Genomic DNA, 96259 nt, shown 5'->3' with positions numbered 1-96259 from the left:
GAACGCAGCCTCGCAGGCTCGGCAGCTGCTACAGATCGCATTAGCGCTTTACTGACTGGCATTAGGCCTGACGCCTCTCTTTCAGCGACGGCTTTGCTGCCACGCTGCCGCCAAACCGCTGCAGCAAATCACGGCGATGCCGATCACTGTGGTCAACGTCGGTGTATGGGAGAACAGCAGCCAGCCCAGCAGGCCGGCGAAGATGATCTGGCAATAGCTGAACGGTGCCAGCAGCGCCGGTGCCGCGAGGCGAAAAGCCTGGGTCAGGAACAGGTGTGCCGTCATCCCGCAGGCCCCCAGCGCCAGCATCATCGCGCCATGCACCAGGTTCGGCGTCTGCCAGAAGAACGGCACCAGCGCACTCATCACCAGCGTGTTACACAAGCCGGCGAAGAAGTTGCTGGTGGTCGGGCTGTCGATCTCGCTGAGCTTGCGCGTCAGCAGTTGATAAAAGCAGAAAAACAGCGCCGAGCAGAACGGCAGCAACACCGCCGGGGTAAACAGATCTCCCCCGGGGTGAACGATGATCAGCACCCCGATAAAACCGCAAATTACTGCCAGCCATTGTCCTCGCGTCACTCGCTCCTTCAGCAGCGGCACCGACAACGCGGTGACCAGTACCGGCGCCAGGAAGTTGACCGACGTGGCCTCGGCCAGCGGGATGTACATCAATCCCGTGGTGAAAAACAGACTGGTGCCGAGCAGACACAGAGCCCGGATCAACTGAAGCAATGGCCGCTTGGTACGCAGGACCCGCAGCCCGGATTGCGGCAGGAAAATCCCGGCCATCAGCAAGGTGTGAACCACGTAACGTGCCCAGACCACCATAACAATGGGATAGAAACCGGAGAGATATTTGGAGAAGGCGTCGTGGCTGGAAAACAGGAAGGTTGCGACAACGATCAGCAGGATCCCTTTGAAGGGCTGATTGACGCCGGAAAGCGGAGTGCTGCTGGGCGACGACAAGACGAGGTCCTTTTATGGAATGAGGCGAGACGCAATTAATTTAGAACCCGGTTCCATTTTATGACATCAACGACACAACAAAGTGTGCGAATACCGCACACTGTTTATTCAAGCAGACATCGCGCTCAACTGAACAACTCTGACGCCTGGCTCGCCAGTGAAAGCTCTTCGGCGTACTTCAACAAGGTCGGCGCCAACTCATGCAATCGCGCGCCGGGCATTCGCGCGCTCGGCCCGGCAATGCTGAGCACGCCGATGACCCGACCATCCAGTGGATGACGCACCACGGCGGCAATTGCCGAGGTGCCCACCGCCGAACTTTCCTCGACCCACGCGTAACCTTGCTCCCGCGCCAGGCGTAACCGCTCCAGAAGCTCAATGTTCGAACGCGGCGCATTCGGCCCTACGTCTTGAGGTAACCCGGTCCCTTGCCGCTCGACCAGTGACAGCGCCTCGGCATCACTCATGCACGCCAGCCACGCATGCCCGGAAGCCGTGTAGAACAGAGGCGCATCGCGGCCCATGTCGGGGTCGTAGCGCAGGCCCGAGCGCGCCCCCTGGGACTTGGCGATCCAGACCTGTCGCTCACCCTGGATCACCCCCAGACGCACCAGTTCACCGGTTTCCCCAGCCAGACGATCGAGCACCGGCTGAACGATATCCGCACCGCTGCCAGACAGATATCGAAAGCCCATGGCCACCAGTTTGGTCGACAAGTGATAGCGCAGGTTGTCCGGATTCTGCCGCACATACCCCAGGCGGATCAGTTCGGCGAGCATCCGGTGAGTCGCGCTTTTAGGAATATCCAATTGATCGGCCAACGTCTGCATCGGCAAACCCTGCGGTTCACCGGTCAGGCTTTCCAGCACGCTGAAGACACGTTCGATCTGACTGCCAGCCATGGTAGGTCCCAAACAAAGTTTGGCTGATTCTAGAAGAGAAGCCCCACGAAGCAAAATTCGGAACCACTTGCACAACCGGCAGTCTGACGACCGGACTGGCGCCGCTCCCACTTGGCAGCAACACTCATCGCACGGAGCTTTACCCGGAACAGAAGAGGATTCCCACATGCTATGGAGAAAAGGCCGACGCAGCGACAACGTGGTCGATGCCCGTGGTGATGACATGGGCGGCGGTGGCGGCGGCATGCGTTTTGGCGGTGGCAAGGGCTTGAGCCTGACGGCGATCCTCCTGATCGTCGGCATCGGCTGGATCACCGGCCAGGACCCACTGCAAATCCTCGGGCAATTGACCGGGCAAATGGAACAGCAATCGGCGCCCGCTACCAACCAGACTCGCAAGGCGCCACCGGCCAATGATGAAGGGGCCGAATTCGTCCGTTCGATCCTCGGCGATACCGAGGACACCTGGGGTGCAATTTTCCAGCAGGCCGGCCGTCAATACAAAGACCCGACCCTGGTGCTGTTCAGCAACCGCGTGAATTCGGCCTGTGGTCTGGCCACATCGGCGACCGGCCCGTTCTATTGCCCGACGGACCAGAAGGTCTATCTGGACATGGCGTTCTTCCAGGAAATGTCCCAACGCTTTTCCGCCGCGGGCGATTTCGCCCAGGCCTATGTGATCGCTCACGAAGTCGGACACCATGTGCAAACCCTTCTTGGGGTTTCCGCGAAAATTCAGGCAGCACGCCAACAAGGCCGGCAGATGGAAGGCGACGGCGGTTTGCTGGTCCGTCAGGAACTGCAAGCCGATTGCCTGGCCGGCGTCTGGGCCAACAATGCGCAGAAACGCCTGAACTGGCTGGAGCCCGGTGACATCGAAGAAGCCCTGAACGCAGCGAACGCCATCGGCGATGATCGCTTGCAACAACAAGGTCAGGGCCGCGTGGTGCCGGACTCCTTCACCCACGGTACGTCAGCGCAACGGGTGCGCTGGTTCAAAACCGGTTTCGCCCAAGGCCAGGTTGGCCAGTGCGATACCTTTGCGGCGAAAAATCTGTAAATGAAGAAATGGTTTTTGGTTGTTCTGTTTACATGCGCAACGTCCCAGGCCGCCGAACATGGGGTCAAGGAGATCAGTCCCGGACGCCTGCTGTTGAAATCAGGTGAAATCGCGGTGGGCATCAGCCCCGCCCCGGCAAAAATCGAACGGGTGCTGATCATCCTCCACGGTCGCTTGCGTAACGCGCAAACCTATCTCCAGAGCGGTGAACACGCGGCCGAACTGGCCGGGCAAAGTGCAACGACACTGGTGATCGCCCCGCAATTTCTCAATGAAACCGACGTTGCGCTGCAACCGGTGGCGGACACGGTTTTACGCTGGCAGGGCAACGAGTGGATGGCCGGCGGCGAATCCACCGCGCCGTTTCGCCTGAGCTCCTACCAGGCACTGGACGAAATCATCGCCCGCCTGGGCGACCGCCAACAGTTTCCGGATGTGAAGCAAATCGTCATCGCCGGTCACTCCGGCGGCGCGCAGGTGGTTCAGCGCTATGCGTTGCTCGGTCATGATCAGCCAACTCTCGAAGCGGCTGGCGTACAGGTGCGATACGTGATTGCCAACCCGTCTTCCTATGCTTATTTCGATGAGCGCCGGCCGGTGGCCTTCAGCCACGCGGGTTGCCCGCAATTCAATCGCTGGAAATATGGGCTGACGGATTTGCCCGCTTACGCCGAAGGACAAACTCCCGCTCAACTGCAGGAAAAGTACCTCAAGCGTGACATCGTTTATCTACTGGGCCAGCAGGACACCGACCCGAATCATCCGGCGCTGGATAAAAGCTGCGAGGCCAAGGCGCAGGGACCTTATCGATTGGCCCGCGGGCGTTTTTACTTTGACTATCTGAAGCGGCTGCAACCGCAAGGGTTGAATCAGCAACTGATTGAAGTGCCCGGAGTCGGGCATAACGGGGACGGGATGTTTACGTCGCCGGAGGGGCAGAAGGCGTTGTTTGGGCAATGACTCTTGTATTGCCTGGGCCTACCCCTTCGCGAGCAAGCCCGCTCCCACACTGGATCTGTGTCGTTCACAAATCCCTTGTGGGAGCGGGCTTGCTCGCGAAGGCGTCAGATCAGCCAAGCACTTCCTCAAGCCAACAGCATCTGCCGCAACTCGACACAATCCGCCGCATGCCAATCGGTCAATTCCGGCCATGGATTTTCCGGCAGGTTCACCAGCACAGTCCGCGCTCCCGCCGCTCGCCCGCAATCAAGATCGAAGCGGTAGTCGCCCACCATCACCATCTCGCTCGCCGGCACGTTCCAGGCCTCGGCCAGTTTCAGCAAACCGCCCGGATGCGGCTTCGGCGGTGCTTCATCACGGCCCAGCACGTCCTCGACCGCGAAGCAGTCGGCCAGGCCAATGGCCTCCAGCGTGACATGCGCCAGCTCCCGGGCATTGCGCGTGAGAATGCCCAGGCGATAACCGCGCCCGGCCAGCTCGCGCACCAGCTCCACGGCTCCCGGTGCCGGTTGCGAACCGAGGGCCAGGTCCCGTTCGTGCTCCAGCAGCCACGCATGCTTGGCTGCGGCTTCATCGGCCGGCAATGCGGCGAGATGGGTCAGGATGTCGGCTTCGGCAGGAATCGCCAAGGCTACGCGAATCGCCGCGAAATCGTGCACGGCCACCGTCAGGGTGCCGTCCATGTCGAACACCCAGTGATGCACGTCGGCCAGGCTCATGCCCAATCCTTGCGGTGACGGATCAAGCCTTCCTGGGTGACCGAGGCCAGCAGTTGCCCGGCGCGGTTGAACACGCTGCCACGGGAGAACCCGCGGGAGTTGCCGGCCCACGGACTGTCCATCGCATAGAGCAACCAGTCATCGGCGCGCAAGTCCTGGTGGAACCACAGTGCGTGATCGAGGCTGGCGACCTGCATGTCCTTGTGCCACACCGATTTGCCGTGGGGCTGCATCGAGGTGGTCAACAAGCCAAAATCCGATGCGTAGGCCAGCAAATACTTGTGCAGCGCCGGCGAGTCGGCCAGGGCACCGTCGGCGCGAAACCAGACGTACTTGATCGGATCGGAGGGCAGCGGGTTGTACGGATCTTTCTCGGTCACCGGACGGAACTCGATCGGCTTCGGACACAGCAGCTTTTCACGCATGTGCTCGGGGATCAGGTGTGCACGTTGCTGGGTCAGTTCCAGCTCCGACGGCAGGTTCTCCGGGCCGACCACCTGTGGCATCTCGGTCTGGTGCTGGAAGCCTTCTTCGTCGTACTGGAACGAGGCGCTGCAAGTGAAGATCGGGTGGCCCTTCTGGATCGCGGTCACCCGGCGCGTACTGAAGCTGCCGCCATCGCGCACGCGGTCAACGGAGTAAACCACCGGCAACTTGGCATCGCCCGGACGCAAAAAGTAGCCGTGCATCGAGTGCACATGGCGCGCCTCTTCAACCGTCTGGCTGGCCGCCGACAGCGATTGGCCGAGCACCTGGCCGCCAAACAGCTGGCGAAAACCCAGGTCCTGGCTGCGACCGCGGAACAGGTTTTCTTCGATCGGTTCCAGACTCAGCAGGTCGACCAGATCATCCAACACTTGGCTCATTCAGACTCTCCTCACGCAAAACAATGCCGTGCAGTCTTGGCTGCAACGGTCGATTCAGTTTCTGGCACCGGCCAAGATAGTCGCCATTGTAAACGTCCGTGCCAGCTTATCCATGCAAGGTTTGCAGCCATTGCTCACGGCTGATGCGGTACAGCACATGCCGACGCAATGGGTGACCGGCGTCGAGACGCGGGTGGTCGAAGTCATCCGCCGGATCATGGTGCATGCCGATGGCCTGCATGACTTTCTCCGACTGCAGATTGGTTTGCGTCGTGAAGGCCACGACCTCATTCAGCGGTAAGCGGTCGAAGCCGCAGCGCAGAGCGGTCCACGCCGCTTCACTGGCATAACCGAGGCCCCAGTGCTCGCGGGCCAGGCGCCAGCCGATTTCCGTGGCGGGGGTGAATGGCGCGTCGAATCCGACCACGCTGAGCCCGGTAAACCCGATGAACTGGCCGGAATCTTTTCGCTGCAAGGCCCAGAGACCAAAACCATGCTCGGCGAAATGACCACGGATTCGCCCGATCAACGATGCGCTTTCCAGTCGGCTCATGATCGCCGGGAAGTAGCGCATCACCTGCGGATCGGCACACATCGCCGCAAACTCCGGCAAATCTTCATCACGCCACTGGCGCAACAGCAGCCGAGCGCTTTCAAGTTCCAGTATTGGCTCCATTGCTCCCCGCCCTCCGATTGCATGCCGCAAGTCTACAACGCTGGTAGGATCCTTCTCTCATTCCTGAATGAAATCATCATGCCGCTCCCGCTGATTTATCACGAAGACTACAGCCCCGAGTTTCCGGCGGACCACCGCTTCCCCATGGACAAGTTTCGCCTGCTGCGCGATCACCTGGTGGACAGCGGCCTGACCCGTGACGTCGACTTGCTGCGCCCTGATCTGTGTCCCGCAGACATTCTCGCCCTCGCCCATGACCCTTCGTATATCGAACGCTACATGAGTGGCGAATTGTCCCGCGAAGACCAGCGCCGCCTCGGCCTGCCCTGGAGCGAAGCCCTGGCCCGACGCACGGTGCGGGCGGTCGGTGGCTCGTTGCTGGCGGCCGAGCAGGCGCTGGAACATGGCCTGGCCTGTCACCTGGCGGGCGGCACCCACCACGCGCACTACGACTACCCGGCCGGGTTCTGCATCTTCAATGACCTGGCAGTGATCAGCCATTACCTGCTGGAAAGCGGCCGGGTGAATCGGGTGCTGATCTTCGATTGCGACGTGCATCAGGGCGACGGTACTGCACGAATACTGCACAACACCCCGGAAGCGGTGACCGTTTCCCTGCACTGCGAGAAGAACTTTCCTGCACGCAAGGCCGAAAGTGACTGGGACATTCCGCTACCCAACGGCATGGGTGATACCGATTACCTGAAAGTGGTGGACGATGCGCTCAACTACCTGCTGCCGCTCTACCAACCGGACCTGGTGCTGTATGACGCCGGGGTCGATGTGCATAAGGACGACGCCCTGGGTTATCTGAAGCTGACAGACGAAGGCGTCGCCGCCCGCGATGAAAGCGTGATGCGCCATTGCCTGGGCCGCGACATTCCGGTGGTCGGGGTGATCGGCGGCGGCTACAGCAAGGACCGCCAGGCCCTGGCCCGCCGTCACGGCATCCTTCATCACAGTGCCCAGCGCGTCTGGCAGTCATCAGGTTGTCACTGAGTTGTGGATGCTTTACCCACAATGCCTGTGGAACTGCCTGTGGATAACCTGAGTGAAAGGGCCTACAGCGCACACTACGTATAGGCTACAGAGTGATGGTTGTTTTTTAACCAGACCTTAATCACACCACAACTCAAATGTGGGAGCGGGCTTGCTCGCGAATGCAATCTGTCAGTCAAAATTGATGTTGGCTGACACGCCGCTTTCGCGAGCAAGCCCGCTCCCACATGGGGCTGTGCTGATAGAATGCCCGGCTTATCCCGCCAGACCGCAGCGCATTCCATGACTCAATCCTCGTCAGCCCTCTCCCATAATGTCGCCATCATCGGCGGTGGCCCTGCCGGTTTGATGGCCGCTGAAGTGTTGAGCCAGGCCGGGATCAAGGTCGACCTGTACGACGGAATGCCTTCGGTCGGGCGAAAATTCCTGCTGGCCGGTGTCGGCGGTATGAACATCACTCATTCCGAAGCCTACCCGGCGTTTCTCTCGCGCTACGCCGAACGTGCCCCGCAGATCGCGCCGCTGCTGCGCAGCTTCGGTGCCGATGCGTTGTGCCAGTGGATTCACAACCTGGGCATCGAAACCTTTATCGGCAGCTCCGGCCGGGTGTTCCCCACCGATATGAAAGCCGCGCCGCTGCTGCGCGCCTGGCTCAAACGCCTGCGCGACAGCGGCGTAGTTATCCACACCCGCCACCGCTGGCTCGGCTGGGACGAGCGTGGCGGTTTGCGCATCGACAGCCCGGACGGCGAAAAAACCGTTCAAGCCGAGGCCACCCTGCTCGCCCTCGGTGGCGGCAGTTGGTCGCGCCTGGGCTCGGACGGTGCATGGATGCTGCCACTGGAGCAACACGGCGTAGGACTGGCGCCGTTGCAACCGAGCAATTGCGGCTTCGAGGTGCAGGCCTGGAGCGAATTGATGGTCAGCAAATTCGCCGGCGCGCCGCTGAAAAACATCGCCATCGGCCTGAACGATGACGTGCCCCGGCTCGGCGAATGTGTGATCACCGCCACCGGAATCGAGGGTAGTTTGATCTACGCCCTGTCGGCACCGATCCGCGAGGCAATCAACCAGCACGGTTCGGCAACGATTCATCTGGACCTGCTGCCCGGCCGGCCTGTGGATAAAATTCAGGCGGCATTGAGCAAACCCCGGGGGTCACGCTCCATGGCCAAACACCTGCACAGTCAGTTGGGCATCGATGGGGTAAAAGCGGCGCTATTGCGTGAACTGACCAGCGTCGAGTGCTTTGCCGATATGGCCTTGCTGGCGAACGCGATCAAGGCATTGCCCCTGACACTGGTGAAAACCCGTCCACTGGACGAGGCCATCAGCAGCGCTGGCGGTGTGTTGTTCGAGGCGATGGATGAGCGATTGATGCTCAAGCAAATACCTGGCGTGTTTTGCGCCGGGGAAATGCTTGATTGGGAAGCGCCGACGGGCGGCTATCTGCTGACTGCGTGTTTCGCCAGTGGGCGAGCGGCGGGTTTGGGGATTGTGGAGTGGTTGCAGCGCCAGGCTTAAAGACCGAGGCGCGCCCTTCGCGAGCAAGCCCGCTCCCACACTGGATCTGTGTCGTGCACAAATCCCCTGTGGGAGCGGGCTTGCTCGCGAAGGCGGCCTAACAGACGCTGCGTGTAATCAAGGCTTACGCTTACGCGGCCCAGTATTGAACACCGGCACTTTGCGTACAGGCTTGATCGAAGGCTCCGCCGGAGCAACTTCTCCGCTATCCACCCACTTACCCAGATTGCGTTTACCACCGCCACCGCCGGAAACCTTCGGCTTCTTCGGTTTCTTCGGCTTCTTGACGACCTGACCACTGGCATCGGTGTCCGGCACCCGGTGCTCTGGCTCGAAATCCGGCTCGTTCTGCCGCGTCAGCGTCTGGCGGGTCAGCATCTCGATGGCCGACAGCAGATTCACTTCATCGGCGCACACCAGGGAAATTGCTTCGCCGGTCGAGCCCGCGCGGCCGGTACGACCGATGCGGTGGATGTAGTCCTCGGCCACGATTGGCAGGTCGAAGTTGACCACCAACGGCAAGTCTTCGATGTCCAGACCACGGGCGGCCACGTCGGTGGCGACCAGGATCTGCACTTCACTCGCCTTGAAACGGTCCAGTGCGCGCTGACGGGTCGCCTGGGGTTTGTCGCCGTGGATACCGTCGGCATTGATGCCCAGGCCCTGGAGTTTTTCCACCAGCGCATCGACGCCATTACGGGTCTTGGCGAACACCAGCACCTGCTTCCACTTGCCCTTGCGCATCAGGTGCACGAACAGCTCCGGCTTGCGCTTCTTGTCCACCGTCACGATCCATTGCTTGACGGTGTTGGCTGCCACGTTGCGCGGGCTGACTTCGATACTCAGCGGGTCGTTGAGCATTTGCCCGGCCAGCAGGCGAATGTCATCGGAGAAGGTCGCGGAGAACAACAGCGTCTGACGTTTCTTCGGCAGCGCGCGGTAAATGTTCGCCAGTTCCTCGGAAAAGCCCAGGTCGAGCATGCGGTCGGCTTCGTCCAGCACCAGGGTTTGCAGCTGGTTGAACTTCAAAGCGTTCTGGCGGAACAGGTCGAGCAGACGGCCCGGGGTCGCCACTAGCAGGTCGACACCGCTACGCAGCTTCATCATTTGCGGGTTGATGCTGACGCCGCCGTACACCGCGTAGGTGCGCAACGGCAGGTTCTCGGCGTACTGGCGCACGGCTTCGTGAACCTGCTCTGCCAGCTCGCGGGTCGGCACCAGGATCAGTGCACGCACCGAGTTGGCGGTGACTTTCGGCCCTTCCATCGCCAGCAGTTGCAACAGCGGCAGGGCGAAACCGGCGGTCTTGCCGGTGCCGGTCTGGGCGGCGGCCATCAGGTCGCGACCGGCCAGCACCGCCGGAATGGCTTGCGCCTGAACCGGCGTCGGAGTCTGGTAGCCGAGCGTCTCGAGGGAGCGCAGCAAGGGTTCGATCAGGCCAAGGGTGGCGAAAGTCATGGGAGTACCGTAGGAAAATTCAGCGCGGTTGTGCAAAACGAATGTGCAATGGCGCGCAGTTTACCCTAATTCACACGGGATTCTGTCGGCACCACCGTCACCACAGGCTTTACCGGCGCCCGACGCCACTGCGGCAATCCGATCAGCACCACGGCACTGATGATCACCGCCATCGCCAGGGCTTCTTCGATGCCGATGGTTTCACCGACGAACACGATCCCCAGCAACACCGCCACCGCCGGGTTGACATAGGCATAACTGGTGGCCGCCGCCGGACGCACGTGCTTCAACAGGTACATGTAGGCATTGAAGGCGATGATCGAACCGAACACGGTCAAGTACGCCAAGGCTGCCCAGCCTTCGATTGGCGGCACCTTTTCCAGATGTTCTCCGCTGACCGCACTGCCGATCAGCAGAACCACGCCGCCGACCAGCATTTCCACGGCACTGGCCATCGCCCCTTGAGGCAGCGGCAGGTGTTTGCTCCAGACCGAACCGAAGGCCCAGGTCGCTGCCGCGAAAATCAACAACGCCGCGCCCAACGGACTCGATTGCAGGTTGGAGCCAAGATTGAGCATGGCAATGCCGATCAACCCGAGCACAATCCCGGCCCATTCGAGACGGGTATTACGCGCGCCCCAGAAATATCCACAGAGCAAGGTAAACAGCGGCACCGTCGCCACCGCCAACGCGGCGACACCGGAAGCCACACCGGTGTGCTCGGCGACACTGACCGCACCATTACCACAGGCGAGCAGCAACACGCCGATGACCCCGGCCGCTTTCCACTGCGCCCAGGTCGGCGCCGGCGCCCCGCGCCAGCGCAGGAAGGCGTACATCAAGGTCCCGGCGATGACGAAACGGATCCCGGCGAGCAGCAGCGGCGGCCAATATTCCACACCGATGCGAATCACCAGATAGGTCGAGCCCCAAATCACGTACAGCGCGAAGAAGGCGGCGATCAGCGGTAAGGGAAAGCGACGTGGGCCAGGCATGGGGGCAGCTCGCAGGCAAGACAAGTGAACGGCAATTCTAGAAAGGCCAACGGCGGAAAATAAGTTACAAAACCTGTTTATCGCACCGGTACACTTTTCAAAACACGGAGATTCTTGCAATAAACCGTGCTTTCGAAAGTCAGCCATTTTCAGGAGTCGTCCCATGGACAAATACGACCGCATGCTGCTCAGCGCCTTGCTGGAAAACGGTCGCGCGTCCTACGCGGACCTGGCGCGCAAGGTCAACCTGTCCGCCCCGGCCGTGGCCGAGCGCGTGGCCAAACTGGAAGCCAGCGGCGTGATCACCGGTTATCAGGCGAAAGTCGACATGGCCAAGCTCGGCCTGCCGATCCAGTGCGTGATCGAACTGCGCCTGAACCAGCACGGCAACCAGAAAGCTTACGACGACCTGATCAAAATCCCGCAATTGACCGAATGCCATCGGGTAACCGGCGATCCCTGCGTGATCATGCAAGCGGCGGTGGGCTCAATGCCGGAGCTGGAAGAGTTGATCAACCGGATTGCCACGTTCGGGTTCAGCAAGACGTCGATTGTGCTGTCGAGTGCGATAGAGAAGCGGGTGCCGTTGGGGCATATCGAAGGGAATGGCAAATAACCCCAAGACCACTGAAGACCACATGTGGGAGCGGGCTTGCTCGCGAAAGCGGTGCATCAGTCGACAGCAATGTTGAATGAAAAATAGCCTTCGCGAGCAAGCCCGCTCCCACAGGGGATTTGTGGTGAGTTCGGGATCAGCGATAGCGCTTGAGATGTTCGCCCACTTTCGCCGCCGGGACCTTCTGCAACTTGCACAGCAAATCATGGGACAGCTCGCGCAAGCCATGCTTCTGGAGCAACTCTTTCTCCAGGTGCGCCATCAGGTTGGCCGCCATCTCGGCATCGGCCATGGCCCGGTGGGCCTTGCCGGTGTGGGGCAGGTTGGCAAACGTGGTGAGGGTGCCGAGTTTGTGGTTCGGCGCGGCGGGCATCAGGCGCCGGGCCAAAAGCAGCGAGCAGGCAAAGTTCTGCAATCGGGTGCGTTTGATTCGCCCCAGTTCGAAGTCCCAGAACTTCTGGTCGAATGCCGCGTTGTGCGCGAGCAACGGAGTGCAGCCGACGAATTCATTAACCTCGTTCATCACTTGCTCCGCCGAGGGCGCGGTGCGCAGCATGGCGTTGCTGATGCCGGTGAGCTGCTCGATGAAGGCCGGGACACGCACGCCGGCGTTCATCAGGCTTTGGTAACGCTCGACGATGCGCCCCTGCTCAAGGATTACCACGGCAATTTCCGTGGCCCGGCAGCTGCTGCTCGGGGAGATCCCGGTGGTTTCAAAGTCGATGACTGCTATGCGTTCCAAACCTGGTTCAACTCCGTAAAAATCAATTCTTGAGCAGCAACGCGCCTTCGATCGGCACGTAGCGGCTGGCGGCGCGGATCAGCGAGTTGGCCGTCAGGCCCGGTACGCCGTAGGCCACCGCTTGCACGCCGTGTTTGCTGATGATGCGTTCGAGCAGCATGTCGAAATCGCCATCGCCGGAGGCCAGCACGATTTCGTCGACATGATCGGCGGCATCCATGATGTCGAGGGTGATGCCCACGTCCCAGTCGCCCTTGGCCGAACCATCGCTGCGCTGGATGTAAGGCTTGAGCTTCACGGTGAAACCGAGGTTGCGCAGGATCTGCTGGAACTGCTGCTGTTTGCTGTCGCCACGGTCGATGGCGTAGGCGTAGGCTTCGACAATTTCGCCCTGTTTGCTGATGTCAGCCCACAGCGCGGCGTAGTTGAAATGGCAACCATAGGCCTGACGCACGGTGTAGTAGAGGTTTTGGACGTCGGCGAACACTGCGATTTTTTTCACCGGTATTCCTCAAAGGCTGAATCAGGCACCAGGCCCGAAAAGTCGCCCAGTATGCCAGCCCGAAGGATTGTTCCGCGAATAATCGGCTATGTGGCGAGGGAGCTTGCTCCCGCTGGGGTGCGAAGCAGCCCCCTTACGTTAGAACCCAAGGGGCCTGCTACGCAGTCCGACGGGAGCAAGCTCCCTCGCCACAGATGTTTCAGACGAAGGAATCGTCGTCGCCGCCGAATAACGAGTCATCGCTGTAGTCAGCGTCGCTGAACCCGCCCTGATCGTTGCCATAGGAATCATTACCGGCCATGCGCTGGTCATCGCCCCAGCCATTGTTGCCCTGGTCGTTGACCTGGGCTGGCTCTTCCTTGATGACCTCAACGACTTCCGGTTGCTGATTGTGATGGAACAGGCTGCTGATGCCTTGGGCGAGCATCACGCCGCCCGCCACGCCGGCGGCAGTTTTCAGCGCACCGCCGAGGAAACTGCTGCCGGCCGCTGCCGGAGCCTGCTGTTGCGGCGCATAACCTTGCTGTGGAAAGTTCTGCTGCGGGGCGCCGAAGTTCTGTTGGGGCGGTGGTGCGCCAAACGACGAACGCCCCGGCTCTCGCCAGCCACCGCTCGATGGCGGTGCGCTCTGGGTGGGTGCCGGCTGTGGCTCACGAGAGCTGCCGCCAAAGATGCTCGACAAAAAGCCACCGCTACCCGGTGCCGGAGCAGCCGGTTGGGCCTTGGCTTGTTGCAATTCTGCCTGCAACTGCTGAACTTGCTGGGTCAGTTGCCTGTTCTGTTCATCAAGGCTCTTGATCGCCGCCTCTTGCACCAGAATCGCCTGGGTCATGAAATAACCTGCCGCTGGCTGGCGCGTCAGGTGTTCCTTGATCCGCGCCTCGGCCTGGGCATCGCGCGGGGCTGAGTCCGTTTCGGCCTGTTGCAGCCGGGAAAACAGTCCATCGATCAGGGTTTGTTCTTCGCTGTTCATGGCGACCTCGTAGATTGCCGGGGAAATCGTTGCCTTTATCCACTGAGGATAAGGTGCTCAACCTTAATGGAGGCTGAAACAATATGTTTCAATGACCTTTACCGAACGTTTACGTTTGCGTCCCCGAGCGCTTGATCGGTTAAAGTGAGCCACTGCGTCCAACCTGCGATACCAACTGATGAATCCGTTAGATGTCCTGCGTGACTCGCTGTATTTCTTCAAGCGCAATCTGAGCCAGATCGTGCAGCTGTGCCTGCCGCTGGTGATGCTTGAGGCGCTGCTGCAACAAGTGGTCGACCACTCCACCGAGCCGGACAGTTTCCCCGGTATCAGCGTGATCGTCGGCCTGCTGGTGTACCCGCTGTACACCGCCGCGCTGATTCTGTTTCTCGACGCCCGCAGCCGAGGCGAGTCGCCGCGCAACCGCGACCTGCTGGCGATGGCGGCAAGCCTGTGGCCACGCTTCGCCCTGCTGACGGCGCTCAATACCGTGCTGATTCTGCTTGGCCTGTCGCTGTACTTTCTGCCGGGCATCTACCTGATGGTGACCCTGGCGTTTGGTGAATACCTGCTGGTGTTGCGGGGCCTGGCGCCGCTGGCAGCCATGAAGGAAAGCCTGCGCATGACCCAAGGTCACTTTCTGCGCATCCTGCTGTGCATTTTGTGTGTGATGGGACCGTTGTGGCTGCTCAAGGGGGTAACCCTGGCGGCGTATCCGGAACCGCAAAACCCGGTGATCTCGCTGCTGATCGACAGCGCCCACAGTTTCCTGCAGCTGTTCACCAGCGTGGTGCTGTTCCGTCTGTTCATGCTGATCAACCCGTTGCCTGAGAGCAATGACAGCTCGCTCTGACCTTGGGCGCGGCCATCGCTCTCGGGTATGCTCGGGAACAATTTTGTAACGCTAATAAGCCGAGCCATGACCCGTCTACTGCGCTACACCCTGCTGGGCCTGTTGGTCGTGATCGGCCTGATCGCCGCGATGATCTACAGCCTGACCTGGCGCCCCGATGCCAAAGAAGTGTTGCCCGTCAGTTGCAGTACCCAGGCTCCCACCCTGGTCCCCGGGCAGGCGCTGAAGGTAATGACCTGGAACGTCCAGTACCTGGCCGGCAAGCGTTACGTGTTCTGGAACGACCTGGCCGCCGGCACCGACGAACGCCCCACAGCGGAAGACATGGCCTTCAGCCTCGACGAAGTGGCGCGGGTGATTCGCGACGAACAACCGGACATCGTACTGTTGCAGGAGCTGGACGACGGCGCCAAGGCCAGCAATTACCAGCACCAGCTCAAACTGCTGCAGGAACGGCTCGCCGATTTGTATCCGTGTGGCACCAGCGCCTTCGACTGGAAGGCCGACTTCGTGCCGAACCCGCACATTTTCGGCAGCGTCGGCCGGCAACTGGCAACCCTGAGCCGCTACCAGATCGAACATGCCGAACGCCTGCAACTGCCCGTCGATCCGGGCAATCCGGTCAGCCGCCAATTCAAACCCAGAGACGCCTTGCTGGTGAGCTACTTGCCATTGAGTGATGGCGGGCAGTTGGCGGTGCTCAATACCCATCTGGACCGCGCCACCCAAGCCGACAATGCCCTGCAAGACCAGGTGAACGCCGTGGCCAGGGCCCTCGATAAATTCGAAAGCCGTGGCACGCCGTGGCTGATCGGCGGGGATTTCAACCTGTTGCCGTTGGGCCAGTATCGACGCCTGCCCGATGCGCAACGCACGCCCTACTCCGCCGACAGTGCGTTGCATGTGCTGTGGGACAAGTACCCGATGATCCCGACCAACAACGAAGCCAGTGGTATCGACCGCAAGCGCTGGCTGACCCACTACCCGAACGACCCGGGGCTGAACGGCCCCGACCGGACCGTCGACTACCTGTTCTACAGTCCGCGGATCAAACGGGTCGAAGCCATGGTGAGGCAAGACGATACGTTGCGTATCTCCGATCACTTGCCGGTGATTGCCCGGTTCCTGTTGCCGGCTGCGCCCTGACCCTGAGTCAACACAAAACCGGTGGGAGCGGGCTTGCTCGCGAAGGCGGTGTATCAGCTACCTGGGAAGTCGACTGACACGCCCTCTTCGCGAGCAAGCCCGCTCCCACTCAGAGCTGTGCAAACCAGACTTAATGCACCTCTTCCAGATCGTCATGCAGCAGCCCGAAGATCTCGCGCTTCATTTCGATGAACGAGCGCTCCATGACCATGTCCAGGTTGCGTGGACGTTCGATCGGCACATCCAGAATCTGCTTGATCCGCCCAGGCCTGGCGCCCATGACGTAGACCCGGTCGCCAAGCAGAATCGCCTCGTCGATGTCGTGGGTCACGAACAACACGGTCTTCTTGCTGTTGCCCCACACCCGCAGCAACAACTGCTGCATTTGCAGGCGCGTCTGGCTGTCGAGGGCGCCGAAGGGTTCGTCCATCAGCAGGATCTGCGGGTCATTGGCCAGCGCGCGGGCAATAGCGACGCGTTGCATCATCCCGCCGGACAACTGCTTGGCGTAGTTGTCGGCAAAACCGCTCAGGCCCACTTCGTTGACGTAGTAGTCGACGATGTCCTTGCGTTGCGCCGCCGGCATGCCGCGACGTTTGAGGCCGAACTCGACGTTCTGCCGCACGGTCAGCCACGGGAACAGCGTGTAACTCTGGAACACCATGCCGCGATCCGCGCCGGGGCCTTCCACCTGTTGGCCGCCGACGTAAATCTCGCCGGAGGTCGGTTCGGCCAGACCGGCAGTGAGATACAGCAGGCTCGACTTGCCACAACCCGAAGGTCCTACCAGTACGGCGAACTGCTGGTCCGGGACCTCGAACGACACCTCCTGCAACGCAGTGAACGTGCCGCCATCGGGTTTCCTGTAACTCAGACTGACCTTGTCCACTTGCAGCCGGGGCGCGTTCACCGGGGCAGCCTGGGGGGCGACAAAACGATGAGTGGCGGCGGTTACTGAGCCCATGCGGTGATCCTCAGACGGAGAAAACGGAACAGTTGATCGGTGACCAGGCCCAGCAGGCCGATGATCGCGATGGCCAGGAAGATCACATCCACCTGAAAGCCGCGCATGGCCTTGAGGCTCAGGTAACCCAGGCCACTGGAAGCGGCGACCAGTTCGGCGACCACCAGGTAAGTCCAGGCCCAGCCCATGGTCACGCGCAGGGTATCGAGTACGCCTGGCAGGGAAGCCGGGGCGATCACATGCAGCACCGCATCGCGGCGATTGGAACCGAGGGTATAGGAGGCGTTGATCAGGTCCTTGGAGATGCCTTTGGACACGTCCGCGATCATCACCAGTTGCTGGAAGAACACACCGAAGATGATCACCGATACCCGCTGCTCCAGGCCGATGCCGATCCACAGGATGAACAGCGGCACGAACGAGGTCACCGGCAGGTAGCGAATGAAGTTCACCAGCGGCTCAAGGAAGGCCTGGACGATGCGGAAGCTGCCCATCAGCAACCCCAGCGGCACCGCCACCAGGGACGACACAATGAAACCGACCATCACCACTTCGACGCTGGCCCACACATGCTGGCCGAGAGTGCCGTCGCGACCGAGGCGTACGGCGGCTTCGACCACCGCACCCGGCGTCGGCAGGAACATGCCCGGCACCACGCCACCGTAAGACAAACCGGCCCACAGGCCGACCAGCAGCACCCAGGCCAGACCGCTCGCGCTCCAGATCACCGAGACCGGCAGGCCGGTCTTGGGCGTGATGCAGCGGCTCAGCCATGAATTGCGCTTGAACATGCAAACCTCCTAGAGGGGGGTGACGAAACGGTTGTCGATCAGGTCGTCATTGCTGACGTTGTAGGGCTTGCCTTGCAGCTCGCTGGCGGTCTCGTTGGCCAGTTTGATCAGCGGTGCGCTGTCACCCGGTTTGCCCGGCGCGCCCAACAGTTTTTCGCTCATGGCCTGATCATAGAAACGCACGCCTTGGGCGGCCGCTTCGAGTTCCTTCGGATCGGCCAGGTAACCGCCGACACCCTTGGCCATGATTTTGTAGGCCTCCTGCGGATGATCCTTGGTGTACTGCACGGCTTTGTACAAACCGGCCACCAGTGCCTTGACGTCTTCCGGCTGTTTTTCGATGACGGTGCAGTTCAATGCCACCACGTCGACGATCACGCCCGGCGTGCTGCTGCTGTCGATCAGCACCTTGCCCTGTTTCTTGTCGCGCACCATCGACAGGTGCGGCTCCCAGGTCACGGCGGCGGGTACGCGACCGGCGATGAACGCGGTGGCGGCATCGTCGGCCGTCATGTTCTGCACGGTGATGTCGCTCATTTTCATGCCGTTCTTTTTCAGCAGATACGACAACCAGAACTGCGAAGTCGACCCTTCGTTCACCGCCACGGCCTGGCCCTTGAGGTCTTGCAGGTTCTTGACGTCCTTGCCCACCAGCACGCCGTCGCCACCATGGCTGTCGTCCAGCGCGGCCACGGCCTTGAAGCAGAATTGCGGACGGTACTTGAGCACCTCGTCGATGGTCGACGCCGAGCCGGACAACTCGCCGGAAGCTTGTGCGGCCATGTACATCGCCGCTTCTTCGACCACTGGCAACTCGACGGTCAAACCGTTTTCCTTGAAGTAGCCAAGGTCCTGGGCCAGGTACAGGGTGCCGTAGCCGACCCAGGTGGTATGACCGATGGACAAGGTGCCGGCCTGGGCGCTGGTGGCGACCGTCGCGGCGATGGCGGTGATCGCCAGTGGATGGACAACGCGGGTAAGCAAGGACTTGATCATGGAGCACTCCCAAAGCTGTTGATTTAGTTTTGTCATGGGCAGTACGGCGAGCCCTGAATCGGCTGCTACCTGTGGTCTCTGAGGGACCCTTCGGCGGGCAGCATTCGGCGGGCTGGCGAGATCGATGTTGGCCCAAGGGCGGGATTAGGAAAATGAGGAAATATGTGGATGCGAACGATGAAAAAACTCGTTAGCGCGCACTGCGAAAGGGCGCTGTCGGCGGGGACGCACGGGGTGAGTGCAAGGTGCTGGAACTATGTTGAATGGGCCATAGCATTCGCGAGCAAGCCCGCTCCCACAGGGGATCGGTGTCAGACACAAATCCAATGTGGGAGCGGGCTTGCTCGCGAAGAGGCCCGAAAGAACGCTACACGATCAGAGCCGGCCGTATTCCTGCGCCGTTCGATCCACCGCTTTCAAGGTCTTGGCGATCAGTTCGTCAATCTCTTCACGACTGGCAATCAACGCCGGCGCCATGATCATCCGGCCCAATGTCGAGCGAATGATCACCCCCTCCTCGAAGCCAATCGTGCGGCAACGCCAGGCGATGTCGTTCTCGTTGGCAAAACGCTTGCGGCTGTTTTTGTCTTCCGCCAGTTGCAGCGCCGCAACCATGCCGGTGCCCTGGATATCGCCCACCAGCGGGTGCTTGCCAAACACTTCGCGCAGGCACTGTTGCAGGTACGGGCCGATGTCATCCTTGACCCGCGTCACCACACCTTCATCGCGCAGTGCCTTGAGGTTGGCAATCGCCACCGCCGCCGCCACCGGGTGCCCGGAGTAAGTCAGGCCGTGGGCAAACACACCGCCCTGCTCCACCAGCACCGAGGCCATTTTCTTCGACAGGATCAAGCCGCCCATGGGGATGTAGCCCGAGGTCAAGCCCTTGGCGATGGACAGGGTGTCCGGCTCGAAACCGAAGTACTCGTGGGCGAACCATTCGCCAGTACGACCGAAGCCGCCGATCACTTCATCGGCACACAGCAGCACGTCGTACTTGCGGCAGATGCGCTGGATTTCCGGCCAGTAGCTTTCCGGCGGGAAGATCATCCCGCCAGCGCCCTGGAACGGTTCGGCGATGAAGCCTGCGACCTTGTCCGCACCCAGTTCGAGAATCTTCGCTTCCAGTTGCTGTGCCGCGCGCAGACCGAATTCGGCTGGCGTCAGGTTGCCCTCGTGAGCGAAGAAGTACGGCTCGTCGATGTGCTCGATGTGCGGAATCATGCCGCCCATTTCGTGCATGAACTTCATGCCGCCCAGTGCCGTCGCGGCCAGGGTCGAACCGTGGTAACCGTTCCAGCGGCCGATCATGATTTTCTTCTCGGGCTTGCCGAGCACCTGCCAGTAACGACGCACCGTGCGGATCAACACCTCGTTGGCCTCGGAGCCGGAGTTGGTGTAGATCGCGTGGCTGTAGTGCCCCGGCAGCAGGCTGAACAGCAGCTCGGACAGCTCGATCACCTGCGGGTGGGTGGTGTGGAAAAACATGTTGTAGTACGGCAGCTGTTCCAGTTGCTGGCTCGCCGCGGCCGCCAGGTCCTTGCGCCCGTAACCGAGGTTGGTGCACCACAACCCGGACATGCCGTCGAGGTAACGCCGGCCGTCGTTGTCCCACAGGTGCAGGCGCTCGCCACGGACCATCACCCGTGGTCCCTCGTCGTTGAGGGCTTTCTGATCGACGAACGCATGGATGTGGTGCGCAGCGTCGGCGGCCTGGTAGTCGCGGGTTTCACGTGGTGTGGTCATCGCCAGTTCTCCGTTTTGTTATCAGCGCAATTGAAACCAGGTGGTCTTCAACTGGGTGTATTTATCGAATGAATGCAGGGACAGGTCGCGGCCGAAACCCGACTGCTTGCCACCGCCAAAAGGTACGGTTACGTCCAGCGCATCGACGCTGTTGACCGACACCGTGCCCGCTCGCAATTGTCGCGCCACGCGGTGGGCGCGGTTGAGGTCGTCGGTCCACAGCGAGGCCGCCAGCCCGTAGACGCTGTCGTTGGCCAATTGCAACGCATGGGCCTCGTCGTCGAACACTGTGACGGCCAGCACCGGGCCGAATACTTCATCGCGAAACAGCGGCATGTCCGGCGTCACACCGGTGAAAATCGTCGGCTGAATGAAGTTGTCCGAGCCGTTGAAGATCGACTGCCGACCGCCACACACTTTGCTCGCGCCGTGCTGTTCGGCCTGTTGGATGAACTTCATGATGCGCGCAGTCTGACGGCTGTCGACGATGGCCCCGGCGGCGCTCGACGGGTCCAGCGGATCGCCCGGCAACCAGCGTTCCGCCTGGGCCTTGAGGCGTCCGACGAACTCGTCATGAATCGAGCGCTGCACCAGCAACCGCGAGTTGGCCGAACAGACTTCGCCCTGATTGAAGAAGATGCCGAACGCGGCTTTCTCGGCGGCCAGATCCAGGTCCTGACAATCGGCGAACACCAGGTTGGCGCTCTTGCCGCCGCACTCCAACCACACCTGTTTCAGGTTCGACTGGGCCGAGTACTGCATGAAATATTTGCCGACTTCGGTGGAGCCGGTGAACACTAGGCAATCGACGTCCGGGTGCAGACCGAGGGCCTTGCCGGTTTGCTCGCCCAGACCCGGCAGCACGTTCAACACACCCGCAGGCACACCGGCTTCAAGCGCCAGCTCCGCCAGACGCAAGGCCGAAAACGGCGACTGCTCGGCCGGCTTGAGAATCACCGAGTTACCCGCGGCCAGGGCCGGGGCGAGTTTCCACGCCGCCATGTCCAGCGGAAAATTCCACGGCACCACGGCAGCGACCACGCCGAGGGCTTCGCGAGTAATGGTCGCCAGAACGTTCTGCGCACTCGGCGCGATCTGGTCGTAGAGTTTGTCGAGGCTCTCGGCGTACCAGCGGAACACCCCGGCGGCACCCGGCACGTCGATGTTATAGGCGTCCGCGACGGGCTTGCCCATGTTCAGCGAATCGAGCAGCGCCAGTTCTTCACGGTTTTCAAGGATCAAGTCGGCCAGACGCAACAGCACTTGTTTACGTTCGGTCGGCGAACGTGCCGACCAGGTGCCGGCTTCAAACACCTGCCGCGCATTGCGCACCGCCGCGTTCACGTCTTCCTCGCCACAGGCCGCGACATTGGCCAGGCATTGCCCGGTGGCGGGGTTAATCGCAGCGAAAGTCTGCCCCGACTGCGCCGCACGGCGCTGGCCATCGATCACAGCCTGGTCGGGAAACCGCAGGGAAGCGGCCTTGCGTTGCCAATACTCAAGCTCGAACACGTTCAGATGCTCCAGAGGACATTCTTGTGTATTGGATAGTCGCTCAGGCCCAAGCGGTGGAAAACCAGTAAAAATGTGTTCGCAGGCCAAGAAAAAACTACGTAGCCAATCTCCCTTCTGGCGCAGCATGTGGTTATTGTTCAACCACAACAAAACGCGACCCGAGCGGATAGGGGTGGCGCGCAAATTGCCAGGATGCCTGATCCGTTCGCCCCCGAGGTTTGCTGTGGCTGCCTACAATCTGCGTCAACTGAAATACTTCATCACCACCGTCGAGTGCGGCAGCGTCGCCGAGGCCTCGCGCAAGCTGTACATCGCCCAGCCGTCGATCTCCACGGCCATCAAAGGGCTGGAAGACAGCTTCGGTGTGCAACTGCTGATCCGTCATCACGCCCAAGGCGTGTCATTGACCCCCAGCGGTGCACGCTTTTACCGCAAGGCCCAGGAACTGCTGCGCATGGCCAAGGAGTTCGAACAGAACGCCCTGGCCGACAACGACGTGGTGTCCGGGCAGATCGATATCGGCTGTTTCGAAACCGTCGCGCCGCTGTACCTGCCGCAATTGATCGCCGGGTTTTCGGCGTTGTATCCGGGGGTGGAAATCCGCATTCGCGACGGCGAGCAGCAAGAGCTGGTGCAAGGCCTGACGTCCGGCGCGTTCGATTTGGCAATCCTCTATGAACATGACCTCGACGGCACCATCGCAACCGAACCCTTGATGCCGGCACAACGGCCTTACGCGCTGCTGCCGGCCGATCACCGTTTTGCCCAGCAGGCACAAGTCTCACTGCGGGACCTGTGCCTGGAGCCGATGATTCTTTTGGACGTGCAGCCGAGCCGGACCTATTTCGTCAGTCTGTTCGAAGAGCTGGACCTGACCCCGCGCATTGCCTTCAGCTCGCCATCGATCGAGATGGTGCGCGGCATGGTTGGACAAGGATTCGGCTTCTCGATCCTGGTGACCAAACCACATTCGGAGTGCACCTACGACGGGCAGAAAGTGGTGTGCGTGGACATCGCCGAAGACGTCACCGGTTCCGGACTGGTGGCGGCATGGCTCAAGCGCGGGCAACTGACCAAACCGGCACAGCTTTTCGCTGACTATTGCCGCGAACAGCTCACCGCCAAGGCAGAACGATCACAGTAACTTCTGTGGCGAGGGGGCTTGCCCCCGTTCGGCTGCGAAGCAGTCGCAATCCATTACATGCAGTGAGTCTGACACAACTCTGTAGCAGCATTTGGGGCCGCTTCGCGACCCAACGGGGGCAAGCCCCCTCGCCACAGTTTCAAGCCAAGCCTTCGATATTATTTCCGGGGTTTGATCCGCGCAGTCGCCTCAGCCACCAGCGGATCATCCGGCCAATAATGTTTCGGGTAGCGTCCCTTCAAATCCTTCTTCACTTCGGCGTAGGTGCTACGCCAGAAGTTCGCCAGATCCTGAGTCACCTGCACCGGCCGCCGCGCCGGGGACAGCAAGTGCAGTTTCACCACCTGCCGGCCCCCGGCGATGCGCGGGGTTTCGGCCAGGCCGAACAACTCCTGCAAACGTACCGCCAGAATCGGCGGTTGTTCGCTGTAGTCCAGGCGAATCGACGAGCCCGACGGCACGCTCAAATGATGCGGCGCCAACTCGTCCAGCCGTTGCGGCAACGGCCAGGGCAGCAGGTTGTGGACGATGCTCGACAGGTCCAGATTGGCGAAGTGACTGAGCCGCGACACTTTGCCCAGATACGGCATCAGCCAGTGTTCCAGGCTTTTGAGCAACGCTGCATCGCTGACATCCGACCACTCACTCTCGCCTTTGCCGGCGAGGTCCAGTTGCCGCAACAACGCCACTCGCGCCTGCCACTGACGCAGTTCCGGGGTCCATGGCAACAGCTCCAGGCCTTTGCGCCGCACCAGATTCACCAGTGCCTGGCTGCGGGCGCTTTCGTCGAGGCCGGTGAGCGGTTCACGGCTGAGGATCAATTCGCCAACCTTGCGCTGACGCTCGGCCCGCAGCACACCTTCGCGCTCATCCCAATCCAGTTGATCGACGCAACGCACCTGCTCGGCCAGCACTGAATCGAAGAGCGTCGGATCGAAGTCCGTCGCCAGATAAATCCGCTCTTCACGCTGGCCCTGACGACTACCCAGATCGGCGATCACCAGCCACGGTTGCTTCATCAGGCTGTCGGCCTCGGCAAACAGTGCGGCACGCCCGTTGGCCAATCGATATTCCGCGCCACCGGCCCGCCGCTGCTGGGCAACGCGGTCGGGATAGGCCAGCGCCAGCAAGGCACCGAGCCAACGCGGGTGATCCGGATCGCTGACCGGCTCCGCGGCTTTGCCGCGCAGGTAACCACGATATTGCCGCGCCAGTTGCCGTGCGCGTTGCACGCCACCCTGCGCGCCACGTGCGGCGCGTTCTTCGCCAGACAGCAGCACCAGTCGGCTGTGCAAGTCCGCCCCGCCGCCACGCAAGATATCGCGCTCGCCGAGCAGTGCCGCGACGTCGCAAGCCATGTCTGCCAGACCCAGTGCCTGACCACGTAACAGCAAATGCGCGATGCGTGGATGCGCCGGCAGTTCGGCCATGGCCTGACCGTGACGGGTCAACGCTTCGCCCTCCAGTGCACCCAAGCGTTCGAGCAAATCCTGGGCCTGTGCATACGCGGCAGCGGGCGGCACATCAAGCCACACCAGTTGCCCCGGCGTCACACCCCAGCGCCCCAGCTGCAAGGCCAGTCCGGCAAGGTCCGCCGAAAGGATTTCCGCGCTGCCGTAGGCCGCCAGTTGCTCGTGCTGATCCTGTGACCACAAGCGATAACACACGCCCGGTTCCAGGCGCCCGGCCCGGCCCGCACGCTGGGTGGCGCTAGCCTTCGAGATGCGCTGGGTATCGAGGCGGGTCATGCCGCTGCCGGGGTCGAAACGCGGCACCCGCGCCAGACCTGCATCAATCACCACGCGCACGCCGTTGATGGTCAAACTGGTTTCGGCGATGTTGGTCGCCAGCACCACTTTACGCTTGCCCGCCGGTGCCGGATCGATCGCGGCCCGTTGCGCGGCCAGGTCCAGTTCACCGTGCAATGGACACAACAGGACCTGGGGGTTATCGCCTAGCGCATCGGCCAGTTGCTGATGTACGCGGCGGATTTCTGCCTGCCCCGGCAGGAACACCAACACGCTGCCGGTCTCATCGTTCAAGGCTTCGAGGATGGTCTGCACCAGCCGCGGCTCGATGAATTCACCGGCCTGGAACGGCCGGCCCCAGCGCATCGCCACCGGGTACATGCGCCCTTCGCTGCGCAGGATCGGTGCGTCGTCGAGCAACCCGGCCAAGCGTTCGCCTTCAAGCGTGGCGGACATCAAGAGGATTTTCAGTGGCTGATCGTCCCGGAACAGCTCGCGACCATTAAGGCTCAGGGCCAAGGCCAGGTCAGCGTCGAGGCTGCGCTCGTGGAATTCGTCGAAGATCAGCAGGCCCACGCCTTCCAGCGCCGGGTCATCCTGCAAGCGCCGGGTGAGGATGCCTTCGGTGACCACTTCGATGCGGGTTTTGGGGCCGACTTTGCTATCGAGTCGAATGCGATAACCCACGGTTTCGCCGACCTTCTCTCCCAGCTCACTGGCCAGCCGCTCCGCCGCTGCGCGTGCGGCCAACCGGCGGGGTTCGAGCATCAGGATGGTCTGCCCGGCCAGCCACGGTTCGTTGAGCAGGGCCAAAGGCACGCGGGTGGTTTTACCGGCGCCGGGCGGTGCTTCGAGCACGGCTTCGTGGCGTGTAGCAAGGGCTTCACGCAGGGCGGGTAAAACTTCATCAATCGGCAAAGAAATCATGCTGGCTCCAAAACAGAGGGCCGAGTATAACGGCGAACTGCAAGGCGTTCGTCAGGGTCTTAATTCATACCGACGACGTTTCGTTTTGAGATTACCCAGGAGATTTCATATGCGTGCTCCCTTTCGCCTGATTGGCGGTGTTCTGGTCGCAACCTTGCTGACTCAAGTGACCGCCTGCGGTTCGATTTTTTACCCGGATCGCCGTGGCCAGATCGAAGGCAAGATCGACCCGGCCATCGCCGCGCTTGATGCCGTGGGCCTGCTGTTCTACATCATCCCCGGCCTGATCGCGTTTGCCGTGGACTTCGCCACCGGCGCGATTTATTTCGAGCCGGGCAAGACCGCCCAGGTCGACCCGCAAAAACTCAAGGACGCCATCGGCCCCGACGGCAAAGTCGATAACCGCAAGTTGCAGACTATTCTGGAAAGCGAACTGGGCCGCAGCTTCCCGCTGGACGATCCACGTCTGATCCAGAGCAAGGGCAGCACCCAGCAACTGGCGATGTTCGGCCTGCAACCGGCTGCGTAATCCCTACACGCGAAAGGACTCTCAAGAAACGATGGCCACTATGACCTCCAGCTCCGAACACGGCCGCCTGCTGCGGCTGGCGACCCGTGCCTCGGTGGCGGTGGCGTGCACGTTGATCGTCGCCAAAGCCATCGCCTGGTGGCTGAGCGGTTCGGTGAGCATGCTCGCCGGGCTCACCGACTCGGCACTCGACGGCGTCACGTCATTGCTCAACCTGCTGGCGGTGCATTACGCCCTGCGCCCCGCCGACGATGATCATCGCTACGGGCACGGCAAGGCCGAGTCATTGGCGGGCATGGCCCAGGCGTTGTTCATTGGCGGCAGTGCGGTACTGATTGCATTGCAGGCCTACGATCGTCTGAAACATCCCGAACCGATCGGCGCGCCATTGATCAGCATCGGTGTGATTGTGTTCTCGCTCGCCCTGACCCTGGCCTTGCTGATGTTGCAACATCGGGTGATCAAGGCTACCGGCTCCAACGCCGTGCGTGCCGACTCGCTGCATTACCGTTCGGACATGCTGCTCAACGGCAGCATTCTGCTGGCACTGGTACTGGCCGGGTTTGGCTGGTATCAGGTCGACGCCTGGTTTGGCCTGGGCATCGCCGCCTACATTCTGTGGAGCGCGGTGCGGATCGCCCGGGAGAGCTTTGCGGTATTGATGGATGAAGAACTGCCGCCGGATGTCAGCCAGCACATGCTGGAACTGGCGTGCAGCGTGCCCGGTGTGTTGGGTGCACATGACCTGCGCACGCGGATCTCCGGCAACCAGTGGTTTGTGCAGTTGCATCTGGAGTTGCCGGGGGAACTGACGCTGTCAGTCGCCCACGGCATCAGCGATCAGGCTGCCGCGGCCATTCACAGCGCCTACCCGCGCGCCGAAGTGCTGGTGCACGCCGACCCGCGGGAAGTGGTGAAAGCCGCCCGCACTCAGTAATTCACCTGATAACCACGACTGCTCAGGCAGTTGCCCTGGGCCTGTCGGTAGGCTTGCACCACCGACGGGTCCGGCTGGTAGGTGGCGGTTCGTGGATCGAAACCACTCTGTTGCACGGCGTATTGATAACACTCGTAGCCATCCCGACTGACCTGCTCCGGCGACTGACCGTTGGCCGGATACGCCTCCACGTCATAACCATTGCTGCCGGCTGGCGGTTGCGATTGGCCAACTGGCGGCTCGACCACGACGTAGTCCTGAGTGCTTTCCTCGTAGGCGTAATACGAACCGGCCGCGAGGAACAGCAGCGCCCCGCCAATCCACACCTGCTGGGCGTAATCGGGCAGGTATCTGACGCGAATCCCGCGCGGTGGCTGTACCACCTCATAACGCGGGCCCAGCGGGCGATACCAGTAGCCACCGGAATAGTAGTAATCCATGCCACGGTAAGGTACGCGGAAGTTGCGCTCGGGGAAGCGGTCGATCACCTGGCCGGGGCGATACCTGGGGCCTGGCCCCCAGCCGTTACCATAGCCACTCGAGCGCCCCTGCCAGTGATTGTCATAGGAGGGTGCGTTTGTGTAGCCACTCCAGTGCTGGTTGTAATTGTTGCGACGCGGCTGGTCCTGGTAGTAACCGCGCTGCGGCTGCTGGGTCTGGCGCACGGTGTCGGGACGGGGCTGGATCGGCATGTCAGTGGCCGGCAACTGCGGCGGTGGCGGCGGCGAGCGAACCCGGCTGTTGAAATCCGGCGCTGGACGGTTCTGCCACTGTCCGTTGTTCTGATGTTGATTCTGGCCGTCGTGCTCGTCATGGCGGTTGCCGTCATTCTGCGCACGGGGCTGATTCTGCTGCTGGTTGTTTTGCGGCGGCGGCTGGTTGTTGCCGCCATGGCCCTGATTGTTGCCCTGACGACCATCCTGGCCATGTTGTCCGCCATCATGACCACGGTTTTGCTGTTCATCGGCCAGCGTTTGCGCAGCGACGCTGGCACACAGCAAACCTACACCGGCTAAACGCCAGATGCGCGATTTCATGCTTTTCCTCACGGAGGGTTAGGGCCTGTACGTAAGACTGGAAAACCTCAGGCCGGTTCTGCATCAGGTTATCAGTCGCGCAACTTATTTATTGAGGGCTGGGGGGCAAATTCCGCGCAAGAAAAAGGGGAGACCCGTCGGCCTCCCCTTAGAGAACTTCGTCCTGGCTCAACGCTTTTGACGTCGGCTCACCTCACGCCGTCTTCTGGACAGTGTGTAGCTCGGGGGCCGGCACATCCCCGGTGGGGGTGGCGGCCGCGACTGGCCTGATTGGGCGAGTCGCACTGGACTGTTTGTCCGAGCAGTGATTCTGGTGATAAGAATAGGCCGGGAGCGCCGGCAGAGGATTGCGAAGATTGCTGAATTAAACATCACTTGCGCAATTTTTAACCCTGGATAGATAATCTGTCGCAATAGTTACGACAAAGGACAGATTGATGAGCAAACTCGACCGTTACGACCTGAGTATTTTGGCGGAATTGCAGCGAGACGCACGCATCTCCAACCAGGAGTTGGCCGAGCGCATCGGTCTGTCGCCTTCGCCGTGCTCGCGGCGGGTCAAGCAACTGGAAGACGACGGCTACATTTCCCGTCAGGTCGCCCTGCTCGACCGCAAAATGCTCGGCCTGAGCCTGACGGCTTATGTGCTGATCGGCATGGACCGTCACACGCCGGAGCGTTTCGAAAACTTTGAAGCAGCCATTCGTACCCTGCCCCAAGTGCTCGAATGCAGCCTGGTGACCGGGATGGATGCCGACTATCAACTCAAGGTCGTGGTGCCGGACATGGACCACTACCAGAAACTGCTGCTCGGGCATCTGACCCGGATTGAAGGCGTGACCAGCGTGCGCTCGAGTTTTGTGCTGAACCAGGTGCTCAACAGCACTGAGTTGCCGCTGACTCATCTGCGCAGCTGATTGTGGCGAGGGGGCTTGCCCCCGTTCGACCGCGCAGCGGTCGCAAAACAAATATGCGGTCTATCAGATTAAACTCAGAGACAGCTTTCGGGGCCGCTACGCAGCCCAACGGGGGCAAGCCCCCTCGCCACAGGTGCGACACACCGACGCAGGTCAACTCACCGCCATTCTCCCTTGGCGTATACTCGGCGCGCCCTTTTAGCCTCGCCCGCGCTGGAGATGTTCGATGGATCCTGCAGTTTTTGAAGAATGGATGATGACCGGACTGGTCACGATCCTGATCATTTTCATGGGTTTCATCGTCTGGGATCTGGCGAAGAAGTCCAAGGCCGGGCGCTTTGGCTCGTTCATCCTGTTCTTCGTGCTGGGCCTGGGCGTGGCGGCGTTCATCATCAAGAGCGTGGTGATCGGCCTGATCGAGTCCGGCGCCTTATAAGCGCGCCGGCACTTCTTTCCACTGGCCCTGATCGAGCCCTTCGATTGTCCAGTCGCCGATTCTGACCCGCACCAGGCGCAAGGTCGGCAACCCGACCGCAGCGGTCATGCGCCGCACCTGCCGGTTGCGCCCTTCGCGAATCACCAACTCCAGCCAACTGGTCGGCACGCTTTTGCGAAAGCGCACCGGCGGATTGCGCGGCCACAGCTCGGGCTCGTCCAGTTGCCGCGCCTCGGCGGGCAAAGTCATGCCGTCATTCAATTCGACGCCGTCACGCAGGCGTTGCAACTGCTCGGTGCTCGGCTCGCCCTCGACCTGCACCCAATAGGTCTTGGCCAGTTTGTGCTTCGGGTCGGCAATTCGCGCCTGAAGCTGACCGTCGTTGGTCAGCAGCAACAAACCTTCGCTGTCGCGGTCCAGCCGTCCCGCCGGGTAGATTCCCGGTACATCGATGTAGTCCTTGAGCGTTGCGCGCCCTTCGCCGTCACTGAATTGCGTCAGCACATCGAAGGGTTTGTTGAACAGGATCAGCTTCGGCTCGGCCGGTGGTGCCTTGGCAACACGGCGCGGGGCTGCAGGCGACGGTTTCGTGCCAGGACGGCGGGAAACGGGACGTTGAGGAGGACGAGACATGAGAAAGGAAACATCTAACGGTCAGGGCTGCTAATGCTAGTGCCCTGACCGCCAAATGACCATGACAACCGTTAGCGGAACGGCGGCTCGTCGAAGCTGCGCAGTTTGCGCGAGTGCAACGAGTTGAGTTCGGTGCGCAACAGATCCACCGCCTCGATACCGATCTTCAAGTGCTGGCTGACCGCGCGCTCATAGAAGGCGTTGGCCGAACCCGGCAGCTTGATTTCACTGTGCAGCGGCTTGTCCGATACACACAGCAACGTGCCGTACGGCACCCGCAAACGATAACCTTGCGCTGCGATGGTGCCGCTCTCCATGTCCACCGCCACGGCGCGGGACAGGTTGATCAGCGGTCGTTCCTGGGCCCAGCGCAATTCCCAGTTACGGTCGTCGTAGGTCAACACGGTACCGGTACGCAGGCGTTTCTTCAGCTCGTCGCCCCTCTCGCCAGTGATATTGGCCGCCGCCTGCTGCAGCGCAAGCTGCACTTCGGCCAAGGCCGGAATCGGAATGTTCGGCGGCACCACCCGGTCGAGAATGCCGTCGCGGCGCATGTAAGCATGGGCCAGCACGTAGTCGCCAATGGTTTGCGACTGACGCAGGCCGCCGCAGTGGCCGATCATCAGCCAGCAATGCGGGCGCAGAACGGCGAGGTGGTCGGTGATGTTCTTGGCGTTGGACGGGCCGACACCGATGTTCACCAGCGTCACGCCGTGGCCATCGCTGGCGATCAGGTGGTAGGCCGGCATCTGGTAGCGGTGCCAGACCACGCCCGCGGCGATTGCCGAAGCCTCGCCGTGATCCATGCTCTTTTCGATGATCACGTTGCCCGGCAACACCATGCGCACGAAACGCGGGTCTTTGCGCAGTTGCTCCAGACCATGGACGATGAACTGGTCGACATAGCGGTGATAGTTGGTCAGCAGAATCCACGGCTGCACATGACGCCAGTCGCTGCCGGTGTAATGCACCAGCCGGCGCAGGGAGAAATCCACCCGCGCGGCATCGAACAGGGCCAGGGGCAGTGGATCGGTGTTCTCCCAATCGTACAAACCGTCGGCGATGCCGTCGGTCGCGGCCGACAGGTCGGTACTCGGGAACACCCGCGCCAGCACGGCAGCGGTGACGCCGGAACCCGCCAGTTCATCCCCCTGCTCGACCACATACGGATACGGGATGTTCTGCTGGCTGACACCGACTTCCACGGTCACGGTGAAGTCGTGCATCAAGGGCACGAGTTGTTCCAGCAGGTATTTACGGAAAGCCGACGGATGAGTGACGGTGACGCTGTAGGTGCCCGGCAGCTGGACCTTGGCGTAGGCGCGGGTGGTTTGCGGGACTTCGCCCTGGCAATGGTAGGTCAGGCGCAGCTCGGGATAACGGAACAACGCTCGCTGTTCGGCATCAGGCTCGACGCGATCCTTGAGGTAACGCTTGAGCGCCTGGCTCAACGCGGTGGTTGCACGATTGTGCAAGAACGCAAGCCGATCCACGGCTTGCTCGGCAGTTTGAACGACGATAAAAGCTTCGGTCACGATCAGCATCCTGTGTTCTGACTTGCAGACCTTCATCTTGCCTGCATCGTTGCTTCACGGGAACAGTGATTGCTACACAAACTCTGTGCTCACCGTAGATCAAATGTGGGAGCGGGCTTGCTCGCGAAAGCGGCCTGTCAGTCACATCAACGTTGAATGTGAAAGTGCATTCGCGAGCAAGCCCGCTCCCACATTGGCCCAGTGGTGATCATGCACCTGGGTCAGAAGCCCTGCGGAGTCGAGCGAGCGACAATGGCTTCCACATCCAACCCACGCGGTAACGCGCCGTACACTCGACCGCCACCATTCAGGCGGCTGGCGATGAAAGCATCACTGACGGCGGAGTTACCCGCCTCCAGCAACAACCTGGCCTGCAGCCCCAGCGCGATGTCCTCGGTCAACTGCCGGGCGCGGTATTGAATGTCACTGGTGTCCTTGAAGGCCGCCTGCAATTGATTGATGTGCGCAGCCAGGCGCTTGTCACCCTGGCCATCACCCAGCTCGCTGAACAGCGCATCGAGCACGCCCGGCTCCTTCGACAGGGCACGCAGCACGTCGAGGCATTGCACGTTGCCGGAACCTTCCCACGTCGAATTCACCGGCGCCTCGCGGTAAAGCCGTGGCAGGATGCTTTCTTCGACATAACCCGCGCCGCCCATGCATTCGGCGGCTTCGTTGATCATCGCCGGCGCCCGTTTGCAGATCCAGTACTTGCCCACCGCCGTCACCAGCCGGGCGAATTTGGCTTCCTGCGAATCATCCAGATGATCCAGCGCCTGGCCCATGCGCAGGCTCAAGGCCAGGGCAGCTTCGCTTTCCAGCGCCAGATCCGCCAACACGTTTTGCATCAAGGGCTGTTCGCTGAGCAGCTTGCCGCCGACCGAACGGTGGGCGCAGTGATGGCTGGCCTGGGTCAATGCCTGACGCATCAGTGCACTGGAACCGACCATGCAATCGAAGCGGGTCATGGCGACCATCTCGATGATCGTCGGAACGCCACGGCCCTCCTCACCGATCATCCACGCCAGTGCGCCACGAAACTCCACTTCACTGGAGGCGTTGGAGCAATTGCCGAGCTTGTTCTTCAGGCGCTGGATGTAGAACTGATTACGCGTATCGTCCGGACGATGGCGCGGCAACAGGAAGCAAGTCAAGCCCTTGTCGGTCTGTGCCAGTGTCAGGAAGGCGTCGCACATCGGCGCCGAACAGAACCATTTGTGGCCGACCAGTTCATAGGCCTGGCCAGGACCGCTGGCGCCGACCGGATACGCCTTGGTGGTGTTGGCCCGGACATCGGTGCCGCCCTGCTTCTCGGTCATGGCCATGCCGATGGTGACTCCGGCCTTGTGGGCCATTGCGACGTTGCGCGGGTCGTATTCGGTGGCGAGGATTTTCGGCAGCCATTTTTCCGCCAGATCCGGTTGCAGACGCATGGCCGGGACACTGGCGAAGGTCATGGTCAACGGGCAGCCACTGCCGGCTTCGGCCTGGCTGTGCAGATACGACATGCAAGCGCGGGCGACATGCGCGCCATTCTGCGGGTGCGCCCAGGGCAGCGAGGTCAAGCCGTGCTCGACCGCCGTGCGCATCAACTGGTGATAGGCCGGATGAAACTCCACCAAATCGATGCGATGACCAAACCGGTCATGGCTGTTGAACACCGGCTTGTTCTGATTGGCCAGGAACCCGGCTTCCATCAACGGGCCACCGGCCAGCGCGCCGTAGGCGTCGATCCGCGATTCGGCCCAACCGGCCCCGAACCGTCGCGACCATTCCTGCAACGGCAAGTCGATGCGGTACAGGTTGGCACCATCCAGTGACGGTGGCTGGTTGGTGACTTCGTGGGTTTCGGCGAACTGATGCAGGTTCATGACAGGGCTCCTTTGGTCGGCCAAGGGACTTCAGTTAAGCACCGCCCCACGGCCGAACAAAGTGTCATACACGCCTAACTGTCGGCGCTTTCGCCCTGTTGCGAGCAGAGCACGCGGCGGTAGAGCGCGGCCTGCAAGTCTTCGAATTTCACCGGTTTACTCAAGTAATCAATCAATGCGCCGGTCGGGCAGCGCTCACGGTCACGGCCTATGGCGATCATGAACAGTGGCAGCTCGGCATAAGCGGGCAACGCTCGGATCTGACAGCACACCGACACTCCGTCCTGAAGCGGCAACTGACAATCGACCAGCACCGCGTCAAACCCTTCGCGCTGCAAGAGATCGAGCGCAACGTCGGCGCTGTCGGCGGTGCGTACGCGAAAACCCAGCTTGAGCAACATGCCGCGCATCACCAACTGGCTGATGCCGTTGTCATCCACCAACAGCACGGCACAATCCTGAGGCAAGCGCAGGCGCGGAAAATCCCGGGTCATCAATGGCGTCACCGGACGTTCGGCCACCGACAGCCCGACTTCAACATCAAGCTGAAACCGGCTGCCGCGTCCTGGCTCGGTGCGATACGTCAGGCGTCCACCCAGCAACTCGATCAACTGTCGGCAAATCGCCAGGCCAACGCCCAGGCCACCGTACTCACGGGTCATCGAGCCATCGAGCTGGAAGAACCGTTGATACATCGTGGCCTCACCCAAATCAGCGAAACCAATGCCCGTGTCGATCACCGCAAAGGTCAACGCCAGCCGATCGGGCTCGATGGTCTTGGCAGTCACCCGCAGGGCCAGGCCGCCGATCCGGGTGAACTTGATGGCGTTATCCAGCAGACATTCCAGGCACTGCGCGATCTTGACGTTGTCGCCATGCAAGCGATCCGGCACACCTGGCGCGACATCGACCTTGAAGTCCAGCGATTTGCTCGATGCGTTGCCCTCGAACTGCATGCGCAGGGCGTCGACCATACCGCGCAAACTGAAGGTGTCGGCCGAGGCCTTGAGCTTGCCGGCCTGCAATTCGGTGAGGGTCAGGATGCCGTTGACCATGCGCATCATGTCCCGGGCCGATCCCGAGGCCGTCTGCTGATACTGCTCCAGCTCAGGGTCCATTTCGACCGTCTGCATCAGTTCCAGCGAACCGATCACACCGTTCATGGGCGTGCGCAGTTCATGGGTCAGGGTGGCCAGGAATTCGTCCTTGAACTTGTTACTGCGAGCCAGTTGCTGGTTGAGGACTTCAAGCTTCTGGCTGGCGTCGAATAGCGTTTGCGCCTGCTGCTCGCGCATGTCGTTAATGCGGTCGGCCAGTGCCAGGGACAGTAATGCCACTTCGATGGCCGAGCCGATCTGGCTGGAATACATGGTCAGGAACACGTTAGGCAGGTAGCCCAGCACCATCAGCGTATTGATGATGCCGCCGAGCAAAAACGCCGACCAGGCAATGATGAAATACCGCGCCACCCGCAGGCCCCGCAGCCAGGCAAAGATCCCCGCGGCAAAAATCACTACGGTGAACGTCAGTGCCAGGGTCGTGGCCAGGCGCAGGGCCAGGGCGTAACCGGTCATCAATGACAGGCCGACCACCAGCGCGCTAAAGGCGACCAGCGCCAGCAACAAGCGGTCGAGCCAGCGACTGTGGGTGGCCATCTGCAAGAAACTGCGGGCGAACTGACTGCCGAACAGTCCCGCACAGCCAATGAAAAACGGCGTCGCGGCGTTGGCCCACCAAGGGTTGTCCGGCCAGAAATACTGCACGGCCGCACCGTTTACCGACAGCTGATACAAGCCGAACGAGGCGATATAGAAGATGTAGTAGAGGTAACTGGTGTCGCGCACGCTGAGGTAGATGAACAGGTTGTAGACCAGCATCCCCAGCAACACGCCGTAGATCAACCCCAGTACGTAAAGGCGCACGGGCTGCTCTTCGAGGTACGCGGTGCTCGACCACAAGGTCACCGGCGCCTGGATCGAGCCTTCGCTTTGCAAGCGCAGGAATACGGTTTCGGCCTGATCAGGCTTGAAGGTGAGGTCGAACAAATAGTTGTTTTGACGGATCTCGCGACTGGCGAACGGCAAGGCATCGCCGGTCTGCCTGATCAACTGATAGTGACCGGTAGCATCAGGTAAATAGAGATCAAGACGATCGAGGGGCGGATAGGCCAGCTCCAACAGCCAGGTCCGTTGCGCCGCCGGATTGGTCGGGCGGTAATGCAGGTCGATTTTCAGCCAGAACACTGAACGCGAGTACCCGGCGTTGAGCGTGTCCTTGTGATGCGGTTTGAAGTTGCCGGCTGCCGCTTGCGCACGGATATCCGCGATGGTCGCCTGGCCACCTGCGTCCTCATAGACTTGCAGGGCTCGGCCCAAGGGGAGGCTTTGAGTGAACTCGTCGAACTCGACGGCGTTTGCCAGGAGGGGCAAACACAACAGCAACATCAGCAAATAGCGCATTGAAGCCCCAGCGTGGCCTGTCCGGTTCTGTCAGGAAGCCCCCCCATTCCTTTTGAGTAGACGTAAAACCGGTATCACCTGTTATTGGTTTGGATCCACTCTAGCATAGCCGTTCGCGGCGATTAAACACCATTGAAATTTTTCCTACAGAGGCTCTAGAACGGGCGTTCCAGCGACACTTCCAGAACATAATCAGAGGCAAGGAAATCACTGTGGCGAGGGAGCTTGCTCCCGCTCGGCTGCGAAGCAGTCGTAATACCAGTCGACGCAATGAACATGACGGTTTTTTGGGGCCGCTCCGCGCCCCAGCGGGAGCAAGCTCCCTCGCCACAATGAAGTGTCGCTGCACCCGAAAAAGAATGTTTGGTGGTAAGCTCGCGCACCATGAATATCTACAGCTCTCGCCCCGTTGTCCTCTGTCTCTCCGGCCACGACCCAAGTGGTGGCGCCGGCTTGCAGGCAGATATCGAAGCCCTGCTCGCTCAGGGTTGCCATGCGGCTCCGGCCGTCACCGCCCTGACCGTGCAAGACACCGTCAATGTCACTGACTTCCGCGTCCTCGACCGTGAGTGGGTATTGGCCCAGGCCAACGCCGTGCTCAACGACTCCGAAGTCGCGGCGGTCAAACTGGGCATGCTCGGTTCCCTGGAAATGGTCGACACCGTGGTCGAACTGCTTTCAGCGCACCCGCATTTGCCAGTGGTCTGCGACCCGGTACTGCGTGCCGGCGGCGGCGGACGCCTGGGCAAGGACGAAGTCGGCTACGCCATGCGCGAACGCCTGCTGCCCTTGTCGATCATTGCCACCCCCAACCTTCCTGAAGCCCGAATCCTCGCCGAACTGCCTGAAGGCACCGCGGACGAGTGCGCTGAAAAACTCTTGCCGTTCGTCAAACACCTGCTGATCACCGGTGGCCATGGCGACGAAACCGAAATCCACAATCGCCTGTACAGCCGCGACGGCTTGCGTGAAACCTTTACCTGCCAGCGCTTGCCGGGCAGTTATCACGGTTCCGGTTGCACCCTGGCCAGTGCACTGGCCGGTCGTCTGGCCCAGGGCGAAAACCTCGTCAGCGCCGTGCAGACCGCGCTTAACTACACATGGCGCACCCTGCGTGATGCCGAACAGTTGGGCAAAGGCCAGTTCGTGCCGCGCCGTTTGCCACTGGATTTCTGTTCGTAACTTCTATTTGTAATGCAGTGAGGCTTGTCCGATGAAACTACGTGGCCTGTACGCCATTACCGATAGCCAGTTGCTGGCCGGTAAATTTCTTTCGTACGTGGAGGCGGCGCTGGAAGGCGGCGTCACCCTGCTGCAATACCGCGACAAGAGCAGTGACGAGGCCCGCCGCCTGCGTGAGGCCGAAGCCCTGCGCGACTTGTGCGAACGCTACAAGACCCAGTTGATCATCAACGACGACGCCGAACTGGCGGCACGCCTGAACGTCGGCGTGCACCTGGGCCAGACCGATGGTCCGTTGTCGCCGACTCGTGCCTTGCTGGGTCGCGATGCGATCATTGGCTCGACCTGCCACGCGCAACTGGGTCTCGCCGAACAGGCCGCCAAAGAAGGCGCCAGTTATGTCGCCTTCGGCCGCTTCTTCAATTCCAATACCAAGCCTGGCGCACCGACCTGCAGCCTCGAACTGCTCGATCAGGCCCGCCAGCAACTGCACTTGCCGATCTGCGCGATCGGCGGCATCACCCTGGACAACGCCGCCCCGCTGGTGGCCCATGGGGTCGATCTGCTGGCCGTGGTGCATGGCCTGTTCGGCGCCGAGAGCACGGCTGAAGTCACCCGCCGTGCCCGCGCTTTTAACGAATTACTTAAAATCTGAGAGCCCGATCATGTCTCGTTCCGAAACGCTGTTTGCCAATGCCCAGAAACACATTCCCGGTGGCGTGAACTCACCGGTTCGCGCGTTCAAGAGCGTCGGCGGCACGCCGTTGTTCTTCAAACACGCCGAAGGCGCCTACGTCACCGACGAAGACAACAAGCGCTATGTGGATTACGTCGGTTCCTGGGGCCCGATGATCCTCGGCCACAGCCATCCGGACGTGCTGGACGCGGTGCGCAAGCAGCTGGAGCACGGCCTGTCCTACGGCGCCCCGACCGAGATGGAAACGCAGATGGCCGACCTGGTCTGCTCGCTCGTGCCGTCGATGGAAATGGTGCGTATGGTCAGTTCCGGCACCGAAGCGACCATGAGTGCTATCCGCCTGGCCCGAGGCTTCACCGGCCGCGACAGCATCATAAAATTCGAAGGCTGCTACCACGGGCACTCCGACAGCCTGCTGGTCAAGGCCGGTTCCGGCGCACTGACCCAAGGCGTACCGAGCTCGGCCGGTGTACCGGCGGCATTCGCCAAACACACCCTGACCTTGCCGTTCAACGACATCGATGCCGTTGAGAACATGCTCGCCGAAGTTGGTCAGGATGTGGCCTGCATCATCGTCGAGCCAGTGGCCGGCAACATGAACTGCGTGCCGCCCGCACCGGGCTTCCTCGAAGGCCTGCGGACCCTGTGCGACAAACACGGCGTGGTGCTGATTTTCGACGAAGTGATGACCGGTTTCCGTGTCGCCCTCGGCGGCGCCCAGGCTTATTACGGCGTAACCCCGGACCTGACCACCTTCGGCAAAATCATCGGTGGCGGCATGCCGGTCGGCTGCTTCGGTGGCAAGCGCGAAATCATGCAGCGCATCGCCCCGCTGGGCCCGGTCTACCAGGCCGGTACGCTGTCCGGTAACCCGCTGGCGATGGCCGCCGGCCTGACCACCCTGCGCCTGATCAGCCGTCCGGGCTTCCACGCCGAGCTGACCGACTACACCACTCGCCTGCTCGACGGCCTGCAACAGCGCGCCGATGCGGCTGGCATTCCGTTCGTGACCACTCAGGCCGGCGGCATGTTCGGCCTGTACTTCAGCGGCGCCGACAACATCGTTACTTTCGATGACGTGATGGCCAGCGACGCAGCGTTGTTCGGACGCTTCTTCCACCTGATGCTGGAGGGCGGCGTCTACCTGGCACCGAGCGCATTCGAAGCCGGGTTCACCTCGATCGCCCATGGCGAAGCTGAACTGAAGCTGACCCTGGATGCCGCCGAGCGCGCCTTCGCGGCATTGAAGTAACGCTGAATGGCTGACGTTGGCCATTGCCAGCGTCAGCTTTCGCCTACATTCCCGCGTCTTTTCCTACTCACCTGCAAATAATCCTCCGCAAAGTGGGCGATAAATTTCCCGCGCAGCAGAAAAACGAGTAAAGACTTTGTAAGGTTGCCCCTGCTTATTTCATAATGCGCGCTTATTGGATCCCTCGATGGGTCCGCGCGCCCTTCAGAGGTAAGTCGATTCCCATGAACCGCACCGGCCGCACCCTTGCACTGGGCTGCCTGTTGCTTCTTCAGCCCCTGCTCGCGCACGCACAAGCAGGCGGCAACTCGTTGTTAATCCCAGCGATGGGTCGCTGCACCCTCAATACCCAGCCGCAAGATCTGGAACAGGCGCTCGCCGCCTGCCAGAAAGCGTCGGATGAAGGGGATGCGCAAGCGCAATACGAGTTGGGTGAGTTCTACTACGAAGGTAAAAACGCGCCACGTGACCTCAATCAAGCCCTGAGTTATTTCGAAAAGGCTTCATTGCAAGGCCATGCCCAGGCGCAATTCAAGCTCGGCACCATGTTTTTCCACGGCGAAGGCGTGCCGGCCAATAACGTTCAGGCGTACATCCTGCTGAAGATGGCGGCGGTCAACGGCGCCGAAGACGCACTGGACACCGCCGACGAAGTCACCGAAAAAATGCCCCGCGAAGAACTGGAGCTTGCCACCCAGGTGCTCGGGCAAATTTTCCGTAAATATCTGATGGAATTGCAAAGCGCTGACGGGCGCACGCCTTTCGCGCCACTGCCCTGAGCATTGCTGACTGCGAGGTGGCTTGTTGTGGCGAGGGAGCTTGCTCCCGCTCGGCTGCGAAGCAGGCGCAAGACCGAAACGCGCGGCGTGTCAGGCAGAGTGTGATTGCAGGGTTTAGGGCCGCTTCGCACCCCAGCGGGAGCAAGCTCCCTCGCCACAACAAGCCTCGCTGCCGCTGCTGCTTACTTCTCAGGCATCGGCATCGGAAACGGCATGACATTGCCGACCGCGCCACGGGCTTCGCTGATTTTCGGTGTCCCCAGACGCTCGACTTCGTCGATACGCACGATCGAATGCATCGGCACAAAACTGCGCACCACGCCCTCGAACTGAGCCTTGAGCTTTTCTTCGCTCGGATCGACGACCACTTGCGTGCGCTCGCCAAAGACGAACTCTTCCACTTCCAGAAAGCCCCACAGATCACTTTGATAGATCTGCTTGGCGTACATTTCGAACACCTGGCCCTGGTTGAGGAAAATCACCTTGTAGATTGGAGCTTCACGTTTGGTCATGGTGGGCGGGTAACAAATCGGGGTAAAAATGAGGGCGCAAACTATAGCACAGCCGTCGGACGCGCAACGGTAGGAACCTCGGGACATGTTCCCTATAATGCGCGGTTCTTTGAATCAGGTGATGACTCTTTCCATGGCCAAGAAGCTTTACATCGAAACCCACGGTTGCCAGATGAACGAGTACGACAGCTCGCGCATGGTCGATCTGCTGGGCGAACATCAGGCCCTGGAAGTCACCGCCCGCGCTGAAGACGCCGACGTGATCCTGCTCAACACCTGCTCGATCCGCGAACGTGCACAGGACCGCGTCTACTCCCAACTCGGACGCTGGCGCGAACTGAAACTGGCCAATCCGGACATGGTGATTGCCGTCGGCGGTTGCGTGGCCAGCCAGGAAGGCGCAGCCATCCGTGACCGCGCACCGTATGTCGACGTGGTCTTCGGCCCGCAGACCCTGCACCGCCTGCCGGAAATGATCGACGCCGCGCGTACCAGCAAGCTGCCGCAAGTCGACGTCTCGTTCCCGGAAATCGAAAAATTCGACCATTTGCCCGAGCCGCGCATCGACGGCCCGAGCGCTTACGTGTCGGTCATGGAAGGTTGCAGCAAGTACTGCACGTTCTGCGTGGTGCCCTACACCCGCGGCGAAGAGGTCAGCCGGCCGTTCGACGACGTGATTGCCGAGATCATTCACCTCGCCGAAAACGGCGTGCGCGAAGTAACGCTGCTGGGGCAAAACGTCAACGGCTATCGCGGCCTCACCCATGACGGGCGCCTGGCTGATCTGGCGGAGCTGATCCGCGTGGTCGCCGCTGTCGATGGCATCGACCGCATCCGTTACACCACGTCGCATCCACTGGAATTCTCCGACAGCCTGATCCAGGCCCACGCCGATGTGCCGGAGCTGGTCAAGCACCTGCACTTGCCGGTGCAATCGGGCTCGGACCGTATCCTCGCGGCGATGAAGCGCAACCACACCGCACTGGAATACAAATCCAAACTGCGCAAGCTGCGCGCCGCCGTGCCGGGGATCTGCATCAGCTCGGACTTCATCGTTGGCTTCCCGGGCGAGACCGAAAAAGACTTCGAACAAACCATGAAGCTGATTGCCGACGTCGGTTTCGACTTTTCCTACTCGTTCGTCTACAGCCAGCGCCCGGGCACACCGGCCGCCGACCTGGCCGATGAAACCCCGGAAGAACTGAAAAAAGAGCGCCTGAACGCCCTGCAACATCGCCTGAACCAGCAAGGCTTCGAGATCAGCCGACAAATGGTCGGTTCGATCCAGCGGATCCTGGTGACCGATTACTCGAAAAAAGACCCCGGCGAGCTGCAAGGCCGGACCGAGAATAACCGTATCGTCAACTTCCGCTGCGACAATCCGACCCTGATCGGCCAATTCGCCGACGTGCACATCGATGCCGCACAGCCGCACTCGCTGCGGGGTTCGCTGATTCAATAACACCGAATACCCCTGTGGGAGCGGGCTTGCTCGCGAAGGCGGTCTGTCAGCACCATTAATGTCGACTGACACTCCTTCTTCGCGAGCAAGCCCGCTCCCACAGGTACAGCGCCAGAGACAGGAATCGGGTTGCCTCATTTAAGAGCTTTCGCACCCACGCCACTGGCGTTATCCTTGATTTCATCCCAATTGCCCCAGGGCGGCTAAATACGACCTTGAACGCACCCATAGAACCACATCGTTTCATCCTCGAGCCTTTTGAAGCTCGCCGCTTCGCCAATCTGTGCGGGCAATTCGACGAGCATTTGCGCTTGATCGAACAGCGCCTGACCATCGAGATCCGCAATCGCGGAAATCAGTTCGAGCTGATCGGCGAACCCAAACACACCACCTCCGCGGAAAACCTCCTGCGCCGCCTGTACCGGGAAACCAAGGGTACCGAGCTGTCGCCGGACATGGTTCACCTGTTCCTGCAGGAATCGGCCGTCGAAGAGCTGGACAACCACTCCCCCGCCGAACCGTCCGTGGCCCTTCGCACCAAGAAAGGCATGATTCGCCCCCGTGGCTTGAATCAAATACGCTACGTGAAGGAAATCCTCGGTAACGACATCAACTTCGGTATTGGTCCGGCCGGTACCGGCAAGACCTACCTGGCCGTCGCCTGCGCGGTCGATGCGCTGGAGCGCGAGCAGATTCGCCGCATCCTGCTGGTTCGTCCGGCGGTCGAAGCAGGTGAAAAGCTCGGTTTCCTGCCCGGCGATCTCGCCCAAAAGATCGACCCGTACCTGCGCCCGCTCTACGACGCGCTCTACGAAATGCTCGGCTTCGAATACGTTGCCAAGCTGATCGAGCGCCAGGTGATTGAAGTCGCACCACTGGCGTACATGCGTGGTCGTACGCTGAACAACAGCTTCATCATTCTCGACGAAAGCCAGAACACCACGGTCGAACAAATGAAGATGTTCCTGACCCGGATCGGCTTCGGCTCCACGGCCGTCATCACCGGGGACATCACCCAGGTCGACCTGCCACGCGGCACCAAGTCCGGCCTGCGTCACGTGATCGAAGTGCTCAAGGATGTGCCGGGCATCAGCTTCACCCACTTCCAGCCCAAGGACGTCGTGCGCCATCCACTGGTGCAGCGCATCGTCGAAGCCTACGAGCGTTTCGAAAACCATGCGACCGATGATGCAGCCGTCAAGGATAGCCGCCGCGATGCTTGAGCTTGACCTGCAAATCGCCACCGAAGCCAGCGCCCCCAGCGAAGCCGAGTTCCGCCAATGGTGCGAACTGGCGCTGCGCCAGCGTACCGCCGATTCGGAGATGACCATTCGTCTGGTCGACGAAGCCGAAGGCCGCGAGCTGAACCACACCTGGCGGCAAAAGGATTACGCAACTAACGTCTTGTCATTCCCGGCCGATGTGCCGGATGAGTTCCTCGACATCCCGCTGCTGGGCGATCTGGTGATCTGCGTGGCCGTGGTCGAGCGTGAAGCCGCCGAACAGGGCAAGCAACTCGAGGCCCATTGGGCGCACCTGGTGATTCACGGCTGCTTGCATCTGCTCGGTTACGACCATATTGATGACGACGAAGCCGAAGAGATGGAAGCACTGGAACGAACGTTGCTTGCAGAACTGGGCTTTCCCGATCCGTACGCGGACGACGAAACCGATTTATCCCCTACCGAAACAACAAAGGATTCAGAGTAATCGCTATGAGCGAAGATCGATCGAGCAACGGGCAGAAGTCATGGCTGGGTAAGCTCACCCAGGCTTTTGCCCACGAGCCGAAAAACCGCCAGGAGCTGCTGGAGCTGCTGCGCGATGCACACCAGAACAAACTGCTGGACAGCGAAGCGCTGGCAATCGTCGAAGGCGCCATCCAGGTGGCTGACTTGCAAGTCCGGGACATCATGGTCCCGCGCTCGCAAATGGTCAGCATCAAGGCGACCCAGACACCCCGCGAGTTCCTGCCTGCCGTGGTCGACTCGGCCCACTCCCGTTACCCGGTCATCGGCGAAAGCCACGATGACGTGATGGGCGTGTTGCTGGCCAAGGACCTGCTGCCGTTGATCCTCAAGGAGAACGGCGAGAGCTTCAACATCAAGGACCTGCTGCGCCCGGCCACCTTTGTGCCGGAGTCCAAGCGCCTTAACGTGTTGCTGCGCGAATTCCGCGCCAACCACAACCACATGGCCATCGTCATCGACGAGTACGGCGGCGTGGCCGGCCTGGTAACCATCGAAGACGTGCTGGAACAAATCGTCGGCGACATCGAAGACGAACACGACGTCGAAGAAGACAGCTACATCAAGCCGCTGCCCAGCGGTGATTTCCTGATCAAGGCCCTGACACCGATCGAGAACTTCAACGAGTTTTTTGACAGTGAATTCTCCGACGACGAGTTCGATACCGTTGGCGGCCTGGTGATGAGCGCGTTCGGGCATTTGCCAAAACGCAACGAAATCACTGAAATCGGCCCGTACCGTTTCCGCATCCTGAACGCCGACAGCCGTCGGATTCACTTGCTTCGCCTGACGCCCATTGCTCGCTAAGGATTGAAATGCGCTGGACAACCCGCCCCGGCTGGCCCGGTAACCTGCTGGCCGTGGCGGCCGGTGCAATCACCACCCTGGCCCTGGCACCGTTCGATATCTGGCCACTGGCACTGCTCGCCGTCGGCCTGTTCTATGCCGGATTGCGCGAGCTGAGCCCACGCCAGGCGCTGGGTCGCGGCTGGTGTTTCGGTTTCGGCCTGTTCGGTGCCGGCACCAGCTGGATCTACTACAGCATTCACCATTTCGGCGGCGCCTCGGTGTTGCTGGCCGGTTTCCTGATGTTGATCTTCACGGCGGCGATTGCCTGGTTCTTTGCCCTGCCCGCCTGGATTTGGGCGCGCTGGCTGCGCCGCAATGAGGCGCCGCTGGCCGATGCCCTGGCCTTCGCTGCGCTGTGGGTCGCCCAGGAAGCCTTCCGCGGCTGGTTCCTGACGGGTTTCCCGTGGCTGTATTCCGGTTACAGCCAGCTCGACGGCCCACTGGCCGGGCTGGCGCCCATCGGCGGGATGTGGCTGATTTCGTTCACCCTGGCCCTGACGGCCGCGTTGATCTACAACGGCTTGCGCCTGGTTCGCACGGGGCGCAAAGGCTTCATTGCTGCAGGTGCATTGCTGCTGGTCGGCCCCTGGCTGATCGGGACGGCACTCAAGCACCACGCCTGGACCAGCCCGTCAGGCCCGCCACTGAGCGTTGCCGCCATTCAGGGCAACATCGAACAAAGCATGAAGTGGGACCCGGCGCAGCTCAACGCGCAACTGGCGCTGTACCGCGACATGAGCTTCAGCTCCAAACGCGTCGATTTGCTCATCTGGCCGGAAACGGCGATCCCGGTGCTCAAGGAGTCCGCCGAGGGCTACCTGAACATGATGGGCAGCTTCGCGGCCGAGCGTAAATCGGCGCTGATCACCGGTGTCCCGGTCCGCATGGAAGTACGCCATGAAAAGCGCTTCTTCAATGGCATCACCGTTACCGGTGAGGGCGACGGCACTTATCTCAAGCAAAAACTGGTGCCGTTTGGTGAGTATGTTCCGCTGCAGGATGTACTGCGCGGGCTGATCGCCTTCTTCGACCTGCCAATGTCGGACTTTGCCCGCGGCCCGGCTGACCAGCCGCTGCTGCAAGCCAAGGGTTATCAGATTGCGCCGTTCATCTGCTATGAAGTGGTTTATCCGGAGTTCGCCGCCAGCCTTGCCGCCCGTAGCGACCTGTTGCTGACCATCAGCAACGACACCTGGTTCGGCACCTCCATCGGTCCGCTGCAACACCTGCAGATGGCGCAGATGCGTGCACTGGAGGCCGGCCGCTGGATGATCCGCGCCACCAACAATGGCGTGTCCGGCCTGATCAACCCGTTCGGTCAGATTACCGATCAGATCCCGCAGTTCGAACGCGGCATCCTGTATGGCGAAGTGGTGCCGATGCACAACCTCACGCCGTACCTGGAATGGCGTTCGTGGCCATTGCTCATAGTCTGCGTGTTGTTGTTTGGCTGGGCGCTGATTGCGGGCCGGATGGCCAAAACCGTTTAAAAGCTTCGCGAGCAAGCCCGCTCCCACACTGGATCTAAGCCGGTCCCAGTATTTGTGTACGACGCCGATCAAATGTGGGAGCGGGCTTGCTCGCGAAGGCGGCATCACAGGCACCGCATCAATCAGTGCCGACATCACCTCAGTAGAACAACGAATAACCGATCTGCCCCACCGCCTCGTTCATCAACTGCCCGTTCTGCCAGATCGCCTTGAACTCCGGCATCCAGCCACCCAGTGGCTGCGCGCTGTCGCCACCCAGAAACCCTACTGGCGCCGGCACCACCTCAAACCCGGCCTTGCGGAAACTCCAGGCCGCTCGCGGCATATGCCAGGCGTGAGTCACCAGCACCACACGCTTGATACCCTGTGGAAGCAACACTTCGGCGCTGAACTGCGCATTTTCCCAGGTCGTGCGGCTGCGTCCTTCCTGCCAGCGCACGGTCACGCCAAAATCGTCACGCAAGGAATCAGCCATCATCTGCGCCTCGCTGGGTGGCGTGCCGTAATGCAAGCCGCCGCTGGTCAATACCGGCAAGCCGGAAGCCTTGGCCAGTCGCGCGGCAAAGCGCTGGCGCTCCAGGCCGACACCCGTGGGCTGGTCGGCACCCCAGGCCACGTCACCGCGCTCGCGCCCCGAACCGAGGATCACGATCGCGTCCGCGCGTTGCCCCATGACTGGCCATTCATCGCGGGCCAGCGGTGGCTCACGCTCAAGCAGGCCGGCACTCCACTGCACCACCACCGGCAGACTCATCAGCCACAAACCACCCAGCCCCAAAGCAAAGCACGCACTGGCAAGCCTTGGCCTTGAGCGGCGCAACCACCAGGCAAGCAAAAGCAGCAGCAAAAGAACGCCAGGTGGCAAAAGAAGTTGTTTTACGAAATAACGAAAAAGCATCGAGCATCTCCCGGAGATGCCCGAAGCCTAAGTGGGTTAGCGCAATGCGACAATCAATACAGAGGGACTATGCTTCAAAAAATCATGGAGCATGGCTCTGTGCCCTATTTGAACTGCATAGACCGGACCTTTACCGCGTCTCTGCCGGGAACCTTGTCCTTGAGCCAGATGATCTTGGCCGAACGTGGTGCGTCGAGTTGCTTTATCGCCTCTGACAAGCATCCGTGCGTCTCACGTTCACTGCGATCCAGATACGCCTTGACCAGTGCAAACTCTGCGGGGCTCAGGCCACGCAGTTCCAGTTCCAGAGGGCGTTCGTCGCGCAACCGGCTAGCGGTTTTTGCCGCATCCAGGGCCAAGGCCAAACGATCGATCAGCCTTTCGTATAGCTCCGGTTTTGTAGCTTTTTGCTGTGACTCAACCATCCCTCACCTCATTGGAAGATAAGACCTACTCCCCAGTTAGAGCTTAGCTTCCATGAACAAACCGGCTGAACGCCGCGACCAACGGCCCTCGCAGCGGTTTTTGCAGGACGTGCGGCAGCAATCAGGGTTTCCCTCGGCAGAGCGCGGTCATGTATGCTACGGCGCTTCCTGTAACTCCACTTCCAGCTCGGCTGGGCATCGAAAACGCCAATGTGGCGAGATCAGCGTCCAGCGTTGCATTGAAGAGGATTAGGCCACCCCTATTCAGTTCAAAAGTAGCCATGCACGAACAATATCAGCCCCGTGAAATCGAAGCCGCCGCCCAGTCGTTCTGGGACGAGCAAAAGTCCTTTGAAGTCAGTGAACAGCCAGGCAAGGAGACTTACTACTGCCTGTCGATGTTCCCTTACCCCAGCGGCAAGCTACACATGGGGCATGTGCGCAACTACACCATCGGCGACGTGATCTCCCGCTACCAGCGCATGCAAGGCAAGAACGTTCTGCAACCGATGGGTTGGGACGCCTTCGGCATGCCGGCGGAAAACGCCGCGATGAAGAACAACGTAGCGCCCGCCAAGTGGACCTACGAAAACATCGCCTATATGAAAAGCCAGCTGCGCAGCCTGGGCCTGGCGGTGGACTGGTCGCGCGAAGTGACCACCTGCAAGCCGGATTACTACCGCTGGGAACAATGGCTGTTCACCCGCCTGTTCGAAAAAGGTGTGATCTACAAAAAAAGCGGCACCGTGAACTGGGACCCGGTCGACCAGACCGTCCTGGCCAACGAACAGGTGATCGACGGTCGCGGCTGGCGTTCCGGCGCGCTGATCGAAAAGCGCGAAATCCCGATGTACTACTTCAAGATCACCGCCTACGCGGATGAGCTGCTGGAGAGCCTCGACGAACTGACTGGCTGGCCTGAACAGGTCAAGACCATGCAGCGCAACTGGATCGGCAAGTCCCGCGGCATGGAAGTGCAGTTCCCGTACAACGTCGATTCCATCGGCGAAACCGGCGCACTGAAAGTCTTCACTACCCGTCCGGACACCCTGATGGGCGCAACCTATGTTGCCGTGGCCGCCGAGCACCACCTGGCGACCCTGGCCGCGCAGAACAATCCTGAGCTGCAAGCGTTCATCGCTGAATGCAAGGGCGGCAGCGTGGCCGAAGCCGACGTCGCCACCCAGGAGAAAAAAGGCCTGCCAACCGGCCTGTTCGTCGAGCACCCGCTGACCGGCGAGAAACTGCCGGTATGGGTCGCCAACTACGTGCTGATGCACTACGGCGATGGCGCGGTGATGGCGGTTCCGGCCCACGACGAACGCGATTTCGAATTCGCCCACAAGTACAACCTGCCGGTTAAATCGGTCGTGCGCACCAGTTCCGGTGACAGCAACCCGGCACCATGGCAAGACGCCTACGGCGAGTACGGCACGCTGATCAATTCCGGCGAGTTCGATGGCCTCGACTTCGCGGGCGCCTTCGACGCCATCGAAGTCGCGCTGATCAAGAAAGAACTGGGCGCCTCGCGTACCCAGTTCCGCCTGCGCGACTGGGGCATCAGCCGCCAGCGCTACTGGGGCTGCCCGATCCCGATCATCCACTGCGGCACTTGCGGTGACGTGCCGGTGCCGGAAGATCAACTGCCTGTCGTACTGCCGGAAGACGTCGTACCCGATGGCGCCGGTTCGCCACTGGCGCGCATGCCCGAGTTCTACGAGTGCACCTGCCCTAAATGCGGCGCGCCGGCCAAGCGTGAAACCGACACCATGGACACCTTCGTCGAGTCCTCGTGGTACTACGCCCGTTACGCCTCGCCGCACTATGAAGGCGGCCTGGTAGAAAAATCGGCGGCCGACCACTGGCTGCCGGTTGACCAGTACATCGGCGGTATCGAACACGCGATTCTTCACCTGCTCTACGCACGTTTCTTCCACAAGCTGATGCGTGACGAAGGCCTGGTGAGCTCCAACGAGCCGTTCAAGAACCTGCTGACCCAGGGCATGGTGATCGCCGAGACTTACTATCGTCGCGAAGCCAACGGCGCTTACACCTGGTTCAACCCGGCGGACGTCGAGCTCGAGCGTGACAGCAAGGCCAAGGTTATCAGCGCCAAATTGAAAGCTGATGGCTTGCCGGTGGAAATCGGTGGCACCGAGAAAATGGCCAAGTCAAAGAACAACGGCGTCGACCCACAGTCGATGATTGACCAGTTCGGTGCAGACACCTGCCGCCTGTTCATGATGTTCGCCTCGCCACCTGACATGAGCGCGGAATGGTCTGACTCCGGCGTAGAAGGTTCGCACCGTTTCCTCAAGCGCGTCTGGCGTCTGGCTCAAGCACACGTCACTCAGGGCCTGCCGGGCAAACTGGACGTCGCCAGCCTGAATGACGAGCAGAAAGCCGTTCGTCGCTCGATCCACCTGGCCATCAAGCAGGCCAGCCAGGACGTCGGCCAGAACCACAAGTTCAACACCGCCATCGCTCAGGTCATGACGCTGATGAACGTGCTGGAAAAAGCCGCGCAAAGCACCGAACAGGATCGCGCACTGATTCACGAAGGTCTGGAAACCGTGACTCTGCTGCTGGCTCCGATCACGCCGCACATCAGCCACGAACTGTGGAATCAACTGGGTCACGCTGACCCTGTGATCGACGCCGGTTGGCCGGTGCAGGACGACAGCGCACTGGTGCAGGACAGCCTGACGCTTGTCATCCAGGTCAACGGCAAACTGCGTGGCCAGATCGAAATGCCGGCCAGTGCCAGCCGTGAAGAAGTCGAAGCCGCCGCCCGTGCCAACGAGAACGTCCTGCGCTTCGTCGACGGTCTGACCATTCGTAAAGTGATCGTAGTGCCCGGGAAACTGGTCAATATCGTCGCCAGCTAATTGGATCAGGCGCCAGGTGAGCCTGGCGCCGAGTAAAACCTTTCGGGCCGCTTGATCGGCCCACATGGTTTCAAGGGGAGCAACAAGATGATCAAACGCAATCTGCTGGTGATGGGCCTCGCGGTTCTGTTGAGCGCCTGCGGTTTCCAGCTGCGCGGCACCGGCACCGACGAACTGGCGATCAAGGAACTCGACCTGAGTGCCCGCAACGCCTATGGCGAAACCGTGACCCAATTGCGTCAGGTACTGATAGGCAGCGGCGTCAAGGTCTATACCGGCGCACCGTACAAACTGGTGCTGACCAATGAGCAGGAAAGCCAGCGCATCCTCAGCTACGCAGGCGCCAGTAGTACCGGCGAGTACCAGGTCACCACCGTGCTGAACTACGACATCCGTGGTCGCGGTGATCTGCCATTGTTGAGCGACAAGCTTGAAGTGCAGAAAGTCTATATGCACGACGGCAGCAACCTGGTGGGTTCCGACCAGGAAGCCGCAACGGCCCGGACGGAGTCCCGCCGCGAGCTGGTTCAACGCATGATGCTGCGCCTGCAACAACTGAACCCTGGCCAGCTGGATCAGTTGCAACAGACTGCCGAAGCCAGGGCCAAGGCTGATGCCGCGGCACTGGAAGCGGCAAAGAAGGCTGAAGCGGAAACCCCGCGTCAGTCGCCTGTCGAACTGCCGCAGCAGTAAGACTTACGGGGCGCTCAGGCGCCCCGTTTGCCCTTTCTTATGAAGCTCGCCCCCGCCCAACTCGCCAAACACCTGCAAGGCGCCCTTGCGCCGGTCTACATCATCAGCGGCGATGACCCGCTGCTGTGTCAGGAGGCGGCCGACGCTATTCGCGCTGCCGCCCGTCAGCAGGGATTCGATGAACGCCAGGTGTTTGCCGCCGACGCCAGTTTCGACTGGGGAACGTTGCTGCAAGCCGGTGCCAGCATGTCGCTGTTTGCCGAAAAACGTCTGCTGGAACTGCGCCTGCCTTCCGGTAAACCCGGCGATAAAGGTGCCGCCGCGCTTATCGAATACTGCTCGCGCCCGGCCGAAGACACCGTGCTGCTGATCAGCCTGCCAAAACTCGATGGCAGCGCGCAGAAAACCAAGTGGGGCAAAGCGCTGGTCGAAGGACAGCAGACCCAGTTCGTGCAGATCTGGCCAGTCGATGTCGCCCAGTTGCCGAGCTGGATCCGCCAACGCCTGTCCCAGGCCGGGCTTTCCGCCAGCCAGGACGCCGTTGAGCTGATCGCTGCGCGGGTCGAGGGCAACTTGCTGGCCGCGGCCCAGGAAATCGAAAAGCTCAAACTGATGGCCGAAGGGGGACAGATCACCGTTGAAACCGTGCAGGCTGCGGTGGCCGACAGTGCGCGCTTCGACGTCTTCGGCCTGACCGATGCGGTGCTCAATGGCGAAGCGGCCCATGCCTTGCGCATGCTCGAAGGCTTGCGCGGCGAAGGCGTCGAGCCGCCGGTGATTCTCTGGGCCCTGGCCCGGGAGTTGCGCCTGCTGGCCAATATTTCCCTGCAATACAGCCAGGGGACGCCGCTGGACAAGGCCTTCAGCCAGGCCAAACCTCCGGTCTGGGACAAACGCAAACCGTTGATGAGCAAAGCTCTGCAACGCTACTCGGCGCAACGCTGGGCGCAACTGCTGCTCGAAGCACAGCGCATCGACGCGCAGATCAAGGGCCAGGCGGCCGGTTCGCCGTGGATGAGCCTGAGCCGATTGACGCTGTTGATGGCCGGGCAACGGCTGACATTGCCGGCGGAGTAATCCACTTTCCTGTGGCGAGGGGGCTTGCCCCCGTTCGGCGGCGAAGCCGTCGTAAAATCGACATACACGGTTTAACTGCACTACCGCGTGCACCGGTTATGGGTGCGCTTCGCGCCCCAACGGGGGCAAGCCCCCTCGCCACAAAACACCAACCTCACGCCCCATTCAGAATGTTCCTACTCTATACGGGACTAGACAGCCCCCCAACTTCGGCCGATGATTTGCCCCGCAAAAACCACCTCCTTGCGAGACATCATCATGAGCAAAAAGCCGTCAAAACACGGCCCCAACAAGGCCAAATCCATCATCGCCCAGCCACTGTTCCGCAGCCGCCAGGAACGCCCGGCCAAGGGCAAAGGCAGTTACCGCCGCGAAGCCTTCCAGTCTGACAGCTGGGAGGCTTCTTACTTTCTGGCTGCTTAAAGCAGAACACCCCTTTGACATGGTAAGGTCTGTACCTGATTCGTACTCCCTGGACCCGTGCATGCCCTTTTGTCTTCTCCGTCGTTGGCACTTACGCCAATTGATCGCTGCATCCAGCCTTGTTTTGCTTGTCGCCTGTGCGGAAAAACCGACCGCAGCCGACGCTCAGCCGCTTCAGACGCTCCCTGTCGCCACCGCCCCGGCGGTTGTTCCGCCTGTGGTTCCGACGGGTGAGAACCTCGATATCCAGCCAACCCAGACCTTTGCCGAATGGCAGGAGGGTTTCCGCAAGGATGCCCTGGCCGCCGGTATCCGCGCCGATCTGTTTGATCGCGCTTTCGCCAATGTCAGCTTCGACCCTAGCGTGATCCGTGCCGATCGCAGCCAACCGGAATTCGCAAAACCGGTGTGGGAATACCTCGATGGCGCCTTGTCGCCGCTACGGGTCCGTAAAGGCCAGTCGCTGATCAACCAGTACGCTGACATCCTGCAAAGCATCGAGCAGCGTTACGGCGTTAACCGTCAGGCGCTGGTAGCCGTGTGGGGAATGGAAAGCAACTTTGGCCAGTTCCAGGGCAACAAGTCGGTGATCAACTCGCTGGCGACCCTGGCCTACGAAGGCCGTCGGCCCGGTTTCGCCCACGCGCAATTGATTGCAGCCCTGCAAATCCTGCAACAAGGCGATATCGAACCCGAGAAGATGCTCGGATCCTGGGCCGGCGCCATGGGCCAGACCCAATTCATCCCGACCACCTACAACACCCATGCCGTGGACTTCGATGGTGACGGCCGTCGCGATATCTGGGGCAGCTCGGCCGACGCCCTGGCCTCGACCGCGCACTACCTGCAAAGCTCAGGCTGGCAGCGAGGTCAGCCGTGGGGCTTTGAAGTCCAGCTGCCGAGCGGCTTCAACTACGTGCTGGCCGATGGCACGATTCGCAAGAGTGTCGCCGAATGGCGGCAACTGGGCATTACGCTACCCAATGGCGGCCAGGTCCCAGCCGGCTCGGAGCAACTGTCCGCAGCACTGCTGTTGCCGGCAGGCTATCGTGGCCCGGCGTTCCTGGTGTTCGATAACTTCCGTGCGATTCTCAAGTACAACAACTCGTCGTCCTACGCCTTGGGGGTGAGCCTGTTGTCCGAACGCTTCAATGGCGCAGGCTTGATCAGCGGCATGTGGCCAAAGGATGACCTGCCACTGAGCCGTACCGAGCGGATCGAACTGCAAAACCTGTTGAGCGCGCAAAACTACGACGCCGGCACCGCCGACGGGATCATTGGCGCCAATACCCGCAAGGCGATCCGCAGCGCCCAGCAGTCGTTTGGCTGGCCGGCGGATGGCTATCCGACACACAAGTTGCTGGAAGGTTTGCGTAACCGCTAGTTAACTGTACGGCTGAAACCGCTTTCGCGAGCAAGCCCGCTCCCACATTTAACCGCGCTCCTGCATGGGAATACGGTCGAATGTGGGAGCGGGCTTGCTCGCGAAGACTGACTGACAGACAGCGAAAATCTAGCGCCTGACCACCACGTCCTGCTCCAACACCAACTCCTTGTTCCCTGCATCCAGCCGCACCAACGCCCCCATGGGCAAGGTCAGGTTCGGGTCGCAATGGCCGCTGCGCCATCCGGACAGTACCGGAATCTTCAATGCCTCGAAGGTCTGCTTGAGCAACCGCTCCAGCGCGGTCACCTCCACGCCCGCCACATCCCCGACCAACACGCCGCGCAGCTTGTGCAACGTGCCTGCCAGCCGCAGCTGGGTCAGCAACCGGTCGATGCGATACAGCGGCTCGTTGATGTCCTCGATCAACAGAATGACGCCCTCGGCGTCCATCTCGTAAGGCGTGCCCATGGTTGCGGTAATCATGGCCAGATTGCCGCCGAGCAAGCGTCCATGGGCAATGCCCGGCTCGATCGTGGTCAGCGGGTAGGCCACCGGGTGCGCCAGCACTGTGCCCGCCCTCACCTGCCCTCGCAGCATGTTGAAGAAGGAAGACTCTGTAGGTTGTTGCTTGTCACCCAGCAGGTCGGCATTGAGCATCGGCCCATGAAACGTCACGAAGCCTGCATATCGGCTGATTGCCAAATGCAGCGCAGTGATGTCGCTGTAGCCGACGAACGGCTTGGCGTTGTCACGCAACAACTTGAAATCGATACGATCGAGCAGCCGGGGCGTGCCGTATCCGCCACGCAGACAAATGATGGCATCGACGTCACGATCCGCGAACGCGGCGTGCAGATCGTTCAGGCGCACATCATCACTGCCGGCCAGATAGCCGTCTTTCTCGTAGACCCCGGGAAACACTTTCAGTGAATAACCCCGGGCACGCATCCATCGTAGCGCCTTGTCGGTGTCCAGCGCCGCGGGACCGGCGGGTGCAATAACGCCGATCATGCCTTCCGACGGCAGTGCCGGGACGGGAGCTTGAGGGCAAAGGCTGTGGATCGGTCGAGCGGTCATCCGTGAATCTCCCTGCGTGAAAACTTCAGCACACAGTAGTCAGGAACGGGGACAAACAGAAGAGGGTCCGTCGCCCCGCAAGTTGCAGGAAAATACGGCCAGTGCCGTAGGCCAGGCAAAAAAACGCCCGCGAGGCTTTGAAACCTTGCGGGCGTTTTATGTTTCACCGTCGATCAGGACGACATCAGCTCGGCCTTGACCAGCTTGGCCTGCTCGTCGGCGTGATACGAGGAGCGTACCAACGGACCCGAAGCAACGTTCTTGAAGCCCATCTTGTAGCCTTCCTCGGCGAACCAGGCGAAGGTGTCCGGGTGCACGAAGCGCTGCACCGGCAAGTGGCTGCGGGACGGTTGCAGGTACTGGCCCAGGGTCAGCATGTCGATGTCGTGTTCGCGCATGCGCTTCATGACTTCGATGACTTCTTCGTCGGTTTCGCCCAGGCCCAGCATCAAGCCGGACTTGGTCGGAATGTGCGGCATCATCTGCTTGAAGCGTTGCAGCAAGGTCAGCGACCACTGGTAGTCCGAACCCGGACGCGCAGCCTTGTACAGGCGCGGCACGGTTTCCAGGTTGTGGTTGAACACATCCGGTGGCTCGGCAGCAGTGATTTCCAGCGCGATGTCCATGCGGCCACGGTAGTCCGGGACCAGGGTTTCGAGCTGCACGTTCGGCGACAGCTTGCGGATTTCGCGGATGCAGTCGGCAAAGTGCTGGGCACCACCGTCGCGCAGGTCATCACGGTCCACCGAGGTGATCACCACGTACTTCAGGCGCAGGTCGGCGATGGCGATGGCCAGGCTTTCCGGCTCGTTGACGTCCAGTGGCTTCGGACGGCCGTGGCCGACGTCGCAGAACGGGCAACGACGGGTGCAAATGTCACCCATGATCATGAAAGTCGCGGTGCCACCGGAGAAGCACTCGCCCAGGTTCGGGCAGGACGCTTCTTCACAGACGCTGTGCAGCTTGTGTTTGCGCAGCAGGGCCTTGATGCGGTCGACTTCCGGCGAAACCGGGATGCGTACACGAATCCAGTCAGGTTTTTTCGGCAGTTCGGTGGTCGGAATGATCTTCACCGGGATGCGTGCAACCTTCTCGGCGCCGCGCAGCTTGACGCCGGCTTCAACCTTGGGACGCGGGGCCGGGCGCTCGGTGACATCAAGCGTCGGGATCATGGTTTGCACTGCATCAGTAGTCATATCAGTCGATTCCGCCCGTCAGGGTCGTCTGCTCAGCATAGTCGAGGTGTTTGACGAGCTGCGCGCGCAGCCGGGCACTTACCTCGGCAAATTCAATCGGTCCTGCGTGATCGCTCAGCTGGGTCATCGCCAGCCCGGCGTAGCCGCAGGGATTAATCCGTCGAAACGGTTCCAGGTTCATGTCCACGTTCAAGGCCAGGCCATGAAAGGAACAACCGTGGCGGATCCGCAGACCCAGGGAAGCGATTTTCGCCCCGTCGACATAAACACCCGGTGCATCAGGCTTGGCCGCGGCGGTCACGCCGTAACTGGCGAGCAGCTCGATCAGGCATTGCTCCATCCGGGTGACCAGATCGCGCACACCAAAACCGAGCTTGCGTACGTCCAGCAGCAGATATGCCACCAGTTGGCCGGGGCCGTGGTAGGTCACCTGACCACCACGGTCGACCTGCACCACCGGAATATCACCGGGAAGTAGCAGATGCTCGGCCTTGCCCGCCTGGCCCTGGGTGAACACCGGGGGGTGTTCCACCAGCCAGATTTCGTCGGCGGCATCGCTGCCGCGTTCGTTGGTGAAGCGTTGCATGGCGTGCCAGACCGGCTCGTAAGCCATCTGGCCGAGCTCGCGAAAGCCCAGCGTGCCGGACATCACAACACCATGTGCACGAAGCCGGTGGCCCGCAGTTCGCTGTTGATGTTGTACAGCTGGTCCTGGTCGGTCGCGACGATGTGCAACTGAATGGTGGTGTATTTGCCGTTGCTGCTCTGGCGCTCGTCAACACGCTCATCGTTGATCTTGGCGTGTTTCTCGACGATCTTGATGATCTTGTCCTTGTTGCCCACACCGGTATCGCTGATTACCTTAACGGGATAGTCAGTGACCGGGAATTCGATCTTTGGCGCCTTTACTTCGGTATCGGTCATGGCGTAACGGCCTCTTGAGCGTAAGCCGTGGCGACGGGCATGGCCCCGTGCTGGATCAGCACGGGGCCATGCAGGTGCACACTAAATTCAGTTGAACAAGCCGTAGAAGAATAGACGGATGCTATCCCACATGCGGCGGAAGATACCACCTTCCTCGACAGCGTCCAGAGCGATCAGGTCAGCGCTGTGCACCACCTTGTCGTCCAGTTTCACTTCGACTTTACCGATCACGTCGCCCTTGGCGATTGGTGCGACCAGTTGCGGGTTCATGGTCATGCTGGCAGCGAGCTTTTTCAGCTGGCCTTTCGGCAGGGTCATGGTCAGGTCTTCGGCCAGGCCGGCCTTGACTTGATTGGTGGAGCCTTTCCAGACAGGCGCCTGAGCCAGCTCGGCACCCTTCTGATAGAAGGTCTGGGTTTCGAAGAAGCGGAAACCGTAGGTCAGCAGTTTCTGGGTTTCTGCGGCACGAGCCACTTCGCTGTTGGTGCCGAACACCACGGCGATCAGGCGCATGCCATCACGTACAGCCGAAGACACCATGCAGTAGCCCGCTTCGTCGGTGTGGCCGGTTTTCAGACCGTCGACAGTCTTGTCGCGCCACAGCAGCAGGTTACGGTTGGGTTGCTTGATGCCGTTCCAGAAGAACTCTTTCTGCGAGTAGATCGCGTAGTGAGCCGGGTCTTCGTGGATGATCGCGCGGGCCAGCACAGCCATGTCGTGAGCCGACGAGTAGTGCTCCGGGTTCGGCAGGCCGGTCGGGTTCATGAAGTGGGTGTTGGTCATGCCCAGGTCGGCGACGGTCTTGTTCATCAGGTCGGCGAAGGCGTCTTCGCTACCGGCGATGTGCTCGGAGAGCGCGACACTGGCGTCGTTACCCGACTGGATGATGATGCCGTGCAGCAAGTCGCTGACGGTGACCTGCGAGCCGACCTTGATGAACATCCGCGAACCGCCGGTACGCCAGGCGTTTTCGCTGACGGTCACCGGATCGTTTTCGCCGATCTGGCCACGACGGATTTCCAGGGTCGCGATGTACGCGGTCATCAGCTTGGTCAAGCTGGCCGGTGGCAGACGCTGGTCACCGTTGTTCTCGACCAGCACATTACCGCTGCTGGCATCCATGAGCACGTAGGCCTTGGCGGCCAGTTGCGGTGGCGACGGCATCATCTCGACCGCGAACGCGGCAGGTGAGAGGAGCAGCGGGACTAGCAGGAACAGGCGTTTGGCAAAGGTGGTGATGTTCATCCGTCTCTCGAAATCGCTAATGGAAACTGCCCAAGGGCAAAACTAATCAGATGACTTTCTAACGAGTCATCGCGTGTTCAGCTGCTCACTCTGTAACCCTTGCCGGGCTTTTGTTCTTCAACGAGCCAACAACCTGATTCACCCCCCAATCGCTGGTGAATCGTCAATCAAGTTCTACGTGTTGCTTATTCCGTGACCACACTTGGCGAACCAAGGTTGGCCAGACGCACACTGTTCTGCACCTGCTGGATTTCACCCGGCGATCCGATCGGGCCCAGGCGAACCCGATGCAGGGTCTGCTGATTGCGCACGATCGAACTGATGAACACCGGAGCGCTCACCATCCCGCTGAGCTTCGATCTCAGGAGTTCTGCAGCGTCCGGGTTGGCGAACGCGCCCACCTGCAGATACTGGCCAGAGGCTGGTACAGAAGCGTTTTTTTTTGCATCAAGCTGCACCGGCACGACCGCGGCAGCGTGTTGCTGCGGCGGCGGTGTCCATTGCTCGACGGTGCCGGCCGAGGCCGTGATCACCGGGGCGCTATTCTGCGCGACTTGCGGCTCGTTGAGCATCAAAGGCGCCGGACGGCCTTTCGCTGCCCACCATTGCTGCGGGTCGATGCCTTCGACCTTGACCCGCGCGGTGCCGGTTTCGGCATAGCCGAGTTTCTTGGCGGCAGCGTAGGACAAGTCGATGATCCGGTCCGAGTAGAACGGCCCGCGGTCGTTGACTCGCAGGATCACGCTCTTGTTGTTGTCCAGGTTGGTCACCCGAACGTAACTCGGCAGCGGTAATGTCTTGTGCGCGGCACTCATGCCGTACAGGTCATACACTTCGCCGTTGGCGGTGTTCTGGCCATGGAACTTGGTGCCGTACCAGGACGCCGTACCCGACTGCACGTAGGTCTTGGATTCTTGCAACGGGAAGTAAGTCTTGCCGAGCACGGTGTACGGGTTGGCCTTGTACGGGCCGGTGTGCAGGGTCGGTGTGGCGTCCGGGATGCGCGACACATCGACGTCCCACCATGGCGCGCCATCCTTGTGGGCGCGGTTGATGTCCAGCCCCGGCGCCGAGCGCACGGCGGTGGATGATTTCTGCGCCGGCGCACGGCTCGTCGAACAACTGGCGACCAGCACTGCCAACGCGGCGAATGCCAGCAGCTTCAGGGGTTTACTCATAGGCAATGCCCGCATTACTTGACGCCCCGTGCTTGGACCAGCTGTTCAGACAGTTGATGTACGGCCATGGCGTACATCACGCTGCGGTTATAACGCGTGATCGCGTAAAAATTCTTCAGCCCCATCCAGTATTCGGGGCCATTGTCGCCTTCCAGGCGGAATGCGGTAACCGGCATATCATCGCGCAGCGCATCATGACTTGACCACCCCAGGGCTCGCAACTCCCCGACGGTTTTCGTCGGCTCGATTCCAGTGGTCAAACCTTCGTCGACCTGCTCGCCACGGATGTCGGCGCGGCTGACCACCGGTTCGCCGGCGACCCAGCCATGACGCTTGAAGTAACTGGCGACACTGCCAATGGCGTCGTCCGGATTGGTCCAGATGTTGATATGGCCATCACCGTCGAAATCCACCGCATAGGCGCGGAAACTGCTCGGCATGAATTGCGGCAATCCCATTGCGCCGGCGTAGGAGCCTTTGAGCGTCAACGGATCAACCTGCTCTTCACGGGCCAGCAGCAGGAACTCACGCAATTCCTTGCGGAAAAACTCGGCACGGGGAGGATAGTCGAAACCCAGGGTCGACAAGGCATCGATCACCCGGAAATTTCCGGTATTGCGGCCGAAAAAGGTTTCAACGCCGATGATCGAGACAATCACCTGGGCCGGCACACCGTATTCCTGCTCGGCACGGGCCAACACCGCCTCGTGCTGACGCCAGAAGTCCACACCCCGGGCAATGCGCGCATCGGTGATGAACATCGGGCGATATTCGCTCCACTGCTTGACCCGTTCGGCGGGTTTCGAGATGGCGTCCAGAATCGACTGCTTGCGCTCGGCTTCACGGAACACGCCCATCAATTGTTCACCGGCGAAACCGTAGTCGCGGGTCATTTCACCGACGAATTCGGCCACCTGGGGTGAGCCTTCGTAGTCGCCGGCCAACGCTTCCTGCACGGTGCCAAGGATGCTTACCAGGCCGACCCATGGCGCGTATCGAGTCGCCCAGCCACGCATTACTTGCATTGAAAATTTCACCTTATTCAAACTTGCGCGATCCACTTGCGATGGGTATGGATCGACATCAAAACCCCAAACGCTGACAGCAGCGTCACCAGCGAAGTTCCTCCGTAGCTAATGAACGGCAACGGCACCCCCACCACCGGCAACAGGCCACTGACCATACCGATGTTGACGAAAACATAAACAAAAAACGTCATGGTCAGGCTGCCCGCGAGCAACTTGCCGAACAATGTCTGTGCCTGGGCGGTAATCACCAGGCCGCGGCCGATCAATAGCAGGTAGATCAGCAACAGCGCGCAGATCCCCACCAGGCCGAACTCTTCACCCATTACGGCAATGATGAAGTCGGTATGGCTTTCCGGCAGGAAGTCCAGGTGCGACTGGGTGCCCAGCAACCAGCCCTTGCCGAACACACCGCCGGAGCCGATGGCGGCCTTGGACTGGATGATGTTCCAGCCGGTGCCGAGCGGATCGCTCTCTGGGTCCAGGAATGTCAGGATTCGCTGCTTCTGGTAGTCGTGCATGATGAAGAACCACATGGCAACCGCCACGGGTACGGCGGCGGCGAGCACGCTGAGAATCCAGCGCCAGCGCAAACCGCCCATGAACAGTACGAAAGCGCCGCCGGCCAGGATCAGCAGCGAAGTGCCGAGGTCCGGTTGGCGCACGATGAGTATGAACGGGATGCCGATCAGCATCAGACTGATGCCGACATGCTTGAGCTGCGGCGGCAAGGTGCGTTTGGACAAGTACCAGGCGATGGTCGCCGGCATCAGGATCTTCATGAATTCCGAGGGCTGGAAGCGAATCACGCCGGGGATATTGATCCAGCGCGTGGCGCCCATGGCGTTGTGACCCATGACATCCACCACGACCAGCAAGAGCACGCCAATCACATAGCCGATCGGCACCCAGCGGGCCATGAAGCGCGGTTCGAACTGAGCGATGACGATCATCGACACCAGGCCGATGCCGAACGAGGTGGCCTGCTTGGCCAGCAAGTCCCAGCTCTTGCCACTGGCCGAATACAGCACGAACAGGCTGCCGGCAGCGAGGGTCAGCAGCAGGATCAGCAGCGGGCCATCGATGTGCAGGCGTTGCAGCAGTGTCGCACGACGACGCATCACATCCTCGCTGGAGAGCATGCGATCAAAATTATTCATCACGGGCGGTTGCCTCTGCACTGATAGGGCTGGCGTATTCGGGCTTCAATCGGCCGTCCTCGCCCAGGAGCCAGGCGTCCATGACTTGACGCACTACCGGCGCGGCGACGCCGGAGCCGGACTCGCCGTTCTCGACCATCACCGACACCACGATTTTCGGGTCGTCGGCCGGCGCGAAGCCGACGAACAAGGCGTGGTCGCGGTGGCGCTCCTGAACTTTGGAGCGGTCGTACTTCTCGCCCTGTTTGATCGCGACCACCTGGGCCGTACCGCTCTTGCCGGCGATCCGGTATTGCGCACCGATCGAAGCCTTGCGCGCCGTACCGCGGGCACCGTGCATCACTTGCTGCATGCCGTGGTTGACCTTGGTCCAGTCAGACGGATCACGCAGGATGATGTCCGGCATCGGATTCGGATCCACCGGTTTTTCGCCTTCGATGGTCTTGGCCAGGTGTGGACGGTTCCAGATGCCTTTGTTGGCCACCAGCGCGGTGGCCTGGGCCAGCTGCAACGGTGTCGACTGCATGTAGCCCTGGCCGATCCCGAGAATCAGCGTTTCGCCCGGGAACCATGCCTGGCGGCGGGTCGCGCGCTTCCATTCGCGGGTCGGCATCAGACCCGGCGACTCCTCGAACATGTCCAGAGAAACCTTCTGACCGATGCCGAACTTGGACAGGTACGACGACAACCGATCGATCCCCAGCTTGTGCGCCAGGTCATAGAAGTAGGTGTCGTTGGAACGCATGATCGCCGTGTCGAGATCGACAAAGCCGTCACCTGTACGGTTCCAGTTGCGGTACTTGTGATCGTAGTTGGGCAGCATGTAGTAGCCGGGGTCGAACACCCGGGTCGACGCGGTCACCACACCGGAATCCAGGCCGGCAATCGCTACCGCCGGCTTGATGGTCGAGCCCGGCGGGTACAGACCGCGCAATACGCGGTTGAACAGCGGCCGGTCAATGGAGTCGCGCAGCTCGGAATAGGCCTTGGAGCTGATGCCGGTGACGAACAGGTTCGGGTCGAAACTCGGCTGGCTGACCATCGCCAACACCTCGCCGGTTTTCGGATCAAGGGCCACCACCGCACCACGACGACCACCGAGCGCGGCTTCGGCGGCTTCCTGCAATTTGATGTCCAGGCTCAGGACGATGTCCTTGCCGGAAATCGGTTCGGTACGCTTGAGCACCCGCAATACACGGCCCCGAGCGTTGGTTTCGACTTCCTCGTAACCCACCTGACCGTGCAGCTCCGGCTCGTAGAAGCGCTCGATGCCGGTCTTGCCGATTTGATGGGTGCCGCTGTAACTGACCGGGTCCAGAGACTTGAGCTCTTTCTCGTTGATCCGCCCCATGTAGCCCACCGAGTGCGCAAAATGTGCCCCCTGCGGGTAGTGACGAACCAGTTGCGCGACCACTTCCACGCCCGGCAGGCGGAACTGGTTCACGGCGATCCGGGCGATCTGCTCCTCGGTCAGCTCAAACAGGATCGGCACCGGCTCGAACGGCCGGCGCCCCTGACGCATGCGCTTCTCGAAAATCACCCGGTCCTCGGGCGTCAGCTCCAGCACTTCGACGATCACGTCGAGCACCTGCTGCCAGTCGCCGGAACGCTCGCGGGTCATGCTCAGGCTGAAGCTCGGCCGGTTGTCGGCAATCACTACGCCGTTTCGGTCGAAGATCAAGCCGCGAGTCGGCGGAATCGGCTGCACATGGACGCGGTTGTTTTCCGACAGAGTCGAGTGGTAGTCGTACTGGATCACCTGCAGGAAATACAGGCGCGCGATCAACACGCCAATCAGCGCCACCACTGCAATGGCCCCGAACACGACGCGGCCACGCACCAGGCGGGCGTCTTTTTCGTGGTCCTTGATGCGGATCGGCTGGGTCATGAGAGCGCAGAACTACTTGTGATAAGGGTGGCCGGACAACACGGTCCAGGCACGATACAGCTGTTCGCCGATCAGGATCCGCACCAGCGGGTGTGGCAACGTCAACGGTGAGAGCGACCAGCGCTGGTCAGCCCGGGCACAGACTTCCGGCGCCAGCCCTTCGGGGCCGCCGACCATGAAGTTGACCGTACGCGAGTCCAGCCGCCAGCGATCGAGTTCGATCGCCAGTTGCTCGGTGCTCCAGGGTTTGCCATGGACTTCGAGAGTGACAATCCGCTCGTTCGGCCCGACCTTGGCCAGCATGGCTTCGCCTTCCTGACGGATGAAGCGGGCCACGTCGGCGTTCTTGCCACGGGTGTTGAGCGGTATTTCCACCAGTTCCAGCGCCAGCTCGGACGGAAGACGCTTGGCATATTCATGCCAGCCTTCTTCCACCCATTTGGGCATGCGTGAACCGACGGCGATCAGTCGCAGTCGCACAGCGGTCCCTTATTCCTGGTCTTTGTTGAGCTTGTTGAAGTGCTCGTGACCAACTTCAGGGCTGTGGTGCTTGCCATCGGCGGCACGGCTCTGCTCGGCACCTTTCCACAGGCGCTCCAGGTCGTAGAACTGACGGGCATTGGAAGTCATCATGTGGACGATCACGTCGTCCATGTCCAGCAGCACCCAGTCACTGTCGCCCTTGCCTTCTTCACCCAGAGGCTTGATGCCCAGGGCTTTGACGGCCTCGCGAACCTTGTCCAGCATCGCGCCGATCTGGCGGTTGGAGGTACCGGTGGCGATGATCATGTAGTCAGTGATGCTCTGCTTGTCGCGAACATCAATCACCAGCACGTCCTGGGCCTTGACGTCTTCCAGGGCGGCTACGGCGATCTTGACCAGCTCGTCGCCTTTAGGCGGCTCGGCGGCGAGGACTTTTTCCGGCAGCGGGGCACTCTTGAATGTGCCTTTGCGTTTTACTTTGCTTTCGTTGTTGCTCGTCATATAAAACTCGTTTTGCTCGTAGTTCGGGGCTTCGATACACGTTGTTGCCACGTGCCTTGAAGCACTCCTATTCAGTTCGACGCACGGTAAAGTCCGTGCGCATCGATGTAGGCCAGGACCGCGTCGGGCACCAGGAAACGTACCGACTTACCGCTGGCCAGCAGTTGACGGATCTGGGTGGCGGATACCGCGAGCGGTGTCTGCCAGACGAATGCAATCTGTCCGCTCGGCCCCTTGAGGGCCAGCGGGTCGCTCACCGAGCGCGCTGCCAGCAGGTTGCGCAAGGCATCCGGCGGTTCGCTGTCGGCATCCGGGCGTTGCAACACCAGGATATGGCAATGCTGGAGCAACTCTTCCCAGCGGTGCCAAGTGGGCAGGCCGCAAAAAGCGTCCCAGCCCAAAAGCAGAAAAACCTGGTCGGATACGGCCAGTTCGGCGCGCATCAGTTCCAGGGTATCAATGGTGTAGGACGGTTTGTTCCGCTGCAATTCGCGGGCATCCACTACCAACGGCGCCACACCGGCCACCGCGCACTCGACCATCGCCAGACGGTCTTTGGCCGACACCTGCGGCGTATCCCGATGGGGCGGCCTGGCACTGGGTGTCAGACGCAGCTCATCGAGCGCCAGTGTTTCGGCGACTTCCAGCGCACCGCGCAAATGGCCGATGTGCACCGGGTCGAACGTTCCGCCCAGCACGCCAATGCGGCGAGGGGCTGGCTCGCTGGCGGTGACTGGGGCTGACGGGTCGAAGTCGCCCAAGTCAGGCCGGCTCCTGTCCGCGCAACTGCCCGTCGCCGACCACGATGTACTTCTCGCAGGTCAGTCCTTCGAGGCCCACCGGGCCGCGGGCGTGCAGCTTATCAGTAGAAATGCCGATCTCGGCACCCAATCCGTATTCGAAGCCATCGGCGAAGCATGTCGGGGTATTGATCATCACCGACGAGGAGTCGACTTCAGCCACGAAACGCCGGGTGTCGCCCTGGTGTTCGCTGACAATCGAATCGGTGTGATGGGAACCGTAATGATTGATGTGCTCGATGGCCTGGTCCAGTCCGTCGACCACCCGGATCGACAAGATCGGCGCCAGGTATTCGGTGCTCCAGTCTTCTTCGGTAGCGGCCACGGCATCGATGATTGCCCGGGTACGCTCGCAGCCGCGCAGTTCGACGCCTTTTTCGCGGAACTGTGCCGCCATCGCCGGCAGGAAATCCCTGGCAACGGTTTGATCCACCAACAGCGTTTCCATGGCACCGCAGATGCCATAACGGTAAGTCTTGGCGTTGAACGCGATGCGCTGGGCCTTGGCCAGATCGGCATGTTCACTCACGTAAACGTGGCAAATGCCGTCCAGGTGCTTGATCACCGGGACGCGGGCGTCACGGCTGACACGTTCGATCAGGCCTCGGCCGCCGCGCGGCACGATGACATCGACGTATTCAGGCATGGTGATCAGCGCGCCGACGGCAGCGCGATCCGTGGTTTCGACCACTTGCACCACGGCAGCCGGCAGACCGGCTTCGGCCAGGCCACGCTGAATGCACGCCGCGATGGCTCGATTGGAGTGAATGGCTTCGGAACCGCCACGCAGGATGGTCGCGTTACCGGACTTCAGACACAGGCTCGCGGCATCGATGGTCACGTTCGGCCGCGACTCGTAGATGATTCCGATCACACCCAATGGCACGCGCATCTTGCCGACCTGGATACCGGACGGGCGGAAGCTCATGTCGCGAATCGCGCCAACCGGGTCCGGCAGTGCCGCAACCTGACGCAGGCCGACGATCATGCCGTCGATACGCGCCGGGGTCAGCGCCAGCCGCTCGAGCAGCGCTGGCTCAAGGCCACTGGCGCGACCGGCGGCCAAATCCAGTTCATTGGCCGCCGTCAGCTCGGCGCGGGCAGCGTCCAGCGCATTGGCGGCAGCCTGCAGGGCGCGGTTTTTCTGCGCCGTGCTGGCGCGGCCGATCACGCGGGAAGCTTCGCGGGCAGCGCAACCCAAACGGGTCATGTAATCAAGAACGGACTCAGTCATGGTCTGGCGTGGTCTTTGATAAGGTCTTGGTAAAGAGTAAAGCGGCAGATTATAGCTGTCGCGTCCCGGGACTAACAGCGGTGACGGGCGGATGGTCGAAATCGATGGGTATTTGCCGACGTTCAGCCGGGATTAAGCCGCAAATTGTTATCATCACGACTCATTCAGCCCTGACAAACACCGGTCATCATGTCCAATCTGACTGTTCGAGCGTCCGCTGCGAGCCTGCCCAAGGGTCTCCCGGACGCGTTTTTCGACCGCGACGCGCAAATTCTGGCCCGGGATTTACTGGGCAAAGTCATTCGCCATCGAGTTGGCGACCTATGGCTCAGCGCCCGGATCATCGAAACCGAAGCCTATTACTGCGCAGAAAAAGGCAGCCACGCCTCCCTCGGTTACACAGAAAAACGTAAGGCTTTGTTTCTGGATGGCGGCCACATCTATATGTATTACGCCCGGGGCGGCGATTCCCTTAATTTCAGCGCCCAAGGGCCGGGCAACGCCGTGCTGATCAAGTCCGCCTATCCGTGGGTCGATGAATTGAGCGGGCCGGCCAGCCTGGCGCAGATGCTATTGAACAATCCCGATGCCCAGGGTCACCCTCGCCCGTCACAAAAGCTCTGCGCCGGGCAAACCCTGCTCTGCAAGTCTCTGGGCCTGAAAGTGCCGGTGTGGGACGCCAAACGCTTCGACCATGAGGTGTTGCTGGTGGAAGACGTCAGCCAGACGCCCGCCCACATCATCCAGACCACGCGCCTGGGCATCCCCCACGGGCGCGACGAGCATTTGATGTACCGCTTCGTCGACGGTGCCTACGCGGCTTATTGCACGCGAAACCCGCTACGACGGGGCCAGGTCGAAGGTCGCGATTATTTTGTGCTGTCATGACACTTATCAGGTCTTGAAATAATCCGGCCCCAATGTGGGAGCGGGCTTGCTCGCGAAGGCGGCGTATCAGGCAGCATCAATGTTGGCTGGAAGGGCCCCTTCGCGAGCAAGCCCGCTCCCACAGGGAGTTAGTGGTGTTTTGAAGATTGCGTTCGTTCAGCAGGATCAATTGAATTCAATGGAGTGGTTTGTATGGGCCAATGGCTCGATAGCGTAACCGGTTGGTTGACGGTCAACCCGCAATGGCTGGCGGCGGCAATATTTCTGGTGGCCTTTGTGGAATGCCTGGCGATTGCCGGGCTGATCGTCCCCGGCACGGTTTTACTGTTCACCGTTGCGGTGCTTGCCGGTAGCGGTGCGTTGCCGCTGAGTGAAACCTTGCTGCTGGGTTTCCTTGCCGGTGTATTAGGTGACGTGGTTTCGTATTTCCTTGGACGGCACTTTCACCAGAACATCCGGCGCCTGCCCGGTTTGCGCCATCACCCGGAATGGATTGCCGGGGCCGAGACTTATTTCCAGCGCTATGGCATCGCCAGCCTGCTGGTCGGCCGCTTTATCGGACCGCTGCGGCCAATGCTGCCAATGGTCGCCGGCATGTGCGACATGCCTTTCCCGCGGTTCATCGCCGTCAGCCTGCTGGCCGGTGCGGGGTGGTCGGTGGCCTATCTGCTGCCTGGCTGGGCCACCGGCGCGGCGATTCGCTTGCCGCTACCCGAAGGTTTCTGGCCTCAGGCCGGAATCGTTGTCGGCAGCATTGCCGTGATGGTGGGGCTGAGCGCCACCAGCAGCCTGCGCCAGCATCGCCGGGCTACAGCACTGATTGCCGGCATGAGTTGCCTGATTCTGGTGGCGCTGTTTATCGGTTTTCCGCACCTGAGCGCCCTCGATCAAGGGGTGATGACGCTGGTGCAAGAACATCGCAGCCCGATGCTCGATGAGGTCGCGGTGGTCTTCACGCTGATCGGCGAATTCCGCAACATGCTGCTGTTCAGCGCGCTGTTGACTGCTTTGCTGCTGCTGATGCGCCAATGGCGCCCCGCGTTGTTTGCCGCAAGCACCCTGCTCTGCACTGCCTTGGCGAATACCGCGACCAAACAGCTCTTTGCTCGCATGCGCCCCGAAGTGCTGAGCGATCCGCTGACCAGCTACAGCATGCCCAGTGGCCATGCATCGGGTTCTTTTGCGCTGTTCCTGACGCTCGCCGTACTGGCCGGCCGTGGACAGCCGCCACGGATGCGCCTGACCTGGTTGCTGGTGGCCTGTTTGCCGGCCATGGCGATTGCCTTGTCGCGGGTGTACCTCGGCGCGCACTGGCCGACCGATGTCATGGCCGGCGCGATGTTGGCGGCGTGTGTCTGTGCAGCCAGCCTGTGGCTGGTTCAGCGCAAGGAGCCGCTCAACGCCCTGCCACCCAGGGTCTGGTGGCTGGTGTTGCCGGCACTGGTGGCATTGTTCGGCTTCTTCGTATTGCGGCATTTGCCGCATACGATGTTGCGGTATGCGTATTAGCGAAAACGCTCGTCAGGCAAACAACTCTCCCTGCAACTCATCCAATAACGCCTGGATCGCATCCAGCCGTTGCTGCGGATCATCGAGTTGCAGCAGGTCGATCTTGTCCAGTTCGGCAAATGGCAACAGGTACGCCAACTGATTGGCCAGTGACTGTTGCCCGGTCGCTTCGGTGCCCATGTTCAAGGCTTCGACCATCGGGTGTTCAGCCAGGGCCTTGAGCAACGCCACCAGATCGGCGTCCTCGTCCTGCAGCGGTTGCTCCGGCTCATCTTCCAGCCACTCGACCTCGGCCAAAGTCAGCTGATCGCGCTGCACTTCGGTACGCAAAATATGAAAGCGCCGACCGCCCTGCACCCGAATCCCCAGCAGACCGTTGTCCTGCTGCTTGAAATCGGTGATCAGCGCCTCGCACCCGACCAGGGCGTAACCGGCGGGGGCGATCCCGACTTCTTCGCCATCGAGAATGCACACCACGCCGAAACCGCCGCCCTGTTTCATGCAGCGACCGATCATGTCCAGGTAACGCGCCTCGAAAATCTGCAAGTCGAGGATGCAGCCTGGAAACAGCACTGTGTTGAGCGGAAAAAGCGGCAGACTCATAGACATTTCCTTACACCACCATCGACACCGCCAACGGCAGCAACACCGCCGTGGCCACGCCCATCAGACTCATCGCCAACGCCGCGAAGGCGCCGCACTCTTCATTTTCCTGCATCGCCACCGCCGTGCCGACCGCATGGGCGGTCATGCCCAACGCCATGCCGCGCGCCTCGGGACTGTGGACGCCGAGACGGGTCAACAGGCTTGGGCCGAAGATCGCGCCGATCACACCGGTAATCAAGACGAACACCGCTGCCAGCGCCGCCACACCACCGATTTGCTCAGCCACCAGCATGGCGATCGGCGAGGTCACCGACTTCGGCGCCATGGTCATCAGGATCATGTGCTCGGCACCGAACGACCAGCCCAGCAGCACACCCATGCCCGTGGCCACCACGCCACCTATCACCAGCGTAGTAAATATCGGCCAGAACAACTGCCGAATCCGTCGCAGGTTGAGATAGAGCGGCACCGCCAGGGCGACAGTGGCCGGGCCGAGCAGGATGCTGAGAATCTCGGTGCTCTTGCGGTACTCGGCGTAGGTCAGGCCGCAGCCCACCAGCACGCCGATCACCAGCAACATGGAGACCAGCACCGGCTGCAAAAAGATCCAGCGGGTTTTCTCGAACGCCGCCAGCACAAGCTGGTAGGCGCCGAGGGTAATGCCAATGCCAAACAATGGATGGTGAATCACTGACGCCCAGGCGCCGTGCCAGTCGAAGATCATTGGCCGTCCTCTGGCCGAGCGTGGCGCTTGACCATGCGCTGCATCAGCACCCCGGCGAAGGCCATCGAAAGCAGCAGCGACAACACCAGCGCACCAACGATGGCCCAGAAGTCCGCCGCGATATCAGCGGCATAAACCATCACGCCCACGGCCGGCGGCACCAGCAATAGCGGCAGGTAGCGCAACAGGCTGCTGGCCGCCAGGTTCAGCGGCTCGCCGACCTGGCCCCGGCAGATGAGGTACACCAGCAATAGCAGCAAACCCACAATCGGCCCCGGCAGCACCGGCAAAAACAAATGATTGATCGCAGTGCCGAGCAATTGGAACAACACCAGCCACGTCAGGCCCCGTAACAACATTGTTGATCTCCCGCAAAAATCCGTCATCCGCATAGGCCGGGCATTATAAGCATGCTCGCGCTATAGATCGGCATTCGCCAAAAGCATGGTGAGTTGACCGGAGCGTTTTGCCATGTTGATCTACATTGGTAATCCGGGAGGTCAAATCCCCCATTTCAAAACTATAAAACCGATGAACCCAAGGAGAGTCTCAATGCCCTATGTTCCAGTTGCAGAGCTCAATGATTATGTCGGCAAGGAACTTGGACGTTCCGAATGGCTCACCATCGACCAGGACCGCATCAACCTGTTCGCCGAAGCCACAGGAGATTTTCAGTTCATCCACGTCGACCCGGTCAAAGCCGCGCAAACGCCATTTGGCAGCACCATCGCTCACGGCTTTCTGTCGCTGTCGCTGATCCCGAAACTGATGGAAGACATCCTCGTCATGCCCGAAGGCTTGAAGATGGTGGTCAACTACGGCCTCGACAGTGTGCGATTCATCCAGCCGGTCAAGGTCAATTCGAAAGTGCGCCTGAAAGTCGACCTGACTGAAGTCACCGAGAAGAAACCCGGCCAGTGGCTGCTCAAGGCCACCGCCACCCTGGAAATCGAAGGTTCGGACAAACCGGCGTATATCGCCGAACCACTGTCCCTGTGCTTCGTGTAACCCCTCCTGGATGCGAAGCAGCTCATGCTGTTTCGCGCCCTCTCGCGGTACCTCGCCCTATATAAGGACACATGGCTGCGGCATACTCCCTCGCCTAATTGCCCGGAATCCGCTATGCGCCCACTTGCACTCCTTGCCTTGACCCTGATGCTCACCGCTTGCGGCGACGGCGAATCGCTTTTGTCCCCCGACGCCCGCCTGCCGGACGGCGGACGTTATCGCGGCGACCTGGTCAATGGCTTGCTGCAAGGCAAGGGCCGTATCGACTACCCGAACGGCAGCTGGTACGCCGGCGAATTCGATAAAGGCCAGTGGCATGGCCAGGGTGAATGGCATGGCAGTAATGGCGAAGTCTATCGCGGGCAGTTCAACCAGGGACTGTTCGACGGCCAGGGGGCACTGACCACCAACGCCAGTAGCTACAACGGCGGCTTCAAGGCCGGCCGGCGCGACGGTGAAGGCACCCTCAAAGAAAACGGCATGAACTATCGCGGTGAGTTCAAGGCCGATCAATACGCCGGCCTGGGTCACCTCGAACTCGAAGACGGCAGCTCCTACCAGGGCCAGTTCGCCCACGGCAAACCCAATGGCGAAGGCCAGCGCGGCGACGGCAACGGCAATCAATTCACCGGGCATTTCGTCGACGGCCAGCTCGAAGGCAACGGAACTTTCAACAGCGCCGACGGCGACATCTATGTCGGCAGCTTCAAGAACAATCAACTGCACGGCAAGGGCCGCTACGAAAACGCGGACGGCGATGTCTGGCTGGGCCAGTTCAAAGAAGGCTCGCTGAATGGCAAGGGTGAGTTGATCGGCACTGACGGCAGCCACTACATCGGCCAATTCAACGACTGGCGCTTTTCCGGCCAGGGCCGACTGAACCTGCCCGACGGCAGCTTTTACACCGGCCAGTTCGACAACGACAGTTACCAGGGACGCGGCACGTTGGTGCTGACCGATGGCACCGTGCTCAGCGGCACCTGGATCAACGGCCAGCGCGTGCGCGACGCCGAGGGCAAACTGTTGCCCGACACACTCGAGCTCGGCCTGCTGGCACAGGGGCGCTTGCTCGACACAGCGCTGGCCAACGTTCCGCCCTCGACCCCGGCGGTGGAACTGTATTCGCTGACCCTGGGCGGTGATGGCAAACAGAGCGTGTTTCTGCGCGAATCCGACTACGTCGCCAATATGCTCACCACCCGTTTCGGCACCTTCGGCCAGATCCGCCTGGTGAACCATCGTGACCACCTCTCCGACCGCCCGATGGCTACTCGGGAAAACCTGCGCCGGGCCGCCCTGACGCTGGCCGAACGCAGCGGTCCGGAAGACCTGATTTTCATCTACCTGACCAGCCATGGCACCAGCGAACACGAATTGGTGCTTGACCAGCCGCGCATGGAGCTGGCGGATCTGCCAGCCGACGAAATGGCCGCCGTGCTCGCCCCGTTGAAAAACCGCGACAAGATCATCGTGATTTCGTCCTGCTATTCCGGCGGTTTCATCCCCGCCCTCAAGGATGAGCGGACCCTGATCATGACGGCCTCGCGGGCCGACCGAGTGTCCTTCGGCTGCTCGGAGGAAGCCAACTTCACCTACTTCGGCGACGCCCTGTTCGCCCAGGCCCTGAACCAGACCGATGATCTGGAACAAGCCTTCAAACGGGCCAAGGCCACTGTCGCCGAACGTGAGCTGGCAGACGGTTTCGAAGCATCCGAACCACAGATCTGGGCACCGAAAACCGTCCTCTCGCATTGGCAACTTTTGCGTAAACAGCAGGCACGGAAAGCACTGCAAAGTGTGTCCATTGAAAGCAAGGATGCAAACAGCAACTAAGCTGAACAGTATCAAGGGAGAAACACTATGTACTTGACGCCTCAGCATGTGCTGCTCGCCGGAGCCACCGGTTTGACGGGTGAACATCTGCTTGATCGCCTGCTTAACGAGCCAACGATTTCGCGGGTATTGGCGCCGTCACGCCGGCCTTTGGCCAAGCACCCCCACCTTGAAAACCCGGTCGGCGACCCGGCGGTGTTTCTGCCGCAGCTGAACGGACGGGTCGATATCGCCTATTGCTGCCTGGGCACCACCATCAAACAGGCGGGCTCGGAAGAAGCGTTCCGCGCGGTGGACCTGGACATGGTCGTAGCCTTTGCCAAACGCGCACGGGAGATGGGCGCACGGCACCTGATCGTGATCAGTGCTCTGGGGGCCGATCGGAGATCCTCGGTTTTCTACAACCGGGTCAAAGGCGAGATGGAGTACGCATTGCGCGCGCAGGACTGGCCGCAGCTGACTATTTGCCGCCCTTCGCTGTTGCTGGGCGATCGCGCTGAGCCGCGCCTGGGCGAAAAAGTCGCAGGGCCGTTGTCACGGCTGATTCCTGGCAAATACCACGGCATCGAAGCGTGCCAGCTGGCCCGCGCAATGTGGCGCCTGGCGCTTGAAGAGCAGGATGGCGTGCGGGTTGTCGAGTCGGATGAGCTGAGGAAGTTGGGCAAATAAACCGCGGACCTGTGGCGAGGGGGCTTGCCCCCGTTGGGCTGCGAAGCAGCCCCCAAAACCAGTCAACTCGATTTATCTGTTGCTCCGCGTGCACAGGATTTACGACTGCTGCGCAGCCGAACGGGGGCAAGCCCCCTCGCCACAACGCTCCCTTACAACCCACCCGTCGCCTGAAAGTTCACCCCGATCACCGTGAGCAACGACAACGGCAACAACAGTGTGTCGAGCAATGCACTGGCCGGCAGATCAACGCCCGGATAGCTCGGCGCTTGCGCGCCGAAACGGTCCATCGCGCAACAACCGCCATTCATCGCATACAAATCCAGCCGCGTCCCGGCGTACACCACCGGCGCCCCCGGCTTGGCCGCATCGAGCGTGCGCGCCGTCGCGCACCCGGCCAATTGCAGCGCCAGCACAACCACCAGCCACTTATTCATCGCTGGTCAGATGATGCTCGCCCCAGCGCGGCAACATGTCCTGAGGAATATTCAGCTGGTTAAGGATCCGTGCCACGACGAAATCGATCAGGTCGTCGATGGTTTGCGGCTGATGATAAAAGCCCGGTGATGCCGGCAGGATTGTCACGCCCATGTTCGACAACTTGAGCATGTGCTCCAGATGAATGCTCGAATACGGCGCTTCACGGGGCACCAGGATCAACTGCCGTCGCTCTTTCAGCGTCACGTCGGCGGCCCGTTCAATCAGGTTGTTGCAAGCGCCGGTGGCGATGGCCGATAACGTGCCCGTGGAACACGGCACCACCACCATCGCCGCTGGCGCGCCCGAACCCGAAGCCACCGGCGCCATCCAGTCTTCCTTGCCGTACACGCGAATCTGCCCGGCGGCGGCGCCGGTGTATTCGGTAAGGAAGGCCTGCATCATCTGCGGCTTGGCCGGCAGCGTGACGTCGGTTTCGGTGGCCATCACCAGTTGCGCAGCCTTGGAAATCAGGAAGTGCACTTCACGATCTTCCCGCACCAGACAGTCGAGCAGGCGCAGACCATATTGGGCGCCGGAAGCGCCGGTCATCGCCAGGGTGATGCGGTCCGGGCCGTTGTTCATTTCAGCGCCTCGGCGAGTTTGCCGTGCAGGCCGCCGAAGCCGCCGTTGCTCATGATCACCACGTGAGTACCGGGTTGGGCCTGGCTCTTCACGCGCTCGATGATGCCTTCCAGGGAATCACTGACAATCGACGGCACAGTGCACAGCGCCGCAGTGCCGGCCAGATCCCAGCCGAGGTTGGCCGGTGCGTACCAGATCACCTGATCGGCATCGACCACGCTTTCCGGCAAACCGTCACGGTGCGCGCCGAGCTTCATCGAGTTGGAACGCGGCTCGATGATCGCCATCAGCGGTGCATCGCCGATGCGCTTGCGCAGGCCGTCGAGGGTGGTGGCGATAGCGGTCGGGTGGTGAGCGAAGTCGTCATAAATGGTGATGCCACGGACTTCCGCGACTTTCTCCATCCGGCGCTTCACGCTTTTGAAGGCACTCAACGCGGCGATGCCCATGGACGGCACCACACCGACGTGGCGTGCGGCGGCAAGGGTTGCCAGGGCATTGGCGACGTTGTGCTGGCCAGTCATGTCCCACTCGACCACACCCTGGGCAACACCGTCGAACATCACTTCGAACTTCGAGCCATCTTCACTGAGCAGTTTGACCTGCCACTGACCGCCGGCACCGGTGGTTTGCACCGGGGTCCAGCAACCCATTTCGATGACGCGCAACAAGGCTGGCTCAGTGGTCGGATGAATCACCAGGCCTTCGCTCGGGATGGTTCGCACCAAGTGATGGAACTGCCGCTCGATGGCCGGCAGGTCCGGGAAGATGTCCGCATGATCGAATTCCAGGTTGTTCAGGATCGCGGTGCGCGGACGGTAGTGCACGAACTTGGAGCGTTTGTCGAAGAATGCGCTGTCGTATTCATCGGCTTCGATGACAAAGAACGGCGTATCGCCCAGGCGTGCCGACACCGAGAAGTTTTGCGGCACGCCGCCGATCAGGAAGCCCGGGGCCATGCCCGCATGCTCCAGCACCCAGGCCAGCATGCTGCTGGTGGTGGTCTTGCCGTGCGTACCGGCAACCGCCAGTACCCAGCGACCTTGCAGCACGTGATCGGCCAGCCATTGCGGGCCGGAGACGTAAGGCAGGCCTTTGTTCAGCACGTACTCCACGGCCGGGTTGCCCCGCGACATGGCGTTGCCGATCACCACCAGATCGGGGGCCGGGTCAAGTTGCGCCGGGTCGTAGCCTTGGGTCAGCTCGATGCCCTGGGCTTGCAGTTGAGTACTCATCGGCGGATAGACGTTGGCATCGGAGCCGGTCACGTGATGGCCCAGCTCTTTGGCCAGAACCGCCATCGAGCCCATGAAAGTCCCGCAGATACCCAGAATATGAATGTGCATTAGTCGACCTCGTAAAACATGGCCGCAGGTTAGCGTAGGGTGGGAAAAATCGCACCTGATGTTTCAGATCTGAAGACGCCTTCGCGAGCAAGCCCGCTCCCACATTTGCTCGGAGGTGTTCACAAAGTTGTGTTCACTATAAGACCAATGTGGGAGCGGGCTTGCTCGCGAATGGCCGCGACACGGTTTACCGGGCGATACCGTGCTTACGCAGCTTGCGATACAGGGTATTGCGACTGACCCCAAGCTGCTCCGCCGTATGCGTCATATGCCAGCGCGTCTGCTCCAGCGTCGTGAGCAACGCCAGCCGCTCGGCATCTTCCAGCGGATGCTCCGACACCTCTTCAATCGTCGACACCACCGGCCGCGCCTGTCGAATCATCGCCGGCAAATCCTCCAGACCAATCCGCCCGTCCTCACACAGCGCTGCCAACGTACGCAGCACATTGCGCAATTGCCGCACGTTGCCCGGCCAGGCAAAGCCCAGCAGAGCCTCCCGCGCCGGCCCGTCGATCAACACGGTTTCTCCGCCCGCTTCCTCGGCCAGCAGAAAATCGAGCAACCGGGATTTATCACTGCGCTCACGCAAGGCCGGCAATGCAACTTCCAGCCCGTTGAGCCGGTAATACAAATCCTCGCGGAAGCTGCCGTCCTGCACACGATCCAGCAAGTTGCGGTGAGTGGCACTGATGATCCGCACATTCACTGATTCCGGCTCGCCACCGATCGGCACCACTTGCCGGTCTTCCAGCACCCTCAGCAACCGCGTCTGCAGGGCCAGTGGCATGTCACCGATTTCATCGAGGAACAAAGTCCCGCCGTCGGCCTGTTGCAACTTGCCGCGCATGCCTTCCTTGCGCGCACCGGTAAAGCTGCCGCCGCGATAACCAAACAGCTCGCTTTCAATCAGGCTTTCGGGAATGGCCGCGCAGTTGAGGGCGACGAAAGCTTTTTCCGCCCGCTGGCTGGCGTGGTGCACCGCTTTCGCGAAGGCTTCTTTGCCGGAACCGGTTTCGCCATTGATCAGCAACGGCACGTCGCGCTCGTAGACGCGCAAGGCCTTGCGGAAGTCCGCCTGCAACGCCGCATCGTCCAGGCAAATGCCCGACAGGCGCGGTGCTTGCGCAACCGTGGGTGCAGGCACCGCCGGAGTCGGCAGCGGCCGCCGTGCCTCACCGCGCAATACCGCGAACAGTTTGCGACCATCACGGGTACGCAACGGCCAACTGGCCGCGGCATGGATGCTCGCGCGCCTCAACAACTCATCGAGCGAGCAATCGAAAAACGCCTCCACCGGTTTACCCAGCAAGCCGCCGCGAATGTGTCCCAGCAGGTTCAGCGCACTCTGATTGACCGCGCAAATGCGCCCTTCTCCATCGAACGCCAGCAACCCTTCGCTGAACAAGCCGACGGACTCGGCCTGCAAGTGAAAACGCAGCAACCATTGGTTGTCGAAGCAGCGCAGGAAGTAGCAGCTCTCGATCATCTTCGCCGACAGATTGACCAGCGCCATGGTGTGGAACTGACTTTGCCGCGACACATCACGCCGCGCCGACGACACGTCGAGCACCGCCAGCAATTCGCCATGGGGGTCGAAGACCGGGCTCGCCGAGCAGGTCAGGCCGGTGTGGCGGCCGCGAAAGTGTTCGTCCTGATGGATGGTCAGCGACTGACGCTCCACCAGGCAGGTGCCGATGCCGTTGGTGCCTTCGCAGGCCTCGCTCCAGTCGGCGCCGAGCCAGAGCCCGGCACGTTCGAAAATCTGCCGTTCGGCAGGCGCGGTGACGCAATTGAGGATCACGCCGCGGGCGTCGGTCAGCAATACCGCATGGCCGGCGCCGGAGAGTTGCTGGTGCAGGCTGGTCATTTCATTGCCGGCGATGTGCAGCACTTGCTGCAAGCGTTCGCGGCTTTCGAGGACACGCCCATGCTCCAGCACCGTCGGCGCGATGCTCAGGGCCGGATCGAGGTGATAGTCCTCAAGGCAACGCAGCCAGGAGCGAGCGATGGACGGATCGCTGCCGGGGCCATGCAGGTGGGCCTTGCCCTGGGTCACGGTCAATACTTGCTGGGCATGGCGACTCAAGTGGTTGTCGTGCATTTCTTATTATTCTCCCAGAAAGATCTGGCTCGCCTCCGTGTAGCAGCTGCCGCAGGCTGCATTCGGGCGCGGAGCGGTCGTAAAACCTGTGTCCCGGATTTCATTGCCGAACCGAGGCGAGTGCTTCGCCCTCGAACGCAGCCTTCGTCAGCTGCTACATGTGCATTGCGTTATGTGATGCCGAGCATCCTCCAGCCTGACCCGCATTGCAATGCCGGCAAGACCGCTCGGTCACACACCGTGCCAAAAACGGTACAAAGTGTCACGAGGGCTGTACCGAAAGCGCCACAAGCCAACCCCGTTTGTCCGACAAAAACTATGCAAGGCCTTGATTTGCCTGACATGCACGGCACTGGCCCGGCCCTTGCTCTACGCTTAAAGCAAGCGCACATGCGCGACTCCCTATAAGCACAAAAGCAAGGAGAGACCACCATGCGTTACGCTCACCCCGGTACTGAAGGCGCTATCGTTTCGTTCAAAGCCAAATACGGTAACTACATCGGCGGCGAGTTCGTCGCGCCTGTCAAAGGTCAGTACTTCACCAATACCTCGCCAGTGAATGGCCAACCGATTGCCGAATTCCCCCGCTCCACGGCCGAAGACATCGACAAGGCCCTGGACGCTGCCCACGCGGCCGCCGATGCCTGGGGCGCCACGTCCGCCCAGGCGCGCTCGCTGGTGCTGCTGAAAATCGCCGACCGCATCGAGCAAAACCTGGAACTGCTGGCAATCACCGAATCCTGGGACAACGGCAAAGCCGTTCGCGAAACCCTCAACGCTGACATCCCGCTGGCCGCCGACCACTTCCGCTACTTCGCCGGCTGCATCCGCGCCCAGGAAGGCAGCGCTGCCGAGATCGACGGCAACACCGTGGCCTATCACATCCACGAACCGCTGGGTGTGGTCGGGCAGATCATCCCGTGGAACTTCCCGATCCTGATGGCCGCGTGGAAACTCGCCCCGGCCCTGGCTGCCGGCAACTGCGTGGTGCTCAAGCCTGCCGAACAAACCCCGCTGGGCATCACCGTGCTGGTCGAACTGATCGGCGACCTGCTGCCACCGGGCGTGCTGAACATTGTGCAAGGCTTCGGCAAAGAAGCCGGCGAAGCGCTGGCCACCAGCAAGCGCATTGCCAAGATCGCGTTCACCGGCTCGACTCCGGTCGGCTCGCACATCATGAAATGCGCGGCGGAAAACATCATTCCGTCCACCGTGGAACTGGGTGGCAAGTCGCCGAACATCTTCTTCGAAGACATCATGCAGGCCGAGCCGACCTTCATCGAGAAAGCCGCCGAAGGCCTGGTGCTGGCGTTCTTCAACCAGGGCGAAGTCTGCACCTGCCCTTCCCGCGCCCTGGTGCAGGAGTCGATCTACGACGAATTCATGCAAGTGGTGATGAAGAAGGTCCTGCAAATCAAACGCGGCGACCCGCTGGACACCGACACCATGGTCGGCGCCCAGGCATCCGAGCAGCAATTCGACAAGATCCTTTCGTACCTGGAAATCGCCAAGGGCGAAGGTGCCGAACTGCTGACCGGCGGCAAGGTGGAAAAACTCGAGGGCAACCTGGCGAGCGGGTATTACATCCAGCCGACCCTGCTCAAGGGCACCAACAAAATGCGTGTGTTCCAGGAAGAAATCTTCGGCCCGGTGGTGAGCATCACCACCTTCAAGGATGAAGCCGAAGCCCTGGCCATCGCCAACGACACCGAGTTCGGCCTGGGTGCCGGTCTCTGGACCCGCGACATCAACCGCGCCTATCGCATGGGCCGCGCCATCAAGGCCGGTCGTGTGTGGACCAACTGCTACCACCTGTACCCGGCGCATGCCGCGTTCGGCGGGTACAAGAAGTCCGGCGTCGGCCGTGAAACCCACAAAATGATGCTCGACCACTATCAGCAGACCAAAAACCTGCTGGTGAGCTACGACATCAATCCGCTGGGCTTCTTCTAAAAGACCGGGGGCGACATAGGTGATTCTGTGTCGCCCTTTCTACCGCCTTCGCGAGCAAGCCCGCTCCCACAGGGGACTTGTGTAAACCCACATCAGGCAACCGACACAAGTCCAATGTGGGAGCGGGCTTGCTCGCGAAAGCGTCCGTCATGACCCAACACACAAAGCCTGGCCGCTCTGGCACGGGCCTTGCGTACCCGTAATTCAGCGTTCCACCCAAACCCTGGTACCCGAAAGTCCAAAAGATCGAACAATAAAAAATAGAGAGGACTTATGACTACTTCTTCCACACAGCTCAAACCCACACTCGGCACCCTGCATTTATGGGGGATTGCTGTCGGCCTGGTGATTTCCGGCGAGTATTTCGGCTGGAGTTACGGCTGGGGCACCGCAGGCACACTGGGTTTTCTCGTCACCGCGTTGATGGTGGCGACGATGTACACCTGCTTCATCTTCAGCTTCACCGAATTGACGACGGCGATTCCCCACGCTGGCGGGCCATTTGCCTATAGCCGCCGGGCTTTTGGTGAAAAAGGCGGGTTGATCGCCGGCATCGCCACTCTGATCGAATTCGTCTTTGCACCACCGGCCATCGCCATGGCCATCGGCGCCTACCTCAACGTGCAATACCCGGAACTGGACCCGAAGATCGCCGCCGTTGGCGCCTATTTCGTGTTCATGGGCTTGAACATCCTCGGCGTCAGTATCGCGGCTACCTTCGAGTTGGTGGTCACTGTGCTGGCCGTCGCTGAACTGCTGGTGTTCATGGGAGTGGTCGCCCCGGGCTTCAGCTTCAGCAACTTTGTACTCAATGGCTGGTCGGGCGCCAATGAGTTTACGATGGGCTCGATTCCCGGCATTTTCGCCGCCATTCCCTTCGCGATCTGGTTCTTTCTCGCCATCGAAGGCGCAGCGATGGCTGCCGAAGAAGCCAAGGACCCGAAACGTACCATTCCCAAGGCCTACGTCAGCGGCATTCTGACCCTGGTGTTCCTGGCCATCGGCGTGATGGTGATGGCGGGCGGCGTCGGCGACTGGCGTCAACTGTCGAACATCAACGATCCGCTGCCCCAGGCGATGAAAGCCGTGGTCGGCAACAATTCGACCTGGATGCACATGCTGGTATGGATCGGCCTGTTCGGCCTGGTGGCGAGTTTCCACGGGATCATTCTTGGCTATTCCCGGCAGTTCTTCGCCCTGGCTCGCGCCGGTTACCTGCCCAAGGGCCTGGCCAAACTCTCGCGCTTCCAGACTCCGCACCGGGCCATTCTGGCCGGCGGTGTGATCGGCATTGCGGCGATCTACAGCGATGGCCTGGTGAACCTGCAAGGCATGACCCTGACGGCGGCAATGATCACCATGTCGGTATTCGGCGCCATCGTGATGTACATCATCAGTATGCTGAGCCTGTTCAAGCTGCGTAAAACCGAGCCGAACCTGGAACGCACCTTCCGCGCCCCGGGTTATCCGATCGTGCCGGGGATCGCGCTGTTTCTGGCGGTGGTGTGCCTGGTGGCAATGGCGTGGTTCAACACCTTGATCGGCTTGATCTTCCTCGGTTTCATGGCCGCCGGTTACCTGTACTTCCAATTGACCGCCCGGCAACGCTCCGAAGCACCCGCAGACGCTATGCTCGAAGGTATATGAAATGCACCGGCGCCGGGCCTGCAGCCCGGCGCCTGCATTATTGAAGTGCACACAGTTCCCATGTGGGAGCGGGCTTGCTCGCGAAGGCGTCGTATCAGTCGACATTTATTTTGAATGAAGCACCGTATTCGCGAGCAAGCCCGCTCCCACAGGAAAAGCAGATTGCAGTATTTTTTGGAGGACACCGCCCCATGGCCGCATTCGCCCATACCGTCGGCGCCCGGACCTACCGCTTCGACAGCCTCAAGGAAGTGATGGCCAAGGCCAGCCCGGCGCGCTCCGGGGATTTTCTGGCCGGCGTTGCGGCCCTTAATGATGGCGAGCGCGTGGCCGCTCAAATGACCCTGGCCGACATCCCGCTCACCCACTTCCTGCAGGAAGTGTTGATTCCCTATGAATCCGATGAAGTCACCCGACTGATCATCGACACCCATGACAAACAGGCCTTCGCCGTGGTCAGCCACCTCACCGTTGGCGGCTTTCGCGACTGGCTGCTCAGTGACGCGGCCGACGAACACAGCCTGCGCGCGCTGGCTCCCGGCCTGACTCCGGAAATGGTCGCCGCCGTGTCGAAGATCATGCGCGTGCAGGATCTGGTACTGGTGGCGCAGAAAATCCGCGTGATCACGAAGTTTCGCGGCACCCTGGGGCTGCGCGGTCGCCTGTCCACGCGCCTGCAACCCAACCACCCCACCGACGAGCCGGCCGGCATTGCCGCGAGCATTCTCGACGGCCTGCTGCACGGCAACGGCGATGCCATGATCGGCATCAACCCGGCCACCGACAGCATCGCCTCGATCTGCGCCATGCTGGAAATGCTCGATGCGATCATCCAACGCTATGAGATTCCAACCCAGGCGTGCGTACTGACCCACGTCACCACCTCGATTGAAGCAGTCAATCGCGGCGTGCCGCTGGATTTGGTGTTCCAGTCGATTGCCGGCACCGAGGCGGCCAACGCCAGTTTCGGCATCAACCTCAACCTATTGCAGGAAGGTTACGACGCAGGATTGAGCCTTAATCGCGGCACACTCGGGCAAAATCTGATGTATTTCGAAACCGGCCAGGGCAGCGCGCTGTCGGCCAACGCCCATCACGGCGTCGATCAACAAACCTGCGAAACCCGCGCCTACGCCGTGGCGCGACATTTCAAACCGTTTCTGGTCAACACCGTCGTCGGCTTCATCGGCCCGGAATACCTGTACAACGGCAAACAGATCATCCGCGCCGGCCTCGAAGACCACTTCTGCGGCAAGCTTTTGGGCGTGCCCATGGGCTGCGACATCTGCTACACCAACCACGCCGAAGCCGACCAGGACGACATGGACACCCTGCTGACCTTGCTGGGTGTGGCGGGGATCAACTTCATCATGGGTATCCCGGGCTCCGACGACATCATGCTCAACTACCAGACCACTTCGTTCCACGACGCGCTCTATGCCCGCCAGACCCTGGGCCTGAAGCCTGCACCGGAGTTCGAACAATGGCTGGCGAAAATGGGCATATTCACTCAAGCGGACGGCCGGATTCTCTTCGGCGACAGCCTGCCGCCGGCCTTTCGGCAGGCCTTGGCGCAATTGGGATGAGCAATGACATGGATAAACTACCCTTCGATCCCCACAACCCATGGCTGGAACTGCGGCGTCTGACCCCAGCGCGGATTGCCCTGGGCCGAACCGGCACCAGTATTCCCACCCGCGCACAACTGGACTTCCAGTACGCCCACGCTCAGGCGCGGGATGCAGTGCATCTGCCGTTCGATCATGCAGCACTCAACTCGCAATTGGCCGAACGCGGACGCGAAAGCCTGTTGCTGCACAGCGCGGCGACGGATCGCAACATGTACCTGCAACGCCCCGACCTGGGGCGAAAACTCAGTGATGCATCGGCGCAGACCCTGCGTGATTACGCGGCGACCCATCCGGGTGGCGTGGATCTGGTGATTGTGGTCGCCGACGGCCTGTCGGCTCTGGCCGTCCATCGCCACACCCTGCCGTTTCTGGCGCGCTTCGAAGAGCAAATGGCAGACGACTGGACCATCGCGCCCGTCATACTCGTGGAACAGGGCCGGGTGGCGGTCGCCGATGAGATCGGTGAGTTGCTAGGCGCAAAAATGACCGTGATCCTCATCGGCGAACGCCCTGGCCTGAGCTCCCCGGACAGCCTGGGTTTATATTTCACCTACAATCCAAAGGTCGGCCTGACGGATGCGTGGCGCAATTGCATCTCCAATGTCCGGCTCGAAGGGCTGAGCTACGGCATGGCGGCACACCGTTTGCTGTATTTAATGCGCGAAGCCTGCCGGCGGCAGTTGTCAGGGGTCAATCTGAAGGACGAAGCACAGGTTCAGACACTGGAGTCGGACGCGGGAACCGACATGAAAGGTAATTTCCTGCTCGGCCCGCCGAATGCCTGAACCGCTTGCGCATTGCACATTCGTACCAGTTTCAGGCAGGATCGTGGCGCGGCCGCCAAGGGTTTCCCATCGCCGTCAGAGACGTAAGACAGCCACTTGAAGACGAGACCTACCATGCGGATTATTCAAGCGACCCTCGAACACCTGGACCTGCTGACCCCGTTGTTCGTCAAATATCGCGAGTTTTATGGTTCCCTGCCGTATCCGGACTCGTCCCGGGCGTTCCTCGAGAAACGTCTGCGTCGCAAGGAATCGGTGATCTACCTGGCGCTATCCGATGACGACAGCAACAAACTGATGGGCTTCTGCCAGTTGTACCCAAGCTTTTCATCGCTTTCACTCAAACGCGTGTGGATCCTCAACGACATCTATGTCGCCGAAGACGCCCGCCGTCAGTTGGTGGCCGATAACCTGATCCGCACCGCAAAAAAAATGGCCAAGGAAACCAATGCCGTGCGCATGCGTGTTTCCACCAGCAGCAACAATGAAGTCGCGCAGAAAACCTACGAGTCCATCGGATTCAAGGAAGACACCGAATTCAAGAACTACGTGCTGCCGATCAGCGACGAACTCTGAAGCATATGAGCCTGTGGGAGCGAGCAGGCTCACTCCCACAGGCTCGGTATCAAGCCACCGGTCAGCCACGACATCCCTCGCTACAATCTCGACGCGATTTTCACCTCTCACCTCGTATAATCCCGATCTTCCCGGCTTGTAAGAAAAACTACCCTTATCTGTAGTCTTACTCGAAGTCATCCGCACAGGCCTGCTGAGTCGGGCCATTACCACAGGTGCTTTCCATGGATTTCAACCCAATTGACATTGTCCTGCATCTCGACGTCTACCTCGACATGCTTGTAACCAACTACGGGGCATGGATCTACGCCATTCTGTTTATGGTGATCTTCTGTGAAACCGGCCTGGTGGTTACGCCCTTCCTGCCGGGCGACTCGCTGCTGTTCATCGCCGGTGCCGTGGCGGCCGGTGGCGGCATGGACCCGGTACTGCTCGGTGGTCTGCTGATGCTGGCGGCGATTCTGGGTGATAGCACCAACTACATCATTGGACGAACGGCGGGTGAAAAACTGTTCAGCAATCCGAACTCGAAGATCTTCCGTCGTGACTACCTGCAACAAACCCACGATTTCTACGACAAACATGGCGGCAAAACCGTGACCCTGGCGCGCTTCCTGCCAATCATCCGCACCTTTGCACCATTCGTCGCCGGTGTGGGGAAAATGCCGTATCCGCGTTTCTTTGCCTTCAGTGTCTTCGGCACTGTCCTGTGGGTCGGCGGTCTGGTGACGCTCGGCTTTTTCTTCGGCAACGTGCCGTTCATCAAGAAGAACCTGTCACTACTGGTAGTCGGCATCATCCTGTTGTCGCTGCTGCCGATGATCATAAGCATCGTACGTAACCGCCTGGCGGGTTCGAGCTCCAAAGCCGAATCGCGCTGACACGATGTGGTCCCTGAGCGCCTGGCGTCGCCGGCGCATCCTGGCCAGGCACCCGATTGCCGATGACATGTGGCAACGGGTGCGCCATCACCTGAGTTTTCTCGATGGCATCAGCGCCGCCGAAGACCAATGGTTGCGTGAAGCCTGCGTACTGTTCCTCGAAGACAAGCACCTGACTGCCCTGCCCGGTGTCGAACTGCATCAGGAGCAACGCCTGTTGCTCGCCGCCCAGGCGCAACTACCGCTGCTGCACCTCGGTGACCTGAACTGGTATCAGGGCTTCCACGAAATCATTCTCTACCCCGACGACTTCCTCAGCCCCCAACGCCATCGCGATGCCAGCGGCGTCGAGCACGAATGGGACGGTGAACACAGCGGTGAGGCCTGGCAGCGAGGCCCGATCATTCTCGCCTGGCCCGGCGTAATGGCCAGCGGTGGCTGGGAGGGCTACAACCTGGTGATCCACGAACTGGCACATAAACTCGACATGCTCAACGGTGACGCCAACGGCCTGCCGCCGCTGCACCCGGACATGCGGGTCAGCGAATGGGCCAGCGTCATGCAAGCGGCCTACAAAGACCTCAACCGGCAACTGGACCGCAATCCCGATGCCGAAACCGCCATCGACCCGTACGCCGCGGAAAACCCCGGCGAATTCTTCGCCGTCACCAGCGAATACTTCTTCAGCGCCCCGGATTTGCTGCACGAGGCTTATCCACAGGTGTACCGGCAGTTGAAGCTGTTCTATCGCCAGGACCCGCTGACGAGGTTGAAGCAACTTCAGGCGCATGACCCTGTCTATCAGGCACACCAGTGAGCGCCATACGACTTCTGGTACATGGCGTCGACCCAGGAATATGCCTATAATCGCCGCCACTTTTTGGTCAATCCGGCCAAGTGTTTTTGGTCAACTAACGGGGGCAACGCCCAATGAGCTACAGCAAGATTCCGGCTGGCAAAGACCTGCCGAACGACATCTACGTCGCGATCGAGATTCCGGCCAACCACGCGCCGATCAAATACGAAATCGACAAAGACAGCGATTGCCTGTTCGTTGACCGTTTCATGGCCACCCCAATGTTCTACCCGGCCAACTACGGTTACATCCCGAACACTCTGGCTGACGACGGTGATCCCCTCGACGTGCTGGTTGTAACCCCTTACCCGGTTGCTCCAGGTTCGGTGATCCGCGCGCGTCCAGTCGGCATCCTGAACATGACCGACGACGGCGGCGGCGATGCCAAAGTCATCGCAGTCCCACACGACAAGCTGTCCCAGCTGTACGTCGACGTGAAGGAATACACCGATTTGCCAGCGCTGCTGATCCAGCAGATCGAGCACTTCTTCGCGAACTACAAAGATCTCGAAAAAGGCAAATGGGTGAAGATCGAAGGCTGGGCCGGCGCAGACGCCGCCCGCGAAGCGATCACCAAGTCGGTTGCTGCCTATAAAGGCTAAGAGCAGCTGCAAGCTTTTAGCTGCAAGCGGCAAGAAAAACCCCGGGCGATCCGGGGTTTTTTGTGGGCGTTTGGAAAGCACCACTTAAACACTGTGTTTAAAGAACCTCTGGCTTGGTTTTTTCTTGTTTAATTTTCGCCGCTTACGTCTTACATCAAGTCTTAAATTTCCCTCGAATTTGAACAGCTCGTTTATTCAAAGCCTTATTCCGCCTCCGTAGACTCGTGTTTATGAAAAAGAACACTAGCGGCCCACGCTTTCGAGCGCTCCTTCGACTTGCCAACATCACGACATCAGGTTTTGCCGAATTTTTGAACACGGCGCCGCAGAATGTCCATAACTGGTACACCCGCGGTGTGCCCGCCCACTGCATGGAAGAAGTCGCCATGCGACTCTCCGTGAACAGTGAATGGCTGAAAACCGGTGAAGGTCAGAAAGACGCCAGACACCTGCGCCTGCTCGACGAGACTGGCAACACTTTCGACGCCCAGGCCATCCGCGGTGTCTACACGGTCATCGAGCCCACCGACGTCGAATTGCCCCTTTATAAAGAAACCGCCACGGCCCCAGGCTCCAACAAAACCCACGTCGTCGAAGATCCCGGCCAATCCATCCGACTGCCCCGCAGCCACCTCGACTCCCTGGAAATCAACCACGTCGACGCCATCTGCGCCCACATGATCGGCAACAGCATGGCCGAGAAAATTGAAGACGGCTCAATGCTCGCCATTGATCGCGGACTAACGCAAATTGTCGATGGCGAGATCTATGCAATCGAGCACGACGGCATGCTACGAATCAAATACCTGCATCGTGTCCCCGGTAACGCGTTGCGCATGCGCAGCCACAACAGCGCCGAGCACCCGGATGAAATCTTCAGGGCTGCACAAATCGAGGAACAGAACATCCGAGTATTGGGTTGGGTGTTCTGGTGGTCGACGCTGAACAAGCGCAGGCCGGAAGTACCATTTCTGTAATGATCCAGATCACCGTAATACCTTTAACCCGTACACCAAGCTGGGAATTTCTCAAAAAAATCAGTATGCTGCGCCCCACATTTGCGCATCGACCCGCCCCGCGGCTCAGATCGCACCGACAAGGCAGATGATTTTCTCGCCGAGTCCCACAGCCGGACGCAAGATCCGGGTGTACGTTTTGAAGGCTGGCGCGGTTTACCAAAAATGATCCAAGCCAGTCCCCGAGAAGCCGGCCACAAGCCGGCTTTTTAATGCCTGAAAGAACGTGATCAACGACAACAATCACTCAATTTCTTCAGTGTTCAGTGCATAAAATTCCTGCAACTTGGCTTGCAACAGTTTCTTGTCTGGTAATTGGGTGTGGTACTCCGCGATCAAGGCTGGAGACAGCGAGCGGTTCAGGGCGTACTCGACGATTTCGTCCTCTTTGCACGCGCATAACAATACGCCGAGTGCCGGATTTTCGTGTGGCTTGCGGACATTGCGGTCCAACGCTTCAAGATAAAAATCCATCTTCCCCAAATATTCCGGCTCAAAGCGCCCGACCTTGAGTTCAATCGCCACCAGGCAGTTCAGCCCACGGTGGAAAAACAACAGATCCAGCGCAAAGTCACGCCCGCCTACCTGCAAGGGATACTGCGAACCAACAAAGCAGAAGTCCCTGCCCAGCTCGATCAGAAAGTCCCTGAGCTTGTGCAGCAGACCTCCATGCAAATCCGTCTCTGCATGACCACGCTCCAACGCCAGAAACTCGACCACGTAGGCGTCCTTGAACACGTCCAGGGCCTGGGGATGAATTTGTCGCAGCGGTGCTGATACTTTTGCCGGGCTGACCACCGAGCGTTCAAACAGTGCAGCCTTGAACTGACGCTCAAGCTCCCGGCTTGACCATTTTTCCTGGATCGCCATGCGCAGGTAAAACTCACGTTCCTCCGGGCGTTTGCTCTGGTTGAGGACGATCATGTTGTGTGTCCAAGGCAATTGTCTCAGCAGTGCTGAGACTTTTACGTCATGCCTGTACGCTTCGAAAAATTGACGCATACGAAACAAATTAGGCCGGGTAAAGCCCCGCAGTCCGGGCTGAGTACGAGCGAGGTGAGTGGCCAATTGAGCCACCACCCCATCACCCCACTCCGCCGCTTCAATTTTGCGACTGATGTAGGCTCCAACCTGCCAGTGCAGCTCAATCAGCTCTGTGTTGACCGCCTGCATGGCGCGATGCCGCGCGGTCACAATCAATTGGGTAATTTCGCTGAAAGCTGAGTCGAGGGAAGTATTGCTACTGAGATCATTCACGGCGGGGCATTTCCATGTCAGTGGGCGATTCCTTTCAAGTACTCCAGATATCGACGCAGGAACACTCACAATGTATGTCTGCATGAAACAACGCTGACGAGCTTTCATCCCGCTCATAGAACACTTGCCAAGCCAAAACGGCCGATGCCAAATCCACCCCGTCCAAACACCGCTATCCTTACCCCGGAAGAAGCCCTGCCGGGCGGACTTCGCTTTCAAGCTCAACGGGACCCTACGGTATGGCGCCAAGGATCACGGATAGCTGAACGACTTCACCAACGTCAACTCCCCCACCGCCCGCATCGGCACCAGGAACGTTTCCATCTTCTCGCTCGGAGTTCCCTCCTCGGTAATCACCGTCACCTGCGCCGTGGTCAGCGCCTGCACCGCGTCTTCCTGCCCCTCTTCATCACTGCTGTACCCGCCGCCGAAGTAGTTCACATACACCAGATATTGGCCCTTGATCGGCGCGGGCATGGCGAAGATTTCCGGGCCGTAGCCGGTGGTGACGTCGACGTCGAGCGCCGCGCCGTTGGGGGCGACGCGGTCGCCGTACCAGATGTGTGCGCCGTCGGGGGTGATCAGGTGCAGGTCGAGGTCGGTGTTGTCGCTGTCCCACGACAGTAATACGCGCAATTTGGCCGGGGTTGCGCCGCCGCTGCTGTTGAGGAATTGCGTGCGGTGACGTTGTTGGCCATCGGGGCTGCGAACCTCGACGCTGTTGCTGCCGTTGGGGAATGAGAACGGGCGATCGAAGCGGCCGGCCGGGTCGATTTTCAGCGGCATGCTCACCCCATTGACGATTAGTCGGCCGGGCTCTGCGGATTTGGCTGTGGCTTTGATCTGACCACTGATGCGTGCCGTGTTGGCCTGCCCTGTCGGGGTGTTCACCGAGGAGGCCGGGTAGTTGACGGTCTGCCGGAAGTTTTCCCCTTCGCCTTCAGCCGCGCCGGTGCGCCAGCCACCTGCAGGGGTGTCGAGTTTGACGCTGTCCGCAGCCATCGCCCACGGCAATGCCGTCAGCGAAAGGAGAAACAGCAAGACCTGTGGATAACGGAGTTTCATGGTCTATTCCAGCAAGAGGTGGCGGGCGAGCCCTTCGATGTAGGTTTCATCCTGGCCATTGGGGTGTGCTTCGAAGGCCAGGTGCAGGTATTCGTGGGTCAGGTCGAGACGGTCTTGCAGCGTCTGCGCGCCGCGCACGTAGATGCGCTGGCGTTCGCGGTCGACATAGGGGCGACCGAAGGCCAGGCGGCATACGGCGAAGGTGCTGACTTCGTTATAGCCGACCTCGCCTTCCAACTGCGCACGCCAGCCGCGTCGTTGTTTCTGCAGCCATGCTTGCGCGACGGGCAACGCTTCGCAGGAAGCGACCGGGTTGTCCCAGCGACTGAGACTGGCGCGTGGGTAAGCGTGCAGGAGGATGGCGTCGTAGCGCTGGCCGGCACGGGCCTGTTCGACGGCTTGCTGCCAGGACAGTTTGTCCGGGCCGGGTTGATCGGAATGGTAGGTGACGGAGCTGCCAGCCAGAATCAGGTCGCTGGTCCACGCGGCTATGTCGCGAGACTCGGGCGATGCCGGACGCGGTGCGACCCGCTGACGGCTGCTGCTGTCGTCGATGCTCAGGCAGTCACCACTGCGCGTGGCGTTTTGCAGCAGGTACGTGCGGATCGCCACGGCCAGGGCTTTGGCAGCCTCGACCGGTTCGGCACTGGCTTCGCGCTGGAGCACACGGGCGACGTACTCTTCGCGATCGAGACGAGCCACAAGCTTGTCGTTCAGCAGAAATACTTCGCCGTCGCTGTGAATATCCAGCGCATTACCATTGGCGAATTCGACGCGGTAGTCACCCTGTAACGCCCCGGAGGACACCACACTACCCTCTGACAGCACGCGCCGAAGTGGATAGCGGGAAAACAGGTCGACCTCTACACATTTCCCTGCATCCATAGGCCATGCAACAGGAATCACCGTAGACAATGCCTGCGCGTAATCACGCAGTACCCGCTGACTGGTGCCCCGTCCTCCGGCCCAGATCGGTGTACCGTCCGCCGTCCAGCCGGCAAATCCGCCCCGGCGCGACGCGGTATCCTGATCCGCCAACCAGCTCCAGGTCTTCACGCGCAGACGGCTACCGAGTTCGCCGACAACGTTGCCATCGGCGGCATTCAGCACAACATCGAGTAGCACACGCCGGGCCTGATCCTGTGCCGGCAGCACGGCCAACACCTTCAAAAGTTCTGCCACCGAAACCCGTGTGGCCGGTTGCAGCGACGGCAACTCCTGCAACCATTGCGGCGCCTGCCGCGTCTGCCAATAGGCTCGCCAACCTGCATCGCTGATTCCCAGCCGCGCGGGTTCGAAATACAAACCGCATGATTTCACCAATGCCTGATCACGCTCGATCTTTCCACCCGCCGTGCAGCAATAAACCTCCTCCTTCGACTGGCCACGACATTCATAAGCCGGCTCACGTGCGCCGGTATCCACCAGCCAGGCGTAGACGAACAACTTCCACACACTGCCCAGCGGCGTCTGCAACGTCGGCGGTAACGGCTCGCGGGCGATCACCTGCGTTCGGCTCAGCGCCAACAAATCGCCGCTGAAGGCCAGGCGCAGCGGTTCGTCCTGCGCCGTTGCCAGCACAGGAAGCAAACACAGCAGCCAACCCAGCAGCAGCCTGTGCACGTCAGTGAACCGTGACCTGGCCAAGGGCTGCCTTTTGTTCCAGTGCCTGATGCTGCGGCGCATACACCTGAGTGAAACGCACCGGCGGCAAGTTGAATTGCCCCTTCTGCGAGAAACGCACCAAATGCCGCAGACGCAATTCGCCACTCAAGGCATCGACCGGAATGGCGTAAGCCATTTGCCCCGGTTCGAAACGCGCCTTCTCCAGCGCCGTCGGCTCGGTGCCGGCCTTGCCCATGAGCTTGATGCCCCAGGTCGTGCGCTCGACATCCGCGCCGGGTGGCAGCGGCACTTCAAGCAGGCCGTAGCGCAGCGGTCTGGCGGCTTTGCTGGTGACGATCACTTCGTCGAGATAGAGGTTGTCGCTGGACAGCGGTGCGTTGCCGACCACTTCGAGTTTGAAGGTGAAGGCCTCATCCCCCGGCACCAGTCGCGACAGGCGACGGGTGATGGTCACGGCCATCGGATCGACCACCGGCTGCTGGCTCCGGTAGCTCAATGCGGCGCGCAGCGGACGCTCTTGCGCGCCGGTCAGCGACAACACGCTTGGCAGTTGCGCACCTTGCCACGTCCAATAAATCTCACCCGTCGCGCCCTGCTCCTGCTTCCAGCCCTCACCCGGTTTCAAGGCCACTGCCGGCGCGGCCTGCTCGATGCTGCGTTGCAGCCAAGTGAGTGCGAGCGCCCGTTCCAGTGTCGATTGCTGTGGCAGCAAACGTTGCAACAAGGCTTGGGCGTGAACCTGATCGAAGGGTTGCAGCGACAGGTTCAGCGCTTCGGCAAACGGCTGGGAACTGACCGCCAGACGTTGCTGCGCGTCGGCCAGTTGCCGATTGAACGCGTCCGGCAAAACAACCTTCGATTGCCTGGCCAGCGATGCCGTCAGCATTCGTGCGGCTGCCAGCCCCAACGCTGAATCCGGATCGCTCATGACGAGGCTGTCTTCGCCGTCCTCCATCAGGTTCGCGGCCGCGCCCTCACCTGCTTTCGCCAGGTCTTCCAGCAAGCCACTGAGCAAGGTGTTGACCGGCAACTGCATCTGTTTGGCGAACGACAGGATCAGCGCCCGCTGCAACAGTGGCGTGTTGTTCGCCTGTTTGGCGTAGACCTCCAGCACCCGCTGCCAATGCTCCGGCGGCAAGCTCAGTTCCAACACACGGCTGGCGTGCCAGTCGGCGTAATAGGCGTAAGCGGTGAGGAACGCATCCGGCTCGCCGTCCATGCCCCACCAGGTGAAACACGCCGAAGGGCCGGCCATTTGCACCAGGCGCAGGCGACTGTTTTGCATGATCAGGCGCAAGCGATCGCGGATCTGCGGATTCGCCGCCAGCGTCGGGTAGGCGATGCTCAACGGCAACAGGCGACTGGCGGTCTGTTCGACGCCGCCGTAGGGGTAGCTCAACAGATCGTCGAGTGCAGAACGGAACAACGCTTGCGGACTGTCGTCCAGACGCAGGCGGATATCGCTGGCGTCTGCCGGCAACGTCAGCGGCGTATCGCCGCCGCTCACATCGAGGCTCCGGGTCTGGGTGACTTGCCAGCCTTCACCGGTCGCGGTCAGGCGCACTGCCAGGGCATCAGCGGTTTTGCCGTCCTGCACCAGCTCCGCACTCCACTCGCCATTGGCCAGTTCAAAGGTCGGCAACGGGATGAAGTTGATGCCGCTGTTCAGGGTCACAGGCACGCGCTGTTCATTGCCGGCGTAACGGGTCACCAGTTCGGCCTTGACCGGGTTCTCGGCCTGACTGAAGGCGAACACACCGAGGTCCGGTTTGTCACCGGCACGGAATCGGGTCGGGCCGCTCCACTTCAGGTACAGCGGTTTTTCCGAGCGTACGAATTGCTTCTTCTGCCCGACCTGACCGTCATCGGCGATGGCCCTGGAGGTGATGCGCCAGCGGGTCAGGGAGTCAGGCATTTTGAAGGTGAAGCGGGTTTTGCCATTGGCATCGGTCAGCAATTCAGGTTGCCAGGCAGCCGTGTCGACATCCTCGCGACGCGGCCGCTCCAGCACTTTCACGCCGCGCTCACTGCGATTGGCTTTGCCCGGTGCACCGGGGCTGCCCGGCAAGGCGACGTCATAACTGATGAACGACAGACTGGCGCTGGTGCGCACATTGTTGCGTCGTGGGTGATAGAAGAACTGGTCGATGCTCGGTGCGACCTCAGGTTGCAGGGCGTAGACCATTTCATCGACCACGCTGACCGTCAGGTGCGCGGGAATCGGCTTACCGGCAAATTGAGTACTCAGGTCCACCGAGACGGTTTCACCTGGCTGATAGGTTTCTTTATCGGTGGCAATGAGCACGTCGATCTGTGGCGTGATCACCTTGATGCCGGCGTTCTGGAAACTGTACTGGCCGCCCTTGGTGTATAGCACCGAGAAGGTCAGGTTCGGCGCGAAACCGTCCTTCACCGGAATGCGCGCACGGTATTGGGTATCGCTGAGTTTTTCCATCTTCAGCCAGTCGCCGCCCCTGGAAAGTAACGCGGTGGCTTCGACCTTGTCGCGCTCCAGAGATAGCAGCGCGTCGTTCACGGGTTCCGGGAAAGTGATCAGTGCCAGCGCTTCATCGCCTGCGATATATTCGGGCTTGTCGAGGACGATTTCCACGGTGCCGGGTACGGCTTTGACACCTTCGCCGGTAACCGAATGGCCGGTGGCGCCGACCACCCGGCCATGATCATCCTTGAGCGCCAGGTTGTAGGTGCCCGGCCGGTCAAAGGTCAGCGTGAAGCTTTTGTCGGTTGCCGTGAGTTTGCCTTCGCCGGTGCTCTGGTCTTCCAGGCGTACCCAGCCGTAGCTGCCTGGCGTAACGGCGTCGGCCTGCTCGCCTTCGCGGGTGTAGCTGAACGCAACCTTGTCGCCCACCGCGCTGAAGCGCTGGGGCGCGCTCAAGCGGAAATTCGCCGCACCGCGATCGATGAGGATTTCCTTGGTGGTTTTCACGCGATACGCCGCACCGTCGCTGGCGAACACGGTGAGCATGTAGCGGCTCGGTTTTTCCGCTGCCGGCAAGTCGAGGGACGCGCTGCCCTTGGCGTCGGTGGTCAGTTCGGTGCTGGTCAGCTCCACCGGAAATTGCCCGAGATATTGCAGTTCGTTGTCGACCATCGACAGCTGTTGGGCGCGCAAGCTCAGGCTCAATTTCGCATTGGCCACCGGTTTGCCGTCCGGGTACAGCAGCACCAGGTTGCCCTTGACCGGCTCGCCTGTACGGTAATCCTGCCTGGCCAGATTGAGCGAAATCTCGAAGTGCGGCTTGATGTATTCGGCGACGCGAAAGGCGCTGCTGTAGGTCTGATCCTTGTAGGTGAAACGCAGTTCATAACCGCCGGCCACGGCGTTGTCCGGCAACTGGAATCGGCCCTGGGTGCCAGCCTTGGAATCGAGCTTCAGATCGAGGGATTGCAGCGCCGTACCGGTTGCATCCAGCACAGTCACGTTGACGTCAGCAGCGCTTGGCTGCACCGAGTCCCGGGCATTCTTGAATTCACGCCCGACGATTTTCAGTGACACCCAATCCCCCGGTCGATACAGCGGCCGGTCAGTGAAGGCATAGAGTTTGGTGTCGTAGATTTCGCTGTCGTAGTAGAAGTTTTCCGAGACGAACACTCCGCCCTCTTCGTCCTCGCCGATCACGAACGAACGCTCGGGGCTGACGTGTTTCAGGCGTAGCAAGCCGTCGCTATCCGTGGCGCCGCTGCTCATTACGCCGAGGCCATCGGTCCACAACACATTGACCTTCGGCACCGGGCTGCCTTCGTGTTTGCGCGCAGCCCACACCAGCAATTCGTCACCGGCAATCTTGCTCACCGCCACGGTGTTGGAGACGAACACCATGGTGGTCGCGCGGTACTTGCCGATCAGTGCTTCCACCAGATAAAGACCCGGTTTGAGATTGCCCAACGGGATGTACACGTTGCCCGGCGCAACGCTGACGAACTCGCTGGAAGACCCGGCCAGATTCACCCCTGTCGGTGGCTGGATCGGCTTGGCCTGCCA

Annotated in this window: 88 protein-coding genes; 40 read left to right on the top strand and 48 right to left on the bottom strand. The window is 60.8% G+C overall.

The features are described 5' to 3' along the window. Nucleotides 1–81: 81 nt before the first annotated feature. Nucleotides 82–966: a DMT family transporter gene (locus PMI28_RS05315; protein WP_007990709.1), complete on the bottom strand. Its 885-nt coding sequence runs from the start codon at nt 964–966 to the stop codon at nt 82–84. A gap of 125 nt (nt 967–1091) precedes the next feature. After that, on the bottom strand, nt 1092–1868 hold the full coding sequence (locus PMI28_RS05320) for an IclR family transcriptional regulator (protein ID WP_007990707.1): 777 nt from the start codon (nt 1866–1868) through the stop codon (nt 1092–1094). Nucleotides 1869–2034: 166 nt separating this feature from the next. Here PMI28_RS05320 and ypfJ point away from each other — a divergent pair, with 166 nt between their 5' ends. Both ypfJ and PMI28_RS05330 read left to right on the top strand, forming a co-directional pair. Continuing rightward, a complete protein-coding gene (ypfJ, locus tag PMI28_RS05325) occupies nt 2035–2928 on the top strand; it encodes a KPN_02809 family neutral zinc metallopeptidase (protein WP_007990706.1) in 894 nt (297 codons plus the stop codon). Beyond that, nucleotides 2929–3888 (top strand): alpha/beta fold hydrolase, encoded by a 960-nt coding sequence (locus PMI28_RS05330; RefSeq protein ID WP_007990704.1) that lies wholly within the window; start codon nt 2929–2931, stop codon nt 3886–3888. Between the two features lie 125 nt (nt 3889–4013). Here the strand turns inward: PMI28_RS05330 and PMI28_RS05335 are convergent, their stop codons facing one another. The 3 genes from PMI28_RS05335 to PMI28_RS05345 form a co-directional block, all read right to left on the bottom strand. Beyond that, a complete protein-coding gene (locus PMI28_RS05335; RefSeq protein WP_007990702.1) occupies nt 4014–4607 on the bottom strand; it encodes an HAD family hydrolase in 594 nt (197 codons plus the stop codon). Further along, nucleotides 4604–5473 (bottom strand): acyl-CoA thioesterase II, encoded by an 870-nt coding sequence (tesB, locus tag PMI28_RS05340; protein WP_007990701.1) that lies wholly within the window; start codon nt 5471–5473, stop codon nt 4604–4606. The genes PMI28_RS05335 and tesB overlap by 4 nt, the downstream gene beginning before the upstream one ends. A gap of 106 nt (nt 5474–5579) precedes the next feature. Continuing rightward, nucleotides 5580–6149 (bottom strand): GNAT family N-acetyltransferase, encoded by a 570-nt coding sequence (locus PMI28_RS05345; RefSeq protein ID WP_007990699.1) that lies wholly within the window; start codon nt 6147–6149, stop codon nt 5580–5582. 78 nt (nt 6150–6227) lie between these two features. Between PMI28_RS05345 and PMI28_RS05350 the strand changes: the two genes are divergently transcribed. Together PMI28_RS05350 and PMI28_RS05355 are read left to right on the top strand one after the other, a co-directional pair. Beyond that, nucleotides 6228–7148: a histone deacetylase family protein gene (locus PMI28_RS05350; protein WP_033063557.1), complete on the top strand. Its 921-nt coding sequence runs from the start codon at nt 6228–6230 to the stop codon at nt 7146–7148. A 282-nt stretch (nt 7149–7430) separates the two neighbouring features. Beyond that, nucleotides 7431–8672: a TIGR03862 family flavoprotein gene (locus tag PMI28_RS05355; RefSeq protein WP_007990696.1), complete on the top strand. Its 1242-nt coding sequence runs from the start codon at nt 7431–7433 to the stop codon at nt 8670–8672. Nucleotides 8673–8789: 117 nt separating this feature from the next. Here PMI28_RS05355 and PMI28_RS05360 read toward each other — a convergent pair whose 3' ends face one another. Then, entirely contained in the window at nt 8790–10130 is a 1341-nt protein-coding gene (locus PMI28_RS05360) for a DEAD/DEAH box helicase (RefSeq protein WP_007990694.1), read from the bottom strand. Nucleotides 10131–10195: 65 nt separating this feature from the next. After that, nucleotides 10196–11125 carry a drug/metabolite exporter YedA gene (gene yedA / locus PMI28_RS05365; RefSeq protein ID WP_007990691.1) on the bottom strand — a complete coding sequence of 310 codons (930 nt, stop codon included), beginning with the start codon at nt 11123–11125 and terminating at the stop codon, nt 10196–10198. A gap of 163 nt (nt 11126–11288) precedes the next feature. Here yedA and PMI28_RS05370 point away from each other — a divergent pair, with 163 nt between their 5' ends. After that, complete coding sequence (locus PMI28_RS05370) at nt 11289–11741, top strand: Lrp/AsnC family transcriptional regulator (protein WP_007990688.1); 453 nt, start codon at nt 11289–11291, stop codon at nt 11739–11741. A gap of 136 nt (nt 11742–11877) precedes the next feature. Here PMI28_RS05370 and PMI28_RS05375 read toward each other — a convergent pair whose 3' ends face one another. From PMI28_RS05375 to PMI28_RS05385, 3 genes are all read right to left on the bottom strand, one after another. Continuing rightward, entirely contained in the window at nt 11878–12483 is a 606-nt protein-coding gene (locus tag PMI28_RS05375; protein WP_007990687.1) for a 3'-5' exonuclease, read from the bottom strand. A gap of 22 nt (nt 12484–12505) precedes the next feature. Then, entirely contained in the window at nt 12506–12985 is a 480-nt protein-coding gene (locus PMI28_RS05380; RefSeq protein ID WP_007990686.1) for a LabA-like NYN domain-containing protein, read from the bottom strand. 199 nt (nt 12986–13184) lie between these two features. After that, complete coding sequence (locus PMI28_RS05385; RefSeq protein ID WP_007990685.1) at nt 13185–13958, bottom strand: DUF2076 domain-containing protein; 774 nt, start codon at nt 13956–13958, stop codon at nt 13185–13187. A gap of 178 nt (nt 13959–14136) precedes the next feature. Between PMI28_RS05385 and PMI28_RS05390 the strand changes: the two genes are divergently transcribed. After that, complete coding sequence (locus PMI28_RS05390) at nt 14137–14811, top strand: YciC family protein (RefSeq protein ID WP_007990684.1); 675 nt, start codon at nt 14137–14139, stop codon at nt 14809–14811. A 66-nt stretch (nt 14812–14877) separates the two neighbouring features. Beyond that, entirely contained in the window at nt 14878–15957 is a 1080-nt protein-coding gene (locus PMI28_RS05395; RefSeq protein ID WP_007990683.1) for an endonuclease/exonuclease/phosphatase family protein, read from the top strand. 130 nt (nt 15958–16087) lie between these two features. Here PMI28_RS05395 and PMI28_RS05400 read toward each other — a convergent pair whose 3' ends face one another. From PMI28_RS05400 to PMI28_RS05420, 5 genes are all read right to left on the bottom strand, one after another. Next, entirely contained in the window at nt 16088–16921 is an 834-nt protein-coding gene (locus PMI28_RS05400) for an ABC transporter ATP-binding protein (RefSeq protein ID WP_007990682.1), read from the bottom strand. After that, a complete protein-coding gene (locus PMI28_RS05405; RefSeq protein ID WP_007990681.1) occupies nt 16909–17712 on the bottom strand; it encodes an ABC transporter permease in 804 nt (267 codons plus the stop codon). The genes PMI28_RS05400 and PMI28_RS05405 overlap by 13 nt, the downstream gene beginning before the upstream one ends. A 9-nt stretch (nt 17713–17721) precedes the next feature. Next, complete coding sequence (locus tag PMI28_RS05410) at nt 17722–18708, bottom strand: ABC transporter substrate-binding protein (protein WP_007990680.1); 987 nt, start codon at nt 18706–18708, stop codon at nt 17722–17724. A gap of 375 nt (nt 18709–19083) precedes the next feature. Then, a complete protein-coding gene (locus tag PMI28_RS05415; RefSeq protein ID WP_007990678.1) occupies nt 19084–20454 on the bottom strand; it encodes an aspartate aminotransferase family protein in 1371 nt (456 codons plus the stop codon). Between the two features lie 21 nt (nt 20455–20475). Then, the gene (locus tag PMI28_RS05420; RefSeq protein WP_007990675.1) at nt 20476–21966 is read right to left on the bottom strand and encodes an aldehyde dehydrogenase; all 1491 of its coding nucleotides are present in this window, start codon (nt 21964–21966) and stop codon (nt 20476–20478) included. A gap of 226 nt (nt 21967–22192) precedes the next feature. On the opposite strand from PMI28_RS05420, the gene PMI28_RS05425 reads away from it, so the two are divergent. Then, nucleotides 22193–23113, top strand: coding sequence for a LysR substrate-binding domain-containing protein (locus tag PMI28_RS05425; RefSeq protein ID WP_007990672.1), 921 nt, complete (start codon nt 22193–22195; stop codon nt 23111–23113). Nucleotides 23114–23271: 158 nt separating this feature from the next. On the opposite strand, the gene hrpB is transcribed toward PMI28_RS05425, so the two are convergent. Next, nucleotides 23272–25788 (bottom strand): ATP-dependent helicase HrpB, encoded by a 2517-nt coding sequence (gene hrpB, locus PMI28_RS05430; RefSeq protein WP_007990669.1) that lies wholly within the window; start codon nt 25786–25788, stop codon nt 23272–23274. A gap of 109 nt (nt 25789–25897) precedes the next feature. On the opposite strand from hrpB, the gene PMI28_RS05435 reads away from it, so the two are divergent. After that, complete coding sequence (locus PMI28_RS05435; RefSeq protein WP_007990667.1) at nt 25898–26317, top strand: hypothetical protein; 420 nt, start codon at nt 25898–25900, stop codon at nt 26315–26317. Between the two features lie 40 nt (nt 26318–26357). After that, nucleotides 26358–27254, top strand: coding sequence for a cation diffusion facilitator family transporter (locus tag PMI28_RS05440; protein WP_033063556.1), 897 nt, complete (start codon nt 26358–26360; stop codon nt 27252–27254). Here the strand turns inward: PMI28_RS05440 and PMI28_RS05445 are convergent. Next, entirely contained in the window at nt 27248–28291 is a 1044-nt protein-coding gene (locus PMI28_RS05445; protein ID WP_007990663.1) for a DUF6515 family protein, read from the bottom strand. The genes PMI28_RS05440 and PMI28_RS05445 overlap by 7 nt on opposite strands. Before the next feature lie 437 nt (nt 28292–28728). On the opposite strand from PMI28_RS05445, the gene PMI28_RS05450 reads away from it, so the two are divergent. Together PMI28_RS05450 and PMI28_RS05455 are read left to right on the top strand one after the other, a co-directional pair. Beyond that, complete coding sequence (locus tag PMI28_RS05450; RefSeq protein ID WP_007937367.1) at nt 28729–29208, top strand: Lrp/AsnC family transcriptional regulator; 480 nt, start codon at nt 28729–28731, stop codon at nt 29206–29208. 226 nt (nt 29209–29434) lie between these two features. After that, on the top strand, nt 29435–29644 hold the full coding sequence (locus PMI28_RS05455; RefSeq protein WP_007975837.1) for a DUF2788 domain-containing protein: 210 nt from the start codon (nt 29435–29437) through the stop codon (nt 29642–29644). Here PMI28_RS05455 and PMI28_RS05460 read toward each other — a convergent pair. From PMI28_RS05460 to PMI28_RS05475, 4 genes are all read right to left on the bottom strand, one after another. Further along, nucleotides 29639–30277: a pseudouridine synthase gene (locus PMI28_RS05460; RefSeq protein WP_007990660.1), complete on the bottom strand. Its 639-nt coding sequence runs from the start codon at nt 30275–30277 to the stop codon at nt 29639–29641. The two genes, PMI28_RS05455 and PMI28_RS05460, sit on opposite strands and share 6 nt — an antisense overlap. Nucleotides 30278–30348: 71 nt before the next feature. Beyond that, the gene (gene amn / locus PMI28_RS05465; protein ID WP_177318985.1) at nt 30349–31848 is read right to left on the bottom strand and encodes an AMP nucleosidase; all 1500 of its coding nucleotides are present in this window, start codon (nt 31846–31848) and stop codon (nt 30349–30351) included. Nucleotides 31849–32033: 185 nt separating this feature from the next. Further along, nucleotides 32034–33683 (bottom strand): acyl-CoA dehydrogenase family protein, encoded by a 1650-nt coding sequence (locus tag PMI28_RS05470; RefSeq protein WP_007990657.1) that lies wholly within the window; start codon nt 33681–33683, stop codon nt 32034–32036. Nucleotides 33684–33757: 74 nt separating this feature from the next. Continuing rightward, on the bottom strand, nt 33758–36142 hold the full coding sequence (locus tag PMI28_RS05475) for a hybrid sensor histidine kinase/response regulator (RefSeq protein ID WP_007990655.1): 2385 nt from the start codon (nt 36140–36142) through the stop codon (nt 33758–33760). Nucleotides 36143–36526: 384 nt separating this feature from the next. Here PMI28_RS05475 and PMI28_RS05480 point away from each other — a divergent pair, with 384 nt between their 5' ends. From PMI28_RS05480 to PMI28_RS05495, 4 genes are all read left to right on the top strand, one after another. Beyond that, on the top strand, nt 36527–37324 hold the full coding sequence (locus tag PMI28_RS05480) for a hydroxymethylpyrimidine/phosphomethylpyrimidine kinase (protein WP_007990652.1): 798 nt from the start codon (nt 36527–36529) through the stop codon (nt 37322–37324). A gap of 31 nt (nt 37325–37355) precedes the next feature. Next, nucleotides 37356–37979, top strand: coding sequence for a thiamine phosphate synthase (gene thiE, locus PMI28_RS05485; RefSeq protein WP_007990651.1), 624 nt, complete (start codon nt 37356–37358; stop codon nt 37977–37979). A 10-nt stretch (nt 37980–37989) separates the two neighbouring features. Continuing rightward, nucleotides 37990–39273, top strand: coding sequence for a glutamate-1-semialdehyde 2,1-aminomutase (hemL, locus tag PMI28_RS05490; RefSeq protein WP_007990649.1), 1284 nt, complete (start codon nt 37990–37992; stop codon nt 39271–39273). 224 nt (nt 39274–39497) lie between these two features. Further along, on the top strand, nt 39498–40052 hold the full coding sequence (locus PMI28_RS05495; protein ID WP_007990647.1) for a tetratricopeptide repeat protein: 555 nt from the start codon (nt 39498–39500) through the stop codon (nt 40050–40052). A gap of 182 nt (nt 40053–40234) precedes the next feature. On the opposite strand, the gene PMI28_RS05500 is transcribed toward PMI28_RS05495, so the two are convergent. Further along, complete coding sequence (locus PMI28_RS05500) at nt 40235–40564, bottom strand: DUF1820 family protein (protein ID WP_003185742.1); 330 nt, start codon at nt 40562–40564, stop codon at nt 40235–40237. A 133-nt stretch (nt 40565–40697) separates the two neighbouring features. On the opposite strand from PMI28_RS05500, the gene miaB reads away from it, so the two are divergent. The 5 genes from miaB (at nt 40698) to lnt (ending at nt 46113) form a co-directional block, all read left to right on the top strand. After that, nucleotides 40698–42026, top strand: a complete 1329-nt coding sequence (miaB, locus tag PMI28_RS05505) for a tRNA (N6-isopentenyl adenosine(37)-C2)-methylthiotransferase MiaB (RefSeq protein ID WP_033063558.1) — start codon at nt 40698–40700, stop codon at nt 42024–42026. Between the two features lie 215 nt (nt 42027–42241). Further along, nucleotides 42242–43249 (top strand): PhoH family protein, encoded by a 1008-nt coding sequence (locus PMI28_RS05510; RefSeq protein WP_007990643.1) that lies wholly within the window; start codon nt 42242–42244, stop codon nt 43247–43249. Continuing rightward, nucleotides 43242–43736 carry an rRNA maturation RNase YbeY gene (gene ybeY, locus PMI28_RS05515; RefSeq protein WP_007990641.1) on the top strand — a complete coding sequence of 165 codons (495 nt, stop codon included), beginning with the start codon at nt 43242–43244 and terminating at the stop codon, nt 43734–43736. The genes PMI28_RS05510 and ybeY overlap by 8 nt, the downstream gene beginning before the upstream one ends. A 5-nt stretch (nt 43737–43741) precedes the next feature. Next, nucleotides 43742–44581 carry an HlyC/CorC family transporter gene (locus tag PMI28_RS05520; RefSeq protein WP_007990639.1) on the top strand — a complete coding sequence of 280 codons (840 nt, stop codon included), beginning with the start codon at nt 43742–43744 and terminating at the stop codon, nt 44579–44581. An 8-nt stretch (nt 44582–44589) separates the two neighbouring features. Next, nucleotides 44590–46113, top strand: a complete 1524-nt coding sequence (gene lnt, locus PMI28_RS05525) for an apolipoprotein N-acyltransferase (protein WP_007990637.1) — start codon at nt 44590–44592, stop codon at nt 46111–46113. A 139-nt stretch (nt 46114–46252) separates the two neighbouring features. Here lnt and PMI28_RS05530 read toward each other — a convergent pair whose 3' ends face one another. Continuing rightward, nucleotides 46253–47011, bottom strand: a complete 759-nt coding sequence (locus PMI28_RS05530; protein WP_007990635.1) for a YdcF family protein — start codon at nt 47009–47011, stop codon at nt 46253–46255. Nucleotides 47012–47115: 104 nt separating this feature from the next. Next, entirely contained in the window at nt 47116–47436 is a 321-nt protein-coding gene (locus PMI28_RS05535) for a hypothetical protein (protein WP_007990633.1), read from the bottom strand. 281 nt (nt 47437–47717) lie between these two features. On the opposite strand from PMI28_RS05535, the gene leuS reads away from it, so the two are divergent. The 5 genes from leuS (at nt 47718) to PMI28_RS05560 (ending at nt 53901) form a co-directional block, all read left to right on the top strand. Further along, complete coding sequence (leuS, locus tag PMI28_RS05540; protein ID WP_007990630.1) at nt 47718–50324, top strand: leucine--tRNA ligase; 2607 nt, start codon at nt 47718–47720, stop codon at nt 50322–50324. 87 nt (nt 50325–50411) lie between these two features. Next, nucleotides 50412–51017, top strand: coding sequence for an LPS-assembly lipoprotein LptE (locus PMI28_RS05545; protein WP_007990627.1), 606 nt, complete (start codon nt 50412–50414; stop codon nt 51015–51017). Between the two features lie 39 nt (nt 51018–51056). Then, nucleotides 51057–52094, top strand: coding sequence for a DNA polymerase III subunit delta (gene holA / locus PMI28_RS05550; RefSeq protein ID WP_007990626.1), 1038 nt, complete (start codon nt 51057–51059; stop codon nt 52092–52094). 258 nt (nt 52095–52352) lie between these two features. Next, nucleotides 52353–52517, top strand: coding sequence for an alternative ribosome rescue factor ArfA (gene arfA, locus PMI28_RS05555; protein ID WP_007990624.1), 165 nt, complete (start codon nt 52353–52355; stop codon nt 52515–52517). A gap of 61 nt (nt 52518–52578) precedes the next feature. Next, complete coding sequence (locus PMI28_RS05560; protein WP_007990622.1) at nt 52579–53901, top strand: lytic murein transglycosylase; 1323 nt, start codon at nt 52579–52581, stop codon at nt 53899–53901. Nucleotides 53902–54030: 129 nt separating this feature from the next. Here the strand turns inward: PMI28_RS05560 and PMI28_RS05565 are convergent, their stop codons facing one another. The 13 genes from PMI28_RS05565 to PMI28_RS05625 form a co-directional block, all read right to left on the bottom strand. Then, on the bottom strand, nt 54031–54981 hold the full coding sequence (locus tag PMI28_RS05565; RefSeq protein ID WP_007990619.1) for a S66 peptidase family protein: 951 nt from the start codon (nt 54979–54981) through the stop codon (nt 54031–54033). 173 nt (nt 54982–55154) lie between these two features. Next, the gene (gene lipA, locus PMI28_RS05570; RefSeq protein ID WP_162130289.1) at nt 55155–56153 is read right to left on the bottom strand and encodes a lipoyl synthase; all 999 of its coding nucleotides are present in this window, start codon (nt 56151–56153) and stop codon (nt 55155–55157) included. Between the two features lie 25 nt (nt 56154–56178). Beyond that, nucleotides 56179–56826: a lipoyl(octanoyl) transferase LipB gene (gene lipB / locus PMI28_RS05575; RefSeq protein WP_007990617.1), complete on the bottom strand. Its 648-nt coding sequence runs from the start codon at nt 56824–56826 to the stop codon at nt 56179–56181. Then, entirely contained in the window at nt 56826–57101 is a 276-nt protein-coding gene (locus PMI28_RS05580; RefSeq protein WP_007990615.1) for a DUF493 domain-containing protein, read from the bottom strand. Before PMI28_RS05580 ends, lipB begins: the two co-directional genes overlap by 1 nt. Nucleotides 57102–57188: 87 nt before the next feature. Further along, nucleotides 57189–58346 (bottom strand): D-alanyl-D-alanine carboxypeptidase family protein, encoded by a 1158-nt coding sequence (locus PMI28_RS05585; RefSeq protein WP_007990613.1) that lies wholly within the window; start codon nt 58344–58346, stop codon nt 57189–57191. A gap of 185 nt (nt 58347–58531) precedes the next feature. Beyond that, complete coding sequence (locus tag PMI28_RS05590; protein ID WP_007990611.1) at nt 58532–59539, bottom strand: septal ring lytic transglycosylase RlpA family protein; 1008 nt, start codon at nt 59537–59539, stop codon at nt 58532–58534. Beyond that, the gene (mltB, locus tag PMI28_RS05595) at nt 59539–60549 is read right to left on the bottom strand and encodes a lytic murein transglycosylase B (RefSeq protein WP_007990609.1); all 1011 of its coding nucleotides are present in this window, start codon (nt 60547–60549) and stop codon (nt 59539–59541) included. The genes PMI28_RS05590 and mltB overlap by 1 nt, the downstream gene beginning before the upstream one ends. 17 nt (nt 60550–60566) lie before the next feature. Next, nucleotides 60567–61670, bottom strand: a complete 1104-nt coding sequence (gene rodA / locus PMI28_RS05600; RefSeq protein ID WP_050548075.1) for a rod shape-determining protein RodA — start codon at nt 61668–61670, stop codon at nt 60567–60569. Nucleotides 61671–61701: 31 nt separating this feature from the next. Beyond that, a complete protein-coding gene (mrdA, locus tag PMI28_RS05605) occupies nt 61702–63597 on the bottom strand; it encodes a penicillin-binding protein 2 (RefSeq protein WP_007990605.1) in 1896 nt (631 codons plus the stop codon). Nucleotides 63598–63609: 12 nt separating this feature from the next. Then, a complete protein-coding gene (gene rlmH, locus PMI28_RS05610; protein WP_007990604.1) occupies nt 63610–64077 on the bottom strand; it encodes a 23S rRNA (pseudouridine(1915)-N(3))-methyltransferase RlmH in 468 nt (155 codons plus the stop codon). A 9-nt stretch (nt 64078–64086) separates the two neighbouring features. Beyond that, a complete protein-coding gene (rsfS, locus tag PMI28_RS05615; RefSeq protein ID WP_007975896.1) occupies nt 64087–64581 on the bottom strand; it encodes a ribosome silencing factor in 495 nt (164 codons plus the stop codon). Nucleotides 64582–64652: 71 nt separating this feature from the next. Beyond that, on the bottom strand, nt 64653–65342 hold the full coding sequence (gene nadD / locus PMI28_RS05620; RefSeq protein WP_007990602.1) for a nicotinate-nucleotide adenylyltransferase: 690 nt from the start codon (nt 65340–65342) through the stop codon (nt 64653–64655). Between the two features lies 1 nt (nt 65343). Further along, nucleotides 65344–66615, bottom strand: coding sequence for a glutamate-5-semialdehyde dehydrogenase (locus tag PMI28_RS05625; RefSeq protein WP_007990600.1), 1272 nt, complete (start codon nt 66613–66615; stop codon nt 65344–65346). A gap of 189 nt (nt 66616–66804) precedes the next feature. Between PMI28_RS05625 and PMI28_RS05630 the strand changes: the two genes are divergently transcribed. Both PMI28_RS05630 and PMI28_RS05635 read left to right on the top strand, forming a co-directional pair. Continuing rightward, nucleotides 66805–67503: a DNA-3-methyladenine glycosylase gene (locus PMI28_RS05630; protein ID WP_007990598.1), complete on the top strand. Its 699-nt coding sequence runs from the start codon at nt 66805–66807 to the stop codon at nt 67501–67503. A gap of 192 nt (nt 67504–67695) precedes the next feature. Then, complete coding sequence (locus PMI28_RS05635) at nt 67696–69012, top strand: bifunctional DedA family/phosphatase PAP2 family protein (protein WP_007990597.1); 1317 nt, start codon at nt 67696–67698, stop codon at nt 69010–69012. Between the two features lie 12 nt (nt 69013–69024). Here PMI28_RS05635 and PMI28_RS05640 read toward each other — a convergent pair whose 3' ends face one another. From PMI28_RS05640 to PMI28_RS05650, 3 genes are read right to left on the bottom strand one after another with little or no spacing between them, the layout of a single operon-like run. Then, on the bottom strand, nt 69025–69615 hold the full coding sequence (locus tag PMI28_RS05640; RefSeq protein WP_007990594.1) for an LON peptidase substrate-binding domain-containing protein: 591 nt from the start codon (nt 69613–69615) through the stop codon (nt 69025–69027). Between the two features lie 10 nt (nt 69616–69625). Beyond that, nucleotides 69626–70342, bottom strand: coding sequence for an LrgB family protein (locus tag PMI28_RS05645; RefSeq protein ID WP_007990593.1), 717 nt, complete (start codon nt 70340–70342; stop codon nt 69626–69628). After that, a complete protein-coding gene (locus PMI28_RS05650; protein WP_007990592.1) occupies nt 70339–70701 on the bottom strand; it encodes a CidA/LrgA family protein in 363 nt (120 codons plus the stop codon). Before PMI28_RS05650 ends, PMI28_RS05645 begins: the two co-directional genes overlap by 4 nt. A 193-nt stretch (nt 70702–70894) precedes the next feature. Between PMI28_RS05650 and PMI28_RS05655 the strand changes: the two genes are divergently transcribed. From PMI28_RS05655 to PMI28_RS05665, 3 genes are all read left to right on the top strand, one after another. Further along, nucleotides 70895–71350, top strand: coding sequence for a MaoC family dehydratase (locus tag PMI28_RS05655; protein WP_007990591.1), 456 nt, complete (start codon nt 70895–70897; stop codon nt 71348–71350). 114 nt (nt 71351–71464) lie between these two features. After that, nucleotides 71465–73183 (top strand): C13 family peptidase, encoded by a 1719-nt coding sequence (locus PMI28_RS05660; RefSeq protein WP_007990590.1) that lies wholly within the window; start codon nt 71465–71467, stop codon nt 73181–73183. A gap of 27 nt (nt 73184–73210) precedes the next feature. Continuing rightward, a complete protein-coding gene (locus PMI28_RS05665) occupies nt 73211–73852 on the top strand; it encodes an oxidoreductase (protein WP_007990589.1) in 642 nt (213 codons plus the stop codon). Nucleotides 73853–74004: 152 nt separating this feature from the next. Here the strand turns inward: PMI28_RS05665 and PMI28_RS05670 are convergent, their stop codons facing one another. The 4 genes from PMI28_RS05670 to PMI28_RS05685 all read right to left on the bottom strand — a co-directional run bounded on the left by PMI28_RS05670 (nt 74005) and on the right by PMI28_RS05685 (nt 78361). Beyond that, nucleotides 74005–74289 (bottom strand): YceK/YidQ family lipoprotein, encoded by a 285-nt coding sequence (locus PMI28_RS05670; RefSeq protein WP_007990588.1) that lies wholly within the window; start codon nt 74287–74289, stop codon nt 74005–74007. Then, nucleotides 74282–74914 (bottom strand): flavin prenyltransferase UbiX, encoded by a 633-nt coding sequence (gene ubiX, locus PMI28_RS05675; protein ID WP_007990587.1) that lies wholly within the window; start codon nt 74912–74914, stop codon nt 74282–74284. Before ubiX ends, PMI28_RS05670 begins: the two co-directional genes overlap by 8 nt. Continuing rightward, nucleotides 74911–76260, bottom strand: coding sequence for a UDP-N-acetylmuramate:L-alanyl-gamma-D-glutamyl-meso-diaminopimelate ligase (mpl, locus tag PMI28_RS05680; RefSeq protein ID WP_007990586.1), 1350 nt, complete (start codon nt 76258–76260; stop codon nt 74911–74913). Before mpl ends, ubiX begins: the two co-directional genes overlap by 4 nt. Before the next feature lie 187 nt (nt 76261–76447). After that, a complete protein-coding gene (locus tag PMI28_RS05685) occupies nt 76448–78361 on the bottom strand; it encodes a sigma-54-dependent Fis family transcriptional regulator (protein ID WP_007990585.1) in 1914 nt (637 codons plus the stop codon). A gap of 432 nt (nt 78362–78793) precedes the next feature. Between PMI28_RS05685 and exaC the strand changes: the two genes are divergently transcribed. The 9 genes from exaC (at nt 78794) to PMI28_RS05730 (ending at nt 88269) form a co-directional block, all read left to right on the top strand. After that, on the top strand, nt 78794–80314 hold the full coding sequence (exaC, locus tag PMI28_RS05690) for an acetaldehyde dehydrogenase ExaC (protein WP_007990578.1): 1521 nt from the start codon (nt 78794–78796) through the stop codon (nt 80312–80314). 273 nt (nt 80315–80587) lie between these two features. Continuing rightward, on the top strand, nt 80588–81961 hold the full coding sequence (gene eat, locus PMI28_RS05695) for an ethanolamine permease (protein WP_007990576.1): 1374 nt from the start codon (nt 80588–80590) through the stop codon (nt 81959–81961). 191 nt (nt 81962–82152) lie between these two features. Then, nucleotides 82153–83547 (top strand): ethanolamine ammonia-lyase subunit EutB, encoded by a 1395-nt coding sequence (locus PMI28_RS05700; protein WP_007990574.1) that lies wholly within the window; start codon nt 82153–82155, stop codon nt 83545–83547. After that, nucleotides 83544–84377: an ethanolamine ammonia-lyase subunit EutC gene (eutC, locus tag PMI28_RS05705; protein WP_443200736.1), complete on the top strand. Its 834-nt coding sequence runs from the start codon at nt 83544–83546 to the stop codon at nt 84375–84377. Before PMI28_RS05700 ends, eutC begins: the two co-directional genes overlap by 4 nt. A 114-nt stretch (nt 84378–84491) precedes the next feature. After that, nucleotides 84492–84953: a GNAT family N-acetyltransferase gene (locus PMI28_RS05710; protein ID WP_007990572.1), complete on the top strand. Its 462-nt coding sequence runs from the start codon at nt 84492–84494 to the stop codon at nt 84951–84953. A 224-nt stretch (nt 84954–85177) separates the two neighbouring features. Continuing rightward, nucleotides 85178–85834: a DedA family protein gene (locus tag PMI28_RS05715; RefSeq protein WP_007990569.1), complete on the top strand. Its 657-nt coding sequence runs from the start codon at nt 85178–85180 to the stop codon at nt 85832–85834. A gap of 4 nt (nt 85835–85838) precedes the next feature. Then, nucleotides 85839–86651 (top strand): zinc-dependent peptidase, encoded by an 813-nt coding sequence (locus PMI28_RS05720; protein ID WP_007990566.1) that lies wholly within the window; start codon nt 85839–85841, stop codon nt 86649–86651. Between the two features lie 113 nt (nt 86652–86764). Next, nucleotides 86765–87292 (top strand): inorganic diphosphatase, encoded by a 528-nt coding sequence (gene ppa, locus PMI28_RS05725; protein ID WP_007990564.1) that lies wholly within the window; start codon nt 86765–86767, stop codon nt 87290–87292. A gap of 230 nt (nt 87293–87522) precedes the next feature. Then, nucleotides 87523–88269 carry a LexA family transcriptional regulator gene (locus PMI28_RS05730; protein ID WP_007990562.1) on the top strand — a complete coding sequence of 249 codons (747 nt, stop codon included), beginning with the start codon at nt 87523–87525 and terminating at the stop codon, nt 88267–88269. A 282-nt stretch (nt 88270–88551) separates the two neighbouring features. Here the strand turns inward: PMI28_RS05730 and PMI28_RS05735 are convergent, their stop codons facing one another. The 4 genes from PMI28_RS05735 to PMI28_RS05750 all read right to left on the bottom strand — a co-directional run. Next, nucleotides 88552–89565 carry a PDDEXK nuclease domain-containing protein gene (locus PMI28_RS05735; protein ID WP_007990560.1) on the bottom strand — a complete coding sequence of 338 codons (1014 nt, stop codon included), beginning with the start codon at nt 89563–89565 and terminating at the stop codon, nt 88552–88554. A gap of 252 nt (nt 89566–89817) precedes the next feature. Continuing rightward, complete coding sequence (locus PMI28_RS05740; RefSeq protein WP_007990558.1) at nt 89818–90630, bottom strand: YfaP family protein; 813 nt, start codon at nt 90628–90630, stop codon at nt 89818–89820. A 3-nt stretch (nt 90631–90633) separates the two neighbouring features. Beyond that, complete coding sequence (locus tag PMI28_RS05745) at nt 90634–92253, bottom strand: DUF2300 domain-containing protein (protein WP_033063555.1); 1620 nt, start codon at nt 92251–92253, stop codon at nt 90634–90636. 1 nt (nt 92254) lies between these two features. Continuing rightward, a partial coding sequence (locus tag PMI28_RS05750) for an alpha-2-macroglobulin family protein (RefSeq protein ID WP_007990554.1) occupies nt 92255–96259 on the bottom strand: 4005 nt, incomplete at its 5' end.

It is taken from the genome of Pseudomonas sp. GM48 (assembly GCF_000282335.1).
In the GTDB taxonomy this organism is placed as follows: Bacteria; Pseudomonadota; Gammaproteobacteria; order Pseudomonadales; family Pseudomonadaceae; genus Aquipseudomonas.
Note: the sequence above shows the minus strand (reverse complement) of the source record. Positions and strands in the feature narration are given on the sequence as shown.

What these genes read in the sequence shown, in the direction of transcription:
- exaC (WP_007990578.1), top strand. Translation starts at nt 78,794, where the DNA reads ATGCGTTACGCTCACCCCGGTACTGAAGGCGCTATCGTTTCGTTCAAA.
- ppa (WP_007990564.1), top strand. Translation starts at nt 86,765, where the DNA reads ATGAGCTACAGCAAGATTCCGGCTGGCAAAGACCTGCCGAACGACATC.
- lipA (WP_162130289.1), bottom strand. Translation starts at nt 56,153, where the DNA reads ATGATCCCGACGCTTGATGTCACCGAGCGCCCGGCCCCGCGTCCCAAG.
- amn (WP_177318985.1), bottom strand. Translation starts at nt 31,848, where the DNA reads ATGAAGGTCTGCAAGTCAGAACACAGGATGCTGATCGTGACCGAAGCT.
- hemL (WP_007990649.1), top strand. Translation starts at nt 37,990, where the DNA reads ATGTCTCGTTCCGAAACGCTGTTTGCCAATGCCCAGAAACACATTCCC.
- PMI28_RS05700 (WP_007990574.1), top strand. Translation starts at nt 82,153, where the DNA reads ATGGCCGCATTCGCCCATACCGTCGGCGCCCGGACCTACCGCTTCGAC.
- PMI28_RS05630 (WP_007990598.1), top strand. Translation starts at nt 66,805, where the DNA reads ATGTCCAATCTGACTGTTCGAGCGTCCGCTGCGAGCCTGCCCAAGGGT.
- PMI28_RS05475 (WP_007990655.1), bottom strand. Translation starts at nt 36,142, where the DNA reads ATGCGCTATTTGCTGATGTTGCTGTTGTGTTTGCCCCTCCTGGCAAAC.
- PMI28_RS05640 (WP_007990594.1), bottom strand. Translation starts at nt 69,615, where the DNA reads ATGAGTCTGCCGCTTTTTCCGCTCAACACAGTGCTGTTTCCAGGCTGC.
- PMI28_RS05585 (WP_007990613.1), bottom strand. Translation starts at nt 58,346, where the DNA reads ATGAACATCACCACCTTTGCCAAACGCCTGTTCCTGCTAGTCCCGCTG.
- PMI28_RS05625 (WP_007990600.1), bottom strand. Translation starts at nt 66,615, where the DNA reads ATGACTGAGTCCGTTCTTGATTACATGACCCGTTTGGGTTGCGCTGCC.
- PMI28_RS05480 (WP_007990652.1), top strand. Translation starts at nt 36,527, where the DNA reads ATGAATATCTACAGCTCTCGCCCCGTTGTCCTCTGTCTCTCCGGCCAC.
- PMI28_RS05685 (WP_007990585.1), bottom strand. Translation starts at nt 78,361, where the DNA reads ATGCACGACAACCACTTGAGTCGCCATGCCCAGCAAGTATTGACCGTG.
- PMI28_RS05535 (WP_007990633.1), bottom strand. Translation starts at nt 47,436, where the DNA reads ATGGTTGAGTCACAGCAAAAAGCTACAAAACCGGAGCTATACGAAAGG.
- PMI28_RS05355 (WP_007990696.1), top strand. Translation starts at nt 7,431, where the DNA reads ATGACTCAATCCTCGTCAGCCCTCTCCCATAATGTCGCCATCATCGGC.
- PMI28_RS05360 (WP_007990694.1), bottom strand. Translation starts at nt 10,130, where the DNA reads ATGACTTTCGCCACCCTTGGCCTGATCGAACCCTTGCTGCGCTCCCTC.
- leuS (WP_007990630.1), top strand. Translation starts at nt 47,718, where the DNA reads ATGCACGAACAATATCAGCCCCGTGAAATCGAAGCCGCCGCCCAGTCG.
- PMI28_RS05650 (WP_007990592.1), bottom strand. Translation starts at nt 70,701, where the DNA reads ATGTTGTTACGGGGCCTGACGTGGCTGGTGTTGTTCCAATTGCTCGGC.
- mltB (WP_007990609.1), bottom strand. Translation starts at nt 60,549, where the DNA reads ATGCAAGTAATGCGTGGCTGGGCGACTCGATACGCGCCATGGGTCGGC.
- PMI28_RS05445 (WP_007990663.1), bottom strand. Translation starts at nt 28,291, where the DNA reads ATGAAATCGCGCATCTGGCGTTTAGCCGGTGTAGGTTTGCTGTGTGCC.
- PMI28_RS05435 (WP_007990667.1), top strand. Translation starts at nt 25,898, where the DNA reads ATGCGTGCTCCCTTTCGCCTGATTGGCGGTGTTCTGGTCGCAACCTTG.
- PMI28_RS05440 (WP_033063556.1), top strand. Translation starts at nt 26,358, where the DNA reads ATGACCTCCAGCTCCGAACACGGCCGCCTGCTGCGGCTGGCGACCCGT.
- yedA (WP_007990691.1), bottom strand. Translation starts at nt 11,125, where the DNA reads ATGCCTGGCCCACGTCGCTTTCCCTTACCGCTGATCGCCGCCTTCTTC.
- PMI28_RS05350 (WP_033063557.1), top strand. Translation starts at nt 6,228, where the DNA reads ATGCCGCTCCCGCTGATTTATCACGAAGACTACAGCCCCGAGTTTCCG.
- PMI28_RS05565 (WP_007990619.1), bottom strand. Translation starts at nt 54,981, where the DNA reads ATGACCGCTCGACCGATCCACAGCCTTTGCCCTCAAGCTCCCGTCCCG.
- thiE (WP_007990651.1), top strand. Translation starts at nt 37,356, where the DNA reads ATGAAACTACGTGGCCTGTACGCCATTACCGATAGCCAGTTGCTGGCC.
- miaB (WP_033063558.1), top strand. Translation starts at nt 40,698, where the DNA reads ATGGCCAAGAAGCTTTACATCGAAACCCACGGTTGCCAGATGAACGAG.
- arfA (WP_007990624.1), top strand. Translation starts at nt 52,353, where the DNA reads ATGAGCAAAAAGCCGTCAAAACACGGCCCCAACAAGGCCAAATCCATC.
- hrpB (WP_007990669.1), bottom strand. Translation starts at nt 25,788, where the DNA reads ATGATTTCTTTGCCGATTGATGAAGTTTTACCCGCCCTGCGTGAAGCC.
- lnt (WP_007990637.1), top strand. Translation starts at nt 44,590, where the DNA reads ATGCGCTGGACAACCCGCCCCGGCTGGCCCGGTAACCTGCTGGCCGTG.
- PMI28_RS05720 (WP_007990566.1), top strand. Translation starts at nt 85,839, where the DNA reads ATGTGGTCCCTGAGCGCCTGGCGTCGCCGGCGCATCCTGGCCAGGCAC.
- PMI28_RS05330 (WP_007990704.1), top strand. Translation starts at nt 2,929, where the DNA reads ATGAAGAAATGGTTTTTGGTTGTTCTGTTTACATGCGCAACGTCCCAG.
- PMI28_RS05450 (WP_007937367.1), top strand. Translation starts at nt 28,729, where the DNA reads ATGAGCAAACTCGACCGTTACGACCTGAGTATTTTGGCGGAATTGCAG.
- eat (WP_007990576.1), top strand. Translation starts at nt 80,588, where the DNA reads ATGACTACTTCTTCCACACAGCTCAAACCCACACTCGGCACCCTGCAT.
- eutC (WP_443200736.1), top strand. Translation starts at nt 83,544, where the DNA reads ATGAGCAATGACATGGATAAACTACCCTTCGATCCCCACAACCCATGG.
- PMI28_RS05580 (WP_007990615.1), bottom strand. Translation starts at nt 57,101, where the DNA reads ATGACCGATACCGAAGTAAAGGCGCCAAAGATCGAATTCCCGGTCACT.
- PMI28_RS05405 (WP_007990681.1), bottom strand. Translation starts at nt 17,712, where the DNA reads ATGTTCAAGCGCAATTCATGGCTGAGCCGCTGCATCACGCCCAAGACC.
- PMI28_RS05415 (WP_007990678.1), bottom strand. Translation starts at nt 20,454, where the DNA reads ATGACCACACCACGTGAAACCCGCGACTACCAGGCCGCCGACGCTGCG.
- ybeY (WP_007990641.1), top strand. Translation starts at nt 43,242, where the DNA reads ATGCTTGAGCTTGACCTGCAAATCGCCACCGAAGCCAGCGCCCCCAGC.
- mrdA (WP_007990605.1), bottom strand. Translation starts at nt 63,597, where the DNA reads ATGACCCAGCCGATCCGCATCAAGGACCACGAAAAAGACGCCCGCCTG.
- PMI28_RS05385 (WP_007990685.1), bottom strand. Translation starts at nt 13,958, where the DNA reads ATGAACAGCGAAGAACAAACCCTGATCGATGGACTGTTTTCCCGGCTG.
- PMI28_RS05470 (WP_007990657.1), bottom strand. Translation starts at nt 33,683, where the DNA reads ATGAACCTGCATCAGTTCGCCGAAACCCACGAAGTCACCAACCAGCCA.
- PMI28_RS05645 (WP_007990593.1), bottom strand. Translation starts at nt 70,342, where the DNA reads ATGATCTTCGACTGGCACGGCGCCTGGGCGTCAGTGATTCACCATCCA.
- PMI28_RS05655 (WP_007990591.1), top strand. Translation starts at nt 70,895, where the DNA reads ATGCCCTATGTTCCAGTTGCAGAGCTCAATGATTATGTCGGCAAGGAA.
- PMI28_RS05500 (WP_003185742.1), bottom strand. Translation starts at nt 40,564, where the DNA reads ATGACCAAACGTGAAGCTCCAATCTACAAGGTGATTTTCCTCAACCAG.
- PMI28_RS05545 (WP_007990627.1), top strand. Translation starts at nt 50,412, where the DNA reads ATGATCAAACGCAATCTGCTGGTGATGGGCCTCGCGGTTCTGTTGAGC.
- PMI28_RS05665 (WP_007990589.1), top strand. Translation starts at nt 73,211, where the DNA reads ATGTACTTGACGCCTCAGCATGTGCTGCTCGCCGGAGCCACCGGTTTG.
- PMI28_RS05345 (WP_007990699.1), bottom strand. Translation starts at nt 6,149, where the DNA reads ATGGAGCCAATACTGGAACTTGAAAGCGCTCGGCTGCTGTTGCGCCAG.
- rodA (WP_050548075.1), bottom strand. Translation starts at nt 61,670, where the DNA reads ATGCGTCGTCGTGCGACACTGCTGCAACGCCTGCACATCGATGGCCCG.
- rsfS (WP_007975896.1), bottom strand. Translation starts at nt 64,581, where the DNA reads ATGACGAGCAACAACGAAAGCAAAGTAAAACGCAAAGGCACATTCAAG.
- PMI28_RS05400 (WP_007990682.1), bottom strand. Translation starts at nt 16,921, where the DNA reads ATGGGCTCAGTAACCGCCGCCACTCATCGTTTTGTCGCCCCCCAGGCT.
- PMI28_RS05460 (WP_007990660.1), bottom strand. Translation starts at nt 30,277, where the DNA reads ATGTCTCGTCCTCCTCAACGTCCCGTTTCCCGCCGTCCTGGCACGAAA.
- ypfJ (WP_007990706.1), top strand. Translation starts at nt 2,035, where the DNA reads ATGCTATGGAGAAAAGGCCGACGCAGCGACAACGTGGTCGATGCCCGT.
- PMI28_RS05660 (WP_007990590.1), top strand. Translation starts at nt 71,465, where the DNA reads ATGCGCCCACTTGCACTCCTTGCCTTGACCCTGATGCTCACCGCTTGC.
- holA (WP_007990626.1), top strand. Translation starts at nt 51,057, where the DNA reads ATGAAGCTCGCCCCCGCCCAACTCGCCAAACACCTGCAAGGCGCCCTT.
- PMI28_RS05715 (WP_007990569.1), top strand. Translation starts at nt 85,178, where the DNA reads ATGGATTTCAACCCAATTGACATTGTCCTGCATCTCGACGTCTACCTC.
- PMI28_RS05390 (WP_007990684.1), top strand. Translation starts at nt 14,137, where the DNA reads ATGAATCCGTTAGATGTCCTGCGTGACTCGCTGTATTTCTTCAAGCGC.
- PMI28_RS05590 (WP_007990611.1), bottom strand. Translation starts at nt 59,539, where the DNA reads ATGCGGGCATTGCCTATGAGTAAACCCCTGAAGCTGCTGGCATTCGCC.
- PMI28_RS05530 (WP_007990635.1), bottom strand. Translation starts at nt 47,011, where the DNA reads ATGCTTTTTCGTTATTTCGTAAAACAACTTCTTTTGCCACCTGGCGTT.
- PMI28_RS05370 (WP_007990688.1), top strand. Translation starts at nt 11,289, where the DNA reads ATGGACAAATACGACCGCATGCTGCTCAGCGCCTTGCTGGAAAACGGT.
- PMI28_RS05410 (WP_007990680.1), bottom strand. Translation starts at nt 18,708, where the DNA reads ATGATCAAGTCCTTGCTTACCCGCGTTGTCCATCCACTGGCGATCACC.
- PMI28_RS05455 (WP_007975837.1), top strand. Translation starts at nt 29,435, where the DNA reads ATGGATCCTGCAGTTTTTGAAGAATGGATGATGACCGGACTGGTCACG.
- PMI28_RS05320 (WP_007990707.1), bottom strand. Translation starts at nt 1,868, where the DNA reads ATGGCTGGCAGTCAGATCGAACGTGTCTTCAGCGTGCTGGAAAGCCTG.
- PMI28_RS05495 (WP_007990647.1), top strand. Translation starts at nt 39,498, where the DNA reads ATGAACCGCACCGGCCGCACCCTTGCACTGGGCTGCCTGTTGCTTCTT.
- PMI28_RS05635 (WP_007990597.1), top strand. Translation starts at nt 67,696, where the DNA reads ATGGGCCAATGGCTCGATAGCGTAACCGGTTGGTTGACGGTCAACCCG.
- lipB (WP_007990617.1), bottom strand. Translation starts at nt 56,826, where the DNA reads ATGTCCGGCACGCTGGGCTTTCGCGAGCTCGGCCAGATGGCTTACGAG.
- mpl (WP_007990586.1), bottom strand. Translation starts at nt 76,260, where the DNA reads ATGCACATTCATATTCTGGGTATCTGCGGGACTTTCATGGGCTCGATG.
- PMI28_RS05670 (WP_007990588.1), bottom strand. Translation starts at nt 74,289, where the DNA reads ATGAATAAGTGGCTGGTGGTTGTGCTGGCGCTGCAATTGGCCGGGTGC.
- PMI28_RS05395 (WP_007990683.1), top strand. Translation starts at nt 14,878, where the DNA reads ATGACCCGTCTACTGCGCTACACCCTGCTGGGCCTGTTGGTCGTGATC.
- PMI28_RS05560 (WP_007990622.1), top strand. Translation starts at nt 52,579, where the DNA reads ATGCCCTTTTGTCTTCTCCGTCGTTGGCACTTACGCCAATTGATCGCT.
- tesB (WP_007990701.1), bottom strand. Translation starts at nt 5,473, where the DNA reads ATGAGCCAAGTGTTGGATGATCTGGTCGACCTGCTGAGTCTGGAACCG.
- PMI28_RS05520 (WP_007990639.1), top strand. Translation starts at nt 43,742, where the DNA reads ATGAGCGAAGATCGATCGAGCAACGGGCAGAAGTCATGGCTGGGTAAG.
- PMI28_RS05730 (WP_007990562.1), top strand. Translation starts at nt 87,523, where the DNA reads ATGAAAAAGAACACTAGCGGCCCACGCTTTCGAGCGCTCCTTCGACTT.
- ubiX (WP_007990587.1), bottom strand. Translation starts at nt 74,914, where the DNA reads ATGAACAACGGCCCGGACCGCATCACCCTGGCGATGACCGGCGCTTCC.
- PMI28_RS05710 (WP_007990572.1), top strand. Translation starts at nt 84,492, where the DNA reads ATGCGGATTATTCAAGCGACCCTCGAACACCTGGACCTGCTGACCCCG.
- PMI28_RS05335 (WP_007990702.1), bottom strand. Translation starts at nt 4,607, where the DNA reads ATGAGCCTGGCCGACGTGCATCACTGGGTGTTCGACATGGACGGCACC.
- PMI28_RS05740 (WP_007990558.1), bottom strand. Translation starts at nt 90,630, where the DNA reads ATGAAACTCCGTTATCCACAGGTCTTGCTGTTTCTCCTTTCGCTGACG.